Annotated in this window: 95 protein-coding genes and 6 pseudogenes (2 of these 101 running past the window's edge); 51 read left to right on the top strand and 50 right to left on the bottom strand. The window is 62.7% G+C overall.

Annotation, left to right across the window (positions count from 1 at the left end):
* The 4 genes and pseudogenes from ACQCS0_RS09820 to ACQCS0_RS09835 all read left to right on the top strand — a co-directional run.
* On the top strand, positions 1–182 hold the end of the coding sequence (locus tag ACQCS0_RS09820) for a restriction endonuclease subunit S (protein ID WP_426939742.1). 994 nt of this gene lie to the left of the window's left edge; only the last 182 of its 1176 coding nucleotides appear in the window; its start codon lies beyond the left edge, outside the window; its stop codon occupies positions 180–182.
* A 220-nt stretch (positions 183–402) separates the two neighbouring features.
* Positions 403–3819 carry a DEAD/DEAH box helicase family protein gene (locus ACQCS0_RS09825; RefSeq protein ID WP_426940220.1) on the top strand — a complete coding sequence of 1139 codons (3417 nt, stop codon included), beginning with the start codon at positions 403–405 and terminating at the stop codon, positions 3817–3819.
* 214 nt (positions 3820–4033) lie between these two features.
* Positions 4034–4150, top strand: a pseudogene (locus tag ACQCS0_RS09830) (ATPase, T2SS/T4P/T4SS family); the annotation flags it as partial.
* A 353-nt stretch (positions 4151–4503) separates the two neighbouring features.
* Positions 4504–5316, top strand: a complete 813-nt coding sequence (locus ACQCS0_RS09835; protein WP_426939743.1) for a PH domain-containing protein — start codon at positions 4504–4506, stop codon at positions 5314–5316.
* Positions 5317–5547: 231 nt separating this feature from the next.
* On the opposite strand, the gene ACQCS0_RS09840 is transcribed toward ACQCS0_RS09835, so the two are convergent.
* From ACQCS0_RS09840 to ACQCS0_RS09855, 4 genes are all read right to left on the bottom strand, one after another.
* Positions 5548–6504 (bottom strand): hypothetical protein, encoded by a 957-nt coding sequence (locus ACQCS0_RS09840; RefSeq protein ID WP_426939744.1) that lies wholly within the window; start codon positions 6502–6504, stop codon positions 5548–5550.
* 125 nt (positions 6505–6629) lie between these two features.
* On the bottom strand, positions 6630–7319 hold the full coding sequence (locus ACQCS0_RS09845; protein WP_426939745.1) for a hypothetical protein: 690 nt from the start codon (positions 7317–7319) through the stop codon (positions 6630–6632).
* An 848-nt stretch (positions 7320–8167) separates the two neighbouring features.
* Positions 8168–11737, bottom strand: coding sequence for a MobF family relaxase (mobF, locus tag ACQCS0_RS09850; RefSeq protein ID WP_426939746.1), 3570 nt, complete (start codon positions 11735–11737; stop codon positions 8168–8170).
* Positions 11734–12048, bottom strand: coding sequence for a hypothetical protein (locus ACQCS0_RS09855; RefSeq protein WP_426939747.1), 315 nt, complete (start codon positions 12046–12048; stop codon positions 11734–11736). Before ACQCS0_RS09855 ends, mobF begins: the two co-directional genes overlap by 4 nt.
* 538 nt (positions 12049–12586) lie before the next feature.
* On the opposite strand from ACQCS0_RS09855, the gene ACQCS0_RS09860 reads away from it, so the two are divergent.
* From ACQCS0_RS09860 to ACQCS0_RS09875, 4 genes are read left to right on the top strand one after another with little or no spacing between them, the layout of a single operon-like run.
* Entirely contained in the window at positions 12587–12988 is a 402-nt protein-coding gene (locus ACQCS0_RS09860) for a hypothetical protein (protein WP_426939748.1), read from the top strand.
* The gene (locus ACQCS0_RS09865; RefSeq protein WP_426939749.1) at positions 12985–14013 is read left to right on the top strand and encodes an MAB_1171c family putative transporter; all 1029 of its coding nucleotides are present in this window, start codon (positions 12985–12987) and stop codon (positions 14011–14013) included. Before ACQCS0_RS09860 ends, ACQCS0_RS09865 begins: the two co-directional genes overlap by 4 nt.
* Positions 14010–14459, top strand: coding sequence for a hypothetical protein (locus ACQCS0_RS09870; protein ID WP_426939750.1), 450 nt, complete (start codon positions 14010–14012; stop codon positions 14457–14459). The genes ACQCS0_RS09865 and ACQCS0_RS09870 overlap by 4 nt, the downstream gene beginning before the upstream one ends.
* Positions 14452–15642 carry an alpha/beta hydrolase gene (locus ACQCS0_RS09875; protein ID WP_426939751.1) on the top strand — a complete coding sequence of 397 codons (1191 nt, stop codon included), beginning with the start codon at positions 14452–14454 and terminating at the stop codon, positions 15640–15642. Before ACQCS0_RS09870 ends, ACQCS0_RS09875 begins: the two co-directional genes overlap by 8 nt.
* 40 nt (positions 15643–15682) lie before the next feature.
* Here the strand turns inward: ACQCS0_RS09875 and ACQCS0_RS09880 are convergent, their stop codons facing one another.
* The 5 genes from ACQCS0_RS09880 to ACQCS0_RS09900 all read right to left on the bottom strand — a co-directional run bounded on the left by ACQCS0_RS09880 (position 15683) and on the right by ACQCS0_RS09900 (position 23872).
* On the bottom strand, positions 15683–16714 hold the full coding sequence (locus ACQCS0_RS09880) for a DUF4192 domain-containing protein (protein WP_426939752.1): 1032 nt from the start codon (positions 16712–16714) through the stop codon (positions 15683–15685).
* A gap of 608 nt (positions 16715–17322) precedes the next feature.
* Positions 17323–18408: a UvrD-helicase domain-containing protein gene (locus tag ACQCS0_RS09885; RefSeq protein WP_426939753.1), complete on the bottom strand. Its 1086-nt coding sequence runs from the start codon at positions 18406–18408 to the stop codon at positions 17323–17325.
* Positions 18383–19990, bottom strand: a complete 1608-nt coding sequence (locus tag ACQCS0_RS09890; RefSeq protein WP_426939754.1) for an ATP-dependent nuclease — start codon at positions 19988–19990, stop codon at positions 18383–18385. Before ACQCS0_RS09890 ends, ACQCS0_RS09885 begins: the two co-directional genes overlap by 26 nt.
* Positions 19991–20196: 206 nt before the next feature.
* A complete protein-coding gene (locus ACQCS0_RS09895; RefSeq protein ID WP_426939755.1) occupies positions 20197–20502 on the bottom strand; it encodes a DUF6994 family protein in 306 nt (101 codons plus the stop codon).
* A 109-nt stretch (positions 20503–20611) separates the two neighbouring features.
* Positions 20612–23872, bottom strand: a complete 3261-nt coding sequence (locus ACQCS0_RS09900; RefSeq protein WP_426939756.1) for a hypothetical protein — start codon at positions 23870–23872, stop codon at positions 20612–20614.
* Between the two features lie 201 nt (positions 23873–24073).
* Here ACQCS0_RS09900 and ACQCS0_RS09905 point away from each other — a divergent pair, with 201 nt between their 5' ends.
* Positions 24074–24574, top strand: coding sequence for a DUF6998 domain-containing protein (locus ACQCS0_RS09905; protein WP_426939757.1), 501 nt, complete (start codon positions 24074–24076; stop codon positions 24572–24574).
* 57 nt (positions 24575–24631) lie between these two features.
* Here ACQCS0_RS09905 and ACQCS0_RS09910 read toward each other — a convergent pair whose 3' ends face one another.
* A complete protein-coding gene (locus tag ACQCS0_RS09910; RefSeq protein WP_426939758.1) occupies positions 24632–25141 on the bottom strand; it encodes a hypothetical protein in 510 nt (169 codons plus the stop codon).
* A gap of 994 nt (positions 25142–26135) precedes the next feature.
* Positions 26136–28289, bottom strand: coding sequence for an exonuclease domain-containing protein (locus tag ACQCS0_RS09915; protein WP_426939759.1), 2154 nt, complete (start codon positions 28287–28289; stop codon positions 26136–26138).
* 1675 nt (positions 28290–29964) lie between these two features.
* Here ACQCS0_RS09915 and ACQCS0_RS09920 point away from each other — a divergent pair.
* From ACQCS0_RS09920 to ACQCS0_RS09945, 6 genes are all read left to right on the top strand, one after another.
* Positions 29965–30939, top strand: a complete 975-nt coding sequence (locus tag ACQCS0_RS09920) for a trypsin-like peptidase domain-containing protein (protein WP_426939760.1) — start codon at positions 29965–29967, stop codon at positions 30937–30939.
* 321 nt (positions 30940–31260) lie between these two features.
* Positions 31261–32223, top strand: coding sequence for a nucleotidyltransferase domain-containing protein (locus tag ACQCS0_RS09925; RefSeq protein ID WP_426939761.1), 963 nt, complete (start codon positions 31261–31263; stop codon positions 32221–32223).
* The gene (locus tag ACQCS0_RS09930) at positions 32220–32816 is read left to right on the top strand and encodes a hypothetical protein (RefSeq protein WP_426939762.1); all 597 of its coding nucleotides are present in this window, start codon (positions 32220–32222) and stop codon (positions 32814–32816) included. The genes ACQCS0_RS09925 and ACQCS0_RS09930 overlap by 4 nt, the downstream gene beginning before the upstream one ends.
* Entirely contained in the window at positions 32803–34101 is a 1299-nt protein-coding gene (locus tag ACQCS0_RS09935; RefSeq protein ID WP_426939763.1) for a HesA/MoeB/ThiF family protein, read from the top strand. The genes ACQCS0_RS09930 and ACQCS0_RS09935 overlap by 14 nt, the downstream gene beginning before the upstream one ends.
* Positions 34098–34622, top strand: coding sequence for a Mov34/MPN/PAD-1 family protein (locus tag ACQCS0_RS09940; RefSeq protein ID WP_426939764.1), 525 nt, complete (start codon positions 34098–34100; stop codon positions 34620–34622). The genes ACQCS0_RS09935 and ACQCS0_RS09940 overlap by 4 nt, the downstream gene beginning before the upstream one ends.
* Position 34623: 1 nt before the next feature.
* On the top strand, positions 34624–35931 hold the full coding sequence (locus tag ACQCS0_RS09945) for an SAVED domain-containing protein (protein ID WP_426939765.1): 1308 nt from the start codon (positions 34624–34626) through the stop codon (positions 35929–35931).
* Positions 35932–37605: 1674 nt separating this feature from the next.
* Here ACQCS0_RS09945 and ACQCS0_RS09950 read toward each other — a convergent pair.
* Positions 37606–37866, bottom strand: coding sequence for a hypothetical protein (locus ACQCS0_RS09950; RefSeq protein WP_354165920.1), 261 nt, complete (start codon positions 37864–37866; stop codon positions 37606–37608).
* Between the two features lie 810 nt (positions 37867–38676).
* Here ACQCS0_RS09950 and ACQCS0_RS09955 point away from each other — a divergent pair.
* Entirely contained in the window at positions 38677–39732 is a 1056-nt protein-coding gene (locus tag ACQCS0_RS09955) for a DNA polymerase IV (RefSeq protein WP_354154412.1), read from the top strand.
* A 188-nt stretch (positions 39733–39920) separates the two neighbouring features.
* Here the strand turns inward: ACQCS0_RS09955 and ACQCS0_RS09960 are convergent, their stop codons facing one another.
* The 4 genes from ACQCS0_RS09960 to ACQCS0_RS09975 all read right to left on the bottom strand — a co-directional run bounded on the left by ACQCS0_RS09960 (position 39921) and on the right by ACQCS0_RS09975 (position 43911).
* Entirely contained in the window at positions 39921–40181 is a 261-nt protein-coding gene (locus ACQCS0_RS09960) for a hypothetical protein (protein WP_354154256.1), read from the bottom strand.
* A gap of 344 nt (positions 40182–40525) precedes the next feature.
* Positions 40526–41950 carry an amidohydrolase family protein gene (locus ACQCS0_RS09965; RefSeq protein ID WP_354154255.1) on the bottom strand — a complete coding sequence of 475 codons (1425 nt, stop codon included), beginning with the start codon at positions 41948–41950 and terminating at the stop codon, positions 40526–40528.
* Positions 41943–42926: an acetamidase/formamidase family protein gene (locus tag ACQCS0_RS09970; protein WP_354154254.1), complete on the bottom strand. Its 984-nt coding sequence runs from the start codon at positions 42924–42926 to the stop codon at positions 41943–41945. The genes ACQCS0_RS09965 and ACQCS0_RS09970 overlap by 8 nt, the downstream gene beginning before the upstream one ends.
* 10 nt (positions 42927–42936) lie before the next feature.
* Complete coding sequence (locus ACQCS0_RS09975) at positions 42937–43911, bottom strand: branched-chain amino acid transaminase (protein WP_354154253.1); 975 nt, start codon at positions 43909–43911, stop codon at positions 42937–42939.
* Between the two features lie 461 nt (positions 43912–44372).
* On the opposite strand from ACQCS0_RS09975, the gene ACQCS0_RS09980 reads away from it, so the two are divergent.
* The 15 genes from ACQCS0_RS09980 to ACQCS0_RS10050 all read left to right on the top strand — a co-directional run bounded on the left by ACQCS0_RS09980 (position 44373) and on the right by ACQCS0_RS10050 (position 57383).
* Positions 44373–45260 carry an ABC transporter permease gene (locus ACQCS0_RS09980; protein ID WP_354154252.1) on the top strand — a complete coding sequence of 296 codons (888 nt, stop codon included), beginning with the start codon at positions 44373–44375 and terminating at the stop codon, positions 45258–45260.
* The gene (locus tag ACQCS0_RS09985) at positions 45257–46120 is read left to right on the top strand and encodes an ABC transporter ATP-binding protein (RefSeq protein ID WP_354154251.1); all 864 of its coding nucleotides are present in this window, start codon (positions 45257–45259) and stop codon (positions 46118–46120) included. The genes ACQCS0_RS09980 and ACQCS0_RS09985 overlap by 4 nt, the downstream gene beginning before the upstream one ends.
* A 2-nt stretch (positions 46121–46122) precedes the next feature.
* Complete coding sequence (locus ACQCS0_RS09990; protein ID WP_354154250.1) at positions 46123–46926, top strand: ATP-binding cassette domain-containing protein; 804 nt, start codon at positions 46123–46125, stop codon at positions 46924–46926.
* Positions 46923–47996 carry an ABC transporter permease gene (locus ACQCS0_RS09995; protein ID WP_354154249.1) on the top strand — a complete coding sequence of 358 codons (1074 nt, stop codon included), beginning with the start codon at positions 46923–46925 and terminating at the stop codon, positions 47994–47996. Before ACQCS0_RS09990 ends, ACQCS0_RS09995 begins: the two co-directional genes overlap by 4 nt.
* 57 nt (positions 47997–48053) lie before the next feature.
* A complete protein-coding gene (locus ACQCS0_RS10000; RefSeq protein ID WP_354154248.1) occupies positions 48054–48881 on the top strand; it encodes a hypothetical protein in 828 nt (275 codons plus the stop codon).
* Positions 48882–48890: 9 nt separating this feature from the next.
* The gene (locus ACQCS0_RS10005; RefSeq protein WP_354154247.1) at positions 48891–49721 is read left to right on the top strand and encodes an MBL fold metallo-hydrolase; all 831 of its coding nucleotides are present in this window, start codon (positions 48891–48893) and stop codon (positions 49719–49721) included.
* 27 nt (positions 49722–49748) lie between these two features.
* Positions 49749–51344: an ABC transporter substrate-binding protein gene (locus tag ACQCS0_RS10010; protein WP_354154246.1), complete on the top strand. Its 1596-nt coding sequence runs from the start codon at positions 49749–49751 to the stop codon at positions 51342–51344.
* Positions 51345–51437: 93 nt separating this feature from the next.
* Entirely contained in the window at positions 51438–52112 is a 675-nt protein-coding gene (locus ACQCS0_RS10015; protein WP_354154245.1) for an isochorismatase family cysteine hydrolase, read from the top strand.
* Positions 52113–52155: 43 nt separating this feature from the next.
* A complete protein-coding gene (locus tag ACQCS0_RS10020) occupies positions 52156–52923 on the top strand; it encodes an MBL fold metallo-hydrolase (protein ID WP_354154244.1) in 768 nt (255 codons plus the stop codon).
* Entirely contained in the window at positions 52920–53744 is an 825-nt protein-coding gene (locus tag ACQCS0_RS10025; protein WP_354154243.1) for an MBL fold metallo-hydrolase, read from the top strand. Before ACQCS0_RS10020 ends, ACQCS0_RS10025 begins: the two co-directional genes overlap by 4 nt.
* A 42-nt stretch (positions 53745–53786) precedes the next feature.
* Complete coding sequence (locus tag ACQCS0_RS10030) at positions 53787–54719, top strand: polysaccharide deacetylase family protein (RefSeq protein ID WP_354154242.1); 933 nt, start codon at positions 53787–53789, stop codon at positions 54717–54719.
* Entirely contained in the window at positions 54716–55144 is a 429-nt protein-coding gene (locus ACQCS0_RS10035) for a cupin domain-containing protein (protein WP_354154241.1), read from the top strand. Before ACQCS0_RS10030 ends, ACQCS0_RS10035 begins: the two co-directional genes overlap by 4 nt.
* 60 nt (positions 55145–55204) lie before the next feature.
* On the top strand, positions 55205–55927 hold the full coding sequence (locus ACQCS0_RS10040) for an aldolase/citrate lyase family protein (RefSeq protein WP_354165927.1): 723 nt from the start codon (positions 55205–55207) through the stop codon (positions 55925–55927).
* 113 nt (positions 55928–56040) lie between these two features.
* Entirely contained in the window at positions 56041–56658 is a 618-nt protein-coding gene (locus tag ACQCS0_RS10045; RefSeq protein ID WP_354154239.1) for a cupin domain-containing protein, read from the top strand.
* A 2-nt stretch (positions 56659–56660) separates the two neighbouring features.
* A complete protein-coding gene (locus ACQCS0_RS10050; protein WP_354154238.1) occupies positions 56661–57383 on the top strand; it encodes a hypothetical protein in 723 nt (240 codons plus the stop codon).
* Here the strand turns inward: ACQCS0_RS10050 and ACQCS0_RS10055 are convergent.
* Positions 57380–58318: a polysaccharide deacetylase family protein gene (locus tag ACQCS0_RS10055; protein ID WP_426939492.1), complete on the bottom strand. Its 939-nt coding sequence runs from the start codon at positions 58316–58318 to the stop codon at positions 57380–57382. The two genes, ACQCS0_RS10050 and ACQCS0_RS10055, sit on opposite strands and share 4 nt — an antisense overlap.
* 88 nt (positions 58319–58406) lie before the next feature.
* On the opposite strand from ACQCS0_RS10055, the gene ACQCS0_RS10060 reads away from it, so the two are divergent.
* From ACQCS0_RS10060 to ACQCS0_RS10070, 3 genes are read left to right on the top strand one after another with little or no spacing between them, the layout of a single operon-like run.
* Positions 58407–59780: an amidohydrolase family protein gene (locus ACQCS0_RS10060; protein WP_354165930.1), complete on the top strand. Its 1374-nt coding sequence runs from the start codon at positions 58407–58409 to the stop codon at positions 59778–59780.
* Positions 59777–59995, top strand: a complete 219-nt coding sequence (locus ACQCS0_RS10065) for a hypothetical protein (RefSeq protein ID WP_354154235.1) — start codon at positions 59777–59779, stop codon at positions 59993–59995. The genes ACQCS0_RS10060 and ACQCS0_RS10065 overlap by 4 nt, the downstream gene beginning before the upstream one ends.
* Positions 59992–61473, top strand: a complete 1482-nt coding sequence (locus tag ACQCS0_RS10070) for an amidase (protein WP_354154234.1) — start codon at positions 59992–59994, stop codon at positions 61471–61473. Before ACQCS0_RS10065 ends, ACQCS0_RS10070 begins: the two co-directional genes overlap by 4 nt.
* A gap of 686 nt (positions 61474–62159) precedes the next feature.
* Here ACQCS0_RS10070 and ACQCS0_RS10075 read toward each other — a convergent pair.
* The 7 genes and pseudogenes from ACQCS0_RS10075 to ACQCS0_RS10105 form a co-directional block, all read right to left on the bottom strand.
* Positions 62160–62468 (bottom strand): hypothetical protein, encoded by a 309-nt coding sequence (locus ACQCS0_RS10075; RefSeq protein WP_354154233.1) that lies wholly within the window; start codon positions 62466–62468, stop codon positions 62160–62162.
* 166 nt (positions 62469–62634) lie between these two features.
* The gene (locus tag ACQCS0_RS10080) at positions 62635–64110 is read right to left on the bottom strand and encodes an NCS1 family nucleobase:cation symporter-1 (RefSeq protein ID WP_354154232.1); all 1476 of its coding nucleotides are present in this window, start codon (positions 64108–64110) and stop codon (positions 62635–62637) included.
* 54 nt (positions 64111–64164) lie between these two features.
* On the bottom strand, positions 64165–65595 hold the full coding sequence (locus tag ACQCS0_RS10085) for an amidohydrolase family protein (RefSeq protein WP_354154231.1): 1431 nt from the start codon (positions 65593–65595) through the stop codon (positions 64165–64167).
* 107 nt (positions 65596–65702) lie between these two features.
* The gene (locus ACQCS0_RS10090) at positions 65703–66347 is read right to left on the bottom strand and encodes a GntR family transcriptional regulator (protein ID WP_354154230.1); all 645 of its coding nucleotides are present in this window, start codon (positions 66345–66347) and stop codon (positions 65703–65705) included.
* Between the two features lie 638 nt (positions 66348–66985).
* Positions 66986–68202: pseudogene (locus ACQCS0_RS10095) on the bottom strand (ISL3 family transposase); the annotation flags it as partial.
* Between the two features lie 48 nt (positions 68203–68250).
* A pseudogene (locus ACQCS0_RS10100) lies at positions 68251–69129 on the bottom strand (IS3 family transposase); the annotation flags it as partial.
* A gap of 70 nt (positions 69130–69199) precedes the next feature.
* A pseudogene (locus ACQCS0_RS10105) lies at positions 69200–69430 on the bottom strand (transposase); the annotation flags it as partial.
* Between the two features lie 280 nt (positions 69431–69710).
* Here ACQCS0_RS10105 and ACQCS0_RS10110 point away from each other — a divergent pair.
* Positions 69711–70930 (top strand): IS3 family transposase gene (locus ACQCS0_RS10110; RefSeq protein WP_426940221.1). Its coding sequence is split into 2 segments (ribosomal slippage): positions 69711–69945 and positions 69945–70930, totalling 1221 coding nucleotides; the frame shifts between segments, so codons are not numbered across the junction.
* A gap of 30 nt (positions 70931–70960) precedes the next feature.
* Here ACQCS0_RS10110 and ACQCS0_RS10115 read toward each other — a convergent pair.
* Positions 70961–71842: pseudogene (locus ACQCS0_RS10115) on the bottom strand (IS481 family transposase); the annotation flags it as partial.
* A gap of 252 nt (positions 71843–72094) precedes the next feature.
* On the opposite strand from ACQCS0_RS10115, the gene ACQCS0_RS10120 reads away from it, so the two are divergent.
* The 4 genes from ACQCS0_RS10120 (at position 72095) to ACQCS0_RS10135 (ending at position 76824) form a co-directional block, all read left to right on the top strand.
* Positions 72095–73363: an alkaline phosphatase family protein gene (locus ACQCS0_RS10120; RefSeq protein WP_426939493.1), complete on the top strand. Its 1269-nt coding sequence runs from the start codon at positions 72095–72097 to the stop codon at positions 73361–73363.
* Positions 73360–74544: an alkaline phosphatase family protein gene (locus ACQCS0_RS10125; RefSeq protein WP_426939494.1), complete on the top strand. Its 1185-nt coding sequence runs from the start codon at positions 73360–73362 to the stop codon at positions 74542–74544. Before ACQCS0_RS10120 ends, ACQCS0_RS10125 begins: the two co-directional genes overlap by 4 nt.
* A gap of 367 nt (positions 74545–74911) precedes the next feature.
* Entirely contained in the window at positions 74912–75784 is an 873-nt protein-coding gene (locus tag ACQCS0_RS10130) for an NAD-dependent epimerase/dehydratase family protein (protein ID WP_426939495.1), read from the top strand.
* Positions 75785–75792: 8 nt separating this feature from the next.
* Positions 75793–76824: an aldo/keto reductase gene (locus tag ACQCS0_RS10135; RefSeq protein ID WP_426939496.1), complete on the top strand. Its 1032-nt coding sequence runs from the start codon at positions 75793–75795 to the stop codon at positions 76822–76824.
* A 311-nt stretch (positions 76825–77135) separates the two neighbouring features.
* Here ACQCS0_RS10135 and ACQCS0_RS10140 read toward each other — a convergent pair whose 3' ends face one another.
* Positions 77136–77399 carry a hypothetical protein gene (locus ACQCS0_RS10140; RefSeq protein ID WP_354156395.1) on the bottom strand — a complete coding sequence of 88 codons (264 nt, stop codon included), beginning with the start codon at positions 77397–77399 and terminating at the stop codon, positions 77136–77138.
* A 681-nt stretch (positions 77400–78080) separates the two neighbouring features.
* Between ACQCS0_RS10140 and ACQCS0_RS10145 the strand changes: the two genes are divergently transcribed.
* Positions 78081–78908, top strand: coding sequence for a hypothetical protein (locus ACQCS0_RS10145; protein WP_354224671.1), 828 nt, complete (start codon positions 78081–78083; stop codon positions 78906–78908).
* Between the two features lie 144 nt (positions 78909–79052).
* Here the strand turns inward: ACQCS0_RS10145 and ACQCS0_RS10150 are convergent, their stop codons facing one another.
* A complete protein-coding gene (locus ACQCS0_RS10150; RefSeq protein WP_354156393.1) occupies positions 79053–79340 on the bottom strand; it encodes a hypothetical protein in 288 nt (95 codons plus the stop codon).
* Positions 79341–79625: 285 nt separating this feature from the next.
* On the opposite strand from ACQCS0_RS10150, the gene ACQCS0_RS10155 reads away from it, so the two are divergent.
* Positions 79626–80255 (top strand): hypothetical protein, encoded by a 630-nt coding sequence (locus tag ACQCS0_RS10155; protein WP_354156392.1) that lies wholly within the window; start codon positions 79626–79628, stop codon positions 80253–80255.
* Positions 80256–80554: 299 nt separating this feature from the next.
* Here ACQCS0_RS10155 and ACQCS0_RS10160 read toward each other — a convergent pair whose 3' ends face one another.
* Together ACQCS0_RS10160 and istA are read right to left on the bottom strand one after the other, a co-directional pair.
* Entirely contained in the window at positions 80555–81304 is a 750-nt protein-coding gene (locus ACQCS0_RS10160; protein WP_354156391.1) for an ATP-binding protein, read from the bottom strand.
* Positions 81301–82857, bottom strand: a complete 1557-nt coding sequence (gene istA, locus ACQCS0_RS10165) for an IS21 family transposase (protein ID WP_354156390.1) — start codon at positions 82855–82857, stop codon at positions 81301–81303. The genes ACQCS0_RS10160 and istA overlap by 4 nt, the downstream gene beginning before the upstream one ends.
* 505 nt (positions 82858–83362) lie before the next feature.
* Between istA and ACQCS0_RS10170 the strand changes: the two genes are divergently transcribed.
* Positions 83363–84837 (top strand): IS3 family transposase gene (locus ACQCS0_RS10170; protein ID WP_426939766.1). Its coding sequence is split into 2 segments (ribosomal slippage): positions 83363–83780 and positions 83780–84837, totalling 1476 coding nucleotides; the frame shifts between segments, so codons are not numbered across the junction.
* Between the two features lie 409 nt (positions 84838–85246).
* Here the strand turns inward: ACQCS0_RS10170 and ACQCS0_RS10175 are convergent.
* From ACQCS0_RS10175 to ACQCS0_RS10235, 13 genes are all read right to left on the bottom strand, one after another.
* The gene (locus ACQCS0_RS10175; RefSeq protein WP_354154943.1) at positions 85247–85465 is read right to left on the bottom strand and encodes a hypothetical protein; all 219 of its coding nucleotides are present in this window, start codon (positions 85463–85465) and stop codon (positions 85247–85249) included.
* Positions 85466–85695: 230 nt separating this feature from the next.
* Positions 85696–87180 carry an aldehyde dehydrogenase (NADP(+)) gene (locus ACQCS0_RS10180; RefSeq protein WP_354154944.1) on the bottom strand — a complete coding sequence of 495 codons (1485 nt, stop codon included), beginning with the start codon at positions 87178–87180 and terminating at the stop codon, positions 85696–85698.
* 40 nt (positions 87181–87220) lie between these two features.
* Positions 87221–88684, bottom strand: coding sequence for an FAD-dependent oxidoreductase (locus ACQCS0_RS10185; protein ID WP_354154945.1), 1464 nt, complete (start codon positions 88682–88684; stop codon positions 87221–87223).
* Complete coding sequence (locus ACQCS0_RS10190) at positions 88681–89013, bottom strand: (2Fe-2S)-binding protein (RefSeq protein WP_354154946.1); 333 nt, start codon at positions 89011–89013, stop codon at positions 88681–88683. Before ACQCS0_RS10190 ends, ACQCS0_RS10185 begins: the two co-directional genes overlap by 4 nt.
* On the bottom strand, positions 89010–90194 hold the full coding sequence (locus ACQCS0_RS10195) for an FAD-binding oxidoreductase (RefSeq protein ID WP_354154947.1): 1185 nt from the start codon (positions 90192–90194) through the stop codon (positions 89010–89012). Before ACQCS0_RS10195 ends, ACQCS0_RS10190 begins: the two co-directional genes overlap by 4 nt.
* Entirely contained in the window at positions 90191–90916 is a 726-nt protein-coding gene (locus tag ACQCS0_RS10200) for a GntR family transcriptional regulator (RefSeq protein WP_185263362.1), read from the bottom strand. The genes ACQCS0_RS10195 and ACQCS0_RS10200 overlap by 4 nt, the downstream gene beginning before the upstream one ends.
* Positions 90913–91869, bottom strand: coding sequence for an ornithine cyclodeaminase family protein (locus ACQCS0_RS10205; protein WP_354154948.1), 957 nt, complete (start codon positions 91867–91869; stop codon positions 90913–90915). The genes ACQCS0_RS10200 and ACQCS0_RS10205 overlap by 4 nt, the downstream gene beginning before the upstream one ends.
* Entirely contained in the window at positions 91866–92867 is a 1002-nt protein-coding gene (locus ACQCS0_RS10210; RefSeq protein WP_354154949.1) for a proline racemase family protein, read from the bottom strand. Before ACQCS0_RS10210 ends, ACQCS0_RS10205 begins: the two co-directional genes overlap by 4 nt.
* 90 nt (positions 92868–92957) lie before the next feature.
* Positions 92958–93863: a dihydrodipicolinate synthase family protein gene (locus ACQCS0_RS10215; protein WP_354154950.1), complete on the bottom strand. Its 906-nt coding sequence runs from the start codon at positions 93861–93863 to the stop codon at positions 92958–92960.
* 152 nt (positions 93864–94015) lie between these two features.
* Positions 94016–94888 (bottom strand): substrate-binding periplasmic protein, encoded by an 873-nt coding sequence (locus tag ACQCS0_RS10220; protein ID WP_185263366.1) that lies wholly within the window; start codon positions 94886–94888, stop codon positions 94016–94018.
* Between the two features lie 63 nt (positions 94889–94951).
* Positions 94952–95605, bottom strand: a complete 654-nt coding sequence (locus ACQCS0_RS10225; RefSeq protein WP_354154951.1) for an amino acid ABC transporter permease — start codon at positions 95603–95605, stop codon at positions 94952–94954.
* Positions 95602–96246, bottom strand: coding sequence for an amino acid ABC transporter permease (locus ACQCS0_RS10230; protein ID WP_185263368.1), 645 nt, complete (start codon positions 96244–96246; stop codon positions 95602–95604). Before ACQCS0_RS10230 ends, ACQCS0_RS10225 begins: the two co-directional genes overlap by 4 nt.
* 1 nt (position 96247) lies before the next feature.
* Positions 96248–97033 (bottom strand): amino acid ABC transporter ATP-binding protein, encoded by a 786-nt coding sequence (locus tag ACQCS0_RS10235; RefSeq protein ID WP_185263369.1) that lies wholly within the window; start codon positions 97031–97033, stop codon positions 96248–96250.
* Positions 97034–99345: 2312 nt separating this feature from the next.
* Between ACQCS0_RS10235 and ACQCS0_RS10240 the strand changes: the two genes are divergently transcribed.
* From ACQCS0_RS10240 to ACQCS0_RS10250, 3 genes are all read left to right on the top strand, one after another.
* Entirely contained in the window at positions 99346–100380 is a 1035-nt protein-coding gene (locus tag ACQCS0_RS10240; RefSeq protein ID WP_354154952.1) for an AAA family ATPase, read from the top strand.
* 590 nt (positions 100381–100970) lie between these two features.
* A complete protein-coding gene (locus ACQCS0_RS10245) occupies positions 100971–101117 on the top strand; it encodes a lmo0937 family membrane protein (protein ID WP_354154953.1) in 147 nt (48 codons plus the stop codon).
* A 466-nt stretch (positions 101118–101583) separates the two neighbouring features.
* A complete protein-coding gene (locus ACQCS0_RS10250) occupies positions 101584–101952 on the top strand; it encodes a Fic family protein (RefSeq protein WP_354154954.1) in 369 nt (122 codons plus the stop codon).
* Between the two features lie 162 nt (positions 101953–102114).
* On the opposite strand, the gene ACQCS0_RS10255 is transcribed toward ACQCS0_RS10250, so the two are convergent.
* Both ACQCS0_RS10255 and ACQCS0_RS10260 read right to left on the bottom strand, forming a co-directional pair.
* On the bottom strand, positions 102115–102933 hold the full coding sequence (locus ACQCS0_RS10255) for a DUF1206 domain-containing protein (protein ID WP_354154955.1): 819 nt from the start codon (positions 102931–102933) through the stop codon (positions 102115–102117).
* 123 nt (positions 102934–103056) lie between these two features.
* Positions 103057–103488 carry a DUF309 domain-containing protein gene (locus tag ACQCS0_RS10260; protein ID WP_354154956.1) on the bottom strand — a complete coding sequence of 144 codons (432 nt, stop codon included), beginning with the start codon at positions 103486–103488 and terminating at the stop codon, positions 103057–103059.
* Positions 103489–103724: 236 nt separating this feature from the next.
* Between ACQCS0_RS10260 and ACQCS0_RS10265 the strand changes: the two are divergent.
* A pseudogene (locus ACQCS0_RS10265) lies at positions 103725–104165 on the top strand (DNA polymerase IV); the annotation flags it as partial.
* A gap of 392 nt (positions 104166–104557) precedes the next feature.
* A complete protein-coding gene (locus ACQCS0_RS10270; RefSeq protein ID WP_354154957.1) occupies positions 104558–104953 on the top strand; it encodes a carboxypeptidase-like regulatory domain-containing protein in 396 nt (131 codons plus the stop codon).
* A gap of 53 nt (positions 104954–105006) precedes the next feature.
* Here the strand turns inward: ACQCS0_RS10270 and ACQCS0_RS10275 are convergent, their stop codons facing one another.
* Together ACQCS0_RS10275 and ACQCS0_RS10280 are read right to left on the bottom strand one after the other, a co-directional pair.
* Complete coding sequence (locus ACQCS0_RS10275) at positions 105007–105183, bottom strand: hypothetical protein (RefSeq protein WP_354154958.1); 177 nt, start codon at positions 105181–105183, stop codon at positions 105007–105009.
* Positions 105180–105800, bottom strand: a complete 621-nt coding sequence (locus tag ACQCS0_RS10280) for a transcriptional regulator (RefSeq protein ID WP_354154959.1) — start codon at positions 105798–105800, stop codon at positions 105180–105182. Before ACQCS0_RS10280 ends, ACQCS0_RS10275 begins: the two co-directional genes overlap by 4 nt.
* A 1340-nt stretch (positions 105801–107140) precedes the next feature.
* Between ACQCS0_RS10280 and ACQCS0_RS10285 the strand changes: the two genes are divergently transcribed.
* The gene (locus ACQCS0_RS10285) at positions 107141–108001 is read left to right on the top strand and encodes a DUF4062 domain-containing protein (protein ID WP_354154960.1); all 861 of its coding nucleotides are present in this window, start codon (positions 107141–107143) and stop codon (positions 107999–108001) included.
* Positions 108002–108333: 332 nt separating this feature from the next.
* Positions 108334–108618, top strand: a complete 285-nt coding sequence (locus ACQCS0_RS10290) for a hypothetical protein (RefSeq protein ID WP_354154961.1) — start codon at positions 108334–108336, stop codon at positions 108616–108618.
* A 393-nt stretch (positions 108619–109011) separates the two neighbouring features.
* Here the strand turns inward: ACQCS0_RS10290 and ACQCS0_RS10295 are convergent, their stop codons facing one another.
* The 4 genes from ACQCS0_RS10295 to ACQCS0_RS10310 all read right to left on the bottom strand — a co-directional run bounded on the left by ACQCS0_RS10295 (position 109012) and on the right by ACQCS0_RS10310 (position 113282).
* Complete coding sequence (locus ACQCS0_RS10295; RefSeq protein ID WP_354154962.1) at positions 109012–109173, bottom strand: recombinase family protein; 162 nt, start codon at positions 109171–109173, stop codon at positions 109012–109014.
* Between the two features lie 122 nt (positions 109174–109295).
* On the bottom strand, positions 109296–111176 hold the full coding sequence (locus ACQCS0_RS10300; RefSeq protein ID WP_354154963.1) for a glycoside hydrolase family 15 protein: 1881 nt from the start codon (positions 111174–111176) through the stop codon (positions 109296–109298).
* Positions 111177–111376: 200 nt separating this feature from the next.
* A complete protein-coding gene (locus ACQCS0_RS10305) occupies positions 111377–111994 on the bottom strand; it encodes a hypothetical protein (protein ID WP_426939767.1) in 618 nt (205 codons plus the stop codon).
* A gap of 607 nt (positions 111995–112601) precedes the next feature.
* Positions 112602–113282: a Pr6Pr family membrane protein gene (locus ACQCS0_RS10310; RefSeq protein ID WP_354154965.1), complete on the bottom strand. Its 681-nt coding sequence runs from the start codon at positions 113280–113282 to the stop codon at positions 112602–112604.
* Between the two features lie 266 nt (positions 113283–113548).
* On the opposite strand from ACQCS0_RS10310, the gene ACQCS0_RS10315 reads away from it, so the two are divergent.
* The gene (locus ACQCS0_RS10315) at positions 113549–114130 is read left to right on the top strand and encodes a GNAT family N-acetyltransferase (RefSeq protein ID WP_354154966.1); all 582 of its coding nucleotides are present in this window, start codon (positions 113549–113551) and stop codon (positions 114128–114130) included.
* Positions 114033–115343, top strand: partial view of a protein adenylyltransferase SelO gene (locus ACQCS0_RS10320; protein ID WP_354154967.1) — the 5' portion only. 153 nt of this gene lie beyond the right edge of the window; only the first 1311 of its 1464 coding nucleotides appear in the window; the start codon lies at positions 114033–114035; its stop codon lies beyond the right edge, outside the window. Before ACQCS0_RS10315 ends, ACQCS0_RS10320 begins: the two co-directional genes overlap by 98 nt.

Here is a 115343-nt window from a genome sequence, read left to right on the forward strand (position 1 = left end):
ATATTGAGATTCCGTTGCCACCTCTGGAACGACAGCAGGGCTTTTCCACGCGGATGGCAGCAGTGGAGCAAATGAGGGAAGTTGGTCTTGCCCAGCTTGCCAAGCTCGATTCACTATTTGCTTCCCTCCAATCCGCAGCATTCACTGGGACGCTTAGCCAGCGAGACGACGACTACTCCTAAAGCGGACTCCGACGTGCCGATTTGGCACCTCGTTGTGGCTCAGGAGTTCAGGTGAGGCATTGTCGAGCTCGACGAGGACTTCTTGGAGTGGCCTCGGCCGTGGAACGGATTTTCGCATCGTCGGACGTTTTGGGTTGAATCCGGTGTTGCCGGGCCATATGCCGAGCAGCAACGTCTAGGCTCCAGAGAGAAGATCAACAGAGGAGTGGCATTGGGGGATGTGAACAGCAATTTCGCTGTAATGCAGGCGGAGTGGCCGCGGATCGCAAAAGAAGCGCGGCTGGCCGAGTTGTATGCCCGGCGCGACCCGCGATCCTCCCTGCTGTACGCGCGGCGTGCAATTGAAGCGGTTGTGGGATGGCTCTACGAGTTCGACGGTTCTCTCAGCCAGCCTTACAGCACTGACCTCCACGCCTTGATGACGGCGCCTTCATTCAAGCAGCTCGCCGACGTCTCACTCGTGGACAAACTTCACATCATCCGTAAATTAGCCAACAGTGCCATTCATGGCAACCTAGCCATTAGCATCCAGCACTCCGAACAAGCGCTCCGGGAATTGTTCCACGTCTGCATCTGGCTAGCCGTGCGTTACACCCGCGATCCAGCCAACCGCCCGCCATCAACCGCGGCGTTCAAGGGCGAATTTCTTAGCCCTCAGGCCAAGATGAGTGTTTCTGCTCCGTCCGAAAAGCCCCTCACCGCTGACCAGACGGCCAGACTCGCCGAAGAACTGGCCGCCAAAGATTCAGCCTTGGCCGCCCAGACGCAGGACAACGCGCAACTCCAAGCCCAGCTTGAGGCCCTGCGTGCGGAGATTGCCCGGGCGAAGGAGGAAAACAAGAAGCTCCCGGACGGCCACGATTACACCGAGGCCGAAACCCGGGTCTACATTGACCTGTACTTGAGCGAAGCAGGATGGGCCCTGGACAAGGTCGAGGACCGCGAGTTCGAAGTCCACCACATGCCCACGCACGCCGGCCCCGCGATCGGAACCGGGTTTGTGGATTATGTGCTGTGGGGGGCCGACGGCAAGCCTCTCGCCGTTGTCGAAGCCAAACGGTCAGCCAAGTCACCCTACGAAGGCCAGCAGCAGGCCAAGCTGTACGCGGACGCGCTGGAGACGGAGAAGGGCCAGCGCCCGGTCATTTACTACAGCAACGGCTACGAGCACTGGATCTGGGACGACGCCTCCGGCTATCCTCCCCGGCCGGTCCAGGGCTTTCACACCCGGGACCAGCTCCAGCTCACGGTGGACCGCCGCACCACCCGGAAGCCCCTGGCTACGGCGGCCATCAATACCGAGATCGCCGGCCGCAGCTACCAGCAGGCCGCCATCCGGGCCGTCATCGACGCCCTGGAAACCGACAAGGAACGCAAGGCGCTGCTGGTGATGGCGACCGGCTCCGGCAAGACGCGCACCGTCGTCGCGCTTTCCAGCCTGCTGATGGAGGCGAACTGGGCCAAACGCGTACTGTTCCTGGCCGACCGCGTCGCACTGGTGGACCAGGCCGCCCGCGCCTTCAAGACCAATCTCCCCGGGTCGTCCCCGGTGGTGCTGGGCCGTGAGGTGGACGCGGACAGCCGCATTCACATCGCCACCTATCCGACGATGATGAACCTGATCAACGAACGGACGGACGACGGCACGGTCCTGACGCAACGGTTCGGGACCGGCCATTACGACCTGATCATCATCGATGAGGCCCACCGCTCCGTTTACCAGAAGTACCGGGCCATCTTCGACTACTTTGACGCGTATCTAGTGGGCCTGACCGCCACCCCGCAGTCCGAGGTGGACCGCAACACCTACTCCCTGTTCGACATCGAGGACCACGTCCCCACGTTCGCTTACGAACTGACGCAGGCCATCTCCGACGGCTACCTCGTACCGCCCCGGACCGTGTCCATCCCGCTGAAGTTCCCGATAGAAGGAATCCGCTACGAGGAACTCTCCGAGGAGGAAAAGGAGGATTGGGACTCCGCTGAATGGGATGAGGACGGGGAGGTCCCGGACGCCGTGGATCCGGCCATCCTGAACACCTGGCTCTTCAACGCCAACACCGTGGACAAGGCACTCGAGGTGCTGATGACCCGCGGCCACAAGGTCGCCGGGGGAGACCGGCTCGGGAAGACGATCATCTTCGCCAAGAACCAGAAGCACGCCGAATTCATCGCCGAACGGTTCAACATCAACTACCCCCAGTACGGGGGCACCTTCGCCAAGATCATCACACACAGCGTCAAATACGTCTCCACCCTGATCGACGCCTTCGCCCGCACCGAGGACAGCCCGCACATCGCCGTGTCCGTGGACATGCTGGACACCGGAATCGACGTGCCCGAAGTGGTCAACCTGCTCTTCTTCAAAGTGGTGCGCTCCAAGACAAAATTCTGGCAGATGGTGGGCCGCGGCACCCGACTCAGGCCGGAGCTGTACGGACCGGGTGAGGACAAGCAGGACTTCTTCATCTTCGACGTCTGCCAGAATATTGAGTACTTCAACGCCGAGCTGCCCGGTACCGAAGGGTCTCTGGGACAGTCCCTGGCGCAGCGCAGCTTCGCCGTCCGGGCACAGCTGCTGGCCGAAGCCCGCACGGCCGGGCTCGACGGTGACTTCGTGCCGGCGCTCCAGTCCGGCCTTGTGGGCCAGGTAGCGGGGTTGCCCCGAGAGAATTTCCTTGTGCGCCCGCAGTTGGAGTGGGTGGAGAAGTTCTCGAAGCCCGCTTCGTGGGGCACCCTTGGCACGCAGGATCTGACTGACCTGCAGGCAAAGCTGGCCCCCTTGGCGACTCTGGCATCCGCCGCCGATACAGAGGAAGCCAAACGCTTCGACCTGCTGATGTATCAGGCGCAGTTGGCTTCGCTGACCTCTGCGGCCGCCGTCGAGCCGTACCGCAAGAAAATCGTCGAGATTGCGTCCGCCCTGCAGGACCAGCCGACCATCCCCGCCATCGCGGCGCAGATGGTCCTGATCCAGTCGATCCTGGAGGGCGAAGAGTGGGGCCAGGTCTCGCCGCAGTGGCTCGAGCTGATCCGGGTGAGGCTCCGGGGGCTGGTGCACCTTATCGAGAAGAAGCGCCGCAAGGTGGTCTACACGAACTTCGAAGATACCCTCGGCGATATTGTGGAAGGTGAGCTGAAGGGGACCGCGACCGGATCGGTAGATCTGGCCCGGTACCGGGAGAAGGCCCGGATGTACCTGCAGGGGTTCCTGGACCACATGGCAATCCATCGCCTCCGCCGCGGGCTACCCCTGACCGAGACCGACCTTGCTGAACTTGAGCGCATGCTGATTGAGAGCGGCGCGGGTTCGCCCGCGGAACTGGAAGCGGCCACCACGCAAGCTGAGGGTCTTGGGCTGTTTGTCCGGTCTCTGGTGGGGATGGATCGACAGGCGGCATTGGATTCCTTGTCCGCGTTCGTGGGGGACAAGACCCTCAACCCCAACCAGCTGCATTTCGTTGACATGATCGTCCAGCAACTCACCGAGAACGGCGTCGTGGACGTCGGCGCGCTGTACGAATCTCCCTACAGCGACGCCGCCCCTGCGGGGCCGGAAAGTTTGTTCCCGGAAGCAGATGTGGACCTTCTGGCCGAGGCGCTGAACCGTGTGCGTGTTTCGGCGATGGCGGGATAACTGACGCCGTCGCAGGTCTAATGCACCTGAACACGGGCCACACCAGTTACAGTCAGGGCGACCGGGGACGGGAGAACGTACTGAGCGCAGAAGTCATACGGCGCTCGACTGCCTTCCCGCACTCTTTTCCTCGAATCTGCGTTTCGTGTTGCGAAGGACGCCGACGACGCTGACCTCTTTAGATGTTCCTTGAGCACGTTCCGCAGCGCTCGAGCAAAGGCTGGTCAAGGAGGCCCTGCGCGTGCGCCCTGTCCGGCTGGTGGTGGGCGAGGTCCGGGAGGCCGAGAGGCTGGACATGCTGATCGCCCTGAATTCCGGGCTGCCCAGTATGCATCATGCGCAACGAGCCAACAGCTAGAGAGTAGACATCTGCCGTAGCTCTTGGCAATCAACGTGCAGAGGTATTTCCTTCCACGAACTGTTGTGGCCAGGGGCATATGCGGCGTGGTGTTCTTAGTCCGTGGGACTCCGCCGTATACCTCTTCGCAGAGTAGGTGGATCAGCATCTTGAACCGTGTCGTCCGCTCGACCAGAGTGCCGATTTCCTTGCCACCGCTGGGAAGCGGATCGACGGGCGCCGATGGCCGTAATTTATGTGGCCGGAGGTGGCAGCGGCCTTCTCCGGCCTGACGCCACATATTGCGAATACAATCCGGTCGGGCGTTTTTGATTTACAGTGCAGTCATGAGGATTACCAGAACCGTCCAGTGGACTCTGCTCGCCGACCGTACAAAAGCACTGCAGGCCTTGTCGCCAGCTGTCGAAAAGGCCAAGTTCACGCTGCAGTCCTCAAACCCGGATAAGGTGATCATCGATGTTCCCCGGGCGATCCTGCGGGACCGGTGGGCAGCCGAGATCACTGGGACGATTTTTGCTGACGGCGACACGACGCGCATCGACTGGCGGGTCGAGGCAATGGGGGACAGACATTATGAGCACCTGGCCAAAATTTCCAAGGGACTCCCTGCCGGCCTGCACTATGACCACGGCATCAAAGACCTCATGCTGCAGACTCCGGGCTTTATCTTTGCCGCCGTTGAAATCGGCCATTTGCCGAACCTCATTGAGCACGGGGAAACAGTGCTTGCCATGGGTGTCGGGAAAATCGCGGACAAGAAATCACTTGCCGCGGTCACTAACCGCCGGGTGATGTTTTTGGAAATGGGAGTGGCCACCTACCGGGATTCCCTGACGACGTTCGATTTCGAAGTTATCCAGGCGGTGGACCTCGCCAAGTCCACTTCCGGGGAGTCACTGACAATCACGTACAACGGGATGACCTCCGTTATGACAAGGATTGCGCATGGCAGCGGGGACGCCCTGGCACTGGCGATCCGTACAGCGAAGGCTGCTTCAGCAGCAGCGGCGGTGCAGCCGGCGGCAGCACCGCCGCAGCAGGATCTGATCGGCCAGCTGGAGCGCCTCGCGGCCCTTCGTACTCAGGGAATCCTTACCGAGGAGGAATTCCAGACGCAGAAGATCAGCCTCCTCGCGTAAGACTCAGGCGTGCCGCCAGGCACGCCCAAGCTTTGGCCGGTCATCGCGCTCAAAAGTTGGTCTGCCCGGAAATGGTTCAGGGGCTATACAGGAATCGCAAAGCGCTAAGCAGAGGTGCTAGCTCGATCCGATTTCCGGGAGGCCGTCCTGGCTCTTTAACGGCTCAGGGATGGAGTGGCCATAAGATCAGTCTTCATGGTTGTGGGCGCTTAGGCGTTCACGTGCGCCTCCCTATGACCACACCCAACCGAGGCGTCTCCGCAACCGACGTCTAGCAGCCTTGGGTGGCGACTCAAGAGTTACCTGGTCCAGGTCTATGGGCATCGCGCAGAAGAGTCCCGCGAGGCGAAGCAGTAAGGCCGATTGTTGGGCAGTGAAATCTAGCATAAATCCGTGAGCGGCAAGGTTGCGCAGGTTCATACCGGGCGACAAAAGCGTCACTCGAAGTGCGCGAACCCAGTCGGGATCCAAGTCACGTTTAGCAAGCGCTTCAACGTAGAAGCCCAACGCGGGAAACTGACCCGGCGAGTCGCCTCGCTCAGTTCGATATAGCGGCTCATCAAGAGTAAGTAACAAACTGCGTGCTGCACTTTCAATAAGCTGAATTGATAGCCGAGCCGAATCGGAGTAACTCTCAGCCCAATGTAAGGCGAGCGACCGTGAGAAATGATTAGCCTGCGCCGCGTCAGCCGAAAGGTCATCCACCATCCAGTCGGCAACTTTTTTGGCTGGCGGTGGAGAGAATCGGTCTCGAATAAATTCGAGTTCGAGAGCTAACAGGATCGCGGAGAGGCTCACGTCGAATGTCGCGGCTTGGGCAATCTCTTCACTCATAAAGTCTGCGTCCGTGCGCTCAGGAAGGCCGTGCGAACCGTAAACGGTCCTACTAGTGGCTGCTCTTATCGATCCGTTAGCAGCCTCCTTTGCGCTTTTAATGTGTGCTTCGTGGTCACCAGAGGGCGAACGGCCGGCGAGGAATACCATCAGCGCATAGTTCCAGTTCCGTGCACGGCGGTATCTTCTAAGATGGGCACGGAAAGCGTTTTTGGAGAAGGTCTCCTTGGACGCTACAGTCTCCCATCCCATCGAGTCGCGGTCCACGGACTGCATGACCAATGTTGCAGCATCTTTCAGGTCGGCTATGCCATAGTCGGTAGCCAAGCTTGCTGCGGTCTGCGCGTGATGCATCCTGCGCATCCCATGGTCTTCGGACGTAGCCAACGATAGGTATTGCTCTACGTGCCAGCGCCTGGCGAGTTCGAGTTCCCGTGCGGTTTCCGAGATGCGTGCGAGTGTCTTTGCAATCTCGGCGATTAAACCGGGGGAGAGAGTTCTCCTAGTGAGAGAAGCCGAGTGCGCACCAAATCGCGTTCCCCGGGCTCAAAAGTCCCGCCACGAGGCGGCACTGAAAGTGCGGCCAAGAGGGTCAGGGCTGGACCGCTCGTTGCCGGGTCGTTACCGAGGACTTCGCACCGACGGTGCATCGCCACTCGCACGGTGAGTTCCTCATTCATTCCCCGAGCGCGGGCAATGCTGTTCGCCCTTGCAAGCGAAAGCGCAGCCCGCAGAGGGTTAGTACCGGCAAGGTCAGAAACCATCAAATACAGAGCAACCGTGGACGCTGCGTGTTCAGGTTTCGGTCTAACGCGTGCCGTGAGGAGAATGTCGGCAAGTTGGGCGCGAACCCCAAGGCTCTGCAGGGTATCAAGTACCTGGGCCCACAACCTCCATGCGGTTGGGGGCGTCTCCGACATTGGACGAGTGGCAGTCAGCGAAAGCCCTGACTCGACAAGTTTGACCTCACCCGCGCTCCCGTAGTTCTCTTGCAATTCATAGGTGAAAAGGAAGTCTGTCTCTACTCGCAGACCTTCATCCAAAGATCTGTACTCCTCGTCGCGCATGAGGCGTTCCCAAGTCTCTATTGGATCATCCTTGGGAATGGCAACCTTATCGATCAGATCAGCAATCACCTGGACATTGGAGGGGTCAAAATCATAAGCCAAGGTGTCTCTTCTCGACAGCTTCCGGGGGGATTATTGGTGACGCATGTATTCTTCTAACGTCCGACCGTAGCTTAACCTCGCATGCGCTCGTGGTAGCACCGGCGGTGAAGAACACCCCAATGTTCGGTCTGCCCGGCATGTACACGGTCCGCGCACATTGGATTCCGGATATGACCGGTCTTGAGGGCCAGCGTGACGGTCGACTTTCCCCTTGCTGCCTATAGATTCTGACTCAGATGAGCCAAAGGGAGGCCTTAGGAATCAGCTCAACGGTTCCGCCGCACGGCTTGGGCGTGTCGCTAACGAATCTTTCTTGGATGGCGCCCATGCGAGGCAGTTCGAAGCTTGAATGTAGTAGGTCGTAGGCCATGGCGCTCCGGGCCTGACTTGGGATGGATCCGGGGAAATTAGCAGAACTGAGCCTGGCCAGAGTGGATCGGGCAGCGCTTCAATCCAGGCGCGCTGAACATGGTCGAAACGGTTCCACCGGATCGTTATCCAGGATCCCGTGGGTTCGAGGGAATCGACGCTAAGAACTGTGACCTCTGCTGTGGTGCGGTGCGCCAGCTTTGCTTCGTCGAAGCGATTCCACTTTTCGTTTGCGGCTGCTGTCCAAAAACGACGCCGGCGCAGGCGGGCCAACCAGACGGCGCCGGCAGTAGTGATGGCCAGGAGGGCTGCAAGCGCTGTCGCTTGGAGCAGCATGGTTGGAGGCCAGCTGTTGGCCATAGTTCCCAGAAGGTATGTGACACACATCGAGAGGGCCACGCTAGTCAGGACCAGCGCAGGTGTCGCAAGCTTTGGCTTCAGGACTGGGTTTGCATCCATGGACTACCTTCTCGTCCAGTCTAGATTTGCCAGCCGACATTGATAAGCCGGTTGTCCCACGAAATCGGGTCATCAAGCAACTTCGATGCCTGCCGGTAACTGGCAGACGGTAGAGCGGCTTGGTCAATAAGGCGGGCGATTCTTGCACGCTGCTCCTGTTGTTCCCAGTCGTATGCGTCAGGAACTGGTCCCAGGGGGAGGGGCGAGTCAGCGATACCCCATCGGTCCCTGTGGATGGCGACACGCTGAATGACGTTCGTCGCGTGCTCTGGAAGTCTATTTGGACCTAAGGCCTCCAGTAGCGCACGTTTCCATTCGGTGTCACGCATCGTGGCGTCGCGGGCTACACGGGTCATCCGCTGCTGGACCCGGTCCTGAATCTGGTTGATCATGTCGGCCACATCAGGACGAGACGTGCGGACCGGTGCAGCCAGGGGATCAATTCCAGCTGCGGGCATCCCGGACAGGAACTGACGGAGCCGGGAGTGGACGACAGCCGCCATATCTCGAGCCGCCGCGTCTGTTTGCAGGGCAGTTACGACAACACGTTGCGTGCTTGGACGGCTAACGCCAGTGGCCTGGCGCCACGCTGCGACAGTCGCGCCCCACGATGGTGATTGCTGGAGTTCAGGGGCCCTGCCAGGCGAGTGAACATCGAGGAACTTCAACAGGTCCTCGGCGGCTGCGATTTGTGCGAGGTAGTCGTATTCCGCGCTGAGCTGCCCCAGACTGTCGGCCTTAGACTGCTCGGCGTCGCGGACTTCTTGGGCCGTACGTTCGGCTCCCTCGGCGGCAAGGACCTCACCAAGTATCTGGCGCCACGAGGCTTGCGCGGCAGGATCCATAGGCTCGTCGTCCGAAGGATCGTTTTCGCTGACATACGCGTGGTTTCCCGATCGTCCGCGGGTCATGCTCACGTACAGCAGTTCACGGGTGAGTCGGCCCTGGGTGACGACGGTGTGTCCGGTGTCCACAGTGATGCCCTGCGAACGGTGGGCTGTCGTCGCATATCCCAGCTCCACCGAGGACTCAACATACTCCCGGCCAAGAACGATCGTTGCGCCGGTGTCCCGGCGAACCGCGGTCAGCGAGCCGTCGCGCCTGCCTGTACGGACGACGTCGAGCAGGGTCCCGTTCCGGATGAAGTCACCGCTGCTGTCGGTGATGCTTCGATCATTGAGGCGGGCAATGACGGTGTCGCCAGCGCCGGCCCGCGACCCGTCGCTCAGCGGCTCCGTGTGTTCCGCATCCACGGAACCTTGGATGACGCGGTCGGCCTGGGCCCGCTGGTTGAGCATACTGACACTGTTGTTGTCGGCCGCGATGAGAATGGACGACTTGCCTTCTTGGAGGTCCGACTGCCAGCACAGATAGGCTTCGCCGACCATATCGACGTACGAGCCGTGTTGGATACGTTGGTGCCGGTCATAGTCAGCGACGGCCGCGAAGTCACCAGCCCGAAGCTTGAGCGATGCGTCCTGCTCCCACTTCTGTTCGAACCGCCAAATGGTTCTCAGCCGCACCGTCTTGCCCTGCCGGTCGAGCCAGCCGAGCACACCGCCGGCGTCAATGGCATCCAATTGCCCGGGGTCGCCCACTAGCAGCACCTTGGCCCCGGCGTCCCGGGCCTGCTGTACCAGCGCAGCCAGCTGAAGGGTGGACACCATGGAGGCCTCGTCGACGACGACCAACTGGTTGGGATGGAACCTCCACCTGTCCTGTTCGGCGGCGAGCCGGGCGGCCCTCTGAGCGAGCTGAAGGGACAGCGGTCCGGGAGTAGCACCGACGGTGAGCTGTTGCTCCGTGTCGAAGAATTGTGCAGCTCGATGGCCGGCTCCCTGGCCGACCGACTCGTAGAGCCACTTGGCGACGTTTTCCGTGGCCAGTGCCAGCTCTCGCCCGAGGACCTCGGCGCTCGCCGCGGCCGGCGCCAGCCCGACGACGGTACCGACCCCGAATTCCGATTCCCAGGCAGCCTTGACCGCGCCGAGAGTGGTGGTCTTGCCGGTTCCAGCGGGACCGACGACGGCATCAAGCCGGTTGCCGCTGAGCAGCACCTGGGCCGCCGCCGCGTGCTGGTCGCCGTGGAGCTCGAGCCGACCACGGTGCTTGTAACCGGCGAGCGATTCCATGGCGACGGCCGCGCTCACTGCCGGACCGCCGTCGTCGTTCCTTGCCGCCATCACGACATCCTCATTGGCGAGGGTGGCCGTGTCTGTGTAGAGGCGGGAGCCGTGGAAGTCGAAGATGCTGCGGTTTGCGAAGCGGAGGTCGGGCTGCGCGTTGACGGGAACGGCGTAACGGTACTTGTTGAGCGGGACGGACTGGTTTTCTGCGGCAGTGGCAACGGCATCGATCATGGTGTTGCGGTCCGCCGGTGTGTTGCAGCGGATGTCGGCGCAGACCCGTTCGGCTTCCGCGAGGAGGTTCCAACGGTTCCAGGTGGCGCGTTTCGTCGCGACGCGCTCGCGGGCCAGGGAGCCGACAGCGTCGATCCAGTCGGCCGTGAAGTCACCGGTGCGGAAAGGGGCTGCGTGGGAGCGTCGCACGGTGTTCGCGAGGACGAGGTTGGGCTCGAAGCCTTTGGCCGCTGCGCGGGCCCGCCACTGTGCGGAGAGCTGATGGAGTGGCGCGGCGGTTTCCGGTTTGGCACTGCGGGTGGAAAGGGTTGCCTGCTGGCGGAGTTTGATGATGGTTGTCGCGGTGGGCGGAGTGCCATGGCTGGCGGTCCATTCGGTGACCAGGCGGTCGGTTTCCAGATCGATGAGGCGGGAGCGGTTGGAGAATTCGCGGATCAGCACCTGGTCGACGCCGGTGAGTTGCTGGCTGGGGTTGTGCGTGTCCGTGATCGCTTCTCGGATGTCGGCGTCGGTGCCGAGATTCCGGTGGAGTGCGTCGAAGAGCAGACCGTTGTAGTGCTCGCTGGCAGCGACCGCGGCTTTGTAGAGCGTCCGCGAATCCAGTGTGACCCAAGCGCCGTCGGTGATGCGCTGGACGCGGTTGGCGATGACAAGATGGGTGTGGAGCTGAGGATCCCCGGCACGGGACTCCCAATGGTCGAAGCAGGCAGCAATGGCGCCCCGGGTACCGAGGTGGGCGACGCCGTCTCGGCCCGCCCGCGTGTGGATGACTGACTCTTCGAGCCACTGCAGCGTGGCGCCGACGGCGTCGTGGTGGGTCTGGAGAATTTGATCCTGGAGAGCGCGGGGGCTCAGGGCCCAGAGGACGGACACGGATTTGGGGACACTAAAGGTGAGGTCGAAGCCGACGACGGCGTGGCGCGTTTCGGTCCGGCCCTGGCTGTTCTGGACGACTGTGGGTTGGCCATGCGGACGCCCCAAGGGACTGCCGGTATCTGGGTGGACCGCGTGGTCGAATAGGGCTTTGGCGTCGGATTCTGTGACTACCTCTCCGATGGTCCTGTTGATGCCTTGCAGGCCGGAACCCCGCCAGCGTCCCTGCGGCGTGCCCGCCTTCATGTAGTACGTGGTTGCATCGGCGGGAGTGACCGTCAGATCGTCCAACATGGTGGTCTTGAAAAGGTACTTCACGCCCGACTGCGCGGAAAGCCGGGCGATGGACATGGTCATTGCTTCGATGCTTCCCGATGGCGGCTGGAGGATGTCCACCCTCGCCGGCGGAATATGGCTTTCGTGGTGTCGTCTATCTCGAGGCCGGTGGTCTGGGACAGAGCCAGCAGCCTGCCGGCCAGGCGGACCAGGTCCTGTGCGTCAGTTCTCTGGGCGGCCTGCAGGCTGGCGACTTCGACGCGAAGGCTCTTGATCAGGGCTCGTTCTTCCGAGCTCTCTGCTGCTAAGTGGTCGATGTCTGCGGCTTGGGATCGGAGCTGGACGCGGAGTGAATCGACGAGTTGGCTGCTCTTTGCGACGGCGGCAGACAAACGGTCCTCGGCGTTGTGGCTGGGTGCTGTTGGGGCCGAAGCTCCGGCGCGAGAATCCGACGTCGCGCGCGCTACAGGAGCGGGCGGCGCCCCCTTTGCCCTGTGCCGCCGTCGACGGTCACGCTGTCGGTTGGCGCAGCGCGTAGAGCAGAACCGCTGCGACCCGCGCGACGGCTCGAAGCGCTCGCCGCATTCCCCGCAAATCTTTCCGCTCACAGTCGTTCATCAACGCCGACGTACCCTGCGACATGACTTGCCGTGAGCACGCGCTCACGCCGACAGCCTTGGATGCCAGAGGTGTGAGGGTGGTGCGGTTTTGTGCTCTGGACATGTCCAGAGCACAAGCGTTCAATGGTTGTAGGCGAGTCTTGGCGGGCCCATATGTTCGGGCCGATTCGTCGAAGGGCGACGGGCATCGATACGAGCCAGCAGCCCAGATGATGGGATTCCAATGGGACATTATGCGGACTCTGAAAATTCGCCGGCGAGCAGCGCTGCGGAGGGCTTCCGATCGCTGAAACTGCCAAGCCGCCTTTCCTTGGACCGTCTGATCTCGATCATTGAGAAGGTCCGCGGACGGCGGATTGAAATCGACGTCTGTGAGTCTTTGAACAGCGGAACGGTCTGTGGGCTGTGGCTGTCCACGAACACTCGGGAGATCATCCTGCACGCGCCAACGCCGTCGGCGCTTCACCGCCAGCAATTTATCCTTCACGAACTCGGACATATGGTGCTCCGCCACGATGAGGCGGTGGTGTCCGCGAACTACGCCGAGACTCTGTTTCCCAATCTTTCCGGCGAGAAAGTCTCGCGCATCCTGGGGCGCAGTGACTTCCTGGATCACATCGAAGCCGCCGCCGAGACCCTGGCAGATCTCTTCGCCGCTGCAATCCGGGACAGCAGCATTGAGCCCCGGTCGTTTGAAAGGATTTTGGGGTGATCCGGGTCTTTGCCGCCGCCGTGATCTGGGGCCTGGTCCTGTGCCTCCTGCCAAGCATGAAGCGGCGCAGCGACCACAGCATAATGGTGGCTGCCGTGACTATTGCCACCGCACTTACGCTGAATGTCGACGTGTTCTACCTCGAGGGAGACCGGCTACTCGGCGGCCGCAATGTTCTGGACCTGGTGGCCAACATCTTCATGGTCGTCGGGATCTACTTCCTGTCCCGGGCGATCCTGCGGGCGGCCGATCCAGAAGAGACGATGGACCGGCGCAACAGGGCCGGATTTGTTCTCCTGGGAGTGGTCGTCGTCGGACTGATTCTCAGTTTCAGCCTGGTTGATGCCCCGTGGACGTCCACCTCTTTTATGAAGGACTTCGGCAGCCAGTGGGCAGCCGCCGCGTACTCAAGCATCCAGTTCCTCTACCTCGGAGCGGTGGTGACTGTCACCGGCTATACGTGCTTCAAGTTCCGTAGCGAGATGGCGAGGGCGTATTTCCGCCTCGCACTCACTTTCATCGGCATTGGGTGTTCCCTGGCCGTTGTGCTCGTTCTGGCGGTGCTGGGCATGGATGTCCTGCACCTGATGGGAGAGAAAGAGTCGATGGAACGGCTCTCGTACGTGTACGACGCCGCGGTATTCGGAGCCATGGCGTTTCTGTGCGTGGGCCTTGCCCTGCCACCCGTCGCGCGTGGCCTGGAGCGCAGGTCCGATTCCCGTACCGCAGACGTCCTCGTCGAACGTTTGGCTGAGCCCTGGGAACGAACCACCGCGGCCCGCGCCGGGGCTCGGCTCAACGTTCCGGCGGGACCCAGCGACCCGCGGGATGCGTCCAAGCAGCGTCTCCACCGGATGCTGGTTGAGATCCGTGACGCCATGTTGGTCGACCCCGAACTTGCCAAGTCACTAGGGGAGAGTGATATTCAAGTACTGGCTGAAGCGGAGGAGTATCTCGGAACCCGGGTTTCCACCCCCGGGCATTGGGGAGCCAGGACGCCAATCAAGGGGGAGGTGAAGTCATGACCGACAGCGACGGCGATCTCTCCGAAACGCCGCAAGCACGCCTCGCCCGAAAACTGAATCTCCTCCTGGATCTTTTTGAGGCCCAAGGGTCTTCGCCTTTGACCTATCCGCAGATCAGCCGGGACATGGAGGAGCGGGGAACGCCCTTGTCCCGCTCGCGGTGGGCGTATATGCGTAGCGGCGACGGTCCCATGGCGACGGACACGGCACTTCTGCAGAATCTTGCCGACTACTTTGGCGTCGACTCCCGGTATCTCCTGGACGACACCGGGGAAATCCCTGATCTGGTCGATGCCCAACTGCAGCTGTTGCGGACGCTGCGGGAAAATCGCGTCAGGAACTTTGCAGCCCGTCAGCTGCAGGCGATTTCCCCCGCCACGCTGCTGCGTTTACGCCAAGTAATCGACGACCGCATGAAAGAACCTCAGGACGACGGCGGTGCGTAAGGCAGTTGTGGGGGTGGTCATCGCAGGTGCTACGACGGGAGCCGCGGCGCTTCTCGCTGCTGTCTATTTCGTGCGTCAGATAGTGGTGCCCGCGTCGCGGCGCGTTGAGGATCTGCCGATTCTCAGGGTTTTCCGCGACAGCAACGATGCGTTGCTGATTGAACTGCCTGCATCGCCCCGGACTACGGTTCCGGGCCGCTACAGCATCTGGTTCGCCAATGGCGCAGGCCACGCCTGCATCGGAAAGATCGTTGCCACCGACGACGGCGCAGGGCCCGCCGCCGTCGGGACGGTGACGCGGCTGGTTGAACGGGTTGACTCGGGGGACCTGCTAAGCGCCAAGGCCGGGATCTGGAGCGGATACGTTTATCCGACGCCGGAGCCACTTGGGCTGCCTTACAAAGACGTGGGGATTCCAGTGGAGAACGGCATGGCGCCCGCCTGGCAGTTCCCACCCTCTGAAGCCTCCCCAGGAGATGCCGGGACGTGGGCTATCCACATCCATGGCCTGGGCGGCAAAAAATCCGGCGCGCTGCGCGGTGTACCCGTGGCCGGCCGGCTGGGATACACCTCTCTGGTGGTTTCATCCCGGAATGACGGGGAAGCGCCGGCGTCAGCGGATCGCCGCTACCACCTGGGACAGTCCGAGTGGCGCGACGTGGACGCAGCCGTGTCTTATGCCCTGGATCAGGGCGCTAGCCAGATTGTGTTGTTCGGGTGGTCCCTCGGCGGCGCGATTGCACTTCAGGTGACCCTCGAGTCGGAGTTCCGGGACCGCATCGTCGGGCTCGTTCTCGATGCGCCGGTCATTGACTGGACGAGCACGCTGATGGCCAACGCCCGATCCAGCATGCTTCCGAGCTGGATTGCGACCCTGGGGTTGCGGATTCTTGAGTCACCTCGACTGTGTTGGATCGCCGGGCTGGGAACAGCTTTGAATTTGAGGGCCTTGGATGGGGTGGCCCGAGCGGACGAACTCCGCCTTCCTGCCCTGGTGATCCACAGTGAAAGGGACCGGTCGACTCCCTTCGCGGTTTCCCGCCGGTTCGTGGACCGCCGTCGTGATTTGGCGACGCTGGTGACTTTTCCCTCTGTGGAGCACACGCAGGAGTGGAATGTCGATCCGGAGGGGTGGGACGCAGCGGTGTTTGGTTGGCTCCGAAACCGTGTGTCGTCAGGCTGACTGCCGGTTCCCCCGGGTAGATCAATCTCTCGATACGGATTCAGGATGCCTCAAGCCCGCGACTCCGATACGCGGTGTTCCTGTCCATCGTCCAGCCGGCGACTATTCCGCGACCGATCATTTGGTCGCTGAGCTTGGCCAGGTGGTAGCCGGGGTCGGCTTCGAGGGCGAGTTGCAGGAACTGGTGGGCCTTGCTGCCTCTGCCTTCCCACCAATTGATGAAGGCGATGGCGGTGAGGATGGGGGCGGAGTGGCTGGTGCTGCTGCGTGTGTAAGCGTGGAGCAGCAGCTGCTCTGCCCACTCGACCCGTGACCAGTGCGGCGTGCTTTTCGTCTGGGCCAGGAGGACATGGTCCATGGGTTCGTCGATTCCGGGGATGTCCGCCATGAGTTGATCCCGAATGGTGGGGAACTGGAGGTTTGCGATCAGGCTGACGATTTGCTCGTCGGTCGGGAAGGATTTTGCGTCGAGCATTTCCGTCCAGAGCGTCCGGGCCCTGTCCATGGCATCTCGGACGTTTAGGCTCTGCATCGATTTCACACAACTTTCGACGGCATCCGCGGTCTGGGTCTCTTTGGTCGAGGCCGGCAAGGTGATGCGGTTAGTTGGGGCGATGGTGCTGCCGCGGTAGACGAATTCGGCGTTGATCTGGCTGGACTGCGTCGATACTAGGGGCAGGGATGGTCCGGCGTTGGGATCGCCGTCGTATTGCGAAACTGTGTCGTCTCCTACGAGGAGCCCGTCACGGATAGACATTCCCCGCTCGGCCAGGGCCCCTGTCAGTGCCGCGATGGTTGCGGCGTGCGGCCGGGTATGTCCGGACTTGGCGGGCAGCGATGTGTATAGCGCGAAGACAACGCTGGCGGCCTTAGCGTCATGGGCTAAGTATCCGGCGATGGTTTGTGCGTAGCTGATCTCTGCTCCCGGTTTCGGCAGGTCAACGCGCAGCGTGGCACCGACGTGATTGTCGACAAGGGTGATGCAGACGAGGCTTTCGCGGGGCCAAAACCCCAGGGTGTGTCCGACAAAACTGAGAACGTCTGCGGGTGTTTTGATGGTGAGCGTTTCCATGGCCTTTCTCCTTTATCGGCTGGCAGGCACCGGTTGTGCTTGTCAGATTTCGGCGTCGTTCTGATAGAGGAGTCACCGCTGGGTATGAGGGGCCGGAGTGCAACTTGGGGAACCGAGCACGGTCCAAGATTTCGCGAGGAAATAAGCGACGGAGGAGCGCCGAACGAAATATTGGACTGCGATCGGCGCAGCGCGCCCTGGTTGCGCGGAGGGCCCGTCCAGCGATGATGGGGGATCAGAATGACAAACAGCGAAGATGCTTCTGGTCATTCATGGTCGGGCTTCGGCGGCGCGGCATGACGCCGATGGACTCGGGAAATTTTCGAAGGCAAGGACCACCAAGAAGTACCCCCGTTCCAAGGTCCGTATTTTTGAACCGAGGAGGACCAGTGTGCGTGGGTGTGTAGAAGTGCGTAGCGTTGCCGCAACTTTTATCGTTGCAAATCAAATCGACAAAGACGCTGATCCAGACGGACAATAATTCCAGGTGCAGTGGTATGTGAGTCCCAAAAGCCGGCAGCTGGTGATATTGATCGGCACGACGTAATCGACTGTCCTCGAATTTACAATGGACTCCAGCAAAGAATGGACAGGCGAGCGCCACATCGTCATGGCGTCCATCTGGGAATCCCGCTAGATCCAGGTGAATCCAAGACAATCCCCACGCTGTGCCTTGCTCGGGTCACACCAACATAAAACTTGGCTTGTGTGTCAGGTGCCATGCTTTTTTGTGATTTGACGAATTCGCCGATGCCTGATGTCGGGAAAATAAGAACACGATTGAAAGTTAGTCCTTTGACCTCGCCGAAGTTCTTCGCGGGTAGGCCAAGGGTCGGGGTTTTGGCCCAGTATCGCAATGCTCGCACGTCATGCGTTGCGGCATAGAGCGCCACATCATCTGGGTGAACGATGAAGATTCCGTCATGGTCTGTGACCATTGCTTGGCGCGATTCTGTTGGGCTGAAGCCCCGGCCTTCGTATATGAAGTCTCCGTAGGCACAAATCTTTTGATTGCAACGATAGCTGTGAGCCAGTGCCTCGATCCTTGCCAGCTTCTTCTTTTCCAGTTGCTCAAACCAGACACCGACGTTGGACTTTTTCAGCTTTTTGTTGGCTCTGGCATTTGTCGTAGAGAACGTGCCCTGACGGGGGTCACCGACCATCGTCACCCTAGATCCGTCGTCAAGTAGCTTTTCAATGAACTCGAAGTCGCGAGCAGACATGTCTTGGACTTCATCGATGAAAATGTGATCAAAAACCGCAATGATCCGTTCGAACACTTCACCGTCTGATGTTTCATCGAGTAAAAGGGCGAGCTCTGAGGCAAAATCTCTGTAGACGGCACCTCGATGATCAACGTAATACTTGTAGACATCGACCTTCTTTGGGAATCCAGGTCGCCTTTCGAAGTGAAGTCCTTGAATGTAGTTGGCTTTGAACGTCGGATGTTGGAACGGTTTGATCCCGTGTTTGAGAATAAAACTGAACCAGCCAAGCAAGGTGATGTTCGGCGGGACCGCGCCAACTTTTTCGATAATCCGCTGACGGATCTCGTTGAGATTGTCAATCGTGTATGTGGTTATGAGTACACGCTCGGTGGCGGGCTTGGCCAAGGCTTCCTTTACTACCTCTTCGGTCTTGCCCGAACCAGCGGCGGCAACGATGACCCTACCTGACATGGTCGATCGCGCCATGGATGAAGGTTGGGAAGGCAATTGGTTCGGACGTGAGCAAGAGCGCCAGGGCAGAGTCCGTCTTGGATACAGTCATGTAGTCGATCATGGCTTGGTTGTTCGTAAGTGACGTACCGAAAACTGTGTTCAAACATGCAAGGCCTGCTGCCGCGACAAGCTGCGGCTCCAACGTCCGGCCGTTTTCTACGGCGCCAACAAAGCCTTTAACGTTGCCGTCTGCTTTTTCAAAGTCTTGGAAGCGTCTTCGCGCCTTTTCCTGGTCTGTGTCGGAGTCAAGGTCGGTGATCACGGCAATCTTCCTTCCGAGCTTCTCTCCGAGCTCAAGAAAGCGCTTGAATGTGAGCTGCACACTGATGATGTCGATTCCATCATCTATCGGCGGATGGCCGAAGCGCTGCTCGTAGGCCTTTTGGACAATGAGTTCATCGGAGGGGCCTTCTACGAGAATGGTCGCTCGGGCAAGGAGGAGCCTGAGAGTGTCGTAGCCGGCGAGTTTCAGGAAGTGGTCGCGAGTTTCGTCGGATAGATCATTGAAGCGAGTGTGTGATCCATCTGCCAGCAGGGTCAGTTTATCTAGCCCCAACTTGTTCAGTACCAACGAGCTGTGAGTGGTGAGTATTAGCTGCTGATTCTTCCCACGCTTCTGGATGCGTTTAAGCAACTCATTCAAGTTTCCAAAGGAAAGATGGTTCTCTGGTTCCTCGACGAGCACGACGTGTTTATCTTTGGCGTGCTTGTCTAAAGCAAGGAGCATCTTGAATGCGGATTGCTCGCCTTGGCCCACTGCGTGAAAAGGAATCTCGTCAAAATGGGGGATGACATCTGTCTCCCAAGATGCGCGGGCCGACGTGTCGAGTCCGAGCGTAACTGTCCTTTTCCGTAGGGTGTTATCTGACTCCGAGAGGACACCGTTCGCGGCGGTTACTGCATCGGATTTTGAGAGGTTCTCGCGGTACGTCCGGTAGGACAGTGCCAGTCCAGCACGTTCTTTGTCGGAGAGATTCGCAGAGATGATGTGACGCAGGTAGTAGTCGACACCGGAGTAGAGTCGGACACCGCTCGTACCAATCATGGCAGTTTTGACCGGCTGGTTCCGGAGTGGTGCGCGCTCACCCGAGAAGTCGCGCCGCTCGACTTTATAGTACTCAACCGGTAAGGAGACGAGTTCCAGGTCTGAGGCAAGAATTTCCTGCAACTCCGGGGCATAGTCGGGATCAAATGTTATCAGTAGCTGGAACCCAGATGATCTTTCGCCTAATAAGTTGTTCCTGCCGACGAGGGTGGCTAGGTCTGGACTATCTTGAAAGTAGGCTTCGACGACTATCTCCGGGAGTGGGGCACCTGGGTCGGTTTTAGCGGCGTCGAGGTAGGCGCGAACACATTGCTGGGAGAACCAATGTGGGGCTATCTCTTGTTCAATAGCTCTGCCACCGACCTTGCCTGTGAGCACCATCTCGATTGCCTGCAGGATCGTGGATTTCCCAGTGTCGTTATCGCCAACGAGGATGTTGACGTCGTTGTTGAGCGGAAGGTCTAAGCACTTCCATTTTTTGAAGTTACGGATGAGTAGTTTGCTTATCATTATTCCCCTTAATTGCGGCGGAAGCCACGAATTAATCAAGGGGTAAAGCGCGCCAATGGCACGGCGACGACGTTCGTTCGCCTATCTGACTCGTAGTCGTCTGCTTTCCCCAACTCCCGTCATGCTACGACCAGAAAGTTGAGCGGACGTTTACGCCACGAGTTGTAGGTCGAACCGATATGAAGTGTTGCCGTTTCCTAAGTCAGCTATGGAGACAGCCTGAAGATGAGGTACTCGCTCTTTCTGGGTGTGACCTTTGGGGCGAAGATGTCCCCGGAGGGGAGTTCCTTGGTCCACAGCAGCTCGTGGTCCCACCGGAGCAACTTGCTGCCACTGTCAGGGTCGGGTGTTGATGAGACGCGTTCATCGTTCGGGAGACGGGATCTCACCGCACTGGTTTGGCATTGACCGACCCGTGCGGAACCAGTAGGTTCCCTGACTGCAACCTGTGAGGTGCTCGATTGCCAGGTTGGTGATTTGCTGACAATCGTGCGCACCCCTCGACCGTTCATTCCGCCTGGGGCACCTTCCAGGTTCCGTCGCCCGCCAGCCGGTATCTGCCTGCGGCGTCAGAGATCTAAACAGGGGTGGGTGCGCCTCGGCAATTTCTCCCTGCTCTGCCTAGGAAGAATGCTTCACTATGGCGCTGCTCGGGTCGTCCAGGGGTCCCTCGTGCGTTGTGAGCGAAGCGCGTGACGTGGCCTGAGAAACCGACGCGAGTCGGATCGTTATCATGCCTGTTGCCACGAACCGGACAAGCGGCTCCGCGTCGTTCGTGAGCAGCTCGAGAACCTCGTCGGGCGTGTCAGGATTCAAAGCGACAAGCAGGGCCAGGTCGGTGCTCCGCCCTGCAAGATCAACAAGCACGCTCGTCGGTGTTGCGCCGTTGAATGCCACTGCTTGGCGGACCAGCCCGTCGTTATCATTAGCGAGAGCAGCGAGCAGGTTTGCTGGTGAGTGGGGATTTGCAGCCACGGCCCTTCGCACGTGTGTGCTTCGTCGTTCTCCGCCGAGGAATGAGAGGATGTCCGCGTCTGCGTCCGGGTCGAAGGCCACCAGCAGCCGCACTTGGGCCCGGCTGTTCGCAGCCATTTCGAGAAGCGTCGCTCGGTCGGTCGGCACCTGGGCACGCAGTTCGTAGGATTTGGCAACGGCATCATCGAACGATTCACCTCGGCGGTGGAACACCTCTCGTGCTCCAGGATTCGCTAAGGCACTTTCCCGGACCTCTTGTGATTCGTCATTCAGCAGGCGCTCCAGCACGTTGCGAGGGAGATTGTCCCGGTCCGCTACGCCTTGACGCACCCTTGGCGACGCATCATGCGATAGTGCAATGATCGTCGCTGACAGAGTCGATTCGTTTCCTGAAACCCGTGTTCGGACGTACTCGACCGGGTCTGTCGAGAGCGCCTCCAGAACGTCGGCCGGCGTGCGGGGGTTTGCCGCGACGGCGGCGCGGATGTAGCTGTCCGCGACGCGGGCGAGCCTGGCCAAAACAACGGGCGGTGTTCGCTCGTGACTCGCTGCAAATTCGCGGACGTCGGGGTCCCGAAGACGGCTCTTGGACAGACGGAGCAAGGCCTCCTCGATCGAGCCCTCCGGGACCTCCGAAGACGCCAGATCGATAACCGCGGCGAGCACACCAGGAAGACGCGAGTCCGGCGCGTCGCGCAATACGGAGACTGCCGTATCCGCGATGAGCTCCGGGGGCGTGCCCGGGTTCTGCAGAACCTCAAGGCGCACCTCCCACCCGGGGTCGGCGGCAAGGGCAGCCGTGGCGCTCTGGGGGAGCCGCTCGTGCCTTGCGACGGCGCGACGGACGTCGAAGTCGTTATCTGCGACCAGCCGCACGAGCACGTCGAGCGGAAGGTCATCAAGCTCCGTAAGGAACACCCGTGAACCTGCATCCCGGCTCTTGAGCATCTTTTCGATGATTAAGCTCCGGTCCTCAGTGCTGAGCGTCGGATTCGCCAACAGGTGCGTTCGGATGGCCGGCGAAGGGCTGGCAAGAAGCTGTGCCAGTACGTCAGGGGGAGTGGAACGGTGCGACGCAAGAACCTGCAAGACTTCGTCGTTGTACCGTGCCCGATCCTGACGATCCATGTACTTGTAATCGCTCGACCCGTGTGTGCGGAACCGCAGCCGCGCGTCTCGTGAAGTCCCGAGTTCAGTAAGCAAGGGTGCAAGATGGTCGTCGACCTGGTGCACCGTCCGGCAGAATGCGCGCCATCGGATGGCAGGGTCAAAGTCCAGCAGGAGGGCATCACGTATCCCGTGATCATCAATGGGTCGCTGCCAAGCCGCCGCCCGCCGGATCTGTTCCGGACGGTCGGTGCCCATGAGGTCCGACGCGATGTCATCCGGCAGTCCTGCCCGGAGCCATGCAGGCACATCAAGGCGGCGTTTCGCCTGTCTGCCCCAACGCCAGCTCGCGTCCGGAACCGGCAGCCGTGTTTCCCATATCGGTGACGCGCCGTTGACCATCATGATGAAGTTGCAGAGCCACGCGGTGTCCGACGCCGGGCTGGCAGGGGCACGGTCGATACGCATGATCGTGGCCGCCTGAGCCGGCACGCCGGAAGGGCGCGCTCCCGGCTGAGACAACAGGACGACCGCTCCGTCGTTCGAGCGCGCCGTCCACTGCACGCTGGCGTCCGGATCCGACGCTAGGGCTTTGATGACCTCATGCTTCGCACGTGGATTCGCGGCGACAGCGCGGCGGACCGCGACGCTCTTATCGCGCGCAAGAGTCAGCAGGATGTCACCAGGTGCCGCTTCGTTCGTCGCGACGCCTTTGCGGACACTCCATGCGCGATCCACGGCAAGAGCACGCAAAGTTGCCTCTGGTGTGACAGTGTTGCGCCCGACGCGGCTCCGAATGCTTGGGTCCTCGCTCAGGGCCAGTTTGTCCAGCTTCTCAAAGTGCGTGTGCCGATTCTCGGCGAGGATCTGGTGTCTGTAGCGCTCGGGCGCTGACTCCTTGAGCGCGATCTGCTGGTTTCCGGTCGCGCGCACAAAGCCTTCCCGCAAGGAGGGGAGGAGCATCTCCGGGTCCCCGGAAAGCAGCCGCGTGAGGCTCCACGTCGGCATCAGCCCTTGGCGTGGGAGCCAGATCCCGACCTGACGGATGCCGAAACGGTCGTCGAGGTCGAGCATGACGTACCCGAGGAGCTGCAACAGGAAGCCGCGTAGCTCGGACACGCTGAGCCGGTTGTAGACCTTGCAGTCGATCAGAGTGTCGCCGATGATCCAATCAGCGTCCGCGCCGCCCACGAGCTCCGACCCCGCGAACCCGGGATTCGACGCAAAATCTGTTCCGTCTGCGATCTCGCCGCACCATTCCTCGAGCTGCATCCGGCCGGCCTCGACGAGAGAGCCTATGTCGGCCACCATCATAGGGCTGATCTGGTCCGCAAAAGAGGGTCCGTCGCTGGCATTGTCCAGCAGCTTCCCGGTTCTGCCGCTCAGCGCCCGTGCCCCGGACCGCAGGACAAGCTCGCAATGGGCAAGAAGGACTGAGGCCCGGTCAAGATCAGTATCATTCGTCGGATGGCGCAGCAATGCCTGCGCGACGTCAAACGACTCAGCGAGCACCGCGACCCGATGGTGACCATTCTCGACCCAGGTAGCGTATTCGGCTGCCCGGGCTATACCTGCAGCAGCGGCTGATTTCCGCGGATTGAAATCACCGAGTTCGATGCGTGCACGAAAATCAAAGGCCGTGCCTGACAGGGTGCCGTCAACCCCGGCGGCCCGCGGGATAACGACATCAGCGTCAACGAGCGCGGGGAGGCCAAGTTCGCCGGCGGCGATCCGCGCGCCGCCGGTGCTGCCGGCCGAAGCTTCAAGGCGCGGTGAGACCCGCTCAAGGTATGCCCGCACCGGTGAGCCGGAATCCTTCAAACAGTCAGTGAGACTCAACTCTGGTCACGCTCAAAGAAACTTGGACGTTGGTTCATGCCCTTAGCGTACGTGGGCCCTCCGACACGAGAAGAGGCGGCCTGCTGAAGTCTTTATTCGCCCGTGCCCAGACTTCTCCGGCACGCCGTAGAACTGACCTGCCCATGACTCTATGATGATCCCGTGACGATTCCTGACCTGAGCGCACTTACTCTTTCTGAGCTGCTCCAACTGCAATCGCGCATCGGACAGGAGATTATTCGTCGCGGTGTCTCCCGCACATCCGGCAGTATTGACGGCGAGGTCGGCGAAGCGCTGGCGCTGGCGGTCTACGGTGGTGTCCTTCCGCTGCCTGGGACGAAAGGGTACGACCTGATTGACGAACTGGGTCGCAAGATTCAGGTGAAGACGCGAACCCTGCCTCGGGGCGAGGACCGCATATTCCAGTTCGGACCTGAGCTCTTCGACTCTACAGTTTTCGATCTTGCGGTATGCATCCGTTTCGACCGCGAAACTAAGGCATTGGATTGGGCGCGCGAGTACGCGCGGGAAGAGCTCATGGGGCTTCTCAGCCCACATGCCAAGGGGCCCAGGCTTCCGACCGGTCGGGCACGCCGGCATGGAACGGATGTGACGGCGAAGTTCCAGTTGGCCTACGAGACCCTGGGCGGGATGAACGGTTGAGTCGGGCGGTCATCCCGTGCTCATGACTATCGCGGGAGACCGCAGACGGAGCCGCACCTACACGCCTTTGTCGCCGCTACCGAATCCGGCCTTCCCGCCAAGGGCCGCAACGGCCGCTCCGACCGCGGCGATGCCGACCGTCGCTGCAATTGTGACCAACTTTATTTGGAAGGCCTTGTGCTCGGTCTCCTTTTCGGACTCCATGTTCACTGCTTCCCGAAGCATCTCAAGGATCCTGAATCTGTCCTCGGTGCTCAGATTCTCCCGTTCTAGTTCGCGATTGAGAGTCTTGCGATAGGAATTAAAAGCCTTATGAACCTTCTTCTGACTCTTCCAGCCGTATTTCTGCGCACTAGCAGAGTGCTGCTCGACTGAATTCATCGTCTCGTCGACCAGTGATTTGAAATTGGGGAACTGTGCAATCGCCTGGAGCGCGACTTCTTTGTTCATGTGCGGCATTTCCGCCACGAAATTGAGGAACTTGTCCTTCGAAAGATTTCGCCACGAGTCGATGTTCAGTTTCTTCTTGACATCGTCTTCACTTATCAAGGTCATGTCTGCCCCCATCTTCATTACTCAAGCTCGCGCCGACTCCCACCACACTATGCGCTAGGGAATCGACAAGCGCAGATCATAGAACAGTAAGTCACCAGTATGCCCTGAGACTTCCAGACTGTGGGTTCCGGCTGCACATTGGCGGTACATGTCATCTGCAAGGCCGCTGGCTGCCGGCAGAAGTGTCTTAGTGTATGTGAGAACCGATTGGACTGTCACGAACCAGGCGGCTGCTTCAGCCTCACTTAGTTCACCGACATCCCGGTCTCCGCCGCAGGGGAACGCATCCCGACAAGTGCGCAGCTGAACGGCTTGGTGACTGTGAATATCAGCGAATCCCCGCCGTCAGGGACGACTGATTGCAGCGATGGGAGCAAGGGTCAATCCGGAACGACGCCCTCAACGACGTCCATGCCTTCAGACGTGTCCTCGTTCTCGATCCATTGGGGCTTGCAAGGCAGAAACACGGGCAACGAAAACGGCAAAATCTCCAAGATAAATGCATCCGCAGGAGCCCCTTCATGGGGGACGGCGTTATGCCCGAGAAACCCCCGGTTCCCACTTGGATGTAGTCCGGAGAACGTCAGGCAGCTGCAAAGCGGACTTCGTTCGATGGAGTCAGTTGCGACATTAGAGCTGCCTTGTCCTCCCTGCGAGATGACTTGCGACCGCGAATCCCATCAGAGAGGACGGCGGCCTTCACGAACAAAGGCGAAAGCCAGATGGAGTTGGTCAGGGTTCGAATATAGGCGCAGCTCTCCCGAGTGGATGAAGCCCGGCCGTACACAACGCAGAAGTTCACACGGAGCACCTCGGCCCTCTGCTCGCCCCTGGCGCCGATCCTAGCGACATTCTCGTTCACCGTCCAGAACGTCTCCTGCAAGCCGGTGGCGGCCCCGGCCGGGGAGCCGTTGCTCGTCAGGACCAGAACGAACGGACGATGGCCCGGATGCCGAGGATGACGAGAATGGCGCCGAGGACTTCCGGCGGGTTTGAAGGGAAGGTGTTAGTTCAGGAAGTCGGCGAAGCTGGCCAGAGGACCCGGATCGAGGTGTGTGCGTGCCCGCGTGACTGCAACGTAGGCGAGTCGCTTCTCCTCGGCCAGTTGGTCCTTGTCGCCTCCAAGGGCAACACGGGCAAGGATCTCTGCGAAGTCCGAGCAGATGCGGACAGTATCCCACTCAAGGCCCTTGGCCTTGTGGGCGGTGGAGATGACTGCCCCGGTGCCGAGCCCCGCGGACGCGTCGGTCACGGCTCGCTCGAGTGCGGTAACCCCGTGCAGTTCTATGAGTTTGGTCCATGTCCGGAGTTCATGCGCACTCGAATCGTAGAGGACGTGCTCCTGGACTTCGGTCCACGAGATGAAGTGCCTGAGCAGTGCGTGGCCGGCGCGTCGGCCCTCCATCAGATCCGTCGCACCACGCAGGAGCCCAAGGATGGACTGGTGGTCGGACCTCAGCCTCGGCCATTGCCCGGAGTCCTGGAGGGCCATCAGCTCCCACACGGCTGCTGCGTTCGTGCGGGTCAGCACCGCGTCCGGCTGCTCACAGGGACCGATGAGCGTCGCCAGGGACGGGTTGGGTCGAACCGGGTGCGGAGCACTGAGGGAGCGCAGCCATCCATTGGCAATGGCCGCAACATCTTCGCCGAAACGCCAGGAAGTCGAAAGCGGCAGCGTGTGGGCCGCCGTGACGGATGCCAACGCGTCCTTGCCGCCGGCGAATCCGTAGATGGACTGGTTGGGGTCGCCGACGAAGACTTTCTTCAGGTGCTTCTGCGCCTTGATGGCGTGCGAGACGGCGGGGCTGAGGTCCTGGGCCTCGTCGACGAAAAGGACATCGCCGCTGTGTCCGATGGACGGGCCGTTCAGCAGCCAGGTCTTCAGGTAATGGTCGTGCGTGATAGGCATGTCGGTGACGGTTTCGTCGCGGATGTTGGCCCAGTGCTCTTCAGCCATCAGGAGGACGAGGGGTGTCAGGGAGGTTCGCAGGCTCCCGGATGCCCGGCCCGTGCTGACGTGGCGGGCAAGCAGTTTGCGGCTGGGGCTGTGGCAGTAGTTTGCGACCGTATCGACGGCCATCTTGGTCAGATCGTACGGGGTGACCTGCTTGGCGACCTTGGGCCCGCCGAACGCTTCGGCAAATCCGGGCTCGGTGGCACCCAGCCGGCGTGCCGTTACCGCGATGGGTTCGATGCCGAGCCGAAGCCGGCCCAGCCAGTGACCGTGGCCCTGCGATGTCAGATCCCGGTAGGCGAAGGCGTGGATCGTGGTGGCGGTGACGTTGGAGGAGAAGCAGCCTTTGGCTTCAACGGCGGTTGCCTTGTTAAAGGTCAGGTACGTGATCTTGGCCTTGGTGGAGTTGGCCAGCAGCTGCAGGGTTGTGGTTTTTCCCGTTCCGGCGCCGGCAAGAATTTTGATGTCGCCGGACCCGAAGAACGAGTCGAGGATGGCTGCTTGTTCCGGGCTTGGTTCCCATGCAGGGCGGAAGCCGGCGCGGACGGTGGCGAGCCTCCCTGGCGCCGGTGGAAGCAAGGGGGCAGTCGCCGGGGCGGCCGACGACCGTGGGGCTGCTGCGCGCCGCCGCGGTGGCGGGCCCGAAGCCGCGATCTCACCGGACCTGACAATCGTGAGCAGCTCCCAGGCGAGGAGTGCGCCGATCCGGGCATCGGGCAGGGCACGGTGTGAGGTGGTCTGCCGGATCTTGAAGTACTGGGCGAGTGAAGCAAGCTTGTGGTTGGTCCCGGTGACGACCAGGCGCCGGGCGGCAGAGTAGGTGCAGAAACCCTCCAGCTCGCCTGGATCGATGAGCGCGCGCCCGAGCTCGAAGGTCAGGAACCGGTTCTCGAACGGGAGGTTGTGCGCGACGACGACGCGGTCTCCGATGAAGTCCAGGAGCTGGTGCAGGACGGTTGCGATTGGTGGGGCCGATTCGACTTCGTGCTGCTTGATGCCGTGTACGAACTCGGCTCCGTGCACGTAGCCGCTGCCGGGGTGGGCCAGGCTCGTGAACTCCCGGGTCAGCTTGCCGTTGCTGTTGATCCGGGCCGCGGCGACTTCAATGATTCTGCTGGACGGCGTACTGATACCGGTCGTTTCCAGGTCCACGCAGACGAACTCCCGCTTCCCGTGGAGCAGGGCCTCGACGTCCTCGATCCGCACGCTATTACAAAACATCTGGCCCCCGGTCTTCTCTGCCCTCCTCAGGGTAGTGTCCGGGGGCGCGTCCGCGGGGATTTGGCCTCTATGTTGCGCGATGCCCACCCAAGCGCTTCCACCAAGACTTTTCACCCGGTCCGCTGCCAGGTCGGGATCCCAGTCGACTTCTTCCCGCTTATCCAGTGTTTCAACCAGCGGCCAGGATTGAAGATCGGGTCCACAGCGGAGATTCTTGCGAGGCTGGTGGTCCACGTCCTGGAACACGCCTTCCATCCAGCCGAAGGGATCACCAAGATCTGCACAGCATGAACAGCGCGTCTCTAGCGTCGGAATTGCATCTGGCCGATTCGGCGAAAACTGGAGGACCGGCGCCACAAACCACCAATTAGTGAAGGGTCGATGTAGGCCATTCCGGGGACGATACGCAACCGGGTCATGCGCCCGCTGGCTGATCGGACCATGAAGCGGATGAAGGGAGGTGGAATTGTTGTGCAGTGTCTGGAACCTCGATGCGCCGTGCGCGTGTGGTCGGGAGTCCGCACCGAGCGCGGGCAGGACCCGGATGCAGCCGCGGTTGAACTTCTCCAGCAGGATCAAGTGTTTCAGGGCAAAGAAGCGCCGCACCCTGTCGATGCGGGGAGCGGCAGTTTGGGGGAGGGCTCTGGTGGGGAGAATTCGGGGTGTGGACAGTGTCCACACTTTCGGCTTCGGATCGGGTCGTACATCGATCGGATCGGGCCGGATTCGGTATGTTTGGGCGGGAGTCCAGTGTTTGCAAGGGCTGGAACCCGGTTCGAGTCCCACCTCGGGCACAGTGTATCCGCAGTTCAGAGGCCCTTTTGTTTTTTCGTGTGCACATTGTGCACACTCCTGCCTCTGATGTTCCGGGTGTGTGGGGTCCCGAAACGGTCTATTCGGTTGTGTAGGGAAGCGGCTGCCTACGGGGGACCGCGTACCGCCCTGTGGGGTCTCTTCTGAGTGTTCATCCTCGTTCGTCCTTCCGCCGGGTTTTCGCTTTCACCAATTCATTGCGGCCAGGGCCGCGCACAACATGACTTGCTGATTATTCTTTAGATCGACCTTGGGTTGCGGCCGGTCCGGATTTTCCGCTCTGATACCTGTTCATGCAGGAATGCTGGGGGAACGGCATGACATGGCAACTGATCCAGTGCAGACCATGCGCTCGCTGAGCCTGGCAGTGTGGTAGCCGGAGTCGGCCACCAGTTAACCCGCCGCCGCAGCCATCATTATCGCTGTCATTGCCGCATCCGGATTCTGCGTATTCGGCGTCGCTGTTCTCGCTGTTTTGGCGTGGGAGCTGGCTACGTTGCCCTCAATCAGATCCCTCTGAGAGGCGAAACGAAGCGGTGGGCTAGGCATTGGCCATTTCACCGTCCCCAATTTAGACTGACGCCGTATACGCTGCCTTGCGTCGTGCAGGTCGAGGACCATCAGCTTTCTGGCGCCGGAAATCATCCAGCATCTAGCCACGATCGCGGAGGCCCTGCCCGATGGCATGCTGTACGACCAACCGAGGCCGCATCGAGAGTCGGGTTGAAGGTACCCGGTCGGGCCGTCCTCAGTATGGGATCCTTAGTTCGAGGATCTGCGACCATGAGTAGCCCGGCAGAGTACGTCGGAGCCGAACCAGCTTGATCTCGCGTGATAGTAATCAGTCATGAATGTATTTCCTCCTGAAGAGGACTCCACGACTTCGTCGCCAATCCCGCCTCAAGTGCCGGGCCAAGTGTTTCGATCTAGCAAAGTTCCGAGTGTCTCCAAATACTCGCTCAAATCTCTGAAGCTGAAAGTCTTTGATGAGTATCCGCGGGAAGGTCATGAACTTACCGAGGATGAAGCCAAAAAGCGCCCGAAGGATATGGTTGCGACTGGCTTCCTTGTAGAGATCAACTCTTCGGGCGACGTCGTATTCGTCACGAACTACCACGTCGTAACGTGGCGTACTCTCGAAGATGAGTTTGTGGGAGATGCGTTCAAAAGCAGAACGCCGCGGACGCTGCGGGTAGAACTCCCAAGCGAATTCGAGCGACCGGACGTCCCACTATTTGATGAGCTTGGTCGGTGGGAGATAGAGCTCTACGACGGCGAGCCAGGCAACCTGCTGCCCCTCTGGTTCCAAGACGGCGATCATGTGCGCGGCGAGCTGAAGCCACCGATAACCGACGTTGTTGTTTTTCCGGTTGAGCGTGAGCGGGCAAGGCAGCTGAGTCGCTACGTCTACAGCTGGGATCAGGCGGACGGCCTGCCCCTATCCATCACAGACGTCCTATTCGTTGTGGGCTATCCGAAGTCGGTGGGAACTTTCGTTTCGTCCACACCAATATGGACGCGTGGTTCCGTCGCCAGCGAACCTGAAATGGATCCCGACGACCGATTCTTCATCGACAGCAGGACACGGCCTGGCCAATCGGGGTCGCCGGTGATCGCATATAGGCCCGAGTCGACAATGATTTCGGCCGGCCCCGCCGGTCAGGTGGAGGAAAAGGCCATCTTGCAAGGCGTTTACAGTGGCCGAACGGACAAAGACTCAGATATCGGGTCCGTTTGGAATATGCCGGTGGTAGAGCGCATCGCTTACAAGATTCCGATTCAGATGTACCGCGGAAAACCAAACCCATTCATTGTTGGCTGACTCTAGACGATCAGCTTCACATAGCGTCGATTATCAGCCTTCGATCCAAGGCCGTCCTTGGACGAGAGAATTGCGCCAAACGCGGGAAAGACTCCATCTACTGACCGGCGGGCGTCAGATCCGGGTCTCGACTGTCACGGCTGCGGGGCCGCACCTCGGCGAGCATTCCGAGCAGTCAAGCTTGAGCGCTCCTGATCAACGCAGGCGGAGATTCTCTTGCCGCTTAGCCCCATTGAATGACATTCATGTAATACAATATCTAGTAGAAATATCTTCAATTGGCACTAGATGTAGTGTTGGTGAACTAGGCGGGGGACACAAGTGAGCGTAACGGACGCCTTCAACGAATTCCAGAGCATCGTCAATGCTGACGTGGAGCAAGTGAAGGAGGCCCGGTCGCGGCGTAACCTGTTCAAGGACGCTTTCATTCTGGAAAGCGACGTGGATGAAGTTATCTCGTCAGGTTCACTGGCACGAGGCACTCACAAGGACCCGATCCACGACGTGGATGTAGTAATTGTTTACGACGGCGCTCAGTATCCGGAATGGGGCGAACCAGGCCCCTCGGCAGAGGACGCCCTGGATTACACGCGCAAGCGCGTCAACGACCTCCTCGGTGCCACCAACGGAACCTTTGACAAAGCGGTACGCCTCGCCAGGTGGCGTAACCACGCAGTCAAGTGCTTCCTTGATGACCCCGATGACCCGAATGCATTCACAGTGGACGCGATGCCAGCTCTCCGCCGTAACGGCATGCTACTCGTCCCGGAAGCAGCTTCAAGAGACTGGGTTCCCTGCAATCCGGAATATCTCATTAAGGCCGTAGCGGACAAGCACGCAGAGTGGAGCAGCTACGCCGGCACCGTTCGGATGCTCAAGTGGTGGGCATCCGAGCAAGACATCAAGATCAAATCACTGGTCATGGAAGTACTCGCTCTTCACTTCCTTCCGACAAACCACATCCGACCAGTCGCCATCAAGCAGTTCTTCGTCAGTGCCCTGTTTGCAATTGAGGGCGGCAACGAAGTCGTTGACCCGGCTGGGATCTGCGGTCCCATCCAATCAGATCTTGACTACGAGGAATTTGCTAAGTGCCTGCGGGCAGCGCGGGATGCATCAATCGGCGCGTTCCAGTCACAAAGCAGCAACAACACCGCGGCCGCCATTCAACACTGGGGGGAAGTCTTCGGAGACGATTTCCCCAAGCCTCTCTCTACCGGAAATCCACTTCCAGCCGTTGCTCCCGCCCTACCCCGGACAGTGAAGGACACCCCTCAAGGATGACCAAGCCTCAAGCGGCAGGTCCGATCTTTTGGCAAGACGCCGAACCCACGAGACTGCAACGCGATCTCAAGGAAGTTGCCGAGTTCGCGCCGCATTTGCTGTACCAGGAGCCGCATCCATCGGACGGTGGGGAGCACATTCACGGCGGGTGGTTTGGGGAGCTGCCACTATGGCCGTTCGACAGGCCCGAGCCGGAGGGCTTGAAGGAGCTGGTCGGCAGCAACGGGCTAACGGTCGCGGTCATGTACTCCGCGGCGCACCCCATGGTGCCACCCACCATATTCCCGGTCAGTGTCGAACCGACGCCCCACGAAGAGACACAAGCGGCATGGCATGTGGCACCAGGTGGTTCGCTGTGCCTGCTCCAAAGCGACGGTGGTTGGCATCCCGAGGCCAGCATCACTGAATTGCTTGCCAAGGCTGCAGGCTGGCACGTCGAATATGCCTTGATGAAGCGCGGTCTAATGCAGGAGATGTCGGTGCGGGGAATTGTGACGGACTCTTCGTTCGATCATCATGTCGCCGAGTGCACGCGTGGCGACTACGAGGTTCCGGAATCTCCTGTTATCCGGGGCCCCATTGTCACCAACTGATCCGTTCATAGTCCTCACACAGGACGCGGCAGCGAAGATCGCCAACGCAAAGGGCACGTCCGGTCGAATTCGGATGCGCTTTGTTCCTGCCGAGGGCATGTACGTCATTAACGCAATTACTTCTTCCGCGGGGACAACGCTTCCGGTGGATATTCCGTCGGAGTATCGAGCGCTGAAGTGGGATGGTGAACGCTGCAGTGGACAGTGGATAAGGAAACCGCAGAGCGAAATCAACCTCCTCCACCGCTACGTCATCAGTCGGACCAGCCGGACGCTAGACTACGACGCTTTTCGGGACATGGTTCCGGGCGTTTCCGATCCTGGCAATCATTCGGGCCTGCTGATCACGCACGATCCGGAGCTTTCCCCTGAAGCTGTCCAGGCAGGGGTTCACGAATTCGCCGGGTGGAACGTGGAAAGGAGCGGTGTAAGTCCCATTCGCATAGAAGTTGAGCCCAAGGTTGTGGGTCTACTGCAGCTTGCCGGTCAATGGCCGATTGAACAGCTGGCGGCCACCTCCGTCATGGTCGTTGGGTGTGGCAGCATTGGCAGTGCAGCCGCGGAGGCCCTGGCAGGCTACGGGGTAGGCCGTGTCCTCCTCATCGATCCTGACCGCTTCCTGTGGCACAACCTGCTCCGACACACCTTGGGGCCCGAAAGCGTTGGTAGGCGCAAAGTTCACGCCCTAAGGGACCTTCTGAATTCCCAATGGCCATTACAAAACGTAGAAGCACTTCCCGTTGACGTCGTCAGCCAAGCTCACCTGGTGCGCCCATTGATGGAGGACGTAGATCTAGTGATCTGTGCTGCCGATGGGATAGCTCCCCGTCGGGTCGTCAGTCACCTGGCCCGCCGGGCTGGGAAGCCGGCGATCCTGGCATGCGTCCTCGACAATGGGTCCATCGGTGAACTGCTGCGACTTCGTCCTACGCCGCGGTTTGGGTGTCTTTTGTGCTTCAGAGCGCATCTCGATGCGTCTGGTGCCATGGACGCTGAAGCCGATCAAGAACTGGAATATGGCACTGGCCGGGTACACCAGCCCATGACCGCTGTGCCTCCCGATTTGCGCCTTACGGGCACGCTTGCAGCCAAAGCTGCCGTGGCAACGTTGCTTGAGTCCCTGCATGGAGACCACACGCAGGCCCTTCCTGGTGAACACGCTGTGATCGGTTTAAGGCCTGGTGGCGACCTTGCCCCGCCGTTTGACGCCAAAGCCTCGGCTGGGATCAGCTGGGCGTCCATCCCGCAGCCTAGGGAGAACTGCTCATCCTGTGGTGCGGCGTGACCAACTCTGCTGAGATGCCCGACATTTGGATCATCCCAGAGGCGCTGGCCCTGATCGGGGAGGAGGCCATCCGTTCCCGCGACGGGTTGGAAACCGGGGGTATTCTGCTCGGCACGGACGATGGTCGGGAGATTGTCGTCCGTCACGCTGGTGGCCCGGGCGCGAAAGCCCATCGTGAATCAAACCGCTTCCTTCGCGACTTAGCCCATGCCCAACAGCTTGCCGAGCTGGCATGGAAAGAGGACCAAAGCCAATGGATTGGTGAATGGCACACGCACCCATCGGGCGATCTCAGCCCGAGTAACTATGACCTCGAAGCCTACGCCCGGCACCTGCATGATCCCGAGCTTAGCTTCAGACGTTTCCTCACCATCATCGTCGGGCTTACTCGAACGGGTGAAATCATGGCAGTTGCCTGGATCGTCGACCAGGAAACCGCCCTTCCCGTACCAGTGGCCGTCGCTGATGATCGCGAAGGCACCACAGCATCGCAGTCCTCACCCGACACGGACAGGAAGTAACTTGCCCAACATCATTGCCACTCATGACCCGGCAGACCCCATCTTCATTTCCTACAGACAATCAGATGGAACCGAAATCTGCGCAGAACTAGCCTGGCTACTGCGGGCTGGGGGGATCCCCGTTTGGCGGGACAAAGACGACCTCCCTCCTGGCGACACAGAAGAACGCCTACGGCAAGCAATCGGAGACGGTATCTCCGGGGGCGTGCTGGTCACAACACCCGAGGTAGCAAAGAGCAGAGTCGTCAAAGGCGTCGAGGCACCCCTGCTGTTCGACTCACATAAAGCACATCCGAGCTTTGCCCTGGGCATTGCCAACGCTGTGGAAAGAGAACCTGGGAAAATCGACTACTCGGCACCCGAGAGACTGCTCGGCATGGCCGGAGACACACTGAGCGGTGTCGACCAACACCCCACACACCGCGACGGGCTACGGACGGTGGTTCAAAAGATGCTGTGGCACCGCCTGGCCAACCATCGGGAAAGCGTTGCCCTGAATGACGGAACTTTCAGCCTGTCACTCCAGACCCGCAATGCGGCACAAGTGTATGACCGCACAGGAAACCAGTTGGATATCCGCGTCCGGCCGTCTGATCATGAGCGTCTTCCCAGCCGGGAAGGCCTGATAGACCTGAAAGACACGATCGTCTTCCTCCCAGACGGCGTCACCCGAACCGGCGCCCGCCGTATACAAGTTCAGGGTGGCGCCCACCTATCGGTTGCCTTCGCCCTAGGTGCGTCCCTGCCTTCGTCCCGGATCGGTCACATGGAAGTCCTTGACCAGCAGGGGAATGTCTGGGCCGGTGACGGTGAAGCCCGATTCAGCACATCCCCGCTCGTGAGTGTCAGCGACTCAGCAACGAACACTTCCGCGAGCAAACCCGGTCGGCCAGCGGTTGCAGCGTATGTCGATCTCCTCAACGAGAGAAGCAACGCGGCCTTCGAGAAATTTCTGGAAGCCAACAATGGAACCTTGAAGTCCTGGATCCACCTCACTGCTACCACTGGTGACCTTCTAGATCCCGCAGATGCCGGCCGTATTGCAGCAGAAGTTGTGGCTCACATCAGGGCCCTTGCGAACAAGAACGGAAACGCGGAAATCCACCTCCTTCTGCGCTGCCCATTCCCGCTTACAGTCCTTATCGGACGCCTGACGAACACTCTCAGATGTGTGCTTTACGAGTGGGATGATTCGGAGCCCACAAGCGGCGATGATTATCGTCCCAGTTACACGGCTACCCTCCGGGTACGGGCCGGCGCCCGCGACGGAGTTATCGAAGACGTGCTACTCACTGCAGGCGTCGTCTAATCGAATTCAGAAATTCCCGAAGCTCGATCGTTGCCGGCCCGTTTCCCGTAGAGGGAAGGGCACCTGATACCCTGAACTTTCAGGGTACTTTGTCTTTACATGCTGACAACTTGACATAAGGTCCACTATCAGTTGCCTGTTGAGAGCCAGTCGAGCACCCACAGGCCGGGGAAAGGCGGACGCTGCGGTCTGCTCCGCTGCGCCCATGGTGGGCTCACTTCGTGGAGCCGAATTGTCGCTTGGTCATGTTGGTTGCTGTTCGTTTCTCCATGAGATGTTCGGAGAGGAGTAACCCGCCGCCATGTTGTTCGTTGATTTCCTGCATGAGGGCCGCCTCGTAGTGCGGTGCTTGTTCGGCGCCGGTCCCGTCTGGAAGCCCTACTCTTCATATCGGCGCGAAATCGCGCGAAAGACACCACTGTGGTTGGCGGCGTCGAAGTGGGCAAGAAAGAGGGTGTGCACAATGTGCACACCCTGGGCTCCGGATCGGGTCGTACTGGTGCCGGACTGGGCCGGATTGCGGAGGTTTGCGGGGGAGTGGCGGATCTACAAGGCTTGGAACCCGGTTCGAGTCCCACCTCGGGCACAGCATGACCCCTCGTCAGAGGGGTTTTTGCTTTAATGTGTGGACATTGACCCTCCGCGGGTCCCTCTGACGTTGGCCGCGGTCTGTGGCTGGCGCCGCGGCGGCCTGTTCGGTTGTGTGGGTGGCGGGGTCAGGGTCCCTGCTCATGGGCCCTCCGCCTGCTGGAATCTGGGGTAAGTGCCGTCCTATCTGGCTGTTCCGGTGGCCAGTTGTTGGCCGTCACTCATTCATGGCCAGGAGTTGCGGTGAGGACATGACCAAGCCGAATTTTCTTTGAGGATCTTCCTCCGATAGCTGCTTTCTGCGGACCGGGCAGCGTGCGCTCATCGTGTTTTTGTCCGGCCAAAGGTGTGCACATTGTGCACACCTTTGTGCACGGGCGGCTTTTCGACGTGCATTTTGGTCCTTCCTCATGGTTCTGCCTTCACTACTTCATGAAGTTCTCTGTTTCAGGCGACATGACTTTGCGGCCTGGATCGTCGGTTTCATTGGACGTTCCGGGTTCAGCGGGAACGTCTCCGGGGGTATCTATGGCTGGCGTACGAGCGGTCGACAGAGTCCAGGTGTGTGGGATCCGGACTCTTCTTCCGGGGGCGCTCCTGGTTTGGTTGATCCGTCATGGCCGGTCCATGTCTGTAAGCGCGGTTGCCTGGGTGACTACCTGAGCTTGCTCTTTGCGGCCATGGGATTGGCCGCCGGCGCATCACGCGGCGGTCTTGGGCACACGGAGTTTGTCCCGCAAGCTGAGGGTTGGGAGACAGGTGATTGAGGCACTGTGGCTGGCCGCCCTACAGTTGCTGCAGGTGTCTCGCTGTTTTGACCTGTGCTGGAGGCATGGGGAAGGGTTACGTCGCAGCGTGACGTTCGCAGTGCCGAGTTCGGTCCGAGGCGAATTATCTCTCCCTCAAACAAAGTTAACGCAGGTGAGCGCCGAAGGACATTGCAAAGCACGTTGGCCGCGTCCGGATCGGGTGTGGACGAGTCACCGAAGCGGTCAGGCGGCCAGCCGCGGAGCCGTCGCCGCCCACCAACCCCAGCGGCTGAACCAGTGGGAGGATTCGGTGTCAGCGTCAACGGCCCGGTGGTGTCTAGGACTCGACGAGCGTCAGGATTGTTTCCGGGCGGACGCCGTCGAATTTCATCGCATCGGCTGCAGCTTCGGACTCCATCATTCGCTGGAACGTATCCATGTCGGGGACTTGGACGATTAGGCCTACACGGTGGGTCTCCGCCGGGTCGATGAACGTTCGAACCGTGATGCCCAGAGGCCCGAAGATTTCTTCCCGTTTTGGTGAGCTGAGCCAGTGCTCAACGTCGTCGACCTCGTGGAAGATCATTATTGTTGGCATCGTTGCCTCTGCTTTCTGAAGTTGCGTCAGGAGCCGGATTGGAGAGGGACCGCGTTAGGACATCGCGATCACGCTGAACGTACCATGGCCTCGATTGCAGCGATAGGGAAGAGTAACGAGGGTGCGGGCCCGCACAAGCCGCCGTGCCGGGACGGCCCGGTTCTGAAACCTGACCGTTTGAGCGCACGCCGGAACCGGCCGCGCCAGGTGCCGGGTCAGGTGCGGGGACCGTGTTCGGGTCAGCAACACCCCAGAACACTTCCGCGCCGGACACCGCCGGGCAGGGCGGGCGCGGAGGAACGGAGGCGCCGGCGGCAAGCACGTGATTGCCATCCTGTCGGCCAGGCCCGAAGGTTCCTTCCTGCGGGTAACTTTCAGGCCGCCGCATTCGATTGTTTCCTTGTCCCGTGTTTATCCCCGGCAGTGCCACTGGTGATTGTTGCAGGGAGACGACCGACGAGGGACCATTGAAGGCGAACTATTTATCTGCCCTGTTGTGGCGGGAGCTGGGCCTTGCTGGAACAACTGCTCCTGAAGCCGGAGACTGAAAGGTTTTTCCGTCGGGAGGGCGGCCAGCACGGCTGGCGCAATCGACGGGCGAACTCAGAGTCGTCCTCGGGCTTCTCCGTTTAGACTAACTAGCGCGCAGGGTCGAGAGCTGATAGCCCGTCCGTCCATGGAACCCTGAGCGGTACGATTTTGGCCCCGGCAAGGTCAGGAGGCCGCAGGCTCCGCGGCCGAGCTCGGTGGAGAGCCGATGCTTGTCAGGGATGTTTGGGGCAGACTGGTGGCGTGAGCGGAATCCGGTGGGTGCTGCACGTCGATCTCGACCAGTTCATTGCGGCGGTCGAAGTGCTCCGGCGGCCGGAGCTTGCGGGCAAGCCGATCATTGTGGGCGGTCGGGGCGACCCCTCGGAACGGGCGGTGGTGTCGACCGCATCCTACGAAGCCAGGGCGTTCGGCGTGGGTTCCGGAATGCCCCTACGCATTGCGGCCCGGAAAGTGCCCGACGCTGTGATCCTGCCCGTCGATCAGGAGGCTTACCTTGCGGCGTCTGAAACGGTGATGGCTACCTTGCGCACGCTGTCCGGCGCCACCGTGCAGGTGCTGGGTTGGGATGAAGCCTTTGTCGGCACTGAGACAGAGAATCCGGAATCCTACGCCCGGCAGGTGCAGGCCGCTGTCCTGGAGCGAACGCAGTTGCATTGCAGCGTGGGCATCGGAGACACCTTGGTCCGAGCCAAGGTCGCCACCGGTTTCGGCAAGCCGGCCGGCGTCTTCCGACTCACTGCCGGGAACTGGCTCGACGTCATGGGTAGCCGGCCCACCAAGGACCTGTGGGGCGTCGGGACCAAAGTGTCGGGCCGGCTGGCCAAACTCGGCATCAACACAGTCGCCGAGCTCGCCGCGTCCGACCCCCAAGACCTGGTCCCGGAGTTCGGCCCCAAGATGGGTCCTTGGTACGCGGAGCTCGGACGCGGGGACGGCGCCAGCGTTGTGGACGACACCCCGTGGGTTGCCCGCGGGCATAGCCGGGAGACTACCTTCCAGCGGGACCTGACCGAGCCCGCCCAGGTGGACGACGCCGTGAGGGAGCTGACAGCGCGTGTCCTTGAGGACGTTGTGGCCGAAGGACGGCCCGTCGTGGGGCTGACCCTGAAGGTACGGTACGCACCGTTCGTCACCAAGACCCATGCGAGGAGGATTCCCGAGACATTCGACCGGAACGAAATCCTCGGGCGGGCTTTGGACCTCGCAGCCGGAATCGAAGCGGGCCGTCCGATCCGACTCCTGGGCCTGCGGGCCGAGATGGCTATGCCCGACGATGCCCGAAAGGGACATACGCCTACGCGCGGCGGTTGGTGACGGCGTCGCTGCCTTCCTTACCAGCACGGATGGGTCGCTTCGCGGAAGTAACGGTCGTAGATGTCCAGGGCGCCGGTGGCAAGCCCCGGTGCCGCCGTCGTACATCGCTCCCGCCGCAGCGTTTGCCCTAGCCTGCGCCGCGGAACGGCACCGGGGATGACCGGGGTGAGGCCGTCCTGCGCGATCACCTACGCGAGGGCTGCTTGCGCAGTGGTGACGCCGTCGGGCCACTGGACGCTGAACTCCTGGGCAGCTTTGACGCCGGTGGCAAAGTCGACACCCGAGAAGGTTGCGCCGGCGTCGAACGCGGCCCCGTCGCGGTTGTAGTTCCGGTGATCGTCCTCGGGGAACTCGGTGTCCCGGGTGTGCTTTCCAGTGAGATTTATACGTGTGAATAACCGGATGTGCGGTTGTCGACATGGCTGCAGGAGCGGAGAGTGCTCGTCCACCTTGGTCGTCCTCGATTCCTGGGGCGCGGCATCAGCCGGCGGCATCAACGGCGATGGGCGGGCACGATTGGCCGGACGCGAGGGCGGTGGGGGCCGTCTTCGGTGAATGCGCGCAGGTCTGGCCGTCTCGGGTCCGTTAGCAGAGTAGGGACCGCCAAGCTCGAGGAATAGGACGAGGCCTCCGTGGGGGCCGCCCGGGAATCAGCGGGCGTTGCAGGGAATTCGGCGAAGTCTTAATGAGGATAACGCAAGAGGTCGATGGCGGGAACCTCCCGCCATCGACCTCTCGCGTTTCTCCTTGCATGTACGGTGGCGGTACTACGAACTTTGGAACTCCAATGCTGTCAGCACGCGGGCCGGTTGAGGACATCGCTGGATACGCGCTGCTTGAGCAGTGACCCGCCCGGGCCGGCCAGCAACTTCCGGTCTTCCACCATGACGGTCCCGCGCAGTACGGTCATGCTCGGCCAGGCCGCCACCTGGTAACCCTCCCATGGTGTGTAGTCCGCCTCGTGAAGATCCGATGCAGTGATCCGGCGGTCCACGGTGGTGTCCAGCACGGCCAGGTCCGCGTCGCTGCCAACCGCGATCACGCCCTTTTGTGGATACAGGCCCAGGATCTTCGCGGCATTGGCGGAGGTGATGTCCACGAAGCGCGTCAGATCCAGGCCCCGCTTCTTGACGCCTTCGGTATACGCCACCGCCATGCGCATCTCGACGCCGGCATGGCCACCGGTCGCGTCCAGGATGGTCTTGCCGCGCGTCTTCACGTCCAGGTCGGTGCACACGCCGTCGGTGGCCAGCGTGCTCAGCGAGCCGTCCAGCAGCGATTCCCACATCGAATCCCGGTCCGTCTCGGACTTCAAGGATGGGTACGTGTGGTAGATCGCGCCGTTCTCCTGCTTGTAGTCCTCGGCCGTGAAGTAGGCGTAGTGCGGAAGGATCTCGCCGTAAACCGCCTGGCCGCGGCCGCGTGCCTCGCGGATGGCGTCCACGCCTTCGCGGGCGCTGACGTGCATGAGGTAGATGGGAGCCCCCACATGGTGGGCGAGGGTGATGGCCCGCTGGAAGGAGAGCTTTTCGGAGAGGTTGTTGTGGGCATGGTGCATGTACTCAAGGGCGGTCTTGCCCTGGCGCTGCAGCTTCTTGTACGAGTACATGACAATGTCGTCGTCCTCGGCATGGACCGCAAGCATTGCGCCCGCGGCGGCCGTCTGCTCCATCAGCCCCCACATGTTGCCCAGGTCCGTCTTCTGCTTGGGCCGGGTCGGCGTCGTGTTCGTCATCCACACCTTGTAGCTGCCGTGCCCGTTGGCCACCGCATCCGGGACCTGCTCCAGGACCTCGAACGGGATCTCCGGCTCCTTGAAGGTGCCGTGCAGCGCGTAGTCCGTGTACGTGGAGCCGGCCCACTCGGCGGACTTCCGTGCGAAGGACTCGGACAGTTCGTCGCCCGGCTTCCAGTGCGCAAAGTCAACGAGGGTGGTGGTGCCGCCGTAGATCGCGCCCTCGCTCACGCGGTCCGGCCCGAAGCACATGATGCCGCTCTCCGCCGCGGTGGGAAGCACCGAGTTGGTGTGCACATGGGGGTCCACGCCGCCGGGAACCACCAGCTTGCCTTTCAGGTCCACCACCCGCCGGGCTTCGTCGGGCGTGCCGACGCCTGAGGCGCGGAGCGACACGATCTTGCCCTCCGCAATGCCGATGTCCAGGCACTCGGCACCGGAGGGCGTGACGACCAGGCCGTTGGTCAGGAGGAGATCAAACATCGGAGACCTGCGCATTCATAGTGTCGGAAGAATCAAGAGTGAAGGGTTCGGCGCTGAAATAGCGCGAGGCCAGCGTGACCTTGGCCGAGACCCGGGCGTTGACCAGCTGCGAGACGGACACGTCCGCGGCCGCGCTAAGCAGCATCGCGGTCTTCTCCCGCGACCAGTTCCGGTCCGTTTGAAGCAGTTCGAGCATGTCGTCCAAGGCGAGCCTCGCCGCCTCGTCCAGGGTGTCGCCGTCGCCGATGGTGATGACGGAACCGGAGCTGAGGACCACCGGCCGCCGGATGCCGGCGCCGGCATCCGGAACCGCAGACCCGGGGACCACCGTGCAGGAGAGCCGCACGCTGCCTTCGACCTCGACGGCGGTCAGCGAGCACTCGCCGTCACCCTGGGCCGCGTGCAGATCCCCGGCGTACAGCATCGCTCCGGGCACCTGCACGGGGAGTACGACGGCGGAACCGGCCGTCACGTCCTTGCAGTCCATGTTCCCGCCATGGATTCCCACGGTGCTGGAATTGGGACCGGCACCGACCGGCGCCACCCCCACCTTGCCGACCATGGGCCGGACAGGGATGTTGATGCCGTGGTCGAACACCACCTGGCCGTCCACGATCTCCACCACGTGGCCCGCCCTGCCGAGGCCGCCGGTGAAGCCGCCGCGTCCTGGCAGGGTGACCATCGCCCCGCGGTCGGCGATCCTGATCTCGTGGATGTCCACGCGCAGGGCGTCGCCGGGATTCACCCCGCGGATTGCCACCGGTCCGGTGACCGGAATGGACAGCTTCTCGTACTCGCCGGTCTCCTCGAAGAGGCCGCCGGTGAGCAGGCTCCGCGCGTCGAGCCAGAAATGCTCGCCCTGGTTGACTGTGAGGACCGGTTCGGAGTTCGCCTCAAAGGACAGTGAGGCGTGCTCGTAGCCGGCGCGCGCCAGCTCCGCGGACGGCACCTCCTGCAGCGTCTGGATGTCTTGCATGGTTTTCCTCCTAGGCCGGGTAGACGGGCGTGGCCCAGTTCTGGTCCGCGGCCACACGTCCGAGGACGGCCTGCTGGTACAGTTCCTGGAGGCTGCGGGTGATGTCTCCGACTGTTCCCTTGCCGATGGGGGTGCGGTCCACGGACGCGACGTGGTTGACTTCTGCGGCGCTGCCGCAGACAAAGACTTCGTCGGCTGAGTACAGCTCGGTGCGGTCGATGGGGCGGATGTCGACGTCGAGGCCCAGCTCCGTGCGGGCGAGGTGCAGGACGCTGTCCCGGGTGATTCCCTCGAGGATGCTGTCCGTCACCGGGGGAGTGCACAGCTTTCCCTGGCGGACCATGAAGACGTTGTAGCCGGCGCCCTCGGCGACGTGTCCGTTCTCCGTGAGCAGCAGCGCCGCGTTGTAGCCGTTGCGCTTGGCTTCCAGCAGGGCGAGCCGGCCGTTCTGGTAGTTGGCGATCGACTTCACCCGGGGCGGCATGGACCGGTCCGAGAGTCGGGCCCAGCTGCTGATCTGCACATCCAGGCCGGTGGAACCGAAGTAGTTGCCCATGGGGATGGCTGCCATGAACACGGTGGAGGGACCGGTGTCTTCCGGCTTGCCGTCCTTGGAATCGACAAACACCTGGGCCCGCATGTGCAGATTACCCCGCAGTTCGTTGGCCCGGATCAGTCCCAGGAGCTGTTCGCCGAGCTGGACAATGTCCTTCGGGCCGTCAATCTCCACTACCCTCATGGAGTCGATCAGGCGCTTCATGTGGTCGCCGATCCTGAAGGCGTACAGCTGCTGCTCGTCTTCGCTCCAGTACGCGCGGAATCCCTCAAAGACTCCGACGCCGTACTTCAGCGAGGTGCTCAGCACATGGAGACGGGCATCGGCGTAGTCCACCAGCTCGCCGTCGTGGAGCAGATACTTCACCGGTTGGCCCGGAGCGGGCTGTTGGGTGGCTACTGCGGCTGCTGTTTCTTGAAAGTTGGGCATCGTGGGCTTCCCGTTCCTCATCTGTTGCGTGGGTGCTGGCGGCGTCGACAGCACTCTAGCTTCATCACAATCGGTACTTGATCACTATATTGAAGTCACTTCGGTGCCGTGTCAATGGCCTGCTTGCGATGGGAAGGGGTGCGCGCAGTGCCTTGCGAGCCTCCTTAATGGGGCCACTGAAGACCTGCACTACCACGCGGTCACTTCGGAGAGGTTCCCCGGTTCCCCAGAAAAAGAGTGCAATTCGTCACACTTGGCACTACAGTCAAATTCAATAAAGTGATGAGACTTTGATATGAGGCAGCTGCCGATCAAAGTCCGAGCAGGGAGCTGAACGTGCAACAGCCACTGGTCCTGACGCAGGACGATCTTCGATACATTGCGAGTGAACTCATTGTGAGCGGGCCCGGCGCCCACTTCGCCCCAAACGCCGTTGCCGGCCAACTCCACGCGGAGGCCCCATGAGCATCCAAGGCCTGCCGCGCACCTCACCCGGGCTCCGGGCTGCGGCGTGGGTCCGCCGCGGCCAGACCCTCCTGATCAACCGGTCCAGCCCCATCATGGCCACGATTGCGGTGGTCATCATTGTGGGTCTGCCCCTCATGGCCATTGTGGCACCGCTGCCGCACGATCCCATGCGTCCGGACACCGACGCGATCGGCATCGCGCCGAATGGGACCCACTGGTTCGGCACCGATGGAAACGGGATGGATATCTTCTCCCGGACTATCGAAGCGGCAAAGCTGGACCTGCCCGTAGCCCTCGCAGCCACAGCACTGTCGCTCCTCGTGGGTGTCCCGCTGGGGCTGTTTGCCACGAGCGGCAGGCTGGGGGAGGCCATCATGCGCGTCATTGACGCCTTCGCCGCACTGCCGATCATCGTGATCGCCGTCGTCGCCATCAAGCTCATGGGCGGCGGGGCAACGGACGTGGTCCTCGCGATCGCCATTGTGGCGGCGCCACGGTTCGTACGCCTGTCCCGGGCGGCGGCCATGGCCCTTCGCTCCGCGCGCTACGTGGAGGCTGCGGCGGCGATCGGGTGTTCGCCGGTCCGCATCGCGTTCAACCACATCTTCCGCAACGCCTACGGCGTGGTCCTGGTGCAGGCAACACTGACAGCGGCCAACGCACTGGGAACCATTGCGGCACTGAACTTCCTGGGCGTGGGGGTCAAGCCTCCCACGCCGACGTGGGGAGCCATGATCAACGACGGCGTCAGCATGCTGATCCGCGGCGAATGGTGGGCGGCTGCCTTCCCCACCGCCGCCATGCTCCTGGCCATCGGCTCACTGAATGTGATTGCCGGAGCAATCGAAACGAAAATCGAGCGAGTGGAGCGGGCGCGATGACAGCAGGACTTCACGTGCGGGACCTCGTGACGGAGTTCCACTCCCGCGAGGGTGTGACACGTGCCCTTCATGGCATCTCCTTCGATGTCGGCGCCAATGAAATCGTGGGCGTCGTGGGCGAATCAGGATCGGGTAAGTCCACCGTGGTGCGCTCAGTGGTCAAGTTGCTGATGCCGCCGGGGCGCGTCATGGAGGGCACTGCCGAGTTCCACGGCCAGGATCTGATCCGCATGCCGGAGCGGCAGATCCGCCACATCAGGGGCAAAGAGATCGGCTTCGTTGCGCAGAACCCTTTCAGTGCGCTGAACCCGGTGGTGCGCATCGAAAAGCAGTTCTTCAACATCGCCAAGGCGCACGGGCTTAAGGCCGACGCCGAATCGCGCGGCCGTGCCCTCGAACTGCTGGCCTCCTCCGGCGTCAATGATCCCGAACGCGTCATGCTCGGCTACGCGCACGAGCTCAGCGGCGGCATGGCCCAGCGCGTCGTCATCTCCATGGCCTTGTACCTGAACCCGCGTTTGGTCATCGCGGATGAACCGACGACGGCGCTGGACCTCACCGTGCAGCGGCAGGTGCTGGACACCCTCACGCGGCTGACGAAGGGGAGCGGCCGGTCGATGCTGATCGTCACCCATGACCTGGGGGTGGTGGCCCATTACTGCGACCGCGTCCTGGTGATGTACCGCGGCCGCATTGTTGAACAGGGTCCAGTCTCCGAGGTGTTCGTCCGGCCCCAGGACCCCTACACTGTCTCGCTGCTCAACTCCGTTGTTCAGCCAAAGGCGGCCTCAGTCAGCGCGGCGCCCTGCCACACCGGTAAAACGCATCCCACCGAACTCTCCGAATCCAGGAGCATCTGACCATGCCCATCATTGAATTGAAGGACGTCCGGAAGACGTTCCGAACGCCGCAAGGACTGCCTGTCACGGCAGTCGACGGTGTTTCTCTCGCCGTCGAACACGGCGAGACCTTGGGGATCATTGGCGAAAGCGGTTCCGGCAAGTCGACCCTTGGCCGCCTGATCCTCAGGCTCATTGAGGCCGATTCCGGCACGATACTCCTCGAAGGCGAGGATATCCGTGCGTTGTCGAAAGCGCAGCTGCGGAACCGGCGGAGGCGCTGGCAGATTGTCTTCCAGGAGCCGTTCGCATCACTTAATCCGCGCCTGACCATCCGCCAGATTGTCGAGGAACCCCTGATTGTCGCGAAAGCATATGGGTCGGGGGCCGAGCGCCTGCGCAGGGTCACGGACACCCTGGAAGAGGTGGGACTCTCGCAGGATTTCCTGAATCGCCGCCCGGCCAACCTCAGCGGGGGGCAGCAGCAAAGGGTGGGCATCGCCCGGTGCCTCGTCACGGACCCCGCCCTGGTGGTCCTGGACGAGCCGACGTCGTCCCTGGACCTCACCATCAGGGCGTCCATCCTGCGGATGCTCGCGAAGCTTCAGGCTTCGAGGGGGCTGACCTATGTCTTTGTCTCGCATGACATTGACACGGTCCGGCACTTCTGTTCCCACGTGGCCGTGATGCACAGGGGACGGTTCGTGGAAACGGGCACCACGGACGACGTTCTCTCCAATCCGCAAGAGCCCTACACGCAGGCCCTCATGTCGGCGGCAATGCCTCCCATCCCGTACACCCCTGGAGAAAAGGCGGCCTTGGCATGATCCGCTACGTCGCGTCCCGCCTTGTCATTGCCTTCCTGCTCCTTTTGGGACTGATCACCCTGAGCTTTGGCCTGGTCTCGCTGCTTCCCGGCAACCCGGCAGTCGCGCTGCTCGGCGAGTATGCCACTCCGACGGACATCGCTAGGATCAATGCCGAGTTGGGCTTGGACAAGCCGTTCTGGGAACGCTATCTGGAGTACATGGGCCGCACCCTGAGCGGGGACCTGGGAAAATCGTTCTTCACGGGAAGCCCTGTGGCGGGGGAGATCTGGATCCGGCTGCCCAATACCCTGGTCTACCTGGTTCCCGGCCTCGTCCTGGCGCTGCTCATCGGCATGGGAATGGGCACACTGGCGGCCTACCGCTACGGGCGCGGGGCAGACAAGGTCTTCACCGTCGGCGTCTCGTTCCTCATGGCCATGCCGGAGTTTGTCCTTGCCCTCCTCCTTCTGTTCATCTTCTACCAGCAGCTCCATTTGGCACCTGCGCCACTGGGAATGCTGTCCAGCGCCGACTTTCCACCTCCCAGAGTGACGGGATCCGTTGCCCTGGACGCGGTGATTGCCGGGCAGTGGGGAACGGTGCAATCCATCCTCAGCAGGGCCGTCCTGCCTATCGTCACCATGGGGCTCTTCTTCGCGGCCCCGTTCGGAAAGACCGTGCGGACCGGCCTCCTCCAGGTCCTGAATTCGCCTCAGATCGAATTCGCTAGGGCCTGCGGACTGAAGCCGCTGCAGGTCTTCCGCTACGCGCTAAGTGACGTCCGCGGGGCCTTGATGACATACATGGTCCTGCTGTTTGCCGCAGCACTCAGCGGCGCTGCCATCGTCGAAAGCGTCTTCTCCTGGCCCGGCGTCGGCGGCTGGTCCCTGGATGGTGTCCTCAAGGGTGACGTGCCTGTCATCCAAGGGTTCGTCCTCATTATGGGTGCCACGAGCCTCTTGGGTTATGTGCTGCTGGACGCCCTCATCACGCTCTTGGATCCACGGACCCGCAGCAGCGTCATGCGCGGCGTGAAGGGCCCGTCGAAGCCGCGCCCTGCGGCGGAACAGGCCGTACAGCAGGGTTGAGACCCGGCTTCGCAAGAATTTCCTTGACAAACCCTCAATATTCAATAGATTGAAGATATGTTCACTACATTGCAGACAGACAAGTTAGCAGTCCTCGGCGGGAGCATTCCGCTCGACGGCCGCGTGAGCTGGGTTCCCCAAGGTGCAAGAGGGTTCCAGCCGTCGAACGCCTATCTGTTGACCGAAGGCTCCTCCAGGCTCCTGGTCGATTCCGGGCTGGCCATCCACAGCGAGCAGATCCTTGACGACCTTGCAGGTCTCGTCGGAGAAGGCGGGGGAGTGTCCATCTTCTTCACCCGCAGCGAGATGGACTGCGTATCGAACCTCGAGCCGATCGCCGGCAGGTTCGATATCGAGCGGCTGTATACCGGCGGGGTCATCAATCCCTTCGATGCTTTCGATGACGTCAGCCGGCTTGCATTGCGGGGGCGCCGCCATCAGATCGACGCCCAGCGCACCGCGGAGGGCGACTCCATGGCGCGGGCGGCCGAAATTGAGATAGCTCCCGGCCGGGTGCTGGAAGTCGAAGCGCCCTTGCTGCGTCTCCTGCCCACCTTCTGGGGCTGGGACAAGGAAACGGGCACCCTCTTCACCTCGGACACCTTCACCCACGGAGTCATGGACCGGCCTGAGGGCCAGCGCATCATTGACTCCACGGTCGAGGACACCACCACGGTGGAGCAAGTGGCTGGCCACCTGTACGCAAAATACGAATGGATTCCACGCTCCACATGCGAGCCCCTGCGGGACTGGCTTCAGGAGAAGTTCGACACCCTCGACCCCGAGGTCATCGCCCCGTCCCGCGGCTGCGTCCTGAAGGGACGCGACGTGGTGCGGCGCCACCTCGATTTCATGCTCGACGCGCTCACCCCGCAGCTGGTTTAGGAGACCATCATGGAAGAACTACTCGTAGAAACGATGAGCACCGACCTTCCGCGCAGTGTCGCGAAGGGCGTCACCTGGATGAGCTCCTGCCTCCCGTTCCACCTGGCGGACCGTGTGATCCACGGCCACAACTCCACCTACCTCGTCCAGGGCGAGCACTCGTCCATCCTGGTCGATACGGGCAACCCGTCCAGCTGGCCCATCATTTCGCGCACGCTCGATGAGCTGCTGGACGGCCGCCAGCTGACGTACGTGTTTCCCACCCACCCCGAGCTTCCCCACACCGGAAACCTGCCGCGGCTTGTGGAGAAGTACCCGGACATCCAGGTGGTAGGGGACATCCGCGACTATCACCTCTTTTACCCGCAGATCGTTCCGAACCTCCATGCAAGGGTGCCCGGAGACCGGATCGATCTGGGCGGGCAGGAGTTCACGGTGGTGGAGGCCCTTATCCGGGACCTGCCCAACACCCAATGGGGATTCGCGCCGGGAGCCGGCGTGCTCTTCACCGCCGACGGCTTCTGCTACATGCACCGCCCCGAACTCGACGACGAAGACCCGGTACACCTCCCGGGCGAGTGCGGATTGACCACCGGCGAACTGCGGGTGCCCATCGCCGTCGAGAATGCCGCCTTCTTCACCGGAAGCGCCTTGTACTGGGCGCGCTTCGCGAACGACGCCGACGCAGTTTACGACCGCGTTCTTCATCTTATTGATGAGTTGGGCGTCAGGTCCGTTGCCCCCACCCACGGCAACTTCATCAGCAACATCCGCGACGTCGAGCCCATCATTCGCGCCGGCCACAAGAGTGCGTACCGCTACGAAACCGCCCAGCCCTAGATTCCCCCTAATAACGGAGTGACTGTTATGAAGAGTCTGCGTTTGCTCACCGGAGGCGCTGCTGTCGCCCTCACCACGTCCCTCGTCGCCTGCGGCGGTTCCACACCGCCGGCGGAAGTAAACCCGTCCATCGAAAGTGTTGTTGTTGCCGTCGGCGCCCTGCCGGACAGCCTCACGCCGTCGCCTTGGGGAGGCAGCGCTTCGCATGTAGTGCTGAGCGGCCTTGGCTCCCAACTCCTCGAGTACAAGGTCGGAGCCAGCGACGGCAGGACGTGCCCCGAACCATCCACAGAGGTCTCCGGCCGGCTGGCCGAGAGCGCCAAGGCCAGCCCGGACGGTACCGGCGTGGTTGTCACCCTCCGCAAGCTCACCAGCCAGTTCGGGAACGCGCTATCGGCCGAAGACGTCCGATGGAGCTTCGATATCGGTATGAAGCGGCAACCGGTGATGAGGGGAACACTGAAAAGCAGTGGCTTCAATGTGGACGACTTGGTCAAGGTGATCGACGAGCGGACCTTGCAGCTCAACACCACAGGGCTGACCTCCTACACCGAAGAATCCCTGCAGAACAACCTGTTCTACATCCACGACAGCACTGAAGCCAAGAAGCACGTCACGGCGGAAGATCCGACCGCGAATGCCTGGCTTTCGAAGAACCTGGCCGACTACAGCGGCTGGAAGCTTGAAGAATTCACGCCGGGCGCTTCGTTGACGGTGACGGCCGATCCGGTGTGGGAGGGTACGCGCGGGACCGTGAAGCGGGTGGCCGTCAAGGCTGTCCAGAGCACCGCCACCCGCAGCCAGCTGGTTGAAACCGGCGAAGTGCAGGTGGCCAATGGCTTCGAGTACGACCAGTACAAGTCCCTGGAGAAGTCACCGGGTGTCACTGTCCTGAACTGCGCCAGCCAAACCCGGGACACGATGATGATCAACACCAAGACAGGTCCGTTGGCTGACCCCAAGGTCCGTCACGCCGTTTCCATGGCGATCGACCGGGACGCCCTGGTGAAGGGTGCGTATGCCGGTTTCGGTGAACCCGCCGGCTCCATCTTCCCCATGGTTGAGGACTCTGCAATCTACAAGTTCAACAAGGATGAAGCCAAGAAGCTCCTGGCCGAGGCAGGGTACGGCAATGGGTTCCCGATGACGCTGAGCTACAGCACCACCCGCCCGGGCCCGGTGGCCGCCAAGTCGGCAGTCCTGATCCAGTCCATGCTCAAGGACGTCGGCATTGACGTCGAATTGCAGAATGTGGCCAGCTCCACCGACTTCTCCACGGCGCTGATCGACGGCCGGTACCAGGCGGTGCTTTACTCGGAGCCCATCGTGATCGCCGATCCCGCGTTCTACAGCTACGCGTTCTACGGAACCGGCGCCCCGAGCAACAGCACCGGTTGGTCCAACCCTGAGTTCGATAAGGCACGCAGCGAACTTGCCGCGACGCCTGACCAGGAAACAGACAAGCGCTCCACCCTTCTCAAGAAGATGGCAACACTGGTTGACGATGGCTCAGCCATCCTGTCGCTGGTCGAAACCAGGGGAGTGCTGGTTGCGAAGACCGGGCTGACCGGGGCCGTGCCCCTGACCAACGGTCAGATCTACTTCAACGCCCTCGGCCGCTAGGCCGCCAGCAGTCCCGCGTGGTGCCGGCCAGCCGACGTCCTGCCCGGCCGGCACCACTTCACAAAGCACCACCTCACAAAAGGAAAACTTCTCATGATTGAAATCTGCGGAAAGCAGGTCCGGGACACCCTGCAGGAACTGCTCGACCCGGCCACCACCGCCCTCGTGGTGATCGACATGCAGGAAGGTGCCGTGTACGCCGGCGGCGCGATCGGCGACTCCGGCCACGACCTGTCCATGATGCCCGACGTTGCCAAGCGATGCGGAAGCGCCATTGAATCGGCCCGGAAGAACGGAGTGCCCATCTTCCACATCCGTGTGGAAAACCTACCCGACGGCGCCAGCTCACCTGCTGCGTGGCTGCGGGCTCTGTACACGGCCGCGAATGGCCGGCCTATTGACCTTGGCAGGCTCAGCCTCAAAGGCGATCCGGCGACGGAGTTCTGCGCCGAGTGTATGCCCGAGGAAGGCGAGGTCATCATCACCAAGCGCCGACCCAGCGCGTTCGTGGGCACGGAACTGGCGCTCCTCCTGCGGAGCCAGGGCATCGAATCCGTTGCCCTGGTTGGCGTTTCCACCGGCGGATGCGTCGAGGCCACGTTGCGGGACGCCGTCCACAACGACTTCTACGCCGTGCTGATCGAGGACGCCGTGGGCGCCTACGACACAGTCGTCCACGATGCTGCGCTGACTGTGATGAGGGCCCGCCACGATGTCTGCACGCTGGACGACGCTATCGCCGTCTGGGACTCGGCCAGCGCCTCCTAGGCAGGCCAACGAAGCAAACCGGAACAAAGGGAAGGAGAAGTCGTTGAATCCACACACAGCCCAGGCAGCGGTCGCCGTCAACGGCGTCCACAGCCTCATCGGAGACCGCGTCCATCGCCTGGGGGCGGACATCACCCTTAACGAACAGGTCAGCTGGTGCCCGCCCGGCGTCCGCGTCACCCAGCCCGTCAATTGCTACCTCATCAAAGGAAGCGGCGGCTCGGTGCTCGTGGACACCGGCATCCGGCTCCACGAGGCGGAGATCATCCGGCAGCTGGAATCGCTGCTCAAACCAGGGGAACGGCTTACCGTCGTTCTCACGCGGACGGAGATGGAATGCTGCCTGAACCTACCCGCCATCGAGGCGCGGTTCGACGTCGAATCCGTCTGGTACACCGGCGGAATCACGGTCCCAAGGACCTCGGCGACGCCCCGGCGCATCATGGTCAACCCGGGAACGTCGCTTGCAGTGGAGGTCATGGCAGGACTGACACTGGAGTTTGTGTCACCGCTGATGCGGCTCCTGCCGACGTTATGGATCTTCGATCCCGTCTCCGGCGCGCTCCTGACCTCGGATGCCTTCACGCATGGCTCGTACGGCAGCTCGAACGCGGCGGCCGGTTTGCACAAGTTCCAGTGGTTTGCCCAGGCCGATACGCAAGGCATTTCGAGGGATGTTGAACAGGTCATCCGCGAACGTCAGGTGAAGGCCATCGGACCAGGCTACGGCGAACCGTTTGTTGGGACGGGCGAATGCGCAGCGGAGGCCGCAGCCTTGGCCGCGGCCATCCGGAAAGCAGGCCTCCAATGAGTCCCGACCCCCGCGGCGTGGAGCCCCCCAAGGGCCGCGTCCTCGCCGACGGCGTCCACTGGCTGGGCGGCTGCCTGTCGGCCAACGCCGAAGGCCAGGAAGTCCACTACCACGTCTCCTCGTATCTGGTGATCGGCTCCGAAGCGTCGATCCTGGTGGATACGGGAGATCCCGCACACCGGGAAACGGTCCTGGCGCAGCTGGACCATGCGCTGGGAGGACGGACTCTGGACTACGTCTTCCCGACGCATCCGGAAATCCCGCACGCAGGCAACCTCCCGGTCTTGCTGGCCAAGTACCCCTCGGCTGTTGTTGTGGGCGATGTCCGTGATTACGCCCTTCATTTTCCCGAATACAGGGACCGGCTGAGATCCAGGGCCGCGGGCGAGGCGCTGGATCTCGGCGACAGGGAGTTCCGCTTCTTTCCGGCTTACATCCGTGACTTGGAGAACACGCTCTGGGGCTATGACTCAGGCGCGCGGATCATGTTCGTCTCCGACGGTTTTTCCTACATCCACGACATTCCCGCCCCGGACGAGGATGACGAGCCCGTACACCTGCCAGGGCAGTGCCGCTTGCTCTCCAGCGAGATGCCGGAGCCGCCCTCGGTGGAACAGGCCGCCTACGGAACCGGCCGTGCGCTCTACTGGACCAAATTTGTCGACGTCAGCACGGCCTTCCAGTGCATCGAAGAGACCCTGGAGTCCTATCCTGCCGTGCTGATCGGGCCCGCCCACGGAAACGTCATTGACGACGTCGACAGCATGCTCAAGACGTCGCTGGCCGCCCACCGGAAAGTCTACGAGGGGCAGGCGTTGTAAAGTGAAATCTCATCAATATAATGAACAGGCAAGGAGAAGCCAATGCGGGACCTGATTGGATATGGGGAGAACCCTCCGATTGTCACGTGGCCGCACGGCGCGAAGGTTGCAGTCTCCGTGGTGCTGAACTACGAGGAAGGCGCCGAGAGTTCCATCGAAGCCGGCGACGAGCGGGACGAGGACGTCTCGATCTTCGGTGGCTGGTCCGCCGATCCCTCTCGGCGCAGCCTGATGAAGGAGTCCTTCTTCGAGTACGGCAGCCGCGTGGGCATCTGGCGCTACCTCGGGATGCTGCGCGAGTACAACGTCCAGGCAACGGTCATGGCCTGCGGTGCCGCCCTTGAACGGAATCCGGACGCCGCCCTGGCCATGATTCGGGACGGCCACGAGATCTGCGCCCACGGCTACAAGTGGCGCGGAACGGTGGGAATGGGCCCCGAGGAGGAGCGGCAGGAGATCCGCAAGTCCCTGGCCGCCGTCGAGGCCGTTTCCGGTGTGAGGCCGGTGGGCTGGTACGTCCGCGAGGGCATCACGGAGAACACCCGGACCATCCTGGCTGAGGAAGGCGTGCTGTACGACTCGAATTCCTACGCCGACGACCTTCCGTACTACGTGCAGGCAGGCCCGCACCGCCATCTGGTGGTTCCCTATTCGGGCGACACCAACGATGCCCGGTTCTGGGGCAACGGCAGCCTGGGCACCGGAGAGGACTTCTTCAACGTTTTGAAGGACTCCCTCGACTGCCTCCTCATCGAAGGCGAAACCGTGCCGAAGATGATGTCCGTGGGGCTGCACCTGAGGATCGGCGGCCGGCCCAGCGTCGCCCAGGGCGTGCGCCGCTTCCTCGAATACGCCCTTGCCCAGTCCGGGGTTTGGTTCGCCACCCGCGAGGACATCGCCCGGTGGTGGATGGACCACCCGCCTGTGCAGGGCGACACCATCGTCGCCGAGGCCGCCTTCGAAGGCGCGGCATGATGCGCCCCGGCGACGGCGGGACGGCCACGGTGGATATCGGCCGCCTGGTGCACAACGTCCACGAGCAAGGCTTCACGCCCCTGGACAAGGTTGGACTCAAGGGACAACGCGACCAGGGCCTGGTCAGCACGCTCATCTCCAGGGACCTCAGCGGTTCAGATGATTTATGCGTCAGCTGGGGAAGGATCCTGCCCGGCCAGCACCACCTGTGCCACCACCATCCTGACGCGTCCGAGTTCTACGTCGTCCTCAGCGGGGCACCCATCGTCCACCTCGGCGACACCACCTACCGGGCAAAACCCGGCGACGGCATTTACATCCCCCGGGGAACCACCCATGGACTCACAAACGACGGCGACGAGAACGTGGAGCTCATTGTGGGGGTCAGCAAGCCCGCGGACTGGCAATTCGTCCCTGACGAGTGACCAGCCTTTCAGGCACCAGATCGCTGTTCATTTCCGCGCCATCCGAATGAGGAACCTCCCATGACCCAGGAACCAGCCGCCGCCCTTGAACGCAGCGTCGGCATCATCACCGCAGATCCCACGCCCACCTTGTTGGCCCTCCTTGCCCACGCCACCATTGACTTCTTGGTCCTCGACGCCGAGCAGACCGGGATCACCGTTCAGCAATGCAGCGATGTGGTGCAGCGCCTGGCCGGCTCCGGGGTGAAGGTGGCGGTGCGCGTGCCCGACCTGGACAGGAACACGCTGGTGGCTTTCGCCAACACCGGTGTGGCGGAGATCGTGCTGCCGCAGGTACGGACGGTGGACGAACTGGAACGCGCCTACGAAGCCACGCGGTACGCTCCTGCGGGATCGCGTCCGCGGCAGGTGACGCCGGCCTCGGCCTTCGGCATGGACTACTCCTTTGCTCCCGTAATCACGGTGTTGTTCGAGACGGCCGAGGCCGTGGAGCGCGTCAAGGAATTCGTGGGCAGCGAGGCGTTCGGCGGGGGCTGGGTGGGCCCGACCGATCTGGCTGCCGACCTGCTTCGCCACGGAGATGAGCGGCCGGAGGCCTTGCAGGAAGCCGTCCAGCGCGTGGTGGACGTGGTTGCCGGTGCCAGCCGCAGTATCGGACTCCCGGCACCCGGAATGGCCGCCGCAGCGGGTGTTTTCGAGCGCGGAGCCGACCGCTGTGCCGTCTATTGGGAGAAGGAACTCGCCTCCATGTTGACTGGCTACACCGAACTGCGGGCCGCGTGAGCGCCATCGGCAGAGGCGGAACGCCCGTCGAATCCAGGCCATTCAAAAAACCACCAACGCCAAATTTTCTTCGATATACTGACGCAAAACCAAGGACTAATGAAGGAGTCGTTGTGGAAGGCACAGACACAGCCAGCAGCGAAGCAACCGAGTCCCTGGAACGCGACTTCTGGATCGCCCATCTCGGCGCGATGATCAAAGAGCAGCGCCTCGGACGGTTCACCGTGGAGGAGCTCGCCGAACGTGCAGGTGTCAGCGCGGGTCTCATCAGCCAGATCGAGCGGGGAATCGGCAACCCGTCCTTTGCCACGCTCCTGCGCCTGGCAAACTCCCTCGAACTGCCGCTGGCCAGCATGTTTACTGATCCCAACGAAGGGCAGAACCACATGCTGGTCCGCCGGGCAGACCGGCGCCGCATCGAAATCCCCTCGCAAGGCATCATCATGGAGCTGATCGTTCCCGATTCGGAGCGCAAGCTGGGGGTCATCAACATGACCATTCCCGCCAACTTCGACGGCTCCCATGTTCCGCACTCCCATGAGGGCGAGGAGTGCGTCATCCTCCAATCGGGCACACTGGTGGCGACCATTGGCGGCCAGGACTTTACGTTGGAAGCCGGCGACAGCCTGACCTATGACGCTTCCCTGCCGCATTGGTGGAGCAACCACACGACTTCGGCCGCAGTCATGCTCGCGATCTCCACGCCACCGTCCCTCGGCAAGGCGCACTGAACGTGGGCGTTCCCGGGCCGGGGACACGGCTGGGGATTCTTGTCCCATCGAGCAACTCGAATGCGGAGACGCTCACTGCGGCGATCCTTGCGGGGCAGCCGGACCTGGGCGTCCACTACAGCCGGTTCCGCCTTCCGCCGAGCCTTGATGACACGGTGGACCTGAGCGTTCTCGGGGAAGCCCCGGCATTGCTGAACGACGCCGATCTGCAGGCTATTGCGTTCCACGGCACCTCTGGTTCGTGGACGGGGATCACCAGCGACCGGGCACTCTGTGCCGAACTCGAAGCGGTGTGCGGCGGCGTGCCGGCGACTACGGCCTCCGTGGCCGTCGTGGAGGCCCTCGCCGCGTTAACGGCAACGCGCGTCGGCGTCGTCTTTCCCGGTCCGCGCGCCATCGCCTTACGGATACAGCGGGAATACGCCAACCACGGCATCGACGTGCAGGCCGTTTCGGTTCCAGAGGTGGCAATGAGCAACCCTGAGATCGCCCGTTTGGACACCGCCGCCATCGGCGCCATGATGCGGCCCGCATTCGCGGACGGCCTCGATGCTGTGGTGTGTGTCGGCACCAACCTGCGCTCGGGCTATCTGGTGGAGGGTTTCGAGGAGGAGTTCGGCATCGCTGTTGTCGATAGTGCCATCGCTACCTTATGGCATGTGCTTAACCTGGCCGGCGTTTCACGCCAGATCCCCGGTTGGGGTGCGCTGCTCGCAGCGCACTAGCCTGACGACGCCGATGACCCGTCCGCCGTCGTCTGGTCCGTCGTCGTGGTCTGTAACCAGGCGTTCACAATCTCTTCGCGCGTCGCGAACCAGGCTGCTTTGCCGTGCGCATGGTCAAGGAAGCGGTCAAGGGCGACGGCGTACGCCGGCCTTCCGATGAGCCGCGGGTGCAGTCCGACGCTCATCACGGAGGGCCCGCTGCGGGGGTCATCGAGCAGCAGGTCCAGGGCCGCGATCAGGTGGTTGCCAAACGATGCTGCCGTGGGGAACTGCCTGAACAGACCGGAATCGTTGGTGTCTCCCGCGTAGGGCAGGACCGGGAGCTTCGGGTTTGCCGGACCGGACCCCCAATGCGGCAGGTCGTCATTGAAACTGTTGGACTCGTAGGTGAATCCGTTCTCGGCGAGCACCCTGCGTGTACCGGGCTTGAGTCCATCCCGCGAATACCAGCTGGTGGGGGTCTGGCCCGTGCTGGCCTCGATCGCGTCGCGGGAGGCGACAATGAGGCGTTCCTCAGCATCGTCGTCGAGGTCCGTGTGGGTGTCCCACTGGTGGCCGTGGTCGGCAATTTCGTGTCCGTCGCGGACCAGTGCCGTGGCGATGGGCGGGTTCAGCTGCAGGGCTATGGCGCAGCAGAAGGCGGTGGCCCGGATGTCGTGTTTACGCAGGATCCGCAGCAATCGCCACATGCCGGCACGGGCACCATACTCGAAGGCCGATTCCAGGGTGAGGTTCCGGGCGGCTGAGGCAGGAGCCGGAATCCAGTGCGCACCCAGGTCATTGGCGCTATCGCCGCGGGGGATACTGCGCTCGGCGCCCTCCTCAACATTGATGACCAGGGAAACGGCCACACGCGCGTCGCCTGGCCAGCGGAAATCGGGAGGTGTTTCGCCATATCCGACGAAATCCCGATGCGTCTGTGGCTCTGCCATCATGTTCTCCGTTCGGGGGTTCCGACGCCGCATCGTTGCGGCTATAGTGAAGCAAACTTCGATATGATGAAACTAGCCGAGAGGGGAGCGAATGTCCACGCTCATTCGCGGAGGCACCGTTGTCACGGGCTCCGGGGACACCGTCATCGAGGCCGGTGCAGTGGTCATCCGCGACGGCCGCATTGCGGACGTCCTGGACCGCTGGGGTGCGGACCGGGAGTTTGCCGGCGACGTCATCGACGCGTCGGGCTGCGTGGTGATGCCGGGCCTCATCAACGGCCATACCCACGGAGTGACCCCCGGCGCCCTGTTCCCCAGTGCGGCACCGGCACTGTCCGCGGAGCGCTGGAGGGGCAACCTGGACAGGCACCTTCTGGCCGGAACCACCACCGTCCTTAATCTCTGTGGCTTCGCGTCCATGGAGGATGTTCGCGAGGCCGACCGCCGGCACGCCGTGCATGTGCGGGGCGCAACGACGCACCTGCCGCAGTGCCTGCAGGCAGCGGCCATGGCAGACGGCCAGGGACTGACGGCCGAGGCCCGTGAACTCACCGTTGAGCGGATGCTCGACGACGGTGCTGTCGCCATCGGGGAGCTGGGCGGAGGCCAGACACTGGGCGGAGGAGGCCAGGATCTCGTCTACATCCCCGCAGCCATCCATAAGGCCGCCGGGATCCGCATCACCATCGCCCAGGCCCGGTGCATCAAGGAAGCAGTGCTGGGCCGGTTCATCGATGCCGGCGCGCTCAACCTGACTGCCCTCGCCGAGGCGGCCAGAGAGGCTGGACTCGCGGAAGCCCTCACCGCCACTCAACTCGCCAAGATCGTCACGGACTCCGTGATGCCCTCGTTCGTCCCGGCCATCGAGGGGATCAGAGAAGGAGTCCACGCAGCGGCCAAGTTCTGCGTGCCGGCCATCGTGCACAGCGCCTCCGCCACCGCCGGTGTCCTGCGGGAGCTCATGCTCCAGCTGGACGGCAACGGGGCCACCGTGATTGCCGCCCACGCAAACCACCCCTCCCACACGCCCGACGAGGCCTACCAGCTGGCCGTCCTGGGCCGGAAAACGGGCTGGCCGGCCGAGGCATCGGTGTTCGACCTCCTGCACCGCAAGCACACCGTCACCACGCGCGAACACTGGGACCTGCTGCTCCGGGAACCGGGCCTCATCTCGGTCATCGGCACCGATTACGGGCACGACGGCGACCACGACGAGCTGATCTCCGCCGTCCAGGACATCGCGGCCCACGGACACCGCTCCCTCGCGGGTGCCGTCGCCATGGCAAGCTCGACGGTTGCGGACCTCATCCCGGGCATCGCCCCCGGAAGCGGACGGCTCAAGGCAGGCCGCGTCGCGGACGTGGTTGTCGCCCGAATGGAGGACTTTCGCGATGTGCGGACTGTCCTGGTTGACGGCGTCAGCGTGGTCCGGGACGGACAGCTCACCCCGGAGGCCCACCGATGAACCAACCATTGGGCCGTGACCCAGCATTGAGCAGCGAACAGCTGATGGTCATTCGCGAACTGGTGGGTGAGGTGATCGCGCGGGAGGACCTGCCGGCGCTGGAAGCCGCGTACCGGGACTTCCGGGCAGGGATGGATGAACTGCAGTCATCCTTCGAGCACCTGACCCGACCATCGGATCAGGCCGGCGCAGCGCACCCGGCGGTGGAACCGTGACCGAACCATGGGGGCTGGGCATCGCCGAAGCGGCGGGCCGCATCCGACGGCGGGAGCTGTCGGCGGTTGAACTTCTCGACTCCGTCCTGAACCGGCTCCAGGACACTGAAGGCTACGCCCACGCCTGGGCCTTCGTGGACGAGCGAGGGGCCCGCGCAGCAGCCACTCTGGCCGACGGCCAGGCCGCCAGGGGGCAGCTCGGCGGCGCCCTCCACGGGATTCCCCTGGGCGTAAAGGATGTCATCGATGTCCACCGGATGCCCACCGAAGGCGGCTCGGACAGCCTGCGGGGCAACATCGCCAAGGACGACGCCGGCGTCGTACGTCAACTCCGTGCCAGCGGTGCTGTGATCCTTGGCAAACTTCAAACGCATGAGTTCGCCTTCGGGCAGGGGACGCCACCATCACGTAACCCCTGGGATCCTGAGCGGTACGCAGGAGGATCCAGCGTTGGATCCGGAGTCGCCGTCGCCGTCGGAAGCATTCCCGGGGCCCTTGGCACGGACACCGGAGGCTCGGTTCGAAACCCCGCCGCCGTCAACGGCTTGGTGGGGCTCAAGCCAAGCGCCGGCATCGTGTCGTGCGCCGGGGTCCTGCACGTCAGCCACACGATGGATCACGTGGGACCGATCACCCGGAGCGTCGAAGATTGCGCGGCACTCCTTGACGGCATGGTGGAACCCCAGGCACTCACCCGGCTCGGAGGGCCGGTGTCCGCCCGGATTCGGGACGTTCCAGTTCCCGTGAGGCTTGGCGTCGACCGTCGGATGTGGTCTGAATGGGGGGTCGCCCCCGAAGTCATGGCCGTCGTGGAAAATGCCCTCTCCGTACTTGCGGACCTGGGGATGGAGATCGTAGAGCTGTCCCTCCCCGAACTGGACGTGGCGCTGCACTCCAGCGTAGCGATTTCCCTGTCGGAAGCGGCCCAGCATCACCGTGAGCGGCTGAAGCGAGCCGCCGGCGCGTATCTGCCCGGTACACGCGTCATGATCGAGACCGGCGCCCTGGCCACCGAGGACGATGTCCGCCTGGCCTGGCAGGTGCGGACCTATCTCCGAACGTACCTGCCGGAAGCCATGGCCCGCGCAGGCGTGGGCGGGCTGGTTTCGCCCACCCTCCCGGCGATCGCACCGCTCGCGTCCTCGATGTCCTCGGAACTCACTGGATCCACAGGCCAGGACTCGTTGGCTGCCGCCCTGCGCATGCTTTCCGCTGCGAACCTCACCGGAATGCCCGGCGTCAGTGTGCCCTGCGGCTTTGTCAGCGGGCAGCCCGTTGGAATGCACATCATGGGTCCTGAACACTCCGATGCGACGGTGCTCGCGATCGCCTATGCCTACGAGCGAACCACGCCGTGGTGGACGCAGGTCCCGGTGCACGAGTTGCCGACCGCGTCCCACTTGGGCTTTGGGGGTAACGCAGCAAATGGAAAGAGCCTGGACACCGCCGCAACCGCGGCTTCATGGAATCCGGCCTGAATTTGGGGCAATAAGCCGAAGGAAATCGGGCAAAAAGAGAAGTGTGGACAATGTCCACACTTAGGGTTTCGGATCGGGCCGTACATCGGCCGGACTGGGTCGGATTGGGGATGTTTTCAGGAGTTCCCAGTGTTTGCAGGGGCTGGAGTCCGGTTCAAGTCCCACCTCGGGCACGTGTTTAACTGTTCAGGGGCTTGTGGGCCTCTGAGTGTGGACAAACTGTTCACTTATTGACCCCCGATCGGATTTTCCGGGGGTGTGCGGGGTTCCGGAGTTCCTTTTCGGTTATGTGGGGGAGCGGCTCACGACAGGGTCCTGGTCCCGCCTGTACGGCCTTCTTCTGGGAGTTGATCTTCGTTCGTCCTTCCTTCCCTTTGGTCCTCGACTTCACTACTTCATGGCGGCTGGGGCCGGATACAACATGACCTGCTGACTATTTGTGGTGCCTGGATCGAGGTGGCGGCCAGTTCCGATATATCTGTTCTGACTCGTTCATGTCGGGATGTACGCGGGACGGCATGACGTCCCTGCGTTTGGGAGATACCCGTCGACACGTTTCGGTCTGCGGAGCACACGCAGGAGTGGAATTCTGATCCGGAGCGGTGGGATGCTGTGGTGTTCGGTTGGCTCCGTAACGGCCCGCCGTCGTCGGTCTCTTCATCCCAGTGACTGGTGTCTAGGTTGCTTCAAGGCCCGGATGGCCGGAAGGCCCGGTCTTTGTCCATGTTCCAGCCGGCGACCATTCCGCAGCCGATCATTTGGTCGCTGAGCCTGGCCAGACGGTAGGCGGGTCGGGCTTCGAGGGCGAGTTCCCGGAACTGGTGAGCTTTGCTGACTCGGCCTTCCCACCAGTTGATGAAGGCGACCGCGGTGAGGAGGGGCGCCGAGTGCCTGGTGCTGCTGTGCGTGTAGGCGCGGAGGAGCAGCTGCTCCGCCCATTCGACTCGGGACCACTGAAGCCCGCCGTGCGTTTGGGCGAGGAGGACCCGGTCCATGCCAAGCTCGACCGGGGCGGTCCGGGCTGGCGCTGCGCGAACGAGAGAAGTGCAGAGAGCCGGAACAAACCCAGTGTCCCGGCTCTCTGCTGGTTAGGCCTCGATTGGTTACCTCAAATAGTCCCGGACATATCTCTCGAGGCGGTCGAGGGGGGCGTTCAGCCCATCACTCTGCCGGCTCGAGCAGTGCTTCTGCTTCCGGGGCGACCGTGGAGACTTTCTTCTGGCCGCCCATTACGAAGAAGTAGGCGAATCCGGCGGTGAGGAGCCCGACGGGCCAGGCAAAGGCTGCAACCGCGCCAAGGGCTGGCACGAGTGCCATGGTGGCTGCGATCGCGGCCGTCGGGACGAATACGCCGACGGCTTTCGGGTTGACTCCCTTTCGGAAGAAGTACTCTCCGTTTTCGTCTGACCGATAAAGGTCTTTGATGTTGACGATGCCGCGGTTGATCAGGAAGTAGTCGGCGGCCATGATGCCGAACAGGGGTCCGAGGAAGGCGCCCAGGCCGCCGAGGAAGTAGTTGACGACGACCGGGTTGGAGTACAGGTTCCAGGGCATGACGAGCAGTGCCAGGACTGCGCTGATGATGCCGCCGCGGCGGAAGTTGATGTGCTTGGGCCAGACGTTGGCGAGGTCGTAGGCGGGGGACACAAAGTTCAGGACGACGTTCACTCCGATCGTGGCCACAATGAACATCACTGCGCCGACGACCAGGATGAATGTGTCGGGTACCTTAGCGAGGATCAACGCGGGGTCGGTGATGGCTTCGCCGAAGGCGACAACCGTTCCAATGGTCATGGTGATGCTGATGGCAGCGAATGCCGCGAAGTTCACAGGTATTCCCCAGAAGTTGCCGCGGACAACCGACTTCGCCGATTTCGCGAAGCGGGTGAAGTCGCAGTAGTTCAGGAGCATGGTGGCGTAGGTTGCGACGAGGAGGAAGGCGCCGGTCAGTACGCCCCGGAATGCGTCGCCCCCTGCTAGCGGGTTGATCGAGAGGTCCATGGGGATGTTCCACCCTGCCAGGCTGAAGAGCCAGATGGCCATGGCGAGCATGACGGCCCAGACAATGGGGCCGGCCCAGTCCTGGAAGCGGCGGACAGCTTCCATGCCGCGGGTGATGACCAACAATTGCAGGATCCAGAGCAGGATGAAGCAGGCCCATCCCAGGAGTGACAGGCCAAGGAAGCTTTGGTTCTGCCACTGCTGCAGGTCAGGATCGATCCTCAAGAGAAGGACGACGACAGCCATCGAGGCCAGATAGGTCTGGATTCCGTACCAGCAGATGGCAATGACGGCCCTGATGAGGGCGGGGATATTGGCGCCCCAGATCCCGAAGCTGATGCGTGCCATGACGGGGAAGGGGACGCCTGTTTGTTGGCCCATTTTCCCGGCCCAGTTCATGCCGAAAAAGAGGATCGCGGTGCCGATCAAAATTGCTGCCAGGACCTGCCAGCCGGTGAGGCCGATGACGAACAGACCCGCGACGAACGTGTATGTGCCGATGTTGTGGATCGCCGACATCCAGACGGCGAAGAAACTGTATGAGGTCCATTTCCGCTCCGTTGCGGGGGCAAGGTCCTCGTTGTAAAGCCGGCCCGATGGATCGAGCGCGGCCAGGGACTCGTGGCTGCTGTCCATGATGACTCCTTTGTCAAACATCTTCGGTGGGTTCGGTTGGGGTGATGCGGTTTGTTAGGCGGTGTGGTTCACGGCCTCGAGTGCTGCCGGGGCTGCGGGGGTGTCCCGGAATCCGTGGCGCTTGATGAACCGGCCGACCGGGCCGGGGTCGTGGAATCCGTTTTCATCCACGACGATCCGTCCGGCTGAGACCACAAGCTGGGGCCAGCCCCGCAGAGCCTTCCCGTCGAACTGCGAGAAATCGGTGCCCATATGCAGGGCGGCGCCGGAGACGGTCCGTACTTCGGCGGGGTCGACCAGGACGAGGTCGGCGTCGAAACCGGGTGCTACGACGCCCTTTCCCGGAACGGCGTTGATGCGGGCCGGCCCGGCGGAGAAGACCTCCACGAAGCGTTCAACACCATGGCCTTCGGGCGAAACCATGGTCGTGAAGGTGACCGGCATCCTGGTTTCGACACCGGGGAGCCCGTGCGGCATCTGCCGGATGTCATCGCTGCGCTCGCGTTTTTGTGACAGGTCGTAGCAGGAGTGGTCGGACGCGACGGTGTCGATGGCGCCGGCGAGTACCCGTTCCTTGAGGGCGGCGACCGTTTCCGGGCTGCGCATCGGAGGGCAGCAGGCGTACCATTCCGGAAAGTCTTCGCCGTAGACGTTTTCGTCCAGCGTCAGATAATGCGGACAGGTCTCCGAATAGGCCGTGAGCCCGTCCATTCGGGCTTCGGTCACCAGGTCGACAGCTCCCGGGGTGGACTGATGGACGAAGTACACCGGCGCTCCGGTGTATTCGGCCATCGCCAGGGTTTCTTTCACGGAGATTTCTTCGGCGAGCTCCGGCCGGGTCCGGTGCAGGTGGCGTATGCCAATGTCACCTGTGGCCGCGTGCCCGGCCGTGCAGTCGGCGATGATCGCGTCGTGTTCAGCATGAATGTAGGTGAGCCCGTCGAGCCGGACCATCTGCTTCATTACCCGCAGGATGGTGTCATTGTCCGCCATGGTGGACCCGCGATTCGTTGTGTACATCTTCACGGACCGGATTCCCAGCGCGGCTAGCTCTTCCAGCTGGGCCGGCACCGTTTCGTCCCACGTGACGACGGATGCGTGCAGGCCCACATCGCAGCGCGACTCGCGGGCCAAGGCGATCTTGTTGCGGGCTGCCTCCAACGGTGTTTCGGCGTCGTCCCGCGGGATGCCGAAGTCAATGATCGTCGTGGTACCACCCCAGAGTGCAGCCGTTGACGTCACCGCGTAATCGTCGAGGGTGCGGTGTTTCCCCGTTATCTGGGCGACGTGACAATGCCCGTCCACGCCGCCGGGGAGTAACAGGCGACCGCGAGCGTCGACGGTGGCGGATGCCTGGGGCACCCGATGAACGGTGTCAACGAGTTCCGCGATCTTTCGGCCCCTGATGACCACGTGTGCGTTCTTGCGGCCGTCGGCGTTGACGACCGTCGCATTGGAGATGACGAGATCTGGCAGATCTTCCATTGGATGTCCCTTCTGTGGGATTCTTTTGTCCGCCACGTGACGATTTTTGGGTGCACTAAATAGAGGGCCGGCAGGCTAATGGCAGCGAACCGTCCCGAATACCTGGGTCAGTGGTGCAGGTAATAGTCCTTGCGGTACTTCTGGATGTGTTCCCTGGACGCAGCGCCGGCGCGGTCAGGGTCCCCGCTGGCGATAGCTTCGTAGAGTTGGCGGTGCTCCCGGATCAGCTCGGGAAGATCAGTTGCGTGCCGGAAAAGCCAGTGCATCCGTCCTTGCAGCGGCTCCAACGCGGCCCGCAGGAACTCGTTTCGCGCGATGGTTGTGATGGCGTCGTGGAACTGATTGTTTGCTGCGTGGGCTTCGAAAATTGATCCCGTCGCCAGGCAGCTTTGCGCCGTATCCAGCAGAGAATTCAGATGGGCGAGCTCCGCGCGGGTGGCCCGTGCGGCTGCCAGTTCACTTGCCAGGACCTCAAGGGCAAGTCTGACATCGAACAGGTCGGCCACCTGTTCCGGCTTCAGGCTGCTGACCACTGTTCCCCGAGAGTTCGCCCGGTCGCTAACGAGTCCCTCCTGCCGCAGCATGCGCAGAGCCTCTCTAACCGGCAACCTGGAGACGCTGAACTCGTCCGCAAGGTCCCGCTCAACAAGCCGCGTGCCCGGAGCATAGTGGCCCTCGAAGATCCGGTTGCGGATCGCATCACGCACACTGTCACGCAATGGCCGGTCATCAATGCCTGCTGAACTGTCCATGATGTGTACCTCTGATATGGGTTCGAACGGGGGGGATGGTCCTCACCGGACACGAACGTCGTCAACGTTGTCCATACCGGCAGGTGGAGAGACGGCAGGGGCTGTTCTTCGGACCTAAGTGATGAACGGAATCCTTTTTGGGATACCTTCTTGGGATCCCAAAAACCAGTGTGAGGTATCACACTTGTCGACGTCAAGACTTTTTCTTGAAGCGGTCCGCAGAAGAAAAGCTGAGCCCTAGCAGCGGACTGCTCCCGGGCACCAGCATGCAAAAAAAATTCTGGTCGTTCGCCGACGCCCACACCATCGACACCGCTGACCTTCTGTCGGGTACCAACGGCCGGCCTCGTGGCCAGCAAATGTCAGGCTGACATGAAAATTGCGGTGACGTTGTCCCGTTGACTGAATGATCTGGCGGTCGGCGTTTTGAGGCAGGATTATCCGGTGGGTTGCAGGGGCGCGAGGGTCACTTGGTAGCCCAGGGATTCGAGCTGTCCGATCGCGCGGGCCTTGGTCTTGGCAGGTGCTTGCAGCCTGAAGTTGAACCACCCTGGGTTTGATGGAGACTCTAACCTCACACGGAGAATAGAGTCATGGCAAGTGGTAGAAAATTTGGGCTCTCCTGACTCTTCCGTGGGTCAATTTCGGCCGGGGAGCACCGGTTTGTGACCGCCGAGGCTGAGCATCGCGAGGGCGATGAGTGCTTCGGGTGATTTGAAGCCGAAAGCGATGCGGGTGATGAGTCTGATCTTCGTGTTCATCGATTCGACTCGTCCGTTGGAGAGCCCATGCTCGATCGCGGCGAGGATCGCGGCGCGGTGGTTGACGATGCTGCGTTGGAGCTTCACGAACGCGGGGATCCGGCACCGGCGCGCCCAGGCGACCCATTTATCGAGGGCTTCGGCGGCTTCGTCGTGGGGCAGTTTGAAGATGACCCGGAGTCCTTCCTTGAGGTAGTAGGCCCGGCCGAGGGTGGGGTTGGTCTGCACGATCCAGGCGAGCTTGACCTGCTGCTTCTCGGTCAGGTTCTCCGGGTTCTTCCAGAGCGCGTAGCGGAGTTCTTCACACCGGCTGCGCGGGCACTGTCCGGGCGGGGCGGCGCGTCTTTCGCTGGCCGGCCGCGGCCGCGCCTGGCCTCGGTGGTCCGGGCTGCCTTTCGGGCGTCGTTCCACGCGGCCCGGCGCACCTCGTCGAGGGCTTCGGTGGCCCATTTGACGACGTGGAACGGGTCGGCGCAGCGGACCGCATTCGGGCACCGCTGGGCCACGACAACGGCGATCCACGCGGCCCCGTCGGCGGAGACGTGCGTGATCCGGGCGCAGCGTTCTGCCCCGATGGCGTCGAAGAACGTGCCCAGGGTGGCCTTGTCTTGGCCCGGGGCCGCCCAGACCAGCCGGCCGCTGTCGTGGTCGACGACGACGGTCAGATACTTGTGGCCGCGCTTGTAGGAGATCTCGTCGATGCCGATCCGCCTCAGGCCGGCGAACTGGTCGTGGAGCTTCTCCGTGTCGTTCCAGACCCGGGTGATGATCGCGCCGACAGTGCGCCAGGCGATACGCATCAGCTCCGTGATGGCGGTCTTGGACGTTTGCGTGGCCAGCCAGGCGACCTGCGCGTCGAAATGGTGGGTGTGGCCGGCCTGATGCCGGGCCCAGGGCACGGCGGCGACGCTCACGCCGTGGACCCGGCAGGACACCCTCGGGGCGTCGGCTTCCAACTCGACCCGGATCGTCCCGGCGTCCAGTGCCCGCCAGCGGCGTCGACCCTGGCCCTGGTCGTATTTCGGGCAACGGCGGCGGCAGATCCCGCACCGGTTCCGCATCGAGCCTGTCGGCCTGACAGAGGCGACCAGTATCCCTGAGGTGTGTCAAGGATGTGAGACAGTCGCGTAGTTTCTTTTTGGTCAGGCAGCCGCTGGAAGCGGTTGCGCGGTGGGTGTGAAAGCCGCCATTGCTGTGGCCGGCGGGAGGCCGTCATTGTTGCTGTGGGGCCGCCAGCGGTTGTAGAACACTTCGATGTACTTCATCACTCCGCGCCGGGCTTCCTGGCGGGTTGTGAAGCTGTGGTGGTGGTAGAACTCGTTTTTCAGGGATGAGAACGCCGACTCGGCCACTGCATTATCCCAGCACACCCCGGTGGCTCCCATGGACTGTCGGATGCCGTTACCGGTGCACCAGACACTCATTTCCCGGGATGTGTACTGCGTTCCGCGGTCGCTGTGAAAAATGGCACCAGGCTGCAGATGACCGCGGTCCCTGGCCATCTTCAGCGCCCCGGTAGTCAGAGAGGCACGCATGTGGTCAGCCATCGCCCAGCCGACGACCATGCGCGTGCACAGATCGATGACAGTAGCCAGATACAGCCAGCCCTCGCCGGTGCGCAAGTATGTGATGTCCCCGACCAGACGGGTTCCCGGGGCGGCGGAGGTGAAATCCCGCCCGATGAGGTCCGCGAAGACCTTGTCCGGATCCGAGGGAATCGTCGTGCGCTTGAACGCCCGCATCCGCTTCGCGGCCCAGCCGTTCTCCGCCATGATGACCGCCACCGTTCCCACCGACACCTCGATGCCAGCGGCGGCAAGTTTCGTATGGACCATGCGGTGCCCGAATATCCCGTCGGAAGAATCGAACATGACCTTTACGTGTTCTGTCAGCTCCCGGTGCCGGGCCGCCGTCGGGGACTCTTCCGCGGCCAGCCACCGGTAATACGAGGCCCTGGAAATGCCCAGCCGCCCGCACATCCATTGGATGGGGAACTGCGCGTTCTTCGCCTGAACAAGGCGGTAGAGATCCTCTACCGTTGTTCTCTGGCGAAGAACGCTGAAACTTTTTTAGGAAGTCATTTTCCCTCTCGACTTCACGCAGCCGGGCTTCCAATGCCCTGTATTTCGCCGGATCCACCGGATCATCGGGTTTGCCCCCGCCCTCCGATTGGCCCTCATGATGCAGCCGCACCCAACGCTTCAGAGCGGTTACGGAAATCCCCAGCTCCGGCGCAACCGAAGCCGGCGAACGTCCCGAGGAAATCACCAGCGCAACGGCATCAGCTTTGAACTCATCGGAATAGGTTGGTCGAGCAGACATGGGCACAATCCTTTCAAACTGTGTCTCACATCAGTAGTACACCTCACCCCGTTTCCTCGTCCAGATCGATGGCCTCGACGACCGTTTTCTCGACACCGAGCAGAGTTCGCCATAGTCTTGCATTTCGCACGCCGTTTTCCCGTCTGAAAGTTTCTGTTCCTTGAACAGTCAGAAACCTAGACAGGAAGCGGCGTGCGTTCGTTAAGGCGCGCTGAAAACGCCCACGGAAGAGTCAGGAGAGCCAAAATTTGATGAGGAAACCAAGGCCCGCGTGGTGCGGATGTATCTCGAGCGCCGGGGTGAAGTTGCCGGCGAGTCGGAAACGGCCGCCCGGAAGCACGTAGGTGCCCTGTTGGGCGTCAGCGCGGACACGATGCGGCCCTGGATCGTCCAGCACGAGATCGAGACCGGTTCCAGGCCCGGGGCGACGGTGGCGGAGAACGACGAAGTGAAGAAGCTGCGGCGCGAGAACGCCGAGCTGCGCCGGGCCAACGCGATCCTGAAGGCGGCCTCGGCTTTCTTCGCGGCCGAGATCGACCGGCCACACACCAGATAGTTGCCTTCATTACGGCCCACAAGGACCGTAAAGACGCCAAAGGCCTGCGATGGGGCGTCGAACCGATCTGCGCCGTGCTCACCGAGCACGGGACCAGGATTGCCCCGTCGACTTACTACGCCGCCATCAAGCGCGGCGTGTCCAAACGCGAACTCTCAGACAGGAAAATGATCGACATCATCAAGACCATCCATAAAGCCAATTTCAGCGTCTACGGTGTCCGTAAAATGTGGAAGAAGCTCCTGCGTGAAGGCCACGAGATCGGCCGGGACCGGGTCGGACGGCTGATGCGTGCCGCAGGGCTGCGGGGTGTGCTGCGCGGCGGACACAAGACCTTCACCACCCGCCGTGATGACCTGGCGGCAAGGTTCCCGGACCGGGTGAAACGCCAGTGGAATACCGGCGTCCAGGACAGGATCTGGGTCGCAGATTTTACGTATGTCTGGACGTACGCGGGGTTCTGCTATGTGTCTTTCGTCACGGACGCGGCGTCACGGCGGATCCTGGGCTGGAAGGCCTCGATGAGCAAAGAGACGCCCCTCGTCACTGATGCCCTCCAACAGGCCCTGTCGGTGCGCCGGCGTACCGACAGCGAGTTCACCGCGACCGGGCTGATACACCACAGCGACGCCGGGTCACAGTACACCTCCGTCATGCTCACCGAGCATCTGGTCGCTGCGGGCATGGAGGGCTCAATCGGTACCGTGGGGGACGCGTACGACAATGCCCTGATGGAATCGACCATCGGACTGTACAAGACCGAACTGATCGATTTCGACCGCTTCACCACCTGGAAATCACGCCAGCACGTCGAGTCCGAAACGGCCCGCTGGGTCCATTGGTGCAACACCGAACGGCTGCACACAAGCATCGGGGACATTCCGCCAACGGAATTTGAAACCACCCATCAACAAACGTGTATTCTGTCAACGCAGACTGCATAAACGAAGTCTCCATCAAACCCAGCGCGGTTCATGCAGCCACTCGGTGAAAGCGGCAACACGCTCGGACTCTGATGCGTAGGGTTTGGCGTAGGCCCATTCATCGAGCATGGTGCGGTTGTAGCGCTCAACTTTTCCGTTGGTCTGTGGCCGGTAGGGGCGGGTGCGTTTGTGCTTGATGTCCGGGCCCAGTGCGTCCTTGAATGCGTAGGAGCGGTAGCAGGAGCCGTTGTCGGTCAGCACCCGTTTCACGGTGATTCCGCAGGCTTCGAAGTAGGCGTTGGCGCGTTCCCAGAACCCGGCCGCGGTTTCCTTCTTCTCATCGGCCAGGATCTCGGTGTAGGCCAGTCGGGAGTGGTCATCGACCGCGTTGTGCAGGAAGGCGTAGCCCGGTCGCCGGTTCATTGCCGTGCCGGTCTTGTTCCGATTGCCTGCGGCCCTGCCCACCGTGCGGTGTCCGCCGCCTTCAGGGATCCGCCCGAGTTTCTTGATGTCGACGTGGACCAGCTCTCCGGGGCTGTGGTGTTCATAGCGGCGGATCACCCTGCCCGTGGCACGGTCCAGCCAGGACAGCCTTGCCAGCCCGAACCTGGAGAGGACCCGGTGCACCGTGGAGGGGTGGATGCCCAGCAGGTAACCGATCCTGGCAGGTCCCCACCGGCGGTTGATCCGGAGTGCGATGATCCGTCGCTCCCGCCGCACGGACGTCCGGCCCGGGGAGCTGACGGGCCGGCTGGACCGGTCATTCATCCCGTGCTCGCCGTGATCCCGGTAGCGGCCAGCCCACCGCGCCGCGGTCGTCACCGAGACTTGGAACCGTTCAGCTGCCCGGCGCAGCGGCCACCCGTCATCGACGATGCACTGAGCCAGCCGGAGCCTGCCCTTGGGCGTCAGGATGGCGTTAGCATGGGACATTGAAGACCTCCTTGTGGATCGGACTCTTAGACAAGCCCCACTCCACTCGGAGGTCTTCTTTTTGTCACCTAACCACGCCGAACGTTCCTAACGTCCGTGGTCAATACAGCTAGGCGTTGGCCGTCACCATTGCTGTGCCCACGAGACGGGCAGCGCGTAACTTTTCCGGCCCCGCGTTCGATTACCTGTGCGCTGGCCACAGCTCACTCAGTGGAGCAGGCGACCGGACCCGACGATGAAGGAACCCACGACGTGAACTTTTCCAGACGTAATTTCCTGGGCGTGGCAGGCACTGCTGCCGCCACCGCCTTAGCCACGGGCAGCACATTGCGGGCCGCGGATGCTGCCACACCGGCGCTGCCGGCCGCGGGTGCTTCCGGGATCGAGCACATCATCGTGGTGATGATGGAGAACCGCTCCTTCGACCACTTCCTTGGCTGGATGCCGGGCGCCGACGGGAAACAGTCCGGACTGAGCTACACGGACCGCTACGGCATCCCGCACACCACCCACCACCTGACGGATTTCCAGGGCTGCGGCCACCCGGACCCGGACCACTCGTACGAGGGCGGCCGGATCCAGTACAACAACGGCAAGAACAACGGCTGGCTCCGGGCGGGTAAAAATGACGAATTCGCCGTCGGCTACTACGACGCCGCGGACCTCGACTTCTGGCGCCAAGCCGGCCCGGATTGGACGGTCTGTGACCGGTACTTCGCCGCCACGATGGCCGAAACCTATCCGAACCGGTTCTACCAGCACGCGGCCGCCACCGACCGGCTGCACAACTCCACGGTCACGTCCACGCTCCCGACCATCTGGGACCGGCTGGCCGCTGCCGGAGTCTCCGGCAAGTACTACTACGGCGACATCCCCTTCACCGCACTCTGGGGCACCAAGTACCTAGACATATCGCACCACTACGCCGAATTCCTCGCCGACGCCAGCGCAGGCAGGCTGCCCGCTGTGTCCTTCGTGGATCCTCGCTTCACCGAGGAAGGCTCCGGCACCTCCGGGGATGACCACCCGCACGCGGACATCCGCTCCGGAGAGACCTTCCTCGCAGAGGTCTACAACGCGGTGACGACCGGCCCGGGCTGGGCCAACACCCTGCTGGTCATCAACTACGACGAGTGGGGCGGGTTCTACGACCACATCGCACCGGGCACGGCCCCGGACACGAGCCCGGACACGGCCCTGCGCGGCTTCCGGGTACCGTCCGTGGTCATCTCCCCGCGCGCCCGACGCCGGCACATCGCCCACGACGTCTATGACCACACCTCCGTGCTCAAAGCCATCGAATGGCGGTGGAACCTGCCAGCCCTGACACCCCGGGACAAGGCCGCCCGCAACATCGCCGAAGTCCTGGACTTCGGCACACCCGCCAATCTCGCAGCGCCCAAATATCTTGTCCCGCCGTTCGTCGCCGGGCCGGCCTGCACCCCTGTGGGCCCGCCCCCGGAAGAGGAATGGTCCGGCCTGAAACAGAAAGCACTCGCCGACGGATGGAAACTCGCGTGAACACCACCACAGATCACACGACGACGACCTCCGGATCCCGCAAGCGGGCCCGCCGGTTGGCTCTGCGGGCCTCCGCCGCGGCCATTGTCCTGCTCGCCGCGGCGGCGATCGGCTACGGACCGGCCCAGCCCTCCGCCACAGCCGGCGCTCCGACAGCCACTACCGCTGGCCAGGGCTACCTGCCCGGGGCGAAGCATGTCTTCGTCATCAACCTCGAAAATAAAGGCTACGACGAGACGTGGGGTCCGGCGTCAGCCGCCCCGTTCCTGTCCAAGACGCTCAGGGGCCAGGGGGTGCTGCTGAACCAGTACTTCGGCACGGCCCACAACTCCCAGCCGAATTACGTCGCCCAGATTTCCGGCCAGGGGCCCAACCCCCAGATGCAGGCCGACTGCCAGAACTACTCACCGTTTGTCGGAAGTGGCACGGCAAGTCCTGGCCAGGCCGTCGGCGACGGCTGCGTCTTCCCCGCCAGCGTCCCCACAGTGGCCGGCCAGCTGACCGGAGCCGGCAAGACGTGGAAGGGCTACATGGAAGACATGGGAACCCCTTGCCGGCACCCCGCCGTCGGCGCAGTAGACGACACCCAGAAGGCAAAAGTCGGCGACCAATACGCGGCCCGCCATAACCCCTTTGTCTACTTCGCCGGGATCACCGACTCACCGGACTGCGCTAAGAACGACGTCGACCTCAGCACCCTGAAAACGGACCTCGCCTCCGCCGCCACCACCCCTAATCTGTCCATGATCACCCCGAACCTCTGCCACGACGGCCACGACGCCCCCTGCGTGGACGGACAGCCTGGCGGCCTCAAGAGCGCCGACGAGTGGCTCAACCATTGGGTTCCGGCCATCACCTCCTCCCCGGCATTCAAACAGGACGGCGTCCTTGTGATCACCTTCGACGAATCGGACGGACCCCCGTCCGATGCAACCGCCTGCTGCGGGGAGGGTCCCGGGCCGAATTCGCCACTGCCTGGTATTACCGGGATGGGCGGCGGCCGCGTCGGAGCCCTTGTCCTCTCCCCGTTCACCAAAGGCGGGACCTGGTCCACCACCCCGTACAACCACTACAGCCTGCTGGCCAGCATCGAAGACACCTTCGGACTGCCCTACCTCGGCTACGCCGGCACGCCAGGACTGAACCGCTTCGGACTCGACGTGTACAACGCCAAGGTCTAGGACGAGTAACAGAATAAACGTAAGTGCCCGGCAGGTGTCCAAATCACCGGCCGGGCGTTTTTCGCGGCTACGAGCTACACACGGCCAGCGTCAGTGCCGCGCCACGTCTACTACAGGGAAGGTAGGACTCCGCGTCCTAGGAAAAGCAGGGACAGGAAAACCTGCTGACAACGCCGCGCGAGGTGCGTAACGTCCGATGGGGTAGTCCGCAGGAAACCGGTTCCCGCCGAGCGACCTGCAGGGCCGGCTGGCGAGCGTTTTGCACGAGGCTGCGTGGGCAATTCGGCCCGCCCCACCGGCTGTACCGAGTCCCGATGGGGCGGCCGCCGCGGGATGTCGAGCTTGATGGAGAAGTAAGGGAGTAGTCATGAGAATTGCAGTGACAGGCGGAAGCGGAAAACTGGGACGGCATGTGGTCCGCAGGCTGACCGACGACGGCCACCAGGTGCTGAACCTGGACCGGGTCGGGGACAGGAGTCCTGGGCTGGCCGTCGTGGACTTGCGCAATTATGGACAGGTGCTCGATGTGCTCCTCGGTCTGGACGACAGGCACAAGGGGTTCGACGCCGTTGTCCACCTGGGTGCAGTTCCCGCGCCCGGCATCATTCCGGATGCCGCCACGTTCGAGAACAATATGCTCTCCAGCTACAACGTCTTCCAGGCGTGCCGGCGGGCCGGGATCAAGAAGGTGGTTTACGCCTCCAGCGAGACGGTGCTGGGACTGCCGTTCGACGTCGACCCTCCCTACATCCCGGTGGATGAGGAATACCCGGCCCGTCCGGAAAGCACCTACTCACTCGTGAAGCATCTTGAGGAGCAGATGGCGGTCCAGCTGACGCGGTGGGATCCGGAGCTGAGCATCACGGGCCTGCGGTTCTCCAACGTCATGGACCCTGAGGACTACGAACGGTTCCCGTCGTTCGATGCGGACGCCAGTGCGCGGAAATGGAACCTCTGGGGCTACATCGACGGGCGCGACGGCGCGCAGGCTGTGGCGCGTGCGCTGGAACACGGCCAGCCCGGATTCCAGGCTTTCATCATCGCGAACGCGGACACCGTCATGACCCGTTCCAGCGTCAGCCTTGCCGCCGAGGTGTTCCCCAACGTCACCGTAACCAAGGAGCTGGGCGAACACGAGACCATGTTGTCGATCGACAAAGCCCGGCGCCTGCTGGGATTCGAGCCTGAACACACCTGGCGGACCTACCACTCCAACCGCACCACCCCCACCGAGAACTGAGGAGCATCATGCAGTACCGCACACTGGGCAACAGCGGCGCCGTGGTTTCGAACTACGCGCTGGGAACCATGACGTTCGGGGCCGAGGCCACCGAGGAAACGTCCCACGCCATCCTGGATAGCTATGTTGCCGCCGGCGGCAACTTCATCGACACCGCTGACGTTTACAGCACCGGTGTATCGGAGGAAATCATCGGACGCTGGCTCGCGCGGCGGCCCGAAGCCAAGGACAGCGTGGTACTGGCCACCAAGGGACGCTTCCCCATGGGCGAGGCCCCGAACAACGTCGGCACGTCCCGCCGCCACCTGACCCGGGCCTTGGATGATTCCCTCCGCCGCCTGGGAGTGGAGCAGATTGACCTCTACCAGATGCACGCATGGGACCCCATCACACCGCTGGAGGAGACGCTCCGCTTCCTGCACGACTCCGTCAGCAATGGCAAGATCGCCTACTACGGTTTCTCCAACTTCCTGGGGTGGCAGCTGACCAAGGCGATCCACCTGGCCAAAGCCCACGGCTGGAGCGCCCCCGTAACCCTGCAACCGCAGTACAGCCTGCTGGTCCGCGAGATCGAGTCGGAGATCGTCCCAGCCTCCTTGGACGCGAACATCGGCCTGCTGCCGTGGTCGCCCCTGGGTGGCGGCTGGCTGTCCGGCAAGTACAAGCGCGACGAGCCGCCCGCCGGTGCGACCCGGCTCGGCGAGAACCCCAACCGAGGCATGGAAGCGTGGCAGGCCCGCAACGACGACCCCCGCACCTGGGACGTTATCGGAACAGTGGAAAAGACTGCCGCTGACCACGGTGTGAGCGCCTCGCAAGTGGCCCTGGCCTGGCTGGCGGACCGGCCCGCGGTGACGTCCGTGATCCTGGGCGCCCGCAACATCGACCAACTGGCAGACAACCTCGCCGCGGCGGACCTCGAACTGACCCCCGAGGAAACAGAGCGGCTGACCCAAGCCAGCCAGCCGCGCGTCGGAGTGTATCCCTACGGCCCCATGGCACATGAACAGCGCAGCCGGAAGATCCAAGGCGGCAGGTAGGCGGGGTCTTCGGCCACCCGTCTGATCGGAAAGTTATGCAGAGGCATGACCCATTGTTACAGGCAACTCTCAGTTGTCTTCCTCCAATGAAGAGGGGGCCGAACGGGGATCAGAAGTTGCCCGCACCATCGAAGGTACACTCCGAGCACCCCCCAAGAAACACGGCGAGTCGTGTCTCTTACACCGAGCCCGTGAGCCGGCGCCTTACCGGACTTGCATACGTCCGGTAAGGGATCCTTCACCGCGACACGAGGTGAGTCCGTTCACAGCCAATATGCAGTTTTCGCGCACCCGCGCTTCCGAGAAAAGAACTACGCCTCGACGAGAATCACCAAGGTCTCGGGCAGCACGCCGTCATACGCCATCGCCTCGGCCCCTGCCTCGGATTGCATCAAGGCCATGACCGCATCCATGTCGGCAACGTCCATCAGCACCGCCACTTGCGTCGGGTTCTGTGGGTTGACGAACGTCCGGATGTTGGTGACGCCGAGGGGTCCGAAGATCTCTTCGCGTTTCGGTGAGGCAAGCCAATGATCCTTGTCCTTCACATCGTGGTGGCCGATCACGGTTGGCATAGCGCGTCCTCTCGACGAGGGGCCAGCGGTCCGCAGGCCCACTGCGCAGAACGCTACTGCTCGTTCCACACCCAGGCAAGGCCTTTCGTGGCCGCATCTCTCTCGGTCAGCGGGCTGCCGCAAAAGGTTCGGCTACGGGCGGCCGAGGGGTGACATTTATCGCTGCGATTCACATTGCACGCAAATCCCAGCGAATAGCGCGAATCCGCGGAGAGCGGACCGATTTCAGCTCCCCGGCTATTCGGTTATAAAGGAAATCTGTTAGTATCGTCGGTAATAACAAGACTTTGTAAGTACCGAGTAGCCGGGGAGTCCCCTATCAAAAACCCATACCGTCCCGGAGCGGCCAACACGCCACTCTTTCTTGCAGGACGTGAAAGTCAGGAAAGAATCCTACGGGCGATACTCAGGGGAGCCCCCGAGATCCCGGCCAACTATCGCATTACAGGGCTCCGCGGTGTGGGGAAAACCGTGTTGCTCAAGCACTTCGAAGAAGTCACGAAAGGGGAGCTCAACTGGGCCGTCGGCAGACTGCAGTTAGAGCCTCGACACAATCGCGAAGACGCCATCGTCGGAGTGCTCCACGACCTCCTCCTAGACGTTCAGGCTCAGGTATCACGGACCGAGAGTCTTCGCCAGAAGACGGAGGCCGTTATCAGTGGCGCGCGATCCCTGGCGACCATGACATTTGAAGAAGTCACCGTCTCGCTGGGCGGAGCGGCAAATTCGAAGGAATCCAACCTGGCGGCCGACCTTCTGGAAACGGCTCGGATCGCCGTAAAATCCGGAAGGGTCGGTCTTGTGCTGATGCTCGACGAGGCGCAGGTCCTCGTGGACGACAAGGACCGCGACGGACAGCATCCGCTGTCACTGCTCGTCGCCGCAGTCAACACACTCCAGGAGCAGCAGGTGCCGATTGCACTCGTGCTTTGCGGACTGCCGACCTTGATCGCGAACCTACTCAAGGCTCGAACCTATAGCGAGCGGATGTTCCGCGGGGAAGAAGTGGGTCGCCTGACACGGGACCAGACCCGTGAAGCGTTCCTTCGGCCACTGGATGGCACCGGCAAAGAGGCCAACGATGAGCTCCTTAAGGCCGTGATCGACGATGTTGAAGGCTATCCGTACTTCGTGCAGCTGTGGGGTGCCGAGCTCTGGGACGATGCCGTCGACACTTCATCGGACGTCCTGACAGCGGACCTGTTGAAAGGTCTCCGCGAGGCGATCTTCAAACGTTTGGACCACGATTTCTACTCACCCCGGCTGGACTCCCTGACCCCCGCCGAGCAGGACCTCCTCCTCCTCACCGGCGATTGCGATTACCCGCCGCTGCGGACGGCTGACATACACAGGGTTACTTCCCGCAAACAGGGCAACGTCAACGTCCTGATGGGCAGGCTAGCGGACCAAGGTGTGATTTACCGGCTACAAAAGGGCCTCTACGAATACACAGCGCCCAAGTTTCATGAGTACCTGATTCGCCGCAAGTCCCGTACAACCTGGACATAGTCTCGGCGTGCGTCGGGCAATCTAGACTGGCCCTGAGCGATGAATGGTGCGGGTCGCCAGAGGTTGGCATTACCACCAAGGGGCCATCTAGCCCACAACGCTGCAGGCATCCCGAAAGCGCCGTTCGGCCAGTCTGTATTCATCTTAGAGCGGGTTCGCCTCACCGGCGTTGCCGTCGGCCACCAACACCTTGAGGTAGTCAGCGACGATTTGTATATCGCTCTTCAAGGCTTCTGGGGATCTGGAGGCGAGATCGGCATATTTCCCAGTTGCCGTGTTACGCGATTCTTGGGACATGCCCGCTGGACCACCGGAAAAAGATGCAGCCAGAGCCTTGAATTCTTTGCACGTGTCCGCAGCGCTCTTCGGTGCGGAACACCCTCCGAGGAAAACCGCTCCTACAACGATCATGACTGGTGCGAGTGACTTCATGTTTCCCCCAAGGAAATCGATCAACGGCGAACGTCCAGCGTAAGCGTACCGTAGCGATAGATGCGGTCGTGCGCGGCCGCGTGCCCTATCAGGAAGCGCTTCTCCCGCCCCAAATGAGGTCAACCAGCCGGGTTATCCTCAGGGTCGTTGCTGGTTAGTTCCAGCTTTTTATCGCTGCGATTCACAGGCCTCGTTCACGCCATTCCCCAGCGGAGTGTCCCGCAGAAGGTTACATCCGAGGGCGGCTGACTCCCTTCGGGATTAATGAGGCTGTGGTTGCGGACAATGGTATTCGGGTTCGCCAGCATCTCAAGATTTACGCAATTTATCGCATCGATGGAAAAATTTCTTCCGTCTGGGCACTGTTGTTCCTATCGTGTTTGCAAGGACGACGATGTCCTTTCATTGAGCGGTAGGGGGCCACCGATCGAGAACACGGTGTTGCACAATATGGAGATGCGGGGAGTCCGACTGACGGTCGGGATTGCAGGCTCTTTTGGGATTCTGCATTACGCGGTTCTCGCGTTTACTGCCACCCGTCCCACTGCCGACAGGCAGCCGAACGTCGAGCAGTGGCCTTTGCTGACTGAGGATCTGCTGGGACGTGGGTTTAGGCCCGCGCGCAATGCTGATATTGAGGACATCGTTCTTAAAGCCCAGCCAGCTGACGACAGCATCCAGTGCCGGGCTTCTGCCGAGGGACTCGTTTCATTGCTGGTCGACAACAGCCTCGTGTGGTCACGTGTATTCAACCCGGAGGACCCGGAGACCGCCCTCTGGCTCAAAGCTGCGCGAACCAACGGAGTAACTATCATCAGCGGCGACCATCTCCGGAGCGCTGAGATCGGGGTCGATTGCGCCGCAACCATGGAGTCCCTAGCGATGGCCAAGGTTCCTACTGCGTGGACCCGTTAGCCGGACAAGCTGAACGAAAGCCCGGGAATCTTCGGGCTGCCAGTACTGCAAATGCCAAAGTAGATGAAAGTTGTTCGGGTATTCCTTTTTGACATGGCGCATCGAAGCCGGGAAGGAGCCCGGGAGGCCGCGACGGTCATTCTCAGGGCTGGCCAAATCTGCTGAATGATCGCGAGATGGCCTGGACTGAGTATTTGAGGCTTTGAGCACCGCCCAATCGTGCGGTTCAGCACCACCGATCGTGCGAGAGAGCGCCAGTGGTGGTGTGGCTGGGAGCCACTGACGCTCTCCGTCATCGATTACGCGCTGGCCAGCGCGGTGTGCTCCCTCATGTTGTAGGTGCCCGTCTCAACCCAGATCGTGTTGTGGATGATCCGGTCCATGATCGCGTCCGCATGAACACCGGAGCCGAGCCGCTGGTGCCAGTCCTTCTGCGAATACTGGGTGCAGAACACCGTCGACGTTTCGCCGTAACGGCGCTCCATCAGCTCCAGCAGCATGGTGCGCATCGACTCCGTCGGCCGGTCCAGCAACCACTCGTCAATAACGAGCAACGTGAATGCGGCGTATTTGCGCAGGAACTTCCCGGCCCCGCCGGGGGTGTCTTGGGCGGCGACCCAGGCTTCCTCGAGGTCGGGCATGCGGACGTAGTGGGCGCGGATGCGGTGCTCGCAGGCGCGTTTACCAATCGCGCATCCCAGATACGACTTCCCCGACCCGGTGAACCCCTGGAAGACGACGTTCTGCTGCCGGGCCACGAACGAGCAGGTGCCGAGCTGGGTCAGCAGCTGCCGGTTCAGGCCGCGTTCGTCGAGCAGGTCGATGCGACGCAAATCCGCGTTCGGATAACGCAGCCCCGCCCGTCGGATCAGCCCGGCGACCTTGGTGTGCGTGAAGGTGGAGTAGGCGTCATCGACGACCAACCTCACTCGCTCTTCGAACGACAGACTGATCGACAGCGTCTCGTCCTGGGTATCGATCGCCTCCAGCAGCTCGCCTGCGTTCATCTCCCGCAGCTTGCGTTTGGTCTCCCCGTCCAAGCGGTTCAACGGGTCACTCCGGCGTAGTAGGCGCCGCCGCGGACGTAACCGCCATCATCGCACTCAGGCTCCTCCGAGACGTGGCCGGTCTTGTCCTGCCCGGTATCGAGAATCGGTCTCAGGTGTGCATACCGCGGGGAGCGGATCGGCCCTCGCAGCGCGAGCTGACAGGCGGCTTCCACCCGGGCTGGTGAGAACTTACGCGACAGGCGCAGGACCGCCAGGGCCGGGTCGTAGCCGGCCTCCTCGATGGAGGCTGCCTCGAAGATCTTGCCGATCACCGTCACCGTGGCCGGGCCCATCCGGGCACCCCAGTCGTCAATCCGGGCCCGGTCCCAGGCCTGGAAGCTGCGCCCCTCGGGCAGGTCCGCATCGTTCGTCTGATACTGATTCACCGTGCTTGCCGACAGCAGCAGGTGGCTGGTCAGACGCTCATCACCCCGATAGACCTCCAGCATCGTGTCCGTGACGCGAAGGTCAACGAGGGAGCCGATGTGACTGAAGGGGACGGAGTAGAAGTTCTTCGCCCAGACCACGTGGGCGTTCTTGTTCACCTTGCGCCGGTAGGACCACGTGCTGATCTCGAACGGGGCTGCCGGCAGCGGTTGCATCAGCGGCAGCTCCTCGGTGGTGAAGACGCTCAGCCGGGACCCGGCGCGTTTCTGGAACGGTTGCCGGTTATAGGCATCCATCTGCTCATAGACCCGGGTGCGCAACTGCGCCAGAGATGTGAACTGCTCGTGCCTGAGCCCCGCGATGACCCAGGTCGCGACATGAGAGACCGTGTTCTCGACGCTCGCCTTGTCTTTCGGAGCCCGAACTCTGCCCGGTAATACCGCGGCCGAATAGTGCGCCGCCATCTCGCGGTAAGCGTCGTTGAGAACGACCTCTCCCTCGCGGGGGTGGGAGATCACCCCGGTCTTCAGGTTGTCGGGAACCAGGCGCGGGACGCTGCCGCCGAAGAATGCGAACATCGCCGCATGGGCGCGTAGCCACGACTCCTGCCGCATATCCAGGCTCGCTTCCACGAACGCATACCGGCTGAAGGGCAGGCAGGCGACGAACAAATACACCTTCGAGATCTCACCCGTACTCGGATCCAGCAGCTGCATCGTGGGCCCGGACCAGTCGACCTCGATGCTGCGGCCGGCCTTATGACCAACCCGGGACGACGCCCCGGTCACGGCGGCGTGCTCGCCGTAGAGCCGGCAGAACCGGTCATAACTCATCACTGCCTGTCCTGCGCGAGAAAACGCGTCGACATACTCCTGGTGCAGCAGCTTCAACGTCACCCCCACCCTGGCCAGCTCGGTGTGCACCCGAGGCCAGTCCGGCTGCGCAAAGACACTCTCACGGACGCCACGGCCGGGAAACAACGCCGCATACACCGCGGCCTCCGACAGCTCGGCGACGTCATCCCAACCGAGACCTGCCAGCTCCGCCGCATCGAGGACCGCCTGAATGCTGTGACGGGATATCCCATGAGCGGACTCAATTGCTCTTCGCGACAGGCTTTGATTACGCAGCTGCAACACCAGCTTCGCTTTGATCTTCCGTACCATTACCGGTACTCCTTCCACCATGTGTCCGTCACATGGTGGAAGGAGCTTTACAGGCGGTGCTCAACCACACCAACAGTGGTGCTCAACCACACCAGTCGCGCTACCGGACGATGGCGCTCACCCGCACCACAGGTGGAGCCCACACAAGCCAATATTCACTGGACGGGGTAAGCCGTCAGCCGGATATTCCCGGCAGCAATTAGAAGGATCCCCACCGTGGTCAGCAGCCCTATGAACATCAGCAGCGCAACGACCAATGTTTCCCCGGAGGTCAAGGAAAAACTTAACGTGTCCGCATCAAGGGGCATCGGGGGGTGCAGGGTCACTGCTTTTCTGCCCAACGTTCGTGGGCGGACTGGCGGCTGGTGCCGACGGCGCGGCCTATGTCGGCCCAAGATGCTCCGGCCGCCTTGGCCGCTGCCCTACGTGTCAGGCTGGAACGGTACCAGGGGCTCGTAGCAAGTCCGTTTAATCGCGTGGGGCGAGAGCCAGGAATCCAGTCATCATGTCCAGTCCAGTTTTGAGTGCAGTACGCGAAGATAGTGCTGTGAGTAGTAGTAGTAGTAGTAGTAGTAGTAGTAGTAGTAGTAGTAGTAGTAGTAGTTCTGGGCCGCGGGCCGGCGGGCCGCGGCCTCGCCGGTCATTCACCCCGGCCCAGAAGCTCGAGTTCTTGGCGGCATATGAGAATGCCTGCGAGAGCAATGAGGGTGGTGCTTTCCTGCGCACAGAGGGCCTGTACTCGTCGCAGATGACCGAATGGAGGCGGCTGAGGGACGCCGGCGTCCTGGCCGGAAAGAAGGCCGGGGAATCGATCGGGAAACTCTCGGCGGACCAGGCCGAGAACGCGCGTTTGCGCCGCCAGTTAGAGGTGAGCGAGAGCCGGTTGAAGAAGACCGAGGCAGCCCTGGACCTGATGGGAAAACTACAGGCGTTCTTAGAGAGCGCCTCAGAGGATATGCCGGACGAGCCCCGATCCAAGAAACGCTGATGGCAACGTACCGGTCGATGCTGGAACTGAAGATTCCATCACGCCGGGCGGCGGCATTGACCGGCGTTTCCAGGACGACCGCGAACCGCAAACCGGCACCGCCGCGGGACCACCATGCGGTGTTGCCGCAGAACAAGCTCAGCGCCGCTGAGCGGGCGGAGATCCTGGCCGCGCTGAACTCGCTGGAGTTCGTGGACCTGGCACCCATGCAGGTCTATACGAAGCTGCTGGACGAGGGAATCTATCTGGGATCCCTGTCGACCTTCTATCGTGTGCTGGAGGAAAACAAGCAGGTCAAAGAACGCCGCCGGCTGGCTAAGCACCCGCCCCGGACGGTTCCTGAACTGGTCGCCACCGCCCCGGGGCAGGTGTTCACGTGGGATATTACAAAGCTTGCGGGCCCGGTCAGGGGCAAGTACTTCGACTGCTACATGATGATCGATATCCATTCCAGATTCATAGTCGGCGCGCACGTCCACGCCACCGAATCCGGGGCGCTGGCGGTGGAAATGATGAAGGGAATCTTCGGAATCCACGGCATCCCCCAGGTCGTGCACGCGGACCGTGGAACGTCCATGACATCCAAAACCGTCGCCGCGCTGCTCTCGGATCTGGAAGTCACCCGATCCCATTCCAGACCCCGGGTGAGCAATGACAATCCCTACAGCGAGGCGCTGTTCAAGACGCTGAAATACGGTCCGGAATTCCCCGAACGCTTCGCCTCAGTCCACGATGCCGGCGCATTTATCAGCGGGTTCGTGGACTGGTATAACCATCATCACCAGCACTCCGGCATCGGCTTCCACACGCCCGCCAATGTCCATTACGGCCACGCCTCCACCGTGGCCAAGGAACGCTCTGCAACCCTCGCTGCAGCCCGCGCGAGACACCCCGAACGCTTCACCAAGAAAACAGATCCCAAAATCCTCGCACTCCCAGGACCAGCCTGGATCAACCAGCCAAAGGAAATCACCGAACAGTCAGCCGCCTAACTCCCACTGGTACCGCTCAGCTTGAAAAATTCCGCCGGGGCGGTCGCGGGTGCAGTCTTTGCCTTGGTGATGTCCTCACTTATGACCACCAGCACCGCGGGCGGGATCACGGTCCCTGTTTCATCCCACCTGTCGTATCAGGCAGTGTGGGGGATCTGCGCGGTGATTTGCGTTGTTCTCGCCATTTTTGGCTGGCCGGATGGGCCAGCCACTTGCCAGCCCTCCGGCTGACCTGGATGCCGGTGCGGAATCTACAGCAGTAAAAGAACCAGCGGCCACCTGACCGTCGTCGATCCTGGAGACGGGATCCGCGCACCCATCGTCGCGTCCCACTGACGGGCTCCGTGCGAGGCAGCTCATTAGCTGCCTCGGGCGGAGTTCGTCCCTGTGTCAGGGAGTCCCAGCGGCGTCACTGGATCATGGGGATGTATTCGCCCGTATGCCGTTCGGAATTGTCGAAGAAATGCCCCAGACGTTTGGGCGTACGGAGCACAACCTGCCTGCGGCCGCTCATGCTTGCCCGGAGCATGCTCTGAATCTTGGCTTCCAGTAGAGGCACGGCGGAGAGGCTGCGCAGCCAGACGTCGAACACCGGGTGGCCCGCCGCTGGCGTTGGCTGACCGTGCATTTACCTGTTGGCAAGCGAACTCTATTTGTCCGACGCTTCGGCATAGGCTCCGAATCCCGGCACATGTATCCCGCCGGCGAGGATCCACCAATAGGAGTCGCTGGCATACAAGCGCTTGCCTATGCTCTGCCGGCTGGTCTCCTGCTCGGGAACATCCCGGCCCTGTGCCCTGCTCCCGGGCCGGTCCACACGCCGGCTAAGAATCTGCCACACCGGGACCACAACCACGGCTACGCCTCCCGCCGGCCGTCCACCAGCCGAGGCACCCCAAGGGGATTATCCCCGCGGAGTGCCTCCGGCAGGAGGTGCTGGGGGAAGCCTTGGTAAGCGACCGGCCGCAGGAAGCGTTCGATCGCGGCCGTGCCCACGGACGTGCTTCCGGCGGCGGTGGTGGCGGGGTACGGTCCGCCATGCTGCTGCGCATAAGTGACCGAAACACCTGTTGGCCACTGGTTCCAGACCACCCGACCTGCCTTGCGGGCCAGGATCTCCACAAGTTCGGCCACCTGGCAGGAATCAGTTCCATGGACGGTGGCGGTCAGTTGACCTTCGAAGGTCTCGGCGAGCTCGGGGAGTTGGGACTCGTCGTCGTACGTGATGACTACGGCGGTGGGTCCGAAGCATTCGGTTTGGAGGGCATGCGGCTCCGACAGCATGTCCGCGGCAGTGGTGAGGAGGAGCGTCGGACCCGGGGGATCGGCCAGTGGGCCTGCTCCCTGGGCCAGCACCGTGAGGCGCGGGTTTGATTGCAGGTTCGCCAGGACGTCGGTGTAGCCGGACTGGATCCGTTCATTAAGCAGGGGCGCGGCCGGTGGCAGGGCGGCGTCGCGCAGGGCCTCCACCATCCCGGATCCAGCCGGAACAAAAAGCGTCCCGGGCTTGGTGCAGAATTGCCCGGCCCCCATGGTGAAGGAGCCCACGAACCCCTGGGCGATCTCCGCACCACGCTGGCTTGCTGCGGATTCGGTGACGAAGGCCGGGTTGTTGCTGCCCAGTTCCCCGAAGAAGGGGATCGGTTCCGGCCGGGAATTCGCGATATCGAACAGTGCGCGGCCGCCAGGGATGGACCCCGTGAAGGCGCCGGCTTTGACCCGAGGGTCGCGCAGGGCTGCGGCTCCCGCGGCAGTCCCGGCGATGAGGGCGAACGTGCCGTCCGGAGCGCCAGCCTCGCGAAGCGCGGAGGTCACCACCTCGGCTGTGAGCCGGGACAGTCCGGGGTGGCCGGAGTGGGCCTTGAGCAGCACCGGGCTGCCTGCAGCCAGGGCTGAAGCGGTGTCGCCGCCGGCAACGGAGAACGCGAAGGGAAAGTTGCTGGCCGCGAACACTACTACGGGGCCCACGGGCACGCGAACTCGCCGCAGGTCCGGTCGCGGCGCGCCCATTGGCCACTCGGCGTCGGCGTGGTCGATGCGGGCGTCAAGGTAGCCGCCGTCGCGCAGCTCTTCCCCGAAGAGGCGCAGCTGGAAGGTAGTGCGTTTGAGCTCTCCGCGCAGGCGCGCCCCGGGCAGGTGGGTTTCCTGTTCGGCTTCGTGAATGAGTTGGTCGGCTGCGGCATCCAAGCGGTCCGCGACGGCGTCGAGCAGCCGGGCGCGCTCGGCGGGACGGAGTGCGGCCAGTGGCGCCGCCGCCGTTTGGGCCGCTGCCAGCAGTTGTTCCAGCTCGGCGTCGGTGGTGGGCTGGAGTGCGACGGCGGAGGCCGGGGCGATCGTGGTCATGCGCAGTCTCCTTTCGGGAGGCAGGGTCAGAAGGGGAAGTTCAGTCGTCCGTAGTCTGGAGGGCGGCGAGTTCGCCGATCCCCACGGGTGCAGCCAATGGTCGTTTTGCGGCGGCGGACAGGCTTTCAATGGTGGGAGCACCACCCGGGCCTGCGCCCAGGCAGGCGGCCGCGAAACCGCAGACGCGGCCCTGGCACCAGCCCATTCCGGCGCGGGTGAAGGATTTGAGTGTGCGGGCGTCGCGGGCTCCCAGGTCGTCCCGGGCCCCGGTGATCTCGCCGGCCGTGACCTCTTCGCAGCGGCATACGGTGGTCTGCGGAGCGAGCCAGTCCTGCCAGGCGGCGGGCACAGGGTGGGCACGGTGCATGGCCTCGGCGAAGCGCCGGTGCCGCACCATGGCACGCAGGCCCTGCAGTGCCGCGGCGGGTTCCGGAGCGGCTGCTGCGGAGGTGCCGGCAGTGAGGCCCTCGAGCACCGCCAGGGTAGCGCCTCCGACACCGGTGACCTCCCCGGCAAGGAACAGGCCGGGAATGCTGGATTCCTGGCGGTCGGTGACGACGCCGACCAGGGAGCCATCGGCATCCAGGCGGGTTTCAACTCCGAGGGACAGGGGCAGCTCCATCTGCGGCGTGAAACCCCAGCCGAAGCCGATGACGTCCACGTCCCGGTAAACGCGCTCCGTGCCGGGCCGGACCCGGCCGGCAGCGTCCACCTTGGCTGTGCGCACGCCGGAGGCGCGGCCGTCTCCCAGTACCTCCGTGACGATGGTCCGGATGCGGTACGGGATCCGGTGCCGGGCGAACACGGCCGCGTACTCCACTCCCTCGACGGCCTTCTCGGGCACACCCGCGGCTGCCTTGAGGTGCGGCAGCCAGGCCTTGGGTGAGGACGATTCGAGCACTGCGGGGACCTGTCCGCCGGCTTCGGCAATGCCCGCCGCCACCGGTAAAAGGAACGGGCCGGTGCCGGCGATGACGAAGCGCTTCCCCGGCAGGGCTCCGTTGCCCTTGATGAACGCCTGGATTCCGCCGGCGGCCATCACGCCGGGCAGGTCCCAGCCGGGAACCGGCAGCTGGCGGTCGTAGCCGCCGGGGCACAAGACCAGGCGGCGGGCGACGACGGTGCTGCCGCCGTCGGCCGTTCCGGACATCGGGCCGGCCGTCACGGTGGGCGTTGTGCGGACAACGAATCCGGCGTCGACCTTTTCCGCCATCCAGACCTGTTGGCCGGGCACGTACGTGATCCGGCCCGTGTGGCTGGCGGCGTCGAAACGGGCACGGAGGTCCCTGTAGGTCCGCCAACCATGGTGGCCTTTACCATCGGGGTTGGGCTCGACGGTTTCGGGGCGGTGCCGCCAGAACTGGCCGCCTGGTTGGGGGCCGGCATCCACAACCACGACGGCGGCTCCGGCCTCGGCTGCCGAAACGGCCGCTCCCAGCCCCGCCGGCCCCGCACCCACGACGGCAACATCCGCTTCAACGATGCCCGGAACCGCGGCACTCATTCCCGTCCCCCCTCGGATCCAGCCAATGGACGTACGTTGGGCTCGCAGGAACCCTTGATGTCCATGCCCTCGCGCACTTCCACCAGGCAGGCGCGCTGGTTCGGTACGCCGTCGACCGCGACGAGACAGTCGAAGCACACGCCGATGCCGCAGAACAGCCCGCGGGGACGTGCGTGCGTGCGCGTATCGCGCCAGGCGGTGATGCCGTTGGTGACCAGCGCCGAGCCAACGCTTTGGCCCGCAGATGTCCTGATCGGACGGCCGTCAAAGCTGAGGGTTATCTCGCCCGGCGTGCCAGGCAAGTTGTCTCCTGATGTGTAGGCGCTCATGCTGTGGCCTCCTCTCGGTGTGTTGTGCTGTTGGGGGCTTGTTCGCCGAACCGGGCCGGGGCAAACGGGGCCAGGTCAAGATCCGGCGACTGGCCGGCCAGGGCCTGTGCCAGGAGCTTGCCCGTTCCCGCGGAAAGGCCAATGCCGGCACCCTCATGGCCGGCCGCATGCCACAGTCCGGGGGCGCGATCGTCATGGCCTATCACCGGGAGGTGATCCGGGCAGTAGGGCCGGAAACCGTGGTAGTGGCGGATGGCCTTAACGTGTTCGAGGAAAGGAAAGAGCGCCACGGCGTTACCCGCCAGGAGCCGGAGCGCGTCGGTGCTCACCGTGCGGTCGAAGCCGACGCGTTCGCGGGTGGAGCCGATGAGGATGGTGCCGCTGGGGGTTCCTTCGACCACTGGTGAGGCCTGGAGTCCGGCGTCGGAACTGCCCACGTTGTCGATGTACTCGGCCGCATAGACCTTGTGGTGGACCATGGGCGGCAACGGCTCGGTGACCATAACGAAGCCGCGGCGGGGGAGGAAAGGTACGCTCACCCCGGCCAGCGCGGCGAGTTGGCCGGCCCACGTCCCGGTGCAGTTGACCACGGCCGCGGCGGAGAAGTCGCCGCGCGGAGTCTGGACGCCGGTGACGCGGTCTCCGCTCCTAAGGAAGCCGCTAACGGGCGTATCCGCAACGAAACGTGCCCCGGCCTGAGTCGCCAGCCGGACCAGGTGCCCAGCAACCAGCATGGGCTGCACCTGGCAGTCCTCCGGGTAGAACGCTCCGCCCAGGGCGTCCGGTGTGATGTGCGGTTCGGCTTTCCGCAGCTCATCCGGGTCCAGCCTGTCCACAAGAACGCCGTAGCCGGACTGGGAGGCCATCACACGGTTGAGCGATGCCAGACTGCTTTCGCGGGAGGCCACGATGATGCCGCCCTTGGACTCGAATTCCCAGAGCCGCTTGTGCTCAGCCAGGTCGCCATGCCACACGTCCAGGGAGTAGCGGGTCAGTTCAAGCTCGGGGCCGAGTTCCTTGTCAGAGACGAGGATGTTTCCTTCGCAGGCCGACGACGTGCCGCTGGCGGGGAGCCCCTTGTCCAGGACGGTCACGGTGAGGCCCTGTTGCGTTGCGAAATAGGCAGTGGCGGCCCCGATTACGCCTGCGCCGATGACAAGCACATCGCTCGCTGCGTTCATGTCTGCTGCTCCTCGGCTGTCTCGGTCTCTCCGGTGGCCCAAAGGCCACGGGCGTGGCTGATGTGTTGGCGCATCAATTCAGTCGCCGCGGCTCCATCTCCGGCCTCGATGAGGTCCAGCAGGACGTGGTGTTCCTGGGCGGAATCGGCCAGCCGGTTGCTCTCGCTCAGGATCTTGAGGCCGTACAGGCGGGTTCGGGACCGGAGGCTGGTGGCCAATTCAACAAGCTGGCCGTTGCCGGCGTACCGCAGAAGCTCCGCGTGGAAGATGCGGTCCGCGGAAAGGTAGGCAGTGAGGTCGCCCTGCCGCGCAGCATCAACAATGTCGTCGGCCATGGACCGCAGGACCTTGACTCCGGATGGTGGAACAGTGCCGGCCACGTCGCCAACAACCGGCGGCTCGAGGAGCAGGCGGATCTCCGTAAGCTCGTCCAGCTCCCGGTCGCTCATGGTGGTGATCCGGAAGCCTTTGTTTTTGACTGTCTCCACCAGGCCTTCGCGCGTCAGGTCCATCATTGCCTCGCGCACGGGTGTGGCTGAGACACCGAAAGCGGCGGCAAGTGCCGGTGCGGAATAGAGGGTGCCCTCCTCCAACGTGCCGGCGATGATCGCTGTGCGCAGGGAATCGGTCACTGACTCGCGCAGGCTGTGCTGGCGGCCGAGCGGGGCGATCGGAAGCTGGTTGTTGGTTGGCACGGTGAGCACTCCTTGTACGGGATTCATGATCGAGTGCCTCCTTCATACACCAGGCTGGCGATCACGAGGTCTTCCCATGCCATCCCCACCCCGGCGTACAGGCAGGGCTTTCCTGCCGAGCGCCCGAATTCGCCTTTCACAAGATCGCGGAGGTTGGCGGGACGGATCGCTTGCCACTCCTCTGCAGACCGTGCAGGTATCAGGTCCCCGGCTTCGCGCAGCGCCGAGGCCCGTCCCTCGACCACGACGTCGCTGCGCCGCACAAAGGCGGCATCGACCTCCCGGGCATCCAGGCCGTGCTGGCCCACCGCTGCCACTACGGCACCGGGGGCAACCAAGCCGCCGTCGAACAGCGGCGTACGGGAGGAGGTTGCGCAGATCACCACATCGGCGTCGGGCACCTCCGCAGGGGTTCCGGGGCGGACTTCGATGCCCTCTGCGTCCAGCTGTTCGATCAGCGCCGACACCCGCTCCGGGCGCCGGCCGACGACGGCGAGGCTCGCCTCCGGGAGCACGGCGTGCGCGGCGCGAAGATGGTTGAGCGCTTGTACGCCGGTGCCGAACACAAGCACCCGGGTCGGGCCGGGGTGACGGGGAGCGGCGGGGCGGGGCGCCGAGGCAAGGATGTGCTTGATGGCCAGCAGCGTGGTGGCCGGTGTCCGGATGGCCGTGAGTTCGTTGCCATCCATCGTGGCCAAAGGGGTTGACGTGTCTGAATGGAAGAGAATATAGACCCCCTGGATCTTTTCCAGCCCCCGTGCCGGGTTGGCTGGGGCCACGGTGAGCGCCTTGATCCCGCTGTACTCGCGGTTTGTTGCAGGCATGAGCAGGAATTCGCCGTTTGGCGCGGGGCTGAACAACCGCGGGCTGTCGTCCTCAGGGTCAACCACGTTCAGGAGCGCCTGCTCAATGGCATCGATGGCCGTTGTCCAGGGAGCAGCAGCCCGCACCGACGTCGAATCAAAGTAAGGAATGTTCACAGCAGGAACCCCGCAGGAAAGGGATCGGTGGGATCGAGGAAATACTGTGCGGTGCCGGTCAGCCAGGCCCGTCCTGTGACGGTGGGGATCACCGCTGGACGGCCGGCGACTTCCGTCTCCTCGACTAGGCGGCCGATGAAACGCGAACCTATGTAGGACTCGTTGACGAAGTCCGTGCCCAAGGCCAGCTCGCCGCGGGCGTGCAGCTGGGCCATCCGGGCGCTTGTTCCTGTGCCGCAGGGTGAGCGGTCGAACCAACCAGGGTGGATGGCCATCGCGTGGCGGGAATGCTCCGCTGTGGACCCCGGCGCCTTGAGATACACGTGATGGCAGCCGCGGATGTCGTCGCGCTCCGGGTGGACCGGTTCGTCCGTGGCGTTGATCGCGTCCATGATCGCCAGTCCGGCCTTGAGCAGGTCATCCTTGCGTCCGCGCTCGAACGGCAAATTCAGGCTGTCTAGGTCTACGATCGCGTAGAAGTTTCCGCCGAACGCCAGGTCGTAGGACACCGGACGGAACCCGGGCACTTCGACCTTGGCGTCGAGCCGCTCAACGAACGATGGCACGTTGCGGATGGTCACGGACTCGGCCTGCCCGTCTTTGACTGCCACCTCTGCGATCACCAGGCCGGCAGGAGTGTCGAGCCGTACGGTGGTAACGGGCTCGACGACGTCGACCATGCCGGTCTCCACCAGGACGGTTGCGACCCCGATGGTGCCGTGGCCGCACATCGGCAGCAGACCGGAAACCTCGATAAACAGCACGCCGAAGTCCGCGTCCGGACGCGTGGATGGCTGGAGGATGGCCCCGCTCATCGAGGCGTGGCCGCGCGGCTCGGTCATCAGGAGGGTACGGATCCAATCGCTGTTCTCCATGAACCACAAGCGGCGCTCAGCCATCGTGTCACCGGGGATCGTCCCGATTCCGCCGGTGATGACCCGCGTGGGCATGCCTTCGGTGTGCGAGTCCACGGCGTGGAAAATGCGGCTGGTTCTCATGGAATACTCCCTCTTTGTTCCATCTGTTGCTCCGTAACTGCCCCTTGGCGTCCCAAGGGGCAGTTACGGAACTGGCGGTGAGCTGGTCGGTTATTTGTAGCCCTTGGCGAGTGCTGCTTCGGTGTCACGGATGACGGCGTCGCGCACGGCCGGGGTGAGCGGACCGCGCGGCGGGCGGCAGGCGCCGCCGCGGAGGCCAACGACGTCCATGGACAGCTTGATGGCCTGGACGAACTCCGTCTTGCTGTCCCAGCGGAGCAGCGAGTGCAGGTCGCGATAGATTTCGCGGGCCCGCTCGAGGTCTGCGACATCGCCGGAGGTGGAGAGCCGGTAGAGCTCGAGGGTGGCTTCCGGAATGGCGTTCGGGTAGCCCGCCACCCAGCCCACGGCACCTGCCAGGCCCATTTCGACGACGGTATCGTCGGTCCCGATCAGGAGGTCCACTTCGGGAGCGAGTTCCTTGATCTCGTAGGCGCGGCGGACATCGCCGGTGAACTCCTTGACGCCGACGATCAGGCCTTCGCCGTGCAACCGGGCGATCAGCTGCGGGGTCAGGTCCACCTTCGTGTCGATCGGGTTGTTGTACGCCACGACGGGCAGCCCGACGGCGGCCGCGAGGCGGTAGTGGTCCACTACCTCGTCATCGGTGGCCCGGTAGGAGTTCGGGGGGAGCAGCATCAGGGCGCCGGCGCCGGCTTCGGCGGCCTGTTCCGCCCATTTGCGGGTTTGCAGGCCACCGTAGGCGCCCACGCCGGCCATGACGGTAAAGCCTTCGGGGGCGGCGTCGACTGCCGTGGTGATTACCCGGGCGCGTTCTTCTTCGCTGAGGGTCTGGTATTCACCCAATGAACCATTCGGGGCCACACCGTGGCAGCCTGCGTTTGCCAGGGATCGGACGTGCTCGGCGTAGGCGTCGTAGTCCACACTCAAGTCGTCATTGAACGGCAGTGAGGTAGCGACGAGCACTCCATGCCACGGCTTACGGGTTTCAGTCATGATGGATGATCCTTTCGGTTGGCACGCTTGGCGCGTGTGTTGCAGCCGTGACGTACCTCACGGCCAAACTTACCATGTGACATTGCACAGGTTGCTAAAAATGGGTGATGGATTTCGTTGAGGTCAGGTTCCGATTCGATCGGGCACCGGGGCTAGCTGGCCGGAACCACGTACTGTTCGGCGGCGACCTTGCCAAGCCCCTCGGACAGGCCGGCGTCGATCAGTAGTTTCGCGATCGTTCCGTCTTCGCGCTGGGCGACAATTCCGGCGTCGAGCGCTTCCTTAAGGCTTGTGTTGCCTTTGGTGATCGGGAAGGCAGCCTCGGGGGCATTCTTGATGGCGCCGACGCGCGGATCCGGCTTCTCGTTGGAAAGGGCCACGGTCACACCCTGGGCATCCTTGAACTGGAGCACCTGCACGCCATAGGCGTCGACGTCAGCGTCGAGCCGACCGGCGTCGAAATCGGCCTTCAGCTCCACGCTGCTGGGGTACGTCACCAGGCGGTCGCCCAGGATCTTCTTGAGGTCCTCGACCCAGAGGTAGCCGTCGATGGTGCCGACCTTGTTCATCTTTTCAAGGTCGGTCACTGTGGTGGCGCCGGACTTGGAGACGATGCCCATGCCGTCAAGGTACGTGGAGGCGGAGAAATCAACAGCCTTGAGACGCTTCTCGGTGGCGTCGATCGTGCCGAGGGCGAGGTCGATGTTTCCGCCCGAGATGGACTGGACGGCGTCGGCATAGGTGGCCTGCTGGTACACCGGGGTCAGGCACTCATCCGTGGCGATCTTGTTGACGATCTGGATGTCGATGCCTGTCGGGGTGCCCGAGCCATAGCTGCTGAACGGCGGGATATCGATGACTCCGATAGTGAGCTTTCCCGGGGCGACGGTATGGATGTCTGTGTGCTTAGGCGTGCACCCTGAATTGCTGGCATCCGAGGTCCCTCCGCAGGCAGAGAGGCTGAGGCCCAGTGTGAGTGCGCTCGCGGTCAGGAGTCCGGCTGTCTTGATGCGATTGTTGATCATGATTGCTCCCGTGGTGGTTGGTTGGGGGACTGATGGAACGTTGACGATGATGCGGGAAAACGGTCAGGCGTGGCGGGCCATGCGTTTTTCGAAGAAGACGGTGATCCAGGTGGCGGGCATTGAGATGGCGGCGTAGCAAAGACCGGCGAGGGCGAAGATCTGCAGGTAATTGAAGTCCTGGCTGCCGATGTTGTAGGCGGACTTCATCAGCTCGGGGACTGCGATGGCGTATGCCAGGGACGTTCCTTGGAACATTTGAATGGCAACACCCATGAGCCCGGGGATTGCCGAGCGCATGCCTTGGGGCATGATGACCCGCCAGAAGGTGTGCCGCTGGGCGAGCCCCAGGGCGCTGGAAGCCTCGAGCTGTCCGCGGCCCACAGACTGGATGCCGGCCCGCATGATCTCGGACGAGTAAGCGGCCGAGTTCCAGATCAGTGCCAGGCACGCGGCGGTGATGCTTTCGAAGGCGATGCCGAACTTCGGCAGGCCGTAGTAGAAGAGGTAGAGGATCACCAATGCCGGTGCCCCCCGGCCGATTTCGACGACGGCAAGCGCCAGGGTGCGGACGGCCAGATTCTTTGCGCTCACCATGACGCTGAGGACCAGGCCCAGCGGGTAGCCGGCGACGATTGATACCCCTGCGATCAGAAGGCTGACGCCAAGGCCGGACATCATCTGCGGCAGGTATGCTGCCCATTCGGTAAGCCAGGTCATGCGTAAACAGCCTTCCTCATGCGGGAATCGAGTCTGCGGGACAGGTAGGCGACCGGCAGGCTGAGCACGATGTAGAGAATGCCCACCAGCATGTAGGGCAGGATCCCCTCGACGGTGGGGTGCTGCCGGGCGAAGGACTGGGACTGGAAGACCATCTCGGCAACGATGATCGTCGAGGCGATCGAGGAGTCCTTGAGTAGACCGGTCAGGTAGGTGGCGATGGACGGCGACACTATCCGGAAGGCCTGGGGGACCATCACGCCGTAGAACGTGGTTCCGCGGGTCAGGCCCAGTGCGTGGGCAGCTTCGCCCTGTCCACGCGGAACTGCTTGGAGTCCGCCACGATAGATTTCGGCGAGATAGGCCATGGAAACCACACCCAGTCCGACTATCGCTGCGGCAACGGGGTTGAACTTGAAGGTTCCGATCTGGATGCCGAACTTCAGCAGGAACAGCCAAACGATGATCGGCACGCCCCGGACCAGGTCGACGAAGAGCCGCGACGCCAGCCGGATAAGCATGTTCGACGACGACAGGCCTACGGCCAGTGGGACGGCGCCTACTATGCCGATGGCGAATGCCGACAGGGTCAGCGCGATGGTCATGGGCAAGCCTTGGAGTACTGCTGAAAGGGCGTCCATATCAGCGCTCCAGCACAGCTCGCAGGAAGCGGCGGGTCCGGGCCTCCCGCGGGTCGCTCATGATGGCGTCCGGGTCGCCCTGTTCGATGATCTTGCAATCGGCCATGACCACGAGCGTGTCGGAAACGTCCCGGGCGAACTGCATCTCATGCGTGACCACGATCATCGTCATTCCATCGGCCGCCAGTTCGCGCATGACGGCCAGGACCTCGAGCCCCACCTCGGGGTCCAATGCCGACGTCGGCTCATCGAACAGCATGATGCTCGGATCAAGTGCCAGGGCGCGGGCGATGGCGATGCGTTGTTGCTGGCCGCCGGAGCACCTCCCCGGGTGTTGGTTCGCCTTCTCCCTGAGGCCAACCCGTTCCAGCAGCTCCAACGAGCGCGCGTCGGCCGCTTCCTTGGTGCGCCCCAGTACTTTCTGCTGCGGAAAGCTGATGTTTTTCATGGCGGACATGTGCGGGAACAGGTTGAAGGACTGGAACACCATGCCCACGGTGCTGCGCAGGGCGGCAAGGTCCTTGTTGTTGACCACCTTGCCCGGTTCGATGGTGTGCCCGGCAACCTGGATGGTGCCGGAATCGGGACGCTCCAAGAGGTTGATGCACCTCAGGAACGTGCTCTTGCCGGCACCCGAGGGGCCGATAAGTGCTGTGACCGTACCCGGCTCGACGTGCAGGGACACGTCGTCGAGGACAGTGTGGTCGCCGTAGCGCTTGGAAATGTTGTCTAACTTGATGCCCGTACGGGGCGCGAGCTTGCCGTCTGCAATTTCTGAAAGGGTCATAGCGATCTTCCATGTGGGGACCAAAAGGCCATCGGTCGATGTGGGCCATGTCACGTGATATGTGAAATGGTACATGTTACAGGGTCTCAATGGAAGAGGGGTTTTCGAAACTAAGGACGCGCGGGTCGACGGCCCTCGCTATGGCGCTCCGCCGGTAGGGAGCGACAATCGTGCTGGAAGCACTCAGCGTAGCGTCCCACGAGGTTCTCTTAAATTTGCAGTACGGGTTGGCCGGCCGACCTGACTGCACACCGCGCCGGTCCCGAGATGACGATTCCAAGGCCCATTAGGATCCCAGAGGAGCCGACAGCACTCCTTTTCGTCAGCCTGCAGGAGAAGTAATCCTGACCACTGAATACGGCCACGCAGGGCGGTTGCCCGCGCAAGGGGCGGAAACCAAAACGAACGGTCCAGGACGTGGGACTGGACACCCGAATCATGAAGGGATAATGACCTGCCGATAACAATGATTCGTCACGGCGGCCCCCGTCGCGGTAACGCCTGGCTGCGCGCGGGTTTCGCCCAAGGTCCTGGGTTCCGCGATGGCAAGGGCGGATCATACTTGTCAGTCAGGGGTGGTTTGGGCAAACCGGCAAGGCAGCGGTCGGTCGGCGCCGGTGCTCATGGTGTTCAGCGTCTGGCCTCCTCGTGTTTGATCAGGCGTGGTCCGACTCCTTAAGGCATGGCATGTTCGGAGGGAGGGACAAGCCGCGATGTCGTTTTCCATTCCCAGCCTGCGAGTTGCCACGTATTGGGGGTACTCGATGGCAGCCGTCGGCGGGGCCACGCCGCGGCGCTGGAACAACGTATTCAGAACGGTATAAGCGCACGCAAACGACAGAACTGCCTCGGCCGGAGGGTCGCGGCAGTCGCTCGGAAGAGCAGCAAAGTGGGTAAAAAAGAAGTGTGGACACTGTCCACACATTCGGCTTCGGACTGGGCCGTACCGCTGCCGGACTAGGCCGGATTCCGTATGTTTCCGCGGGAGCCCAGTGTTTGCAAGGGTAGGAATGCAGTTCGAGTCCCACCTCGGGCACGTTTTCCCACGTCAGAGGCGTTTTTTGCTTCTGATGTGTGTACATTTACCCTACGTTGGCCCCTGTGAGACCGGTTACGGAGTGCGCCTGGCGCCGCGCGCGCCTATGAAATTATTTGAGTGGCCGGCTCAGGACCTGGCGAGTATGCCCGCCGTTTGCTGGGGTGTGGGGGGCATTTGTGTCTCCTTTTCGGTTGATGTGGCGGCCGTAGTGGGCCTGTCGCCTATTCATGTCGCGCGGTTGCGCTGATGACATGACCTGGATGAGGTTTCTTGAGATCCTTTCGTTATTTTCGTTCCATCTTGGAGTCTGGGGGAGCGGGAATGTGGCCGTTTGTCCGGCCCAAGGGGTGTGGACATTGTCCACGGAGTCCACGGGCGATTGTTCCCTTTGCATTCCGTCCGTTCCTGCAGGTTCTGCCGGCACCACTTCATGCGTCCGGACGTTCCATGCGACATGACTTGGATGAGGATCGGTGTGCTTCGCCTCGTGACGGTTTGATCGGCTGCCCAACTTGCCATCTCGTTAGTTCTTTCCGCTGCTCGTCGGGTTCTGATGACACTTATCCATGTTGTGCGTCGACGATTCTGCTATGACCTGCGGGGGAGACCGGCGCGGAGGCCTGTCGTGGCCGCGGCGAGGGTGCCGTCGAAGGCAGTAGCGCCGGCTGGAACGGGCGCGCGTGCCAGTGGCTGGGAGTTCATAGCTGCCTTGCTCCTTTAGGATTGTGCTCCGCGACCTAGCGCTGTCACCTCTCCATGCCATCCGCACGCCGTTCAGACATGACCGCCTGATGAGATGTTCGCGAAGCCCTGCGCTCAGCCCACGCATGGGGTGGCGGATCGCCACACCTATCAGTGCTGTGTTGGGGTTGGCTGCTGGCTGGCCTAGGGCCGGGTATGCAGCCCGCAGGGCACGGCCGACAGAGTCCCGGGCCGCGTCGGAGCGAATGGTGTGTGGGTCCGGAGTAGACAGTGAGACACGGTGTTATCGCAGGTCAGTGTCACTTCAGGTTCACTGCGTGGACAAAACTCCGAATAATCGTGGACACGCACACGAGTCGTCTTCAAGTCACCTTCGCTAACCGATGGGTGCACTCGACTAGCCTGGCCGGCGCCGGCGCCGACGCCGATGAATCGAGGGGACGTGATCACGCACGTCAGACAGTTCACGCGAGGAAGCGAACGGTCTCGGCTTCAACGTCACAGACGCTGTCTCCGGGTACCTGGTGAGGCCAACCCCACCCTGGTCGGAATCGAGTACTACAGTGGATGCATGGCTGCCAGCCGCAATCCGCTCGACGACCTGCGCGAAACCATCGGCCATCTGACCGATCAGCTCAGGCTGCACGGTTCGGAGCGCGTTGACGACCTGGTCGGCGACCTCATCGGTGCGAGGCCCGGGCCGGCCCGGGCGCTGTCCGAGGTGCAGGCCGAGCTCGACGCGCTGGTCGGGCTGGAGACGGTGAAGGAACAGGTGCGGGCCCTCGTCGCACTGCTCCAGGTCCAGGCCCGCCGCAAGGCGCACGGCCTGCCGGAGGTGGCCACATCACAGCATCTGGTGTTCCTCGGAAACCCGGGCACGGGCAAGACCACCGTGGCGCGGCTCCTGGCCGAGATGTACCGCGCGGTCGGTCTGCTGCAGAAAGGCCACCTGGTCGAGGTCGACCGTTCGGGCCTGGTGGGGCAGTACGTCGGCGCGACCGCCATCAAGACGGACCGGGTGATCCGGCGTGCGCTGGACGGCGTCCTGTTCATCGACGAGGCCTACGCGCTGGCCCCGGAGGACGGCCGGATGGACTTCGGCCCCGAGGCGATCGAGGTCCTGCTCAAGCGGATGGAGGACCACCGCCACCGCCTGGTCGTGATCGTGGCCGGGTACCCGCGGCTGATGGAGTCCTTCTTGCTCTCGAACCCCGGACTGCGCTCCCGGTTCGCCCGCGAGATCACGTTCCCTGACTACTCCGTCGGCGCACTCCAGACGATCTTCCATCAGATGCTGGCCCAGCACGAGTACACGCTGGAGCCGGGTGCGGACCAGATGCTGCGCCGCATCTTCACCGGGCTCCACGCGGGTGAGGACTCCGGCAACGCACGGTTCGCCCGCACGCTGTTCGAGCAGGCGCTCAACCGTCAGGCGCTGCGGCTGTCGCTCGACGAGGAACGAAGTCTCGACGCGCTCGATCGTGAGGCCGTCATGACGCTCACCGCGGACGACATCGTCGAGGCCGCGCTGGCCTTGGGCGAGGAGCCAGAGCCGGAACCGACGCCGGAACCGGAGCAGTCGCGCTGGTGGCGCTGGCTGGCCTGACCGGATCTGGGGCGGCTGTCAGGCGAAGGCCCGTCCCGCCCCCGAGCGGGAAAAGCCCAACTATTCCACTGTCGTGCAACCGGAGGACAGCTTTCCTACCCGCCCCAAGCTTGCTCGCTACGGCCATGGACCCCCAAACCGGTCGCAAACAGCGCCACCGCGGCTTCGCGCTGCTCCTCAGACAACGAACTGCCCTTAAACATGAAACTGATGTGCGCGCCGTGGCCCTCGGCCACCGCTTAGACGTTGGCGGGTGCAGTATGACCCCGAACCGGGAACGGGCCCAGGCCTGGTCGCCAAGGTCCCGTCCGTCGGGGGATGGGGTTCCGGCTGGCTGGGGTTCTAAGCCGTTGCCACCTTCGGCGTCCTTGCACTTTCTGCTCTCGCAACCTCGTCTGCAAGGACCCCGCGCCGGGGGCGGCGAGCGGGGGCGCACGTCTTCTTCCGCGGTGAATCGAGGTGCCATAAATGCTTCGGGCTGCCGATCGGATGGTGTCAAGCCTTATCGTCTTGCCATTTGCAACAACCCGATCCTGACATATGGTGTTATCCACCACACGATTTTCGCGGGGTATTTAAAGGAGACTCTCATGCTGCTTTGGATAGCTATCGTTATCGCAGTTCTCTGGCTTCTCGGCCTGCTCGGAAACATAGGCGGCGGGTTAATTCACATACTGTTGGTCATCGCCGTGGTCGTCTTGGTCATCCACTTCGTTCGCGGCAGGTCACGCGTTTAATACGAAACTTTGGTCCGCCGATGCGGGACGGCGAGATGATCTGCCGCCGCGTTCTCGGATAAGGCTCGGCAGTTGAGAATATCCTTCAATCGTTGCTGCCGGAGGGGTCCCGGCTCTCTGCGTAAGGGCCGGCTCGGGACTTTCCGGGCTCCTTCTGTAACTCCGGTAGCCGGCCTTTCGTCAGATGCCGGTACGCAGCTGAGGTGTTCTCCCACTAGTTGGATCCTCTGAGGCGGTGGTACTGGTTTGGTGCCATAAATGTATGGCTATGAATCTGCGTGTTCCCGAAGAGCTGGACTGGCGACTGGACCTGCTGGCTGCCGAGGAAACATACCTCCAAGTCTGCGTTGCTGCTAGAGGGTGCAGAGCTTGTGCTGCAGCGCCACCGGTGCCGTCGGGACATCGGCGAGGGGCTGGATTTCCTTATGAGCCATGACGCGGAGCTCCTGACCCGCCTTGAGGATGCGTGACCGCGTACCTCGAGATTGAGGATGCGCTGCAGGTCGTTGACCCGTACGGGTTCCATATCCGTGACGTTGGGCTAGTTGCCTCGGCTTTGGCCCGGCCGGCAACAACTGTCTTGGGTGCGGAGGCCTATCCGCAGTTGCCGATGAAGGCAGCTGCCCTCTTGGATTCGGTGGGCCGGTTCCATCCTCTAATCGACGGCAACAAACGCACGGCGTGGACGCCGATGGTTGTGATGCCCTGGATCAACGGCTACCGGCACGACTTCACCACTGATGCGGCATTTGATCTCGTGGTGGGGGTGGCCGCCGGCGATGTCTCACTTGAAGTCAGTGCCGGGCTGATTGCCACGAATCTCGTCAGGCGCTAGTCGACGGTTTCGTGGGCATGCCGGTTGCGTGGTTCCTGAGCCGTCATGTGATTCTGTACCGGTCGGGTCATGAGATTGACTGACGCGCTCCTGGTGGCTCCCGGGCGGGCCGGCCGTTGCCCCAGGTCAGTGGAGCTGGAGCCGGCCGCGTCGGCGGGCGGCTTACATTCGCGCGACTTTGGCCTTCACCATCAGGTAGAGGCCGTAACAGATCAGACCGGCGCCGACGGCGGTCAGCATATAAACTCCGTAGGGCTGCTCGCGCAGGGCCTTCAATCCGCCGTCCAAGCCGGTGGACTCCTGAGGGTGGGCGTTGACTGTGGCAATGATGACCAGCAGTCCCACCAGAAACAGTGCGATGCCCTCTGCTACGTAGCCGACCACGCCCAGCCCCGTCACAACGGACCGGCCGGCGCCCGAGGACGGCAGCCGCAGATCCTTCCTGAACGATGCCTTGCATCCGAGGACCACGAAGACAATGCCGACGACAGCGACCGCGGCCCCGATGGCGATCAGCAGGAACGCACCCCCGGGTGCTTTCATGATTGAGACCGTGAAATCGCTGGTGGATTGTCCGCTGTTCTTGCTGTTTCCGCTTGCCGAGGCAGCGAACGTCAGCGCGATGACGGCGAACACTACCCCCTTGCCTGAGGCGGAAAGTTTCTTCCCCACCTTCTTCTTGGCTTCCAGCTGACCGTAGGCGAACACGGCGTTACCGGTTTGCCAGAGCGCCAGCGCCACACAGGCAGCGAATCCGGTCCACAGCAGCAGCAGTCCCGCGGGCTGGCCGGCGAGCTGGGCGACGGCCCCGCCCTGGTCCGCCTGTCCGGCTTTGCCGGAGGCCAACTGGATAGCGACGGACCCGGTCAGAACGTGCAACACGCCGCTGACGGCAAAACCTGCCCTGGCGGCGATCACGAGAGCCCGGGAGTTCGATGCTTCCTCGACCGCGTCCGCGGCGTCCTTCAGCTCTTTCTTCATTTTCCGATCCTCAGTGCCAGCGCGCGCAAATACGGTGCTGTGCAACACACTATTTTCTCACGGGAGCCCGCGCTCAAACAGGCCCGGTCTGAGCCCGCGAAGACGAACTGGCCCGCAGCCGGGTCAGGGGCCGGTGCGCATGCGATCGCGTGCGCAATTCACAACGGCGGACAAGTCGAGCCCGTAGGTCGGCCCCTCGCCGGAACCGTACTCCGCGAGTCGGGCCGCACCGCGCTCTAAAAGCCGGAGCGCGCCAACGCTGTTACCCCGGGCGGCGTGGGTGAGCCCGACGCAGATCTGGGCGAGACCTTGCCAAAGTTTGCGTTCTTCGGCTGGCCCAGCTTTCCATCGGGCCTCGAGTACCTCATGGGCGGCGAAGGGCCGGCCAGCTTCCACCAGACTCCGGGCCGATACCAAAGTCTGCGCCGGCGGCAGCGGCTCCTCCGAGACCGGCTCCACGCCAGCGCTTCCGTACGGCAGCGGCCGCCCAAGAGCGTCACGTGGCCGGGCCTGCCGCGGGCGCCTTGAAGCATCCCGATCCCTGTCACCAGTCATTGCAGTTTCCGCCCTGGGCGGCCCTGGACCTTATCAACCTTCATACGGCCAATGCTATGACCCGGCCGTTCGAACATCCGTCACCGCACTAAGATCCTCTGCGGGGGTCGGACAACCCTGAGGTGGTGGGAGCAGCAGTCCGGGACGCCGCGCAAGAACTTCGCGACTTTCTTCAAAGCGACGGAATCGACCTCGCTCTTGCTGACGTTGCCGTGCCGGGGCATCCGGAGCCCCTCCTGGTCCGGGAGTTCGGCCCCAGGATGGGTCCTTGGTACGCGGAGCTCGGACGCGGGGACGGTGCCAGCGTTTTGGATGACACCCCGTGGGTTGCCCGCGGGCATAGCCGGGAGACCACCTTCCAGCGGGACCTGACTGAGCCCGCCCAGGTGGACGACGCCGTGCGGGAGTTGACAGGGCGCGTCCTTGAGGATGTTGTGGCCGAAGGACGGCCCGTGGTGGGGCTGATCCTGAAGGTTCGGTACGCACCGTTCGTCACCAAGACCCACGCGAGGAAGATTCCCGAGACATTCGACCGGGAGGAAATCCTCGCGCGGGCCTTGGACCTCGCAGCCGGAATCGAAGCGGGCCGTCCGATCCGACTCCTGGGCCTGCGGGCCGAAATGGCAATGCCCGACGATGCCAGAAAGGGTCATACGCCTACGCGCGGCGGTTGGTGACGGCGTCGCTCCCTTCCTTACGAGCGCGGATGAGTCACTTCGCGGAAGTATCGGTCGTAGGTGTCGCGGGCGCCGGTGGTAAGGCCGGTGCCGACGTCGTACGTCGCTCCAGCGCCAGCGTTTGCCCGAGCCTGCGCCGTGGAACGGCACCGGGGATGACGGTGGTGACGGTCCCATGGCAAGGACACTGGCATTGGCCTGGTGGATGTCGGCAACTGAGGCGAGCGGGTTGTACGAGCCTGCGGGACGCGACACCGGCCCAGCTACGGTGGGTGGATACTCAGTGGTGTGCATCAATTTGTTGAGCCGCCTGTCGGCGACGTTGTCCGGTGCAGGCCAACGGACCGCCGCCGTAAGCCAGTGGCGGGCAGAGATCGTGATGTTGTGCTGGAATGTTGGTGAGTGAAGTGAAGTGTTCCGTCTGGGCCTTATTGCCAGCACTCCTGTGGTTGTGCGGGTGCAGCAGTCAAAGCGGTCCGGTTACGGGGCATTCCGGGGTTGTGACCGGGTTCGTCCTGACCGCCCCGGTCTGCCCCGTGGAAAATATTGGTCTGGAGTGTCCACCGCGCCCCGTATCAGGGGCCACGGTGGTGGCCTTGGACGGGGATGACGTCCAGGGCTCAACACAAACCGATAGCACCGGGGCCTTCCGTCTGACGCTGCCCGACGGTCGTTATGTGATCAGAGCGACCAACGTCGGCGGTTACGCTTCGACGGCTACCGAGCCTGTGGTCATCTCGGACCGGCCCGTTCACATCACGCTGGTTGTTGACAGCGGGATTCGCTAAGCCTGATCCGCGCAGGGCTGGTAGATGTCGCCGTCACTCAATGCCAGGAGCGATCACGTGCACGTTAGTTTCTGTGGCGGCGTGGTGAGCGTAGGGCCAATGCCCTGGAGGATGAGGGCAGCACCGCCGACCAGTTTGATGTCGGCATGGGTGCCGGCGGCTTGGAGACGCCGGCCGAGCTCCTGGAGGAGTGCATGGATTTGTGTGGTGGTGAGTTCGCCGCCGGTCATGCGGTGGCCAGGCTGCGTTCGCGGATGAAGACGTTCAAGGCGGCCAGTTCAGGGGGCGTTTGTGCGCGGGTGAGTTCCTTCATGGATGTACGGATGCTGCGGTAGGACTCTGCGGGCATCCACGCTGCGTCGAGGGGCTTGATGCGCCTGGTCCAGGAGGGGGAGGGCTGGCAGAGCCGGTGAGCGGTGTAGTTGGTGATGCCGGCCAGAGCTGCGGACCAGTGCGGGTCCTTGAGTCGCGGGCTGCGCTGGAGTAGCGGCCTGCCGGCTTTCAGGGATGCTGTGGCGTAGTCGGCGAGCATCTTGATGGCGAACTCGTAGTCGCGCGAGCTGATCAGTTGGGTGAAGGTCTTGGCGTAGTCGCGCCGTGCCGGGTCGTGGTCGCGGCCGCTGGGAATGGGGTCCGTGGCTTCCAGCGATAGTCCAAGGGCCGCGAAGATAGCAAGGGTTTTGCCGAGTTCGGCGCGTTCGTGGCCTGCTTCGAGATCCATAAGGAATTTCCGTGACACACCAGCGGTCTCGCCGAGAGACTGCTGCGACAGCCCGCGGTCCCGGCGCCGGGCACGGATGATTGCCCCGACTGTTGCGGGCGAGTCGATACTGGTTTCAAATGTCATGGCGTCCTCGCGGTCTCCCTCTATTATGTCACCGAACGGTGACAGGAGCATCCTTGTTGGGCAGGCCCTCGGATTCGGTCGGGGCGGTCATGTCCTGTGCCGTCGAATGTCCCATGATCAGAGAAGGAAATAGCCGGCGGATGGAAAGGGGCGGGTGGTGTGCTTGGATCCTCGATTCGTGGCCGAAAGTCATGGCCCGGCCAAATCGATACTCGCGACTAGTGTCGTGTTATTTTTCCGCGGTCAGTGCCGTGTGCCGCCGCTGCTTCCGGCGGGTTGGAGTTGTTTCCGCAAGGCAAAAAAGAGGGTGTGCACAATGTGCACACCCTGGGCTTCGGATTGGGTCGTACTGGTGGCGGACTGGGCCGGATTGCAGAGGTTATCGGGGGGAGTGGCGGAAATTCAAGGGCCGGAACCCGGTTCGAGTCCCACCTCGGGCACAGTGTTTTTGCAGGTCAGGGCATTTTGGTGCTTTTTCGCGTGCACAGTGTCCACACTCTTGCCTCTGATCTGATGTTCAGGGTGTGTGGGACCCGGATAGACCTATTTGGTTGTGTGGGGGAGCGGCTGCCTACGGCGGACCGGGTACCGTGCTGTGGGGTGTCTGCTGGGTGTTCATCCTCGTTCGTCCTTCCGTTGGGTTTTCGCGTTCACCCCTTCATGGTGGCTAAGGCCGCGCACGGCATGATTTGTTGTCTATTATTTAGGTCGGTCCAGGGTTGCGGTCTGTCCTGAATTTCGACTCCCTGATACCTGTTCATGCAGGCATGCGACGGTAACGGCATGACTTGGCAACTGATCCGGCGCTGATCACTCGGCCGCTGAGCCTGGCCAGTCGGTAGGCGGGGCCGGCCTCGAGGGCGGGCTGTAGGAGCTGGTGAGCCTTGCTGCATCTGCCTTCCCGCCAGTTAATCCGCCGCCGACGCCATCACTTTCCCGTCACCCCGGCATTCGGATTCTGGGTATCCGGCGTCGCTGTCCTCGCTGTTTTGGCGATGTGAGCTGGCCACTCTGCCCTCAATCAGATCCCGACGATCTCTGCCTCCCCGGGCGAGCAGTGCGGCGAGGACCCAGACCGGATCTATACCGATCGCCTGTGCGATCGCAGCGGTCGTTCGTGGATACGAGGGCGTATCAGATGAGGAGTCCGCCCCCCATCACCGGGCATTTTGCGGGCGGGTCATACGGGAATCGGGCGGCCATGGAAATTCGGCAAATCGTGATCCGGAAATTTTGGGTGGCGCTTTCGCCGGTGGGGGACCGGCTTACGGGCACACGCTGGCGCGAAAGAACGGCATGGGGTTCCGGGAAAGAACGGAGGAGTAGGCCAGAATGGCACCATGTCTTTTACTGCTACCGCAATAGTCGTCCTTATCGCGTCCCCTGGCGACACGGCTGACGAGCGGGCAGCGATCCAGCTCCAACTGAGTAGGTGGAATGTCAGTCGCGGCGAACGTGAAGGCGTCGTCGCCGTGCCATGGCTGTACGAGCAGCACGCGGTGCCGGTGTTGGGTGGACACCCTCAGTCAGTAATCAACGCTCAGGCCGTGGGTCGAGCGGACGTTGTGGTGGCCTTCTTCGATTCTCGGCTTGGCACAGAGACCCCGGAAGCTGTATCGGGTACCGCTGAGGAAATAAAGCGAGCACATGCTGCCGGCAAACCGGTCCACGTCTACTTCTCGACCGAGGACATTCCCAGATCTGCTGACCCAAATCAGCTGGCAAAACTCGCTCAGTTCAAGAAGGACATGGAGTCTGAGGGGCTTCTCGGGGAATACAGCAGCCCTGAGAATCTGGCTAGCCAGGTGTCGAACGCCATTGATTTCGATGTAAACACGCAGAATTGGTCCTCGACACTCAGTCGGACCGCAGGCACTGCCGGAGCTGCTCTCGAAGCCCGCCATGACTACCAAAGAGAACAGAACGGCGTCGATAACAAGGGAAAGCCGCGCTATCGGACGACCGCGAATCACTTAGTCATCCGCAATAAAGGCGAGGCAACCGTTTCTGACGTCCACGTCACTGTGGAGGAAGTTGACGGTCAGTTCTTATTCGAGGAGCCCGCAGCGTTCGACCTGACCAAAAACTCCGAGCTGCAGTTCAGCATGATTGCACTCCGTTCAGGCAATGCAAAGGTCAATATGAGCTGGACTGAGGACGGGGACTCGCGAGAAGCTGTGCAGTCCATCCGTGTAAGGTAGAGCGCCCGTTGATGGATCCTATACCGGGCGTCAGATGTGCTCGGCCGCCGCGATTAGACGTTCAAACTCATCCGCCAGTTCTGGGACCGGTCGACGGCCGTCGAGTTCGAGGGTCGCCCCGTTTCGAAGCAGCGGTTCGATGTCGAGAACGTATCGGCGGATCGCGGACTGGTCAGCCTCTGAGCTGCCGTAGGCATTGTTCGTACGAACCGAGACTCGCTCGATGAGGACTTCTACCGGCGCGCTCAGGAGAACAACAACGGAGAAGCGGTCATAGAAGCGACCTTGATTTTCGACAGACCCCGCGCTCCCACCGCTGAAAGGTACTCACTTTGTTTCTGATCCTGCACCAATACGACGAGGCAAAGGGCATCGGCACGAAGCGCATCGTCAACATCAACGACATTGACGAAGTGCGCTTTCCGTCTGGGGAAGGCAAGGAGATGCCAGAGGTCTGGATCTACTGGACCAATGGTGCCGCGAAGAGCACCTTTGCGCTGGCGCAGTTCGTCGGAGAGGGGAAATTTCACAGGAAAGCGACGGAGCAGGAGTTCATTGACGCCGTGGCCAAGGCTGCCGCACATCCCGGCGTTCACCTTTTCCCGGGAAGCGATTGAGTATCTACTCAAATGAGTAGACACTCAATGGCACTGCCTTTCGGCGGGGCCATTTTGCTGAGTGCTATGGCTTAGGGGAGCGGGCAAGGAGATGCCGGTAAAGCGTTGCGCGGGAAGGCCCGTTTTGGAGGCTATGTCCGCCATGGAGGTGCCTTTGTCCCCCAAGAGTGTTGCATGTTCGAGCTTGTCTGGATCGCCCACGGACGGCCGACCGGCGCCGCGCCCGTGCACCGTGGCCCCCGCGCTGGCATGGGAGGGCATGGGCCGAGCGTTCGGCCGCGTAGATACGTTCCATCTGACCGAAGAGAGCCAGCACAACAAGCGCCAGCTGGTTCATCGGATCATCCTTGGCTGTGGTGTCGATCCTGAACGGATCCGCCAGTGTTCGCAGCCCTATGTTCCGTCGGCCAGCTCGTGGACAAGGTTGAGCGTGTCCCGGACAGTCCGACCCAGGCAGTCAAGAGTATGGACTACCAGCACGTCCCCAGGGCGGGCGTAGCCCAAGGCCGCCGTAAGCCCAGGACGGGCGCGTGTGGCTCCCGACTTCTTGTCCACTTGTATCTCTCTGGGTGGGATCAATGCCGGCAGCGCCCAGGGCGTCCAGCTGGCGGTTTAGATCCTGCCAGGCCGGCACTGGCGAGGCCCAAGACCACGTTCAGGCTGCTCAACCGGTCGGGTTACCAAGGTCCGGTCCAATGCTGAAGCCATCTGGTCAAGAACGGGATGGCCGGGGTTCCGGACCCGGGGTACTTCTCCTCTGACCGGCTGATCGCCCAGGCAGCGTTGACCAGCCCGATGTGGCTGAACGCCTGCGGGAAGTTCCCCAACAACTCACCGCTGCCGGCGGCCACCTCTTCAGAAAGCAGGCCCAGCTCTGTGGCGAAGCCTGCAGCGCCTTCAAAAACTTCCCGGGCGCGCTCAACGGAGCCGGCGAGGGCAAGTGCATGGGCGAGCCAGAACGTACACAGCAGGAACGTCCCTTCAGCCCCGGGCAGCCCGTCTTCACCACCGTACCGGTACACCAGGCCCCTTGTGTCCGTGAGGTGCCGCTGGATCGCGTCAATTGTTGCCAGCATCCGTGGGTCATCCCCCGGCAGGAAGCCGACAATTGAGAGCATCAGTGCTGAAGCATCCAGCTCATCGGAGCCCAACGCCTGGGTGTAGGAGTTGGCAGTATCACTCCAGCCCTGGGCCTTTATAGCAGCGGCGATCTGCTCTCGTACGTCCCGCCAATAAGGAACCCTGTCGGTGGCATCCAGGAGGTCGGCAATGCTGACGGCGCGGTCCACGGCCACCCAGCACATGAGCTTTGAGTACAGGTAGTGGCGGGGCTCGCCGCGGACTTCCCAGATCCCCTGGTCCGGGGACTGCCATCGTGCGGCTGCTGCATCGGCGGCGTCCGCAAGGAATTTGCGGGTGTCCGGGTCCATGTCTGCGAGGTATTCCGGCAAGATTGCTGCAGCGTCCAGGAGTTCCCCGTACACGTCGAGCTGGCGTTGCCGCCATGCTGCGTTCCCTATTCGGACGGGCGTGCTTGAACGCCAACCCGGCAGGTGGGGCAGTTCACGTTCTGACAGGTCACGTTCACCACCGACCCCGTACATGATCCCGAGCTCTTCACCCTCGCCCAGTTGGCCGGAGCCAGCCGTCGCCAGAAAGCGGAAGAACCTTCCGGCTTCGACCGGGCAGGCGGCAACCCAGAGTGCCTGCAGCGTCATGCTTGCATCCCGGACCCATGTATAGCGGTAGTCCCAGTTGCGCTGGCCTCCGATGACCTCCGGCAGGGACGTGGTGGGGGCGGCCACGATCGCTCCAGTGGGGTGGAAGGTCAGCGCCCGCAACACCCTCCCGCTCAGGGAGACCAGTTCCTGCCACGGGCCCGTGTAGTTCTGGTGCATCCCCGACCAGCTCGTCCAGCCCTCAATGGTGTCGGCAAGCCGCCGGGAAATTTCCTCCTGTGCCCAGAAGACGGGCGCATCCTCCCAGCTGTTCGCGTGTTCAAGGGCGAATCCAAAAGCATCACCCTCTCGCACAACAACGCGGGCCCGGGCGACATCACTTTCGATCGTAAACGGAACAGGAGCAGACAATGACAGGACCGCGGCGCCTCCTCTAATCAACAGCCCACCTGATCCCCCGTGGACCAAAGGCCGTATCAACCCGTATTCCGGTCGCGCCACAAAGACGACGTCAAGCTGAACCGTTCCTCGTATGCAGGAAACTTGCCGCAACAGCGCCCCCGGTGATCCGGCACCGAGGTCATGGCCCCTGTTCCCGTTTCCAAGAGCCAGGGCGTCGGTCAGGGTGACCTCACCCTCGTCGGTGCGGAAAAAGGTCTCAAGAACCATGCTGGGACCGACATATCGCCGGGTGGACGTGAAGTCAGCAACAGGACGGATTGACCAGAACCCTGCGTCGTCACCCAGGAGACGTCCAAAAACCGAGGGACTATCGAACCGGGGCAGGCACAACCAGTCCACAGACCCTGCAGCACTCACCAACGCCGCAGACCGGCAGTCAGAGAGCAATCCGTAGTCTGCGATGGGGCTACTGCTCATTGACACAGCCTGACTGACTCGGTCCGCTTCAGCAAGGGGGGCTGGCAATGTCAACCCGATTTCAGCCCACCTGGCCCGGGAAACCGCAGCTTGAACAGGGACCACATTCCATTCCTCTAAGGAGAGTAGGCGCGGCTGTTGGTTCAGAATGGCGGCCTTTCACAGAGACCTAGGCGTGCAGCAACACGATTCCTGTCGGGTCAGGATTGGTCTGCCGGAAAGAACGGGCGTTCCCGGGGCGCGTCCTGGGCCTCAGTTGCCTTCAGCCGGATGAAGTCGCGGTCCTCTTGGGAAAGCACGGTCTCGCCGTGCCGGTTACCTTCGTCGGTTCCGGTTTTATTGCAGATGGTTGCTGTGACCGTGCGGGGCAGAATCAGGCATCCCGGATTGTCGGTGAGCCACTTCTGAGTGGCGGGATCGAGATGGTCCCACTGATCCCTGATGTTCATTTTCAACCGGTGTCCTTCCTTTGGGAACTCATGTCCATAGACCCCGGCAGGGGATCCCGGTATGAGAGTGTGCTCAGAGTACGCCGGTCCGTCGGTGAAGGACAGGGGCATATCGACGCTAGGAGAGCTTCTCGATTTCAACGAACATAATCCAGGCGGTGCCGCGGTACCAATCGTGTGCGCGGTACCTGCCGGGCGGACGTAGCTTTGGCCGATACTCAGCTCGACGGCCGTCTCGGCCCCGTCCGGGGCCGCCGCCCACAGGGTGCCTTCCGTGAGGGGGACGACCACGTACTCGTGTTCATGCACGTGTGCCGGGATCGTATCGCCCGGTTCCAGTTCCCAGCGTGTTACCCCGGAAGATGCCATTCTCGATCTGTGTTTCGCTGATGACCATGGTGCTCCTGTGTCGGCTACGTTCGTTGTGCTGCTCGGCCGGGCCTATCCACCCCCAACCGGGGGATGCCCTGCTCGGGTCAGGCGGCCCTGCGCCGGCCGCCTTTCCTGCCTCGTGCGGTGGATCGTAAACCGCAGTGTATGCGGCTGCCGGAACCATGCTGAGCCCCACCACCATGAGCTGCAAGCCGATAACCATGATGCAGGCAGCGGCGATGGTCCAGGGTCTGTTCGCTCTGGCCGTAGCGGGTTTCAGGTCCCGGTGTCGCTGGAGGCTCGGCAGGAGCTGAGTATTCCATCCTCATAGCCCCGAGTGCACACCCGGGTCCATGGCGCCTTGTGTGATCGTCGGCCGGTCTGTACTGCTCGGGGTCCATGCGTCTGCCCCCTCGGGCTTAGTGTCCCGCGGCCACCCGAGGCACCCGTCAACTTCGGGAGCGGCAGCTGGTCCGCAATGGTCCCGTAGAGGGTTCCCCAAGCGGGACAGCGGATCCCGGAACGGGCACCGATCCGTGTCGGGTCAGTCCTGGGAGAGAAAAGTTACCCGGCGGAACTCGGGTTTCTTCTGAACGACCGGTGCTTAGTTGATGGTGCTGGCGCCGGATTGAAGGGGTACCCCGTTGGCGCCGTAGGTGAGTCCGGCAGGTTGCGGGGCGATGTGAAGCCGCGTGGAGAACGCGGCGATGAGGGCGAAGAGGAAGGCTGCTGCCGCGATGGCCAGCGCCATCGCGGCGACGGTTCCGTAGCCGCTGACCCGTGGGTCGAGGAACGGGTAGGGGTACCAGTCGACGATGGGACCGCGGATCAGGCTGTAGACCAGGTAAAGGAGCGGGAACCCGAGCCAGATCAGCGAGGTGCGGACAGGGACCCTGGTTTTGGGCAGGTCAACAAGCCAGTCGATCACCATGATCGTCGGGATGGTGTAGTGCAGCGCGACGTTGATCCAGGGGATTGGAGTGTTGACGTCGATGTTGCTCAGCAGAAGGTTGTAAACGATCCCGGTGATGGTCATGTAGATGGTCGCAGCTCCGCGAAGGAGTTCGAGCCAACGGGGGCTTTCGCCTTTCCATGCGTACCGGCCGGCGATCGCCAGGGTGATGAAGGCAATGATGTTTGATTCGATGGTGAAATAGCTGAAGAAATTCCCCGCGGAGGCGCCGGGAACGTTCTGGAGCAGATGTGTCAGCTGGAAAAGTATGGCCAGGAATCCGAGCAGGGCAAACCAGAACCTGAAGAGCGCCAGCCCTCGATTGGGTGTCATATAGGGATCCTATGTGGCCAGGGATGTCGGGGCCGTGAGGTTGGCATTGTCGACGCCGGGTCTGCGTGCGACCCGGGGCCGGTGCTTCTCGCAGGGCGGGCTGACTCCATGGAGGTGCTGTTCCCTGGGCGCCCGTTCAGGGATCGGCTAGCGCGCACCAATTACGGTTCTCTCGTCCCGCACCGACGGGTGTTGTTCTACCGGTATCTTTTGAGGAACCGCACATCTCGCCCGAACCGGGCCGCATGGCATGGGATGATCTTGCAATGAGCGAACTTGAGGTCAAGCGCTTGGTCCGCGGGGACGCGGCTGCGGCATGCGTCATGTTTGAGATGATGGCGCGTGTCTTCGGAGAAGACAGCGAGCCGCTCAGCGAGGACTACCTCGAAGATCTTCTTGGTCCAGAGGGTTTCTGGGCCCTGGCGGCTTTCATTGGCCCGGATATTGTTGCCGGCCTAACTGCTCACACGTTGCCGATGACACGTTCACCAACGTCGGAGGTGTTCATCTACGATCTTGCCGTGCGGCAGGACCATCGGAGACAGGGCGTCGCAAGCCGACTGGTGCTCGAACTGCGCGCCACCGCCGCGCTGGAGGGCATCCACGAGATATTCGTCCCGGCCGACAACGAGGACGTGCACGCCTTGGATTTCTATCGGGCGCTGGGAGCTACCGCTTCGCCGGTCACGTTCTTCACCTTCAAGTCGGGCAATGACGCATGGACGGTGCTGCCGCGGGTAGTCTGGAAGGATGAGCTCCGCAATCCCAATAACGCTCACCTTCGATGGACGCTTCGCCCGCGAACTCGGGGAGCTGGCGGTTCCGTGGCAGGCGGACGAAGCACCTGATCCGCAGCTGCTGGTCCTGAACGAGCCGTTGGCCAGCGAGCTGGGCCTGGACCCGTCCGCGCTGCGGTCGGATGAGGGGACGCTGCTGCTGATCGGCAACCGGGTCCCTGACGGTGCCACGCCGGTGGCCCAGGCCTACGCGGGGCACCAGTTCGGCGGCTACTCACCGCAGCTCGGCGACGGGCGTGCCCTCCTGCTGGGCGAGGTCACGGACATCCACGGGCAGCTCAGGGACATCCACCTCAAGGGTTCCGGCCGGACACCGTTCGCCCGCGCGGGTGACGGACTCGCCGTCGTCGGTCCCATGCTGCGCGAGTACGTCGTCAGCGAAGCCATGCACGCCATGGGCATCCCCACCACGAGGTCCCTCGCCGTAGTGGCCACGGGCCGGCCCGTCCGCCGCGAAAGCATACTGCCCGGTGCTGTACTTACCCGGGTGGCGAGCAGCCACCTGCGCGTCGGCAGCTTCCAGTTCGCCCGCGTCAACGGCGACACGGACCTCCTCCGCCGCCTGGCCGATCATGCCATCAGCCGGCATTACCCGGACGCCGCGCTCGCCGACAAGCCCTATCTCGCGTTCTTTGACGCCGTCATAGCCGCGCAGGCATCCCTGGTGGCGCAATGGATGCTGGTGGGCTTCGTCCACGGCGTGATGAACACCGACAACATGACCATCTCCGGCGAGACCATCGACTACGGTCCGTGTGCATTTATGGACAGCTTCAATCCCGGCGCGGTCTACAGCTCCATCGACGCGGACGGACGCTACGCCTACGGCAACCAGCCGATCATTGCCGAATGGAACCTCACCCGGCTCGCCGAAGCACTCCTGCCCCTGCTCCACGAAGACCAGGACCAGGCCGTGGCGCTCGCAGTGGAGTCCCTCGGCGCCTTCCGCACGCTGTACAGCGCGGCCTGGTCAGCCGGCATGAAATCCAAGCTTGGGCTGCGCGCGGACACTCCCGACGACGTCGCGTCGCCGCTGGTGGACGGCGTGCTGGCGCTGCTTCAGGAAGCCGAAGTGGACTACACCTCCTTCTTCCGGAGCCTCGTCTCGGCAGCCCGCGGCACCCCGGAAACTGCCCGGGCCATGTTTGCGGAGCCCGAAGCCTGCGACGCCCGGGCGGCTCGGTGGCTGGCGCTGGCGCCGGACGCGGACCTGATGGAACAGGTCAATCCCGTCTACATCCCCAGGAACCACCTGGTTGAAGAA

It is taken from the genome of Pseudarthrobacter sp. S6 (assembly GCF_050156575.1).
Lineage (GTDB): Bacteria > Actinomycetota > Actinomycetes > Actinomycetales > Micrococcaceae > Arthrobacter.

Excerpts from the sequence above, each read along its gene's own strand:
- ACQCS0_RS09835 (WP_426939743.1), top strand. The coding sequence starts at position 4,504 with ATGAGGATTACCAGAACCGTCCAGTGGACTCTGCTCGCCGACCGTACA.
- ACQCS0_RS09840 (WP_426939744.1), bottom strand. The coding sequence starts at position 6,504 with ATGCATCACGCGCAGACCGCAGCAAGCTTGGCTACCGACTATGGCATA.
- mobF (WP_426939746.1), bottom strand. The coding sequence starts at position 11,737 with ATGACCATGTCCATCGCCCGGCTTTCCGCGCAGTCGGGCGTGAAGTAC.
- ACQCS0_RS09870 (WP_426939750.1), top strand. The coding sequence starts at position 14,010 with ATGACCGACAGCGACGGCGATCTCTCCGAAACGCCGCAAGCACGCCTC.
- ACQCS0_RS09880 (WP_426939752.1), bottom strand. The coding sequence starts at position 16,714 with ATGGAAACGCTCACCATCAAAACACCCGCAGACGTTCTCAGTTTTGTC.
- ACQCS0_RS09885 (WP_426939753.1), bottom strand. The coding sequence starts at position 18,408 with ATGGCGCGATCGACCATGTCAGGTAGGGTCATCGTTGCCGCCGCTGGT.
- ACQCS0_RS09890 (WP_426939754.1), bottom strand. The coding sequence starts at position 19,990 with ATGATAAGCAAACTACTCATCCGTAACTTCAAAAAATGGAAGTGCTTA.
- ACQCS0_RS09895 (WP_426939755.1), bottom strand. The coding sequence starts at position 20,502 with ATGAACGGTCGAGGGGTGCGCACGATTGTCAGCAAATCACCAACCTGG.
- ACQCS0_RS09910 (WP_426939758.1), bottom strand. The coding sequence starts at position 25,141 with ATGGGGGCAGACATGACCTTGATAAGTGAAGACGATGTCAAGAAGAAA.
- ACQCS0_RS09920 (WP_426939760.1), top strand. The coding sequence starts at position 29,965 with ATGAATGTATTTCCTCCTGAAGAGGACTCCACGACTTCGTCGCCAATC.
- ACQCS0_RS09930 (WP_426939762.1), top strand. The coding sequence starts at position 32,220 with ATGACCAAGCCTCAAGCGGCAGGTCCGATCTTTTGGCAAGACGCCGAA.
- ACQCS0_RS09950 (WP_354165920.1), bottom strand. The coding sequence starts at position 37,866 with ATGCCAACAATAATGATCTTCCACGAGGTCGACGACGTTGAGCACTGG.
- ACQCS0_RS09965 (WP_354154255.1), bottom strand. The coding sequence starts at position 41,950 with ATGTTTGATCTCCTCCTGACCAACGGCCTGGTCGTCACGCCCTCCGGT.
- ACQCS0_RS09970 (WP_354154254.1), bottom strand. The coding sequence starts at position 42,926 with ATGCAAGACATCCAGACGCTGCAGGAGGTGCCGTCCGCGGAGCTGGCG.
- ACQCS0_RS09975 (WP_354154253.1), bottom strand. The coding sequence starts at position 43,911 with ATGCCCAACTTTCAAGAAACAGCAGCCGCAGTAGCCACCCAACAGCCC.
- ACQCS0_RS09980 (WP_354154252.1), top strand. The coding sequence starts at position 44,373 with ATGAGCATCCAAGGCCTGCCGCGCACCTCACCCGGGCTCCGGGCTGCG.
- ACQCS0_RS09985 (WP_354154251.1), top strand. The coding sequence starts at position 45,257 with ATGACAGCAGGACTTCACGTGCGGGACCTCGTGACGGAGTTCCACTCC.
- ACQCS0_RS09990 (WP_354154250.1), top strand. The coding sequence starts at position 46,123 with ATGCCCATCATTGAATTGAAGGACGTCCGGAAGACGTTCCGAACGCCG.
- ACQCS0_RS09995 (WP_354154249.1), top strand. The coding sequence starts at position 46,923 with ATGATCCGCTACGTCGCGTCCCGCCTTGTCATTGCCTTCCTGCTCCTT.
- ACQCS0_RS10000 (WP_354154248.1), top strand. The coding sequence starts at position 48,054 with ATGTTCACTACATTGCAGACAGACAAGTTAGCAGTCCTCGGCGGGAGC.
- ACQCS0_RS10005 (WP_354154247.1), top strand. The coding sequence starts at position 48,891 with ATGGAAGAACTACTCGTAGAAACGATGAGCACCGACCTTCCGCGCAGT.
- ACQCS0_RS10010 (WP_354154246.1), top strand. The coding sequence starts at position 49,749 with ATGAAGAGTCTGCGTTTGCTCACCGGAGGCGCTGCTGTCGCCCTCACC.
- ACQCS0_RS10015 (WP_354154245.1), top strand. The coding sequence starts at position 51,438 with ATGATTGAAATCTGCGGAAAGCAGGTCCGGGACACCCTGCAGGAACTG.
- ACQCS0_RS10025 (WP_354154243.1), top strand. The coding sequence starts at position 52,920 with ATGAGTCCCGACCCCCGCGGCGTGGAGCCCCCCAAGGGCCGCGTCCTC.
- ACQCS0_RS10030 (WP_354154242.1), top strand. The coding sequence starts at position 53,787 with ATGCGGGACCTGATTGGATATGGGGAGAACCCTCCGATTGTCACGTGG.
- ACQCS0_RS10035 (WP_354154241.1), top strand. The coding sequence starts at position 54,716 with ATGATGCGCCCCGGCGACGGCGGGACGGCCACGGTGGATATCGGCCGC.
- ACQCS0_RS10040 (WP_354165927.1), top strand. The coding sequence starts at position 55,205 with ATGACCCAGGAACCAGCCGCCGCCCTTGAACGCAGCGTCGGCATCATC.
- ACQCS0_RS10055 (WP_426939492.1), bottom strand. The coding sequence starts at position 58,318 with ATGATGGCAGAGCCACAGACGCATCGGGATTTCGTCGGATATGGCGAA.
- ACQCS0_RS10060 (WP_354165930.1), top strand. The coding sequence starts at position 58,407 with ATGTCCACGCTCATTCGCGGAGGCACCGTTGTCACGGGCTCCGGGGAC.
- ACQCS0_RS10065 (WP_354154235.1), top strand. The coding sequence starts at position 59,777 with ATGAACCAACCATTGGGCCGTGACCCAGCATTGAGCAGCGAACAGCTG.
- ACQCS0_RS10075 (WP_354154233.1), bottom strand. The coding sequence starts at position 62,468 with ATGGACCGGGTCCTCCTCGCCCAAACGCACGGCGGGCTTCAGTGGTCC.
- ACQCS0_RS10080 (WP_354154232.1), bottom strand. The coding sequence starts at position 64,110 with ATGGACAGCAGCCACGAGTCCCTGGCCGCGCTCGATCCATCGGGCCGG.
- ACQCS0_RS10085 (WP_354154231.1), bottom strand. The coding sequence starts at position 65,595 with ATGGAAGATCTGCCAGATCTCGTCATCTCCAATGCGACGGTCGTCAAC.
- ACQCS0_RS10090 (WP_354154230.1), bottom strand. The coding sequence starts at position 66,347 with ATGGACAGTTCAGCAGGCATTGATGACCGGCCATTGCGTGACAGTGTG.
- ACQCS0_RS10130 (WP_426939495.1), top strand. The coding sequence starts at position 74,912 with ATGAGAATTGCAGTGACAGGCGGAAGCGGAAAACTGGGACGGCATGTG.
- ACQCS0_RS10135 (WP_426939496.1), top strand. The coding sequence starts at position 75,793 with ATGCAGTACCGCACACTGGGCAACAGCGGCGCCGTGGTTTCGAACTAC.
- ACQCS0_RS10140 (WP_354156395.1), bottom strand. The coding sequence starts at position 77,399 with ATGCCAACCGTGATCGGCCACCACGATGTGAAGGACAAGGATCATTGG.
- ACQCS0_RS10145 (WP_354224671.1), top strand. The coding sequence starts at position 78,081 with ATGACATTTGAAGAAGTCACCGTCTCGCTGGGCGGAGCGGCAAATTCG.
- ACQCS0_RS10150 (WP_354156393.1), bottom strand. The coding sequence starts at position 79,340 with ATGAAGTCACTCGCACCAGTCATGATCGTTGTAGGAGCGGTTTTCCTC.
- ACQCS0_RS10155 (WP_354156392.1), top strand. The coding sequence starts at position 79,626 with ATGGTATTCGGGTTCGCCAGCATCTCAAGATTTACGCAATTTATCGCA.
- istA (WP_354156390.1), bottom strand. The coding sequence starts at position 82,857 with ATGGTACGGAAGATCAAAGCGAAGCTGGTGTTGCAGCTGCGTAATCAA.
- ACQCS0_RS10175 (WP_354154943.1), bottom strand. The coding sequence starts at position 85,465 with ATGCACGGTCAGCCAACGCCAGCGGCGGGCCACCCGGTGTTCGACGTC.
- ACQCS0_RS10180 (WP_354154944.1), bottom strand. The coding sequence starts at position 87,180 with ATGACCACGATCGCCCCGGCCTCCGCCGTCGCACTCCAGCCCACCACC.
- ACQCS0_RS10185 (WP_354154945.1), bottom strand. The coding sequence starts at position 88,684 with ATGAGTGCCGCGGTTCCGGGCATCGTTGAAGCGGATGTTGCCGTCGTG.
- ACQCS0_RS10190 (WP_354154946.1), bottom strand. The coding sequence starts at position 89,013 with ATGAGCGCCTACACATCAGGAGACAACTTGCCTGGCACGCCGGGCGAG.
- ACQCS0_RS10195 (WP_354154947.1), bottom strand. The coding sequence starts at position 90,194 with ATGAACGCAGCGAGCGATGTGCTTGTCATCGGCGCAGGCGTAATCGGG.
- ACQCS0_RS10200 (WP_185263362.1), bottom strand. The coding sequence starts at position 90,916 with ATGAATCCCGTACAAGGAGTGCTCACCGTGCCAACCAACAACCAGCTT.
- ACQCS0_RS10210 (WP_354154949.1), bottom strand. The coding sequence starts at position 92,867 with ATGAGAACCAGCCGCATTTTCCACGCCGTGGACTCGCACACCGAAGGC.
- ACQCS0_RS10215 (WP_354154950.1), bottom strand. The coding sequence starts at position 93,863 with ATGACTGAAACCCGTAAGCCGTGGCATGGAGTGCTCGTCGCTACCTCA.
- ACQCS0_RS10220 (WP_185263366.1), bottom strand. The coding sequence starts at position 94,888 with ATGATCAACAATCGCATCAAGACAGCCGGACTCCTGACCGCGAGCGCA.
- ACQCS0_RS10225 (WP_354154951.1), bottom strand. The coding sequence starts at position 95,605 with ATGACCTGGCTTACCGAATGGGCAGCATACCTGCCGCAGATGATGTCC.
- ACQCS0_RS10230 (WP_185263368.1), bottom strand. The coding sequence starts at position 96,246 with ATGGACGCCCTTTCAGCAGTACTCCAAGGCTTGCCCATGACCATCGCG.
- ACQCS0_RS10235 (WP_185263369.1), bottom strand. The coding sequence starts at position 97,033 with ATGACCCTTTCAGAAATTGCAGACGGCAAGCTCGCGCCCCGTACGGGC.
- ACQCS0_RS10240 (WP_354154952.1), top strand. The coding sequence starts at position 99,346 with ATGGCTGCCAGCCGCAATCCGCTCGACGACCTGCGCGAAACCATCGGC.
- ACQCS0_RS10245 (WP_354154953.1), top strand. The coding sequence starts at position 100,971 with ATGCTGCTTTGGATAGCTATCGTTATCGCAGTTCTCTGGCTTCTCGGC.
- ACQCS0_RS10255 (WP_354154955.1), bottom strand. The coding sequence starts at position 102,933 with ATGAAGAAAGAGCTGAAGGACGCCGCGGACGCGGTCGAGGAAGCATCG.
- ACQCS0_RS10260 (WP_354154956.1), bottom strand. The coding sequence starts at position 103,488 with ATGACTGGTGACAGGGATCGGGATGCTTCAAGGCGCCCGCGGCAGGCC.
- ACQCS0_RS10270 (WP_354154957.1), top strand. The coding sequence starts at position 104,558 with ATGTTGGTGAGTGAAGTGAAGTGTTCCGTCTGGGCCTTATTGCCAGCA.
- ACQCS0_RS10275 (WP_354154958.1), bottom strand. The coding sequence starts at position 105,183 with ATGACCGGCGGCGAACTCACCACCACACAAATCCATGCACTCCTCCAG.
- ACQCS0_RS10280 (WP_354154959.1), bottom strand. The coding sequence starts at position 105,800 with ATGACATTTGAAACCAGTATCGACTCGCCCGCAACAGTCGGGGCAATC.
- ACQCS0_RS10285 (WP_354154960.1), top strand. The coding sequence starts at position 107,141 with ATGTCTTTTACTGCTACCGCAATAGTCGTCCTTATCGCGTCCCCTGGC.
- ACQCS0_RS10300 (WP_354154963.1), bottom strand. The coding sequence starts at position 111,176 with ATGAGCAGTAGCCCCATCGCAGACTACGGATTGCTCTCTGACTGCCGG.
- ACQCS0_RS10305 (WP_426939767.1), bottom strand. The coding sequence starts at position 111,994 with ATGGCATCTTCCGGGGTAACACGCTGGGAACTGGAACCGGGCGATACG.
- ACQCS0_RS10310 (WP_354154965.1), bottom strand. The coding sequence starts at position 113,282 with ATGACACCCAATCGAGGGCTGGCGCTCTTCAGGTTCTGGTTTGCCCTG.
- ACQCS0_RS10315 (WP_354154966.1), top strand. The coding sequence starts at position 113,549 with ATGAGCGAACTTGAGGTCAAGCGCTTGGTCCGCGGGGACGCGGCTGCG.